The following is a 115343-nucleotide window of genomic DNA, read 5'->3' on the forward strand; positions in this document are numbered from 1 at the left end:
ACCAGTAGATATTAACCTTTCCGCCTGGGATAATACATTAGAAGAATTATCGGGAAAGTATTGTGCCTTGCGCTTAGGCTTCAGACAGGTCAAAGGTTTACGCGAAGAAGATATGCAGGTCTTGCTGTCTGCCCGCAGAGATGGTTTCGCGAGCCTGCATCATCTGCATGATGCGGGGGTATCCGAATCGGCATTGGAAAAGCTGGCGGACGCAGATGCTTTCAGGTCTATCGGCCTGGATCGGCGGCAGGCGCTTTGGGAAGTGTCTGCCCTGTCAGATAAACCGCACGGCGTTTTCAAAGGACAGCCATCAGAAAGCACCACCGAGCCGCTGATCTGTTTACCCCAAATGACGGCAGCCGAACATGTATTGCAGGATTACAGTAGTACAACGCTGTCCTTAAAAGCCCATCCGGTGAGCTTTGCGCGGGCGCATCTAAAGGCCAATCAAATACATGCCACTTCGGATTTAGCCGGACGTAACGACGGCGAGTTTTTATGTGTTGCCGGAATCGTGCTGGTGAGGCAGCGACCAGGTACGGCTAGTGGGATCTGTTTTATCACCATTGAAGATGAGACAGGTACTGCAAATTTGGTGGTATTTCAAAAAGTATTTGAACAATACCGCAAAGAGATTTTGCAATCCAGGTTGCTCATGGTTTCGGGCCGTTTACAAAAAGAAGGAGAAGTAATACATGTTGTGGTAACGACCTGCTATAATATGTCCTGGCTGCTCCGGGAAATGACAGCGCCGGGTACAGAACCACAAGTGCTGCCTCAGTCAAGAGCAGATGAAAAGGATGGTGAATTATTTCCTGCCGATGGCAACAGGAAGCTGAAAAAGCAGTGCAAGGTGAATTATTCCCCTCGAGAAATTTTAAATGACAATCAATGCAACAAAAATTATTTGACGATATAGAGCAACTACAGTTGCCGGAAGAGCTGATGACCTACACTCCCGGTTTTATTAGCCGGGAAGAAGGAAATAAACTGTTGAAGTTACTTTTGGATACCGTTCCCTGGCAGCAACATAAAGAGATTATGTATGATAAGGAAGTGATCACGCCCCGGCTCTCGGCCTGGTATGGCGATAAGAGAAAAAGGGACGAAGGGAAGCGCGAAGCTTTACCGTGGCTTTCGGAACTGGATGATCTTAGGCAGCGGATTGAACAGCACACCGGTGTTAGTTTCCAGGGCGTGTTACTTAACTATTATCGGGATGGAAATGATTCTGTAGCCTGGCATGCAGATAAGGATACCATGCCTGGTTTGAAAACCGATATCGCATCGGTTAGTATAGGCGAAGAAAGGAACTTTGATTTTAGGAACAAGGACGATCACAGGAAAAAGTATTCGATTAAACTGGAACATGGGTCTTTACTACTAATGAAAGCCGAGCTGCAAAAAGGTTGGGAGCATCGCATAGCAAAGTCTATAATGCCAATGAATGCAAGAATTAATATGACGTTTAGGAAGGTGATGGATTAGGTCATAGCTATTCTCCAAAAAAATCCGAAATTGGGGAATTACTATTATTAATTTACTATTTAATGGATAAAAAGAGAGGGTTTATATCATATAGCTGGAGTGATGCCGATCACCAGGACTGGGTAACAAATCTTGCCAATCGATTGGTGCAGGATGGGGTTGATATAAAATATGACAAATGGGATTTAAAGGAGGGGCATGACAAGTATGCTTTTATGGAGTCAATGGTGAATTCTTCTGACATAGACAAGGTACTTATCATACTTGACAAAAACTACTGCATAAAGGCCGACAACAGAAAGGGGGTGTTGGAACCGAGACGCTCATCATTACCCCCAGCTTTATGAAAATGTACAACAGGAAAAATTTATACCCATTGTAGTGGATCTGGATGAGAATGGACAACCATATCTTCCTGCCTATCTTAGGGGAGGATATATGTCGATCTGTCCAATCCGGAGCACTTTGAAGTTAACTATGAAAAACTTCTAAGAGTTATATATGATCGTCCCAGTCTAACGAAACCCAAGCTCGGCATCCCGCCGAAATATCTCTTTGAGGATACTCCATTTCATTTCAAAACAACGACTTTAGTTAGAAGTTTCGACAGCCAAATTGAGAAGAATCCCAATAGGGCAAACACTTATTTGCGTGATTTTCTGGATGAGTACTATAATAATCTACACGAGTTTCGGCTTGATACTTTGGACACATCTACCATGGGTCAAAATGCGTTAGATAAGCTTACTCAATATGCTCCCTTGCGAAACGATTATATCCAATTTTTAGACAAACTGCTAAGAAGTGAAGTTCGCTTTGATTTTGACACAATTCTTCGCTTTTTTGAACGATTACCTTTATTGTTTGGTCCCCCTAAATCGGAGACTGACCATGAATTTAGACAAAGTTGGCGTTATAGGCATTTCCGTTTAACAACTCACGAACTCTTTCTATATACCGTGTCGGTCGCTTTGAAAAATTTTCGATACGACTTCTTAGAAGAGTTATTTCACGCGAGATATCTTGTTCAAGAATATGAATACAATTACAAAAACGAACCGCAAACATTTGAAGCTCTGAGCTTTTATTATGAAGACATTGACGACTTTTACAGAGAGTTAAGAGGAAAGAATTATTACAACGTTCACGCTGAACTAATGGCTACAAGAGTACCTGATTTTTACGATAGAGAAACATTCTTAAAAGCAGATTTGCTCTGTTATTACATTGCTCAACTTCATGATTTAAGATGGTTTCCCCTAACTTATGTTTACCTAGGTGAGTATGGTTATTCTTTTGAGTTCTTCAACAGATTAGTTTCGATGAGGCATTTTGAGAAAACTAAAGGTGTACTCGGTTTTGACAATGTGGATGATTTTAAAGCTAAAGTTATAACCTCTTTAAAGGATGATGGTACTGGTTACAACGGAAGCCTTAGAAGCAGAATACCAGGGTTACAACGATTCGTCAATTGTGAACGCATCGGTACAGAAAAATAAGCTTTCGGTCGCTTTGTAATATATTTTCCATATGCTATTAAATAGGAGGAGGCAGATGCCTTCCAAAATTCAACCATTTTGGACTGGTATAATGTCTTGCTAATGTCGCGTTTCCTCTAGGTCGCTATTTTCTTTTAGGTATAGTTTTGACAATTAAATTACATGACTTATGAAAAAGAAAACAAGCCCGCCAAAGAAACTGGCATTGAACAAAATTCATATTGCGGACCTGGCAGCAATGGACCGGGTCAGAGGTGGTTTTACGTATGCACTTTCCCTCGGGTGGAAATGCAAGGAGTCTAAAGCAGCCGGAGCCGATAATCTAAATGAGTGTGCTGACATCTACAACGGAACTCCGGTAGGATCGCCGGAGGATATCAGTTCAGAAAATGCTTAGGGCCGGCCGCGCAATGCGGTAAATGTAAAATAGGAGGTCGCCGCAATAAAAATGTAGTAACCGGGTACATATCCCGATGCCGTGAATGTTAGAACTAACGCCTATACAGTCGAGATAATATTCTCCGGGCTTGTGTTTCATCTTCAGGATTAAAATCAACCCCAAATGATTGGGTGGTAGTGGTGGCCGGATGCTCCGGCCATTATCTTTTACCTTACCATAAAAAGTTTGCTATGGATACACGTATGATCATCATCAGTATTGTTGCAATCATTGTAGGGCTGGCGCTCCGTTACTGGATGAACCGGCGCCGCTTCAACCGAAATAACTACGCCGGTGTGTAAACCTTCAAAAGCTATGAGCATAAAGTCGTTATTGGCCCGGCAGAACATTTCATTAAGCTATTAGGACTTTTGTTAGCCTTGGCGGGCGGATTCTTGTTATTTATAGTTTGCAGTAATAAGCGTTCCGCAGAGAAGCACCGGCAGGAGCATATACAGCCATTAAAGTAACGATGTATGTCACAGGGCCGCAGGCCGACAATCGTGCCCGAGTGTTGGTTAGTGGTTGGGGCAGCGCTCTTTTGCGAAGTCTTTTAAGTCGGAAGGTAAAATGAGCTTCCCTATTTATACGGTTTAAAACGGGTGTTTTTACGGTATCAAATCCTGCACTATCCGACTAACTTTGGGCCATACTCTCAACCAAAGCCAGTTACACATGAAATCATTTTACTCGTTAATCATCGTTTTCCTGCTCTTCAATACAGTAACCTATGGCCAGGACATAGCAACAGACAGCAAGGGTAAGTCAGTATTCTCTTATTTCAGTACAAAGAGGTATCGCTTCGACTTTAGCGCGAAAGACTTTTCCGTTACGCTGTCCACCAAGCCCCGGATCACTAACTACTATTTCGACACCATTTGGAACGGGGCAGCCTTCACCCTTGATTCTACCGTAATCAAACAGCGCGCCTACTATCTGCAACCTTCCATGATCAACGCTGCAGATATCGTCAGTCTTTCCGATTTTTCGGGATTTCGACCAGGTGGCAAGTTAAAGCTCGGCTATCAAAGCCAAGTAAAGAAAATATTCGACGTCTATAAAGGAACAACCTATGCCTGGGGTGTAGGTGTTTTTGTTTCGCTGGACAACATAAAATTATTCAATACCGATAAGAATATTGTTGAAAAGCGCTATCCTTTCAGCTACGGCGTTGAAGGAAATTTTACTTTCTTCCCTCCTAAATCAAAATACTTCGTACTTGCTCTAAATACCAGCCTTAGCCGCGGATGGAATGACGACGGGTTGTTAAGCTATAAGGATTTTGGTTCAGCAATCATAACCTCCCAGGTAGTTGCCTTTGACAAGTTCGACGGAAAATACGGACAGTTAAAAACTGACGTAACACGGTTTAGGTTTGCAGCCTCTGTGCCTGTAAGTATCTGGTATTTTAATCCAACACCTTACGTGGTCCTCAATTCGGTGACGGGAGATGCCCCAGCATATTATGTCGGCATTTATAACAATCTATTGAGTAAAAAGATAAAATTTAGAGCGTTTGAAGCTCCGTCCAGCTTTGGTATTGGCATCGACTGGCGCCATAAAGATGAATGGTCTTCAGCTAACGTGTTTGTAAGAGGCAATATTTCGATTGGGGAACACTAAGGACGGGAGTCTGGACATATTTCAGTCATACGGAATTTCTCCAATATTCCCGTTATGTAATTTACATTTATGCTGAGGGGTATAGGATCAGTTGAGCAATAATTATTTATGTACTTTTACCGCTCAACACTTTTTGTCTATGACAATCGATGATCTAATTAATGGTGCCCTCAAAGGCCGAGGCGGTTTCCTGGAGTCTTCAAACCTGTTTGCTGTTGTAGGTGACATTAAAACAGCCGAGCTCTTCGTCATGAATTTACAAGAATTCTTTACTGAAACCTTTTTCGCTTCAGCAGAGAAGAAAGTACGGATGGCGTTCTTATCGCTGCTTACCATACGGAGGAGCAAGCCCGCGAGTGCATTGATTCGATGAGGGCAAATAGTCATCAGGCTCCTGGTTTGATTTTAGGCAGCAATTGGCATATTCTTTTGGGGAATTCGGAGAAAAACACGCTTTTTTCATTTCCGTTAGCGCAGTACTACATAGATTACTTGGCATCCTATCTGTACAAGATAAATTCAGGAAACTTGGCTTTGAACATTTTCGATAGTCCGGAAGCTGCTGAAGATGCCATAGACTTGATCCGCTATGCTATCAAGGGAGAAAAGTAGGTTCAATGCTCAGTTGAGCAATTGCGTTAAACGGCCGTTGTTTAAGCTCTGATATGGTATGGATCATTTTTGTAAGTTTTCATTTTGTGACTATATGAGAAGGTTCGCTGTTGCCGAAATCACTAGGGTGTAACTTAAATGTTCTCTTAGCAGACGCATAGCCTTTGTCATATGCGCTTCCACCATTTTTACCGAGATGCCCAGTTGGTCTGCCACTTCGCGATTGGTAAGGTTCCCCTGGCGGCGTAGTAAAAATACTTTTCGAGCTTGCTCAGGTAGCTGCTCAATATAATCGGCTAGCTGCAGTTCCAGCTCTTTATATTCAAGGGGATGGCCTGCGCCACGGCTACACCGGTGGCAGGCTCATCGTTGGCTGTCGCTACCGCCGATACCTTCTTACGGCGGTATTCATCTATCACTTTATTTTTAAGCACACTGCGGCAAAACGCCACCGGGTTGTTTTGCAACTGGTCATTTTCATACAAGGCAACAAAGGCATCCTGCGCCAATTCTTCAGCCAATTCCCACTGGCAACCCTTGCGTTGTGCTATATTCACTAAGCTGAGAAAATGCTTTTCTACAAAGCGGGTAAAGGCCGTAGTATCGCCCAGTTTCCATAATGCGAGCAAATGATCATCCTGTATGTCATAAGCGTAGGCCATTACTCCAAAGTTAAATTAAAAATATTTTTATAAAAAAATTTTGAATTTGACATAGGGTACGCGTTCTTTTTTCGATATAGTAATAAAGGGCACGTAATGGACCAGCAACGCCTCGCATATTTATTGGAGCAACACCGGCTCAATCGGTTAACGCCGCCTGAGCAGCAGGAGTTGGATGCCTGGTATGATCAGCTGGACGATCCGGATGTGAAGCCATTGTATGAGGACGGCACACCGGAAGCCCAAAGGTATGCAGAAGAGCAGGCGAGGTTGGTTACAAATAGGGTGCAGGCAAAGCAACGAAAACCACTTTTCCAGCCATGGATGAAAGTTGCCGCTGCCATTGTAGGCCTGCTGGGTCTGGCATTGATCTCGTTGTTTATTTATAGAAACGCTTTTTCTTATGCAAAACAGCTGCCGGCAGTAGTACGCTATGAGGTAACCAACAGCCAGGTTATCGGTAGCAGGAATGTGGGCCTGCCCGACAGCTCGGTAGTGATACTACATGCTGGTAGCCAATTACAGGTAGACACGGCTAGGTTTAATGTAAAGGGCAGGGAGGTGACGCTTACCGGCGAAGCCTATTTCGACATAGCACACAACCCCGGCAAACCCTTTGTGATAAAGGTGAACGACTTAAAGGTTACGGTGCTGGGTACGGCTTTCAACATAAAGCAGGCTGGCGATTCGGTGGCTGTTACCGTTACCAGGGGCCGTGTTAAGGTGGAGCGGGCGGGCAAAAGCCTGGGCGTTATTACCGCTAACCAACAAATTTCATTTACCGGTCACCGAGCAACGCAAGAAACAGTTGTGGCAGCAAACGCGGTAACCTGGACAAAGGATGGTTTAGACTTTAACGGTGAAACCTTCGGGCAGATTGCCGAAAGACTACAGGAGCGGTATGGTGTGGTGATCCAGTTTTCAAACGAAGCTATTAAAAACTGTAAGATAGGCGCCAGTGGCGCATTCAAAGGAACGGAAAGCCTGCAGGAAATACTTGATTTTATATGCCCTATTGTAAATGCGCATTACGAAACTACTAAGGGCGTTGTAATGATAACCGGGCAAGGATGCTGAAACTGATATACCAATAACAATAAACCCCGCAGCCGGGAAGCAAGTCGGGGGTTGTAGCTTAAATAGATTACTCACAATTTAAACTCACGCAATTTATGGATAAAATAGCCATAAGGCGATGGCGATGGGCATTTTATTTCTTTAGAGAAAATGGCCTGCAGCGGTTGCGACGGCTTGCCGTTACAACCAGCTTTTTGCTCTTTACTATTTTGGCGCTTTGCCAGCAGGATAAAGCGGTGAGCTTTGGTGCCGATAAAGAGTCCTTAACGCAGGCATTAAAGCGCCTGGCTAAAAGTGCTGATGTGCTGATAGGGTACCCTGCTGCTGAAACGGAAAAGGCGGGTAAGGTAAGTTTTCCTGCAGCGCAACGTACCCTCACCAAAACACTTGAGTTGTTGCTAAAAGGTACTGGTCTTTCCTTCAGATTTGTGGATGGGCGAGTGGTAATTTATAAACCAGTGCCAACGGGCACTTTACAAGAGCCCACGCAAAAACTCATAGATGTGAGTGGTAGAGTATTGGACGAAGCCGGCGGTGCTCTACCCGGTATATCTATCTTATTACAAGGTACTGACAGAGGTGCCATTACCAACGGAAGCGGTTTTTTTAAATTGGACCAGGTGCCGGAAGGCGCAACAGTTGTTGCTCAGGGCGTTGGTTTTCCAGCACAAAGTTTTACTGTATTGGGCAATATGCTAATGCAGCTGAGCCGGACAGTATCTGATCTGGATGGCGTTCAGGTAATCGGATACGGAACAACCACCAGACGGCTCAACACGGGGTCCGTTGGCACCGTTAGGGCTGAAGAGATAGAACGGCAGCCCGTATCCAACCCCATAGCCGCATTGGCAGGCAGGGTTCCGGGACTTATTATAACACAGGCAAATGGTATGCCCGGATCAGGCTTTACGGTACAGATCAGGGGTCGAAATTCTATCCAACAAGATGGCCCACCGTTGTACATAGTAGACGGAATCCCTTTGATGCTACCAATCCATCTACCGTCGTTGCTACCGGCCAGATAAATGTAAACAATCCGCTCAATACGATAAATCCTGGCGACATAGAAAGTATAGATGTACTGAAAGACGCGGACGCCACTTCCATTTATGGAAGCCGGGGCGCAAATGGTGTCATACTGATCACCACGAAAAGAGGTTCTTCCGGCAGCCTAAATGTCGGTCTAAACATTTACAACGGCTGGGGTAAAGTAACGCGTACAATGCAGTTGCTTAGCCCTACGCAGTACCGGGATTATCGGCGAGAGGCTTTAGCAAATGATGGGCTACCCCCTAGCTTAAGTAACGCGTTTGATTTGGTAGGGCTGGACACGACCATTGAGAATGACTGGTATAAAATACTGGCAGGAGAAACGGCTTCCAACAATAATGTTCAGCTAAGCTTAAGTGGAGGCAGTCAGAGAACGAATTTTTCAGCCGGTGCAAATTACTACCGGGAAAGCACGGTTTTTCCCGGCAATACGGATGCCAACCGAAAGGCGCTAAGTTTTTCCCTGAATCACGGTTCTCAAAACGGAAAATTCAACTTGCAATTCAAATCTGCATACTCGTTTAATAAAAGTAATTTGATAGGTGAAGATATTACTGCTGACTATCTTAAAGCTCCATATGGGTTTACCTTGATTGATGACAAGGGTAAACTTGTTTGGGATGAGGCTACACTCCGGTATGGCAATCCGCTCGCCGGCACATTGCGCCCTTACGTAGGAGTAACAGATATGATTAACACAAACCTGGGATTAACGTTTCGCCCTATAGAGTCCATCACGCTTATTCTAAATGGTGGTTACAACCTGCTTGATTACGATGAGGAGCTACAATCTCCTAGAGCATCACAGTCCCCAGAAGTAGCCACCCGCGGTATTGCTAGCTTCGGCCACAGCAAAACCAGAACCTGGAGCATTGAGCCGCAGGTTAAATATGATACGCGAATTGCTACAGCCGGAAAAATAAGCCTGCTATTAGGTGGTAGCTGGCAGGAATCGGAACGGGCCAATGTGAGACTAAATGGCTCAAACTATAGTAGTGACGGACTGCTTGGTTCCATTACCGGCGCAGGTACGGTAACTGTTACAGATGATTATAGTTTGTACCGCTACAACGCAGGCTTCGCAAGGCTCTCCTTTAACTGGCATCAAACATACCTGCTCAATGCATCTGCAAGACGGGACGCCTCTTCACGCTTCGGTCCGGGCAACAGGTTTGCAAATTTTGGGTCGATTGCTGGTGGGTGGGTATTTTCTAATGCCAGGCTTGTAGCAGATCACGCAAAATGGCTAAGCTATGGAAAGCTTAGAGTTAGTTATGGCACCTCGGGTAACGATGGTATTGGTAATTATGGATTCCTGGATACCTACACGCCGCAAACCAATATGTACCAGCAATCACTTAGCTTATTTCCTACGCGGCTATTTAATCCAAACTACAGCTGGGAGCAGTTTAGGAAACTGGAAGCTGCCTTGGAAATGGGCTTTTAAAAGATCGGATCTATGTTTCGGTTGCGAGGTTTAAAAACCGCAGTGTAAACCAGTTGGTTTCATATACCCTACCGTCACAAACAGGGTTTCAACTGGTGCTGCAGAACTTTCCAGGAGTGGTGCAAAATACCGGGTGGGAAATTGAGTTAAAAACTGAAAACCTACGATCAAAAAATCTGATTTGGAGCACATCTCTAAATTTCACCGCTCCTAAGAACGCACTTATTAGTTTCCCAGGGCTTGAGTCTTCCAGCCAGGCGGCAACCTATAGAATCAATGAACCGCTATCTGTTTTTCTCGGTTACCAATTTCAGGGGGTAGATCCCGCAACGGGTATTTACAAACTATGGGATAAGGATGGCAATGGCAGCTACACCATCAATGATTATATTGTCGTCGGTAATTTTGACCCTTCGTTTTATGGAGGTTTTCAAAATACCGTAAGGTTCAAAGGGGTTTCGCTTGACTTTCTCTTTCAATTTACTAAACAGTTAGGTAGACATCCGGTTTATGGAAATAGTAGCGCTTTAGGAGTTGGTGGCAACCAGCCCAAAGAAGTTTTAGGTCATTGGCGCAAACCGGGCGATGTGACTCCCTACGCAAAACTAACATCGCAGGGCGGCAGCGAACTCTACAACATGTATTTTTTACAGCAAGTTCGTCCGCGGTACTAACCGACGCCTCCTTTATCCGATTAAAAAATCTCTCGCTATCGTACCAGCTTCCAAAGGATCTGCTACAGCATGTGCACCTGCGGTCTGGCAACGTATACGTAGAGGCCCAAAACCTACTCACAATAACCAATTACGAAGGTCCCGACCCAGAAACACAATCACGATTTATTCTACCGCCTCTACGCGTGATAGCGGCTGGCATAAAAGTTCAATTCTAAAAATATAGAAATCAAAATGAGGAATATAGTATCCGTCGTTGTAGCAGTCCTGTTAACCCTTTGTTTTTCCTGCACAAAGTGGATAGATGTGGGTACACCGCCGCATTTAATTGTAAGCAGTAACGCTTTTAATAACGATGAAACAGCAATAGCAACACTCAACGGCTTATACAGCAAAATGAGCGCCAGCTCCGTCGGCATTTCGACGACTGCTGTGTCACTGGTGGGCGGACTGTCGGCAGACGAACTTTACTATTTTACAGTAACAGACAGGGATGATTTTCGGTATAACCGGCTTACGCCTTCGTCTTTCGGCTTGGAAACATGGTTTTGGAACCAGGCTTACAACTTAATCTATGGGGCCAACAGTTGCATCGAGGGCGCAGAGAAATCAACCGCGCTATCCCCGGCAATAAAAAACAGGGTGCTGGGTGAGGCAAAATTGGTACGCGCTTTCATCTATTTTAATTTAGTGAACCTTTTTGGTAGCGTACCGATGATAACCGGCACGGACTATGATTTCAACAGCAGACAGCCTCGCGCACCGGTTACTACTGTCTGGGATTCCATCAAATCCGACCTGATAGCATCAAACAGCCTTCTTACCGATGAATACCCTAGCGCAGCCAGGGCAAGGCCTAACAGGGCTGCTGCAAGGGCTTTACTAAGCCGCGTATGCTTATACAACAAACAGTGGGCAGAAGCGGGCCGATGGGCTGATTCTGTAGTAGTCAACGCTAACTATTCATTACTCTCCGATCTTAACCAGGTGTTTCTGGCAGGGAGCAAGGAGGCCATCTGGCAGCTGGCACCTACGCAACCGAACATCAACACGTACGATGCAAATCTTATTCTTCCCGCATCTACAGCGAGCGCACCCACCTACCTGGTTACACCGCAACTAAATGCCAGCTTTGAAACAAATGACCGTAGAAAAACATCGTGGATCACCTCGCGCGTTTACCGTAGCGAAACTATTTTTTACCCGTTTAAGTACAAAGTTCGTAGTAATGCAACTATTACCGAGCACGAGATGATGGTCCGGTTGGCGGAGATGTACCTTATCCGTGCAGAGGCAAGGGCAGAAATGGAAAATTTATCTGGTGCGTTATCTGATCTTAACGCAATAAGAAACAGGGCCGGCTTAAATGTATTAGGAGATATAAGTAAAACAGAAATTCTCTCACGTATTCAACAGGAAAGGCGTGTAGAACTCTCTTTGCGAGTGGGGACATCGATGGTTCGATCTGAAGCGAACCGGAAAAGCTGGTGAGATATTAGCGCCACTTAAGCCGAGTTGGAAGCCAACCGCGGTCCTTTACCCCATTCCATTAACCCAAATATTGAAAAATGTAAATCTCACACAAAATGAAGGCTATTAAAAAGTTTAATGTTTGGCGGAAAGGCTGGATAATGGCGGTGGTTATGTGCAGTATTATCAAGGTCGTGGAGGCACAGGAAACACTGTCTCCTTTGCCCATAGGTGCGACGGTGCCGGACCTGACCATCGTTAATTTTTACAAGCAACCGGGAAAGAAAGTAAAACTTTCGGAGTATCGGGGCAAGCTGCTGTTGCTTGACTTTTGGGGTGTGTATTGTACAGCTTGTCTTGCTGGCATGGGGCATTTAGACTCTTTGCAAGCGCAATTTGGTGACCAACTAAAAGTCCTTTTAGTTACAAGTGATACAGCAGACCAGGTAGAAAAAATTTTCAACCGCCTTAAAATAAAAATACCCAACCTGGAGGTAGTTACCGGTAATGATCAGCTTATAAAGCTTTTTCCACACGAAAGCCAGCCCCATCATGTTTGGATTAATACAGCTGGCACCTACATTTCCCCTGCACACCATCAAAGCGCATCAGCTAACAATATTAGAAAGGCGCTGAAAGGCGATTACTCTGCCATTGTTAAGAAAGCTGAATATGGCTATTTCAACAATGATCAAGCCTTACTGGCTACTCCCTTTAACATCGTTGATTCATTATCTATTAGCTACTCGCTGTTACTGAAAGGAACATCAAACCTTACAATGGCAGGTGGATATAGGTTGCTGTACGGACCGAACGCGAGACTGCCTAACGGAATAAAACTTCTGAACATGTCCGCGTTGACCCTAATCCAATACTGTTTTAATGAGAGGCTGTACGGGTTTCCGGTAGGTATATTTGAGCTAAAGAGCAATGCAAGATTAAAAGTAGAGGTAGCGCGGCCTGATATACTCTTTCCTCCAGTGGATCAAGAACTAATTCCGCAGTGGAGGCAGGAGAACCTTTTCAGCTACGAGCTAAAAGCAGCCAATACCGGAAACGAAGAAATTAGTAAACGCATGGAGATGGACATCATGTCTGCTTTGCCCTATACAGTATCAATAGAGAATAGGCACACGAAATATCTAAGCTTAGAAAGAATTGGACCATTGGATTCTTTGTTGACTCGGGGCGGTAAATCGAAAACATTAATAAGCCAAGGTCGCCTATCAATTACCAATGATGGGATTCAATCTCTATTAAAGCAAATCTTATATAGCTTGGCAGATATTGAGCAGCTACCTTTTGTTAACAATTCCAATATTAATTTTCCGGTTGACATATCTATAACGATGGAGGCGCTTCAGGGGAGAAATGCAATAAATAAAGAGCTCACAAAATACGGGCTTGCAGTTAAAGAACGAGAGGGAGAAATTCCGATGCTAGTAATTGGAGATAAAAACAGGAGACCCCTCGATAGCGAAAGGCCTCCTAGTGCAAATTAATCCTGAGCAGTAGCACGCCTGCGAATGTCCTGAACAGGTTGGCTCAAATCCGGCTGATCAGGATTATTCTCATCATTCAGGATTTGTATATCGCAGCGATAAGTGTTGTCGGCGCTGGGACAGGTAGGTGTAGTTTCCTCCTCGTAAAGACTGGGATCAGATAGCTCGCTTGGGTTACTGGCATCACCGGTAAAGTGAAACCATTTAAGTACGGCTGTTGTTGTCTTGGTGGTCGCCGTGCTAGGCTCTGCTTTGCCAGCTTTTGGATTGCCAGCAAAAGAAACAACAGCGAGGCCCATCATCAGGGCTGCGGAAAAGATTACTTTTTCATAGGTTTAAATGTTTGGGAGTTAAAAAATAAGTGAGTTTGGGTGCCATCCGCGCCATGCACGGAGTTTAGTTAAACAGAATGGGTTTCAATCAGGTAAATCCACAGTGGTGCAATCCCTGCACTGGTAGGTAACATGGTAGCAATAGGTATTTTAGGCGATGGATACATTAGTTTGGAGTGCGCGGCTTGTATTTTAATATATTATTTGTTAAATTGTAAGCACCAAACAAAATGCTATGAAACCTTTACTTAAATTCTTTCGTCCAGACGATCTTCCATAGGTTTATTCTATACTTTGCTTCTAATGTCTCTACTGGTGTGCCAACGAGGGCTAAGGTATAGACCGGCTTAAGCGACTTCCAAATCTTTTTCGTGAAACCTTAAAACCAGGGTGCAAACCTACCGTTTGATGGTGTGAAAGAAATTTCGTTAAGGAAACAAACAGGTGCTCTTTGATGACACCTGCTTGTTGATACGGCTAACAGCAACTACTTGCCCTGGAGATGGTGTACACTGTCGGTTCTGTGGCTGAAGCAGCTAAATTTTTTACCTTTTTGAAGATACAAATACGTAGAGCGCACGCGCTTTAATTGATCTTGCTTTTTCATGATTGATAGTTTTAATGTTACTAAGTCAACTGTTGAATATTTATTGAAAATAACAACTCAATTCAGATAACCGATTTCCAATTCGTAAAACGTCCTTGAGATGGTGTGAAACGTTCGATACGATCCCTGGACACTAAGCCTTAGTTATGTTTTCGTACAGTATACATCGATTTAAGATCGTCAGCCAGTGGATACTTCCGTCTATTTTTCTCATAATACTGTTTATCCAGGAAATGGGACTGCTATTCTACAGCGATTATCCTCCAACAATCCGAGGATATTGCACTTATGCCTTGGAGGCTCTTACGTTCTTTGCGAATCTTGCATGGATAGCGCCGTTAGCATTCGATTCATCCCGAAAATTGCAATTTTTCAGCCGCATGTTAACGTTAGTTGTGGTGCATCACCTATTGCGCTGCTTTCTTGCTTTTCGACAGTCGGTTCATGAGGGTTTCTTAAGCTTTGTGTTCTCCGCCGACCGATTGGTTTTAACGGCCTGGCGTTTGGAGTATGTGCTGGGCATTACATTAGTTGTCGCCGCGTTGCACCATATAGGTCAACGGGCGCTAGAGCGGAAGCAATTACAAATGGAGTTACTTGCAGCTAAAGCAGAAAGAAGTAGGGTGGAGAGCCTACTAGTTCAAATGCAGCTCAATCCTCACACCCTTCACAACGCCTTAAGCTACCTGGAGGCTCAAAGCCGCAAATACGCGCCCCAAATGACCGAAGCCATAGTATTGATTTCTGAGGTGTTGGAACCCTTAATGATCAATACGCAAACGGTAGAGAAGGTGCCTGTAAGTAGATCGCTGTCACAAATTGACAACCTGATCGCCTTACAACGCCTGATACATAATAATAGCCAAAGCCTTCGTGCAACAAGTAAGGTAGAGCTAGGAGACGATGAATTGTTACTGCCGCCATCGCTACTAATGCCGGTAATCGAAAATCTTTTCAAATATGGGAAGCTAAATGACCCTGAGTCTCCCGCAACTATCGATATCAAAATTGATTCAGGAACTCTACACCTAAATACGTGGAACCAAAAGAAGAGAAAGACTTTTCCAGGAAATGGAATAGGCTTGGACAGCGTGCGGTATATACTCAACTACTATTATCCCGGGAAACATAGTTTAACCACCGTTGATAAGGATACGGATTATACGGTTTCCCTTACCATTCAACTTTAGATTATGCGATGCTATATTATCGATGACCAGGAACATGCTATAGTAAACCTGTCACATCACATTGCCGCTACACCTGGCTTGGAATTGGTGGGGAGTGACATGGATGCAGTTTCCGGTGTGAGGAAGATAGTGTCCGGGACGGTGCAGACGGACATTGTTTTCCTCGACATAGACATGCCGGACATGGATGGGATAGAGGTGGCAGAGCGCGTAGGTGACCGTGCAGTCGTCATATTTGTTACGGCTCATGTTGACTATGCTTCAGATGCAATCGATTTGGGCGCTGTAGGCTACCTCAGCAAGCCGGTCCGGTCAGATAAGTTTTTAAAGGCAATAGAGCGCGCTAGAAGGTGGCTAGGCAATAATGAACTTAGTCACCGGAGGCCCGACTCTGTATTTGTTCGGTGCGACAGCAACCATAGTTACCAGGTGTTTCTGATGGATTTGATCTGGCTCAAAGCCAGCAATAAGTACGTGCTGCTTTACACCACAAATGCGAAGCCTTTGATGGTTAACAACACACTCAGTAACTTTGAAATGTTGTTGCCAGGTTCTGAGTTTGTTCGCATACACAAATCTCATATCATCAACCTCAAATTCGTTTCCCGTATTGTTTTCAACCAGGTTATTCTATCAAATGATATTGTGCTCGATATTGGCCCAACTTATGCGAGTAGTTTGAGAAATAGATTAAACGAACTGTAGATGGAATAGGGCACTTATGAGCCTGAGAAATAAGATACCGAGTGGACAACAAACCTTAGCTTTGTTACTATACTTACTAACCCATTACAAAGGATCGCCCGGCTTTTAAAATGCCGGGCGTTTTCGTTTATAGCCACATACAATGCAACAGGGTGTTATAGGCTTGTGTTTCAAGTTCGCATTTAATAATCTCAAAACACCTGTCACCAAAGCGTCGCCTATATTGGCATACCGTTGGTTTAACACTACATGCTCTGTCCTATGAAAACTATTGGTCTGATTATTGCGGAAAACTGGCACGATAACATAAAGCCTAATAAGAAAATATGAAGAATACTTCCGCTCCAGGTGCCAAAAAATAAAGCGAAAAGCTAACCTGGTCGTGATCGAAATTGATCCACAATCCGGAAATCTAATGATCGTGTATGGCGAAGCTTTCTATTTCCATAAAGGAAACCTGTGGATCAATGCAACCCCACTTGTCAATAGTACCTTAACCCCTTTGAAAAGAATATCTGTGCATGGCTCTGTGCTGAAACTGGTGCACAACAGTAGCAATCAGGAGGAGCATATTGCTATCTATCCTGTTTATGAAGGGTCAGACAAATTAATTGCCCTTATCCAGCGGGTATACGAAATGGATTCAGGGCCGATAATATGAGAAAAGACACAATTGAAATTCTTTTGGAAAAGGATGGGCTCAATATGAGATTAATCAATATAGCAGAAGACAAGCGACTACTGCTCACGTTGAGCCGTAAACATGGTAATTTCCTCATCCGGCGCTTCCCCGAACCCTCGATGCGTTTTCAAGTTGATTCCTGTACTATAACCGATAGTGGACTTTTCACTGTTCAATGTACAGGTGGTGATCTTTATGATGCCGCCAATCCCTTAAAAAACTTGCACTATACCTGGCAATTGGATGTTCAATCCGAACTGATGCCTGCAGTTATCCAAGTGATTAGGTCCGGTATTAATCATCGTTTGAAATGACAACACAAAACCCCTGGTTTTTACCTGGTATATTCAATGGTCTTTATGGCCGGCAAATAAAAAAGTTTCTCCACTTTTGCGCTGTATCCCAAGGGCAAAGGAAACCTGTTTATCAGTAATACGGATAAATGCCTTTTGGGTAGCCTGATTTTAAGATTTATGTTTGCGAGGTAGCAGTCCGCTACTTCAAACTATATATTCTGTTAGCGTTTAGCTATACGAAGCTGTGCCTAAAATGTCGAAATTCAAAAGCACACAGCCGAGTAACAAGCTAAACGTCCACGATAGCATCGTGGGCGTTTTAGCGTTGCTTGTGTGCAAGGCCTTCGACAGCCCTAGGTACAAGTGATGTGACAAGCGCCCACGATGCTTTTTTGTGCCCATAAGTCATTGGTCTGACATAAGGTTTGCCTTGTTATAAACTGATTTGTTGTATCCTGCTTTTTTAGATAGCGGAAGCAATTCACATAGCTTTTTCATGGTGGTTTGGGTGTTTATGTTTGGTTGCTGAAAATCTCTCCCTTCACATGAAGGGAGAATTTTCTTCTCTTTAAGTTAACTGACTTATCAAAATACCATAAAAACTTAAAGGTTTTTACCTGTAAATAATCTCAAAAAGGAATATAATATTTGCAACAATACCTCTATAGCTCAATTGATGCACGAAACTGTATTTCGGCCGAATACAAACAGGAAAAGCACCTCTAACCTGAATAAATACGGTGTGCGCTGACCAAACGGCTTCACAGCGTTGTAAATACTTACCAAAATGAGAAGCCAAACTCTTTTTTAGACATGAGAAAACAATTCGAGTCATTAAAAACTCAAAGATTTGCTCCACTCAAATTGAAAACAATGGCGCAAGTATTAGGTGGAAGACAAACCGGCGCAGGTAGCGAGCCTTCCGGGAAATTCGAAGAAAAGCAGGTTCCGAACCCTGATGCCCCCGGGCAAATGATGACAATGACAAGAGCCATTTACAATACCTGGACTACGGACGAAGTCGATGGCGATGTAACCTGCCGCTATGGTTTAGGTATAAGTTATGGAGGTTGGTACTAAAAAATTAAACTGTCAACAAAAAATTAAATTCTTAAACAATGAAACGTAACCAAGAAATCGGGTTTGAGTCGATAAATGAGTCGAAATTCATTCCCCTTAACAAACAAAAGATGAATCTTGTGCTGGGTGGACGTTCTACACCTGGTGGTACAAAGGTGCTTATGACCGAGTACAAAATCGTGGATGGTGTGCGGTATCAACAGCAAAAGTTGAAAAGTTGGAGTTCCGATGACTTCTCAGATGCCGGTGAATGCTACACCGGCCTCGAATACTGCACCACGGATTGGGTTCCAAGCTAATATCGATCAACTCACTTGCGTAACCAGCAGCTGGGTAAATGACCCAGCTGCTAATTTAAACTTTCAATTTAACGAATGGCTATTCGACGCTATATACTCATTCTGTTCTCCCTGTTATGTTTTATGGTGAGTCCTATAAACGCTTTTTGTCGATATGACTCGTTGGTCAATCAGGCCGAACTGAGAATTGTTGACAGCAACTATCAAAAAGCACTAGAACTGTATATGCTCGCATTCCGAGAGCACCAATTTCACTTTAGCCACGACCTATATAATGCCTCTGTATGTGCAATTGAAACCGGTAAGACTAAAGTTGCCATGCGGCTATGTATGGAATTGGGTGAAAAAGGCGTGGGAGCAAATTTCTTTCTGAAAAAATCGGTTTATCAAAGCCTTAAAGGCAATAAAAATTGGACAAAACTGTTATCAAAGGCAGCACAGGTCAAAAACGACCAGGCTATTAAATATGGTGCTATTCGACGGTTACTTGATAGCCTCGTAGAAAAAGATCAACATGTTAACCATGAATGGAGAAATTCAGGAATGGATAAGCAAAAGCGCTTAATAATGGACTTGACCTACGACACGATCAGTAGACATCTCAGCAAATTGTTCGATACCTATGGTTTTCTTTCAGAAGACAAGATCGGAGCCTATGTTGAAGACGATACCGTTTTGAGGATTGGTCTTCCTTTTGATGTGATCATCATCCATAACTACGAAGCTAGAATGGTTGGAGACACACTATTTAACCCAGTACTACGGATGGCTCTAAGGAACAAAATTATTAAACCGGATTACTACGCAAGGATGCATGACTTTGTCGGAGCGGATTCAACAAATTTTTTGGTTCCTCTCATATATATATCAATACAAGTGTACACTTTACCGTGAAACGAAGCCCTTTCTAAGTTTTGATAAAATAGAAGCTGCACGGAAAAGAATAGGTATGTCAAGCCTTGCAGATTTTGAGCGGAAGCTAAAGTATAAACTAGAAAATAAAAAAGCAAGTTTGCAATTTACGCTCCAATATCGGTCTATGGCAGCTTTGTCAATGAAGAGTCTGAACGAGTTTACCTGTCAACATTACAGATCGTTATCGACCAGATAAAACACTGTAAGGAAACCTGACTTCATTTTCGAATAAACTTTTCAAAATATGATACTCCCCTTTTGTTTTCATCGCTCTGTTGGTTCGCACCCCAAAACAGTTATTTAAAGATTGTGAACTCGGCAGAGTTCTTTCTTGCAAATGGGCATTATAAAGATGCAGCCAGGCTCTATGATTCGGCATTTAGTATACAAAATACGCCATTAGCTCAGGATTTGTACAACGCATCGATTTGCGCAGCTCAATTAAATGAGCCGGAAAAATCTATGGCCTATTGCTTGCTACTTGCCGACAAAGGTGTTGCTCCTGATTTTTTTGAAAAAAAGCTTGTTATAGTCACCTAAAGCGTAGTGATAGATGGTCGCAATTCATAAAGGAAGCAGAAATACGGCGGACTGGATTTCTAAGACGTAACCAACAAAGTCTACAGTTTATGTCCGGATTATTAGAAAAAAGCGATGCAGTATATAAAGAGTATTATAACAAGGGGCAACACCCGGCAGCACTGAAGGAATTGAAATGGACGAGTGATTCTTTGGCAAAAATTATACTTGCCTACCTGGAAGAAAACAGTTTCCCCTCCGAAGAACAATTTGGGGTAGCTATTACAAACGATACATTGTTGGATGCCAAGCCAGTCTTTTTCAGGTTGATGTACAGGAGACCCATATTGGTTAATGTGCATTTAGACAGCATTTTTACTCGACTGTTCTATCAAAAGGGCGTAAACGAGGGAAAACTCAAACCGGAACAGGCAGTGGACTTGATGGTGGAAAGGCTTCATTTCCAGCAGGAACAGGCAGCCCACTACTATACACTGTTTGGCAAAAATTTGTACGGTGGCACCCAAATTTCTAGGGATATCGCAAATGACATCAGAAGGCAATTAGGTTTAAACAGTCTCGAAGATGAGCTCATTAGAATCAAGTCTGCTATCCCGAGCCAAGCTAATTGTTTTCTATTCAGTGTCTTTTTGACCCAGCAGCGCGCTCCAAATGAACCACAGCAATATGTGGATGAGTTTTTAAAAATCAATACTCTCGTCATCAAGAATATTTTGCCTGACAGCCCATGATCTTTATACACACAAGAGCCAGGGACGAAACAACAATTGATATTATTCAATGGCTAGTTCATTATAACAAGAAGTTTTTCCGGGTAAACAATGTTCAGGAGCTTGCAAACTGGAACGCTTCGATTTCCGCCAAGGCGGTAACTAAAGGAGAGAATATTCACCAACGAGAATTTCAATCGTGCTACTTTAACGGCAGGTCGAACTTAATTCCCATCCTGCTTAGTCAAGATCCTGAATTAGATTCGCAACTGCGAGAACACTTGACTGCCCAGGCAGCAACATTTATAGAAGCAATGTTGAATAACAGCGTGGACAAGTGCTTCGGCAATAATCCGTTTTCTAATTCAGCAGTCAATAAATTGATTGCTTTGCGAGTTGCGAAGCAATTGGGGTTACGGGTACCCAATACCGAGATAGTATCGAGTAAGGCTGTTCTACGCCAACTAAAAAGCAAATGGGGACGAATGATTACCAAGTCGATGCATCAGGGAATTTCAATTAACACTAAGGATTTGCTCATTAGCGGGCAGAAAACCGAAGAAGTAACCGATGATTTGCTCAATAAGTGCGGGGAGCTGTTTTTCCCGTCATTGGTGCAACAACTTGTCCCTAAACAATTTGAGCTCAGAGTGTTCGTTTTCGGGGAAATGCTCTATGGTATAGCCACTTTTACCCAGGGCAATGATAAAACGATGATTGATGGACGTGGCATAGACGCTCAAAAGCCCAACAGGCAAGTCCCTTTTGAACTGCCAGAGATCATCAAATCACAATTGCGGGCAATGCTTGAGAGGCTAAACCTCAACTATGGTTCTTTTGACTTGATCTGTACACCAGATGGAGAATTTGTGTTTTTGGAAGTCAACCCTTATGGTCAGTACGGTTTTTTGTCGTTGGCTGGCAACTTTTATATCGAAAAGCAAATAGCTGAATATCTATGAAAATGAAAGATCTGGTATCTGAGGAGGTAATGAAATGGGTTCCTATATCATTTCATCTTTTCAATCCTATAGAAAAAATTTGTCGTCTTTTCTGACAAGCATATTCGCATAAAGCGGTACCAAAGCACACAAGCGCTTGTTGAGCCACCTCAGAAACCCATTTCAAGATTATTTTAACTTTATGATGGATAATGTACCATATAGGCTATATGCCAATTGCATCCTTGTGAAAGGATATGCGAGAAGTACAATTTGTGACTTGCAGCGTAATCAGGTGTATCCAATCCCTAACATCTTATGTGAAATTTTGCAAGACCCGAACTTTAGCACAATTGAGGACGTTAGGACTTATTATGGAGAAGAGCATTGCGAGGTAATAAATGAGTATTTCTCATTTTTAGTAGAGCAAGAATTGATTTTTTTACTAAGTCGCCCAAATCCTTTCCGGCGTTGTCTTTGCAATGGCATAACCCGTCCTGCATTACAAATGCCATTCTTGATATCAGGCTTCCAGTTGCCTATGACGTAAAAAAGGTATTATGTCAGTTAGATGAGTTGGGGTGCAGAAAAATTGAAATTCGTTCTTATGAATGTTTGAATCCAATCATTTTTTCTGACCTGTTAAATGCGACTACTGAATCTGTTTTCAACTCTATCGGCATTGTTACTCGATTTGCCCCCGATGTTTCTGAACAAGCATGGCAACAGCTTTGTGATCACCATCCCAGGATCACTTCTATCATCTTACACGATAGCCCTGATTCAAAAGAAATTACCTCTAACATGTTACTGACGCCGATCAAATTTGTCGGTATGCAGATTAGTGGTGCTCATTGTTGCGGCGTTATTCACCCGGATTATTTCACATCTTTGATGGAACCGGTTTCTGAGGCGCATCATTACAACAGTTGTTTAAACCGTAAGATAGGAATTGACCTGGAAGGGAATATCAAAAATTGTCCATCAATGACTCAAAGTTTTGGACACGTCAGCAATATTACTTTGGCCGAAATTGTGCACCAATTAGATTTTCAGCGAGTCTGGCACATTGCCAAAGATGAAGTAGATATATGTCGTGATTGCGAGTTTCGGTATGTTTGTACTGATTGTCGTGCTTACCTGGAAAACCCCAAGATGATTTTAGCAAGCCACTCAAATGTGGTTACAACCCTTATACTGGAGAATGGGAAGAGTGGAGTGCCAATCCTTTAAAACAACAAGCTATTCGATACTATGGCATCGTTGAAATGCCCGGCTTATCCGCCAATCCTGGCCCTTCAAAGTCTTTGTAATTTTTGTTACTCCAAATTTATAATTAAGACTGTTAAACTTACCATTTGAACCGCCGGAGTTCTTTTGTTATATTGTAGGTGTTTCACGCTATAATTACAATGTTTCACGAATAATTTTTCGAATTTTTGTGCTGCGATGGTAATTTTTACCATGATAATGCTCAAAATAAACGAAAAGATCATTCTGCGTACCCCCAGATTTCCGGTAGATGGGTCGTTTAAAAATCATTGGCATACACTGAAACAGCTTATATCTGATGCGTCACCTGATTTCTATCAGGTCATAAAAGGCATGAGCTACGAGGATCTTTTAGCGGCAGATAGTAAAATCCACTTTTCAGCACAAAAGTATTTTAATAGAAGCTGTTACAGATGTACACCTTTTGGCGCTTTTGCGGCAGTAAGCTTAGCAACTGTGTGTGACAAGGAAAACCCGGTTTCAGTAAGTGAAGAGCTAGTGATCCATGCTTATCCTGATTGGTCAGAAAGTAAAAACATAGATGTAGCAAACGTTTATAGCCTAAGTGGCATTTGCCTTTTTACAAATAGTAGTTACTACGTTGTGCAGGACGAAATTAGATTTCTTCAACGCCGCGAAAGCGATCTACAACTTGCTGCGATAGATTACCAAAGGGATATAGAAATCATTTTACAGAACTGTGCCACGCCTATTACACCTGATCAATTACAGATTCGTCTATCCCAAACAGTAGATTCAAATTTGCTTGATGAACTGGTTCCTGCACTAATAGATATTCAACTGCTGCTTACTTCTCAGCATAGTAATATTATTGGGACGGATTATTTTCAGCGGATACGTCATGTAGCCCATCAACGGGAAAATAGTTACCTTATAGCTGAGCGGAAAATAATTGAGGGCGGTTTCAACAAGAAAATATTTTGTAACCTTCCCGACCTTGCAGGCATCTTGTCGCGCATAATGCCGGTTCACGAGCCGCCGGAGTTATCAAATTTTAAGAATGCATTTCTTCGTCGCTTTGAGCAAGCAGAAATACCGATCATGCTGGCTTTGGACCCGGAAATAGGAGTGGGCTACGGCGATCAGGAGCAGGCCATAGATGCTAGCCATCTTGAAACGCTGGTTGGTCTTACCCCGGAAAAAGTAGTGGACATTAACGCTCCATTAAAAGAGCAGCTTTTTAGAAAGCTACTGGAACACGTCGGTAGCTATGTAATAGACATCGAAGCGCTGAAAGCTGATATAGGCGGCATCCAAGACTTACCCAACAGTATTGCCGCTACCTGTACAGTGACTGACGATTTACTATGGCTTGATATGATCGGAGGTGCTAGTGCAACAAGTATGTCCGGCCGGTTTGCGCTCGCTGTCCCAGAGATTGAAAACTATTGCCACAAAATTGCCGCTGACGAACAGGCAGCCAATCCAAACGTGCTATTTTTTGACGTGGGCTACAGTAAAGAAGGTAAGGTTGATAATGTGAACCGACGCCCGGTGATTTATGACCTTCAGCTTAATATTCTGAATTACGATACATCACCTCAACCGCTTTCTCTTACAGATATTTATGTGTCTGTGCAAATGGATAAAGTAGTTTTGCGGTCCCGGTCACTTAATAAGCGGCTTTTGCCTAGGATGGCAAGTGCTTACAACTATCGCCGCTCCGATCTCTCAGTGTTCCGGCTCTTCATGGATATACAGAATCAGGGCATACAAACAAACCTCACATTTAAGTTACCCAATTTTCTGAACGGCCTGCAGTTCTATCCACGTATTCAGTATAAGAATATTATCGTTTCTCCTGCGACCTGGCGCTTACCGGTGAAGGAGCTGCGGGCTTTAGATAAAGGAGAACGAACCTATTTTCTTCAATCCTGGCTTTCTCTTCGGGTTCAAACCACGCATATTAAAACTGGTAAAGGAGATCAAACACTTTGCCTCGAGATAAACGCGATGGACGACCTCGGAATATTAGTCAATACTTGCTTAAAAGAAACTGATGTACTAGTCGAGGAGACAACACTTCCAAAAAAGGGTATTGTTCAGGATACAAATGGTGCCGTGTATTTACCGCAAGTAGTGGTAACCCTGCAACATCAAGAACGAATAGTTGCACCACTTACAATAGTCCAGGAACGATTCCCGGCTATAGCAAAAAGCCGCGTACTGTCTTTGGGAAATGAATGGCTGTATTTTCAGATTTTCTGCCCAGTATATCGTTCGGATCAGATATTGGACAAGGCGGGTTATATAGACCGCACGCGACAATATTTACATAAGTGGTTCTTTATACGCTATGATGAAGGAGGTCCGCATATCAGGTTACGGCTAAACGTAAAAAATACCTCCGTTTCGTCCGACCTAATCAATGCGTTGAGCCATGTACTACAAGCGGAATTGGAAAGTGGCATTGTTGCGGACATGAAGCTCTGTATTTACCGACCGGAAGTGCACCGCTACTATCCTGAGCAAATGGAAAACGTTGAATCGCATTTTCATGTTGACAGCGAATTTGCCATTAGTGCGATAGGAGAGATGTTATCAAGTAACGTGCGCTACAGGCTTTGTGTGGATCTATATCATAGTGTTGAAAGCAGCGGTGCTATTGAAAGCGTAGCCTTAGACCACATGGTGTCAAAAATGGCGGAGAATTACAATAAGGAGCATTACGTAAAAGGAGAGCAGTTTAAGGCTATCAACAACGATTTTAGATCTTTTAGACAGGAGCCATCTCCCTCGCTCAGCCTAATAAGTACTTCCTCTCATAAACAATTGAAACAATCGCTTATCGATACTTTATTCAGTTACCCAGCATTAATAAGGCCAAAAATACTAGCTGATCTTCTACATATGCATATTAACCGGCTTTTCATTAGCCAACAGAGAACACATGAGATGGTCTTTTACAATTTCTTGGTATTGGAACAAAAAAGTAAAAAATACCAATTTAACCCACAAACAATTATGAGTTGAACGAGATCAAATGTTCGAAACTCATAAAACTCCCTATACCTCTAAAATTAAATGTACGATGATTGAAAAACTAATGCTACCGTTATTAGGCTGTCTCATGCTGTTAAAGTTAAATGCGCAAACAACACTTGTTGCAGGAGATATTGCTTTTACTGGTGTCAATTCGGCTTCAAACACCACCAACGATTTTGTAAATACACCTCAAAGCGAAAGTAACCGTGAATTTTGCTTCATATTATTGAAGCAGGTAACCGCCGGTACTACTATCTTTTTACGGATTTTGGATGGCGGACAGATGCCCAGGCTTTTCAAAGCGCCAATCCTGGTGGTTGCACCACTCCTTCAGGCGCTTTAACCGACGGCGTGGTTAGATGGCAAGCAAATAGTACGCTGCCATATGGAACTCAAATAGTTGTTCGTTGCGTGACAAGTCCTAAATCCAATGTTGGTACTGCTGCCGGAACTCAAGCGACATTTAACTCCGGCACTAACTATATTACGCTGGCGTCTCCTGGTGAATCTGTTTTTGCTTTCACCGGTAGCTTAGCTGTTCCTACACTTCTTGGTGGAATCTGCGCTAGCCCAAGCGGCTGGGTGACCACACTTAACAACTGTGACCTTTCTCCCACGGCATCGTCTCTTCCCAACGTACTAAACAACTCCCTGAATGGAAACAGGAATTATGCTTTTGCAGTGCTGCCTCCCAATGGCTCAGGTTATTGTATGCGCTTAAAATCTACAGTAAGAATCAGTACTGATCCTGCTGTCGCCAGGGCAACTATTTACACCGCGTCCAACTGGGAGACAAACAGCGCCTCTACAGCCTACTCACTGCCTTCAAACAGCGGTAACGTTGTACTTCCGGTGACCTTTGACGAAATTAGCGCGGTTGCCAAATACAACAGGCTGTCTGTGCAATGGAAGACAACTTCAGAAACGAATTGCAAAGAATATGCTGTAGAGGCTTCTTCAGATGGCAATGACTGGATCAGTATAGGCACTCTGTCATCAAAAGCTACCAACGGAAATTCTTCCATCCCCTTGTCTTATAAACTCGAAATTGATCTTTCTCAAATCACTTTTTCTGTTGTGGGACTGGCAACGTTGCTGATATTAGTAAGAAGCAGAAGAAAAAACTATAGCATTTTGTTTTTGGCAGTGACGGGTATAGCAATTTTTGTAGGGTGCAATAAAGATAATGGTCGCGAAACGCTTACCACCTCGTCGAAGATATTCATTCGTGTTGCTCAGCAAGATATTGACGGGAAGATAAATTATTCAAAAATCATCCAGGCGGTTCTCGAATAATATTACACGAGTATTGCTTTTTATTAAAGCAAGAAACAGTACAACAATATCATGCTCTGTTCAGTAAGAACATTGCACTATTGTTGGTTGCTATCTAACTATGTTAATAATATCTTAGAAATTTTTAAAGCATTGCACAAGCCAATAATTTTATTGCACCAAACGTGTGGCTTATGCAACCCTATACTTATACGATCTTGCCCGTGTCCGCCAGCTTGTGCGATTGGGTGGAATCTATTTTTATTATAGATGTCGATCTAAAGAGTTTATCACTTCCTGCGATCCTAAAATATCCATGGTCAGTAACTACTCGAATTTACTTTGTAATCGGTGGCGGGCATCTAATGGTAAAGCAAAACGAGGCTTCAGATTTTAGGGTTTATCCTGAAAATTTCGTGGTTGGCCCACGATTGGAAAATAATATCATAGACCTGGGACCTTATCGCCGGGTGGCGGGTATTACATTCAAACCTGGCGGGCTTTATAGGCTACTTGGGATACCTATGCAAGAGTTTGCTAAAGAAATAGATTTAAACCTGGTTCTCAAAGAAACAAGAGAGCTATCGGAGCAGCTGTTACTCGCGCAAAATGATCAGGAGGTATTTTGTAAAATAGAAAAGTTCTTAATGGGGCGACTGCCGGATATCAGGCCGATGACCCCTTTGATAAAGCTGTTGAAATGCTGGCGGCTAGCAACGGAAACCTACCCATCAGTAAGGTTGCAGCGTTTGCATCCTTAAGCATAAGGCAATTCGAAAGGAAGGCAAAAGTTAGTTTGGGCGTGTCACCTAAACTGTACTCGAGAGTTCTAAGATTTACAAATGCATGGCTCTATAGAGAAGCTCATCCAGATATTTCCTGGTATAAAATCACACATGAATTTGGATATGCCGACCAGATGCATTTGGTGGATGACTTCAAAATTTTTTGCGGCACTACACCAACAGGAATCAGTGATCAGGTCGCAGCTAAGATGCTTACAGGCATTGAAGGAAGATTAAAAGTACAGGTTTGTTAGAGAAAAGGTAAAGTATTGGGTGTCGCATTTTATCTAGGTTAGCCATACAGGGCAAGCTATCTTTACATAAGTCTTTCGGGTATTAACCCAAACCCTATGCAAGTGGGCGGTACCCTTGGCAGCCACGCTGTTCCTAAAGGGCAGCCTTTTTGCTTAGAAGTTTAAATATGAGCTATAGACATATCTTGTATCGCCCACGTGCCAGTACAAAGTAGCATAATCACAACAAAGAGAATGTTGTAGACGGCTCTGTATGCTCTAACACAAATCCTAATCCCTATAAGACTGGACAATGGTCGATGAAGATTTGGCACCGTCCTTGTCTACCTGATCGATTCTTACAAAGACTTTCTCTGCCGTTTCTAGAGTAGCGTCTGACTTATCCTTTACGCATGAAAAATGTATTATTGCAAATACAAAAATAAGCGGCGTGGCGATCCAGCGCCGATTCCGTCGATTGGTAACGATCAACAGAATGCTAAGAATAAGTACAGCGCTGATAGAAGCTAAGCCCATTTTACCATTTAGATCTATAGATGAAACACTGAAGCTATATTCAAGCTTTGCTGAGGAATTACCATCAGGAGCTTGAGACGGCAGTTGTCCCACAGAGGTAAAATGTTTGCCATCTGCAGAGACCATAACTTCGAAATGGTCAACATTTTTTTCTGAAAGTGTTTGCCAGTTTATCTCAAGGGCAGAACTGTTCAGCCGGGCTGAAACAGACCCGAAAGTAACGGGTAGTGTTCCGTCGGGTGTAAATTCAAATTGAATTTGTGGAATGTTCGAGGCTACCTGACCAGCCGGTGGGACCGCGGGATCGACATTGAAAAAATCCGTGCTGTAGTACAAGCCGCGGCCGTAGCCAGGAGTAGTTGTTGGTGTGTAACCTTGCCAATATTGCCACTGGACGTTTCCCATAGGTCTGTTTTCATCGACTGCAATCACAATGTTGTCTGTTCCATTCCAATGAAATGGAGTGTCCAACGTCAGCTCCACCCAGGAATTTGCCTGGCTTACGTCAATTAACGGTAGTGACATTTGAAATACTTTATTCATCGTATTTAGAGGTCTCCAATCAGTCTGCAAAACAAAACTGTCAACCGTCGTGTTTCCCATGTATACGGTCCAGTAATCCCATGTGCCGCAAGGGGTAATATTAACTGTTTTGTATCGGATTTTTGAGATGGTCCCAGCAGTAGTGGCGCCCGCGGTGATCATTTCACCGCGGGTGTAGATAGCTTGGGTGTAGGAATAGAAAGCGTCAGAATTGAGCGGTATAGCATTGTTCCATAATGTGCCTGAGCCAATTTGTATGTTAATCTGGCCTTCTGCTACTACAGAGAATGCTAGTTGAAATAATAAAAGTAATGGTATGATGCTATTGAGCAACTTTTTCATATTGAGTGCGGTTTTCGATTTAGAGGACGACAAAAATACAACTTGAAAATATAAGTCGATTGAAATTACATAGTTTTCTAATATAAGGAAGCCAGGGGTCAGGAGGCAGTGCTTATAGCATGAGACAATTCGAAAGAAATGTAATAGTTAGCTTGAGAGTATCGCCTAACCTGTATTCGAGAGTTTAAAGATTTACAAATGCATGGCTCCGTAGAGAAGCGCATCCAGATATTTCCTGGTATAGAATCACGCATGAGTTTGGTTATGCCGACCAGATGCACCTGGTGGATGACTTCAAATTTTTTACGGTACTACACGATCAGATCGCTGCCAAGATGCTTACAGGCATTGAAGGAAGATTAAAAGTACAGGTTTGTTAGAGAAAAGGTAAAATATTGGGTGTCGCCTTTTATCTAGGTTAGCCATACAGGGCAAGCTACCTTTACATAAGTCTTTCGGGTATTAAAATTAACCCAAACCCAATGCAAGTCGATGGCACCCCCGAAGATCAGGCTGTTCCCAAAGGGCAGCCTTTTTGCTTAGTCATTGACACCGCATTACAAAATCTTCAACACCCATTGTGGCAAGCGTTCAACAGTGAGCCATGCGTTATCGTCATCGAAATGATCTTGGCAACTCTCTTCCTAAATTCCCCACGCCAATGAAGTCATTTCTGTTTCCAGGGCTTATATCCTTTGTAGGTTAAACCCATCTGCTTTTTCATAAACGAGTGGATACTGCTCAAATACAACATTACTTTTGTCCAGGCCAAAATTCACATCCTCTTTTACGCCGAGTAGCTTTAAGTTATAATAGGACTTAAGGAGCAGGTTTTTCCAGTAAGGAAGCGTATTGTCATAAGATAAAAATGAACTTGCGACGATAAACCGGTAATCGCCGATATCTTTTGCATCATACTTTTTTCCTCGGCCTTTTCATAACTAAGTTCCCCACTATCAATCAGGGCAGTGGCTATTTTTCTGAAAAACAGGTCAACTTTGGGTTCGACCCTGAATCCTATGTGCAAAACGACGTGATACACGTCGTTTTCAGACAGTGTATGCACTTCATAATTCAGGGAATACGGCTCATCAGTAACATGCACATGAAAGAACCAATACACATCAGCTCTTTTAGCAGGGCTTTTAAAAATAGAATTAAGCGTTCGTTTCTCGATACTACCGGGACGGTTAATGGATGTCAGATAAATAAGGTTAGTCGCATAACTTTTGATTGCAGTATTTGAAGCAAGATCCTTTATTTTCTGTATTACAATCGGTGTAATGTCAGTCGCAGCTATCAGCTGCCCCTGCATCCGTTTTCCACGGTACCATACCAGCATTGTTGCGGATAAAACAGCTCCAACTACCAGCATAATCCAGCCTCCTTCATGTAGCTTTTGCAGATTGGCGACAAGGAACGAAATTTCAACGGTAAGAAATACAGAGGTAATGATACCGATAAACACGTAGGATACTCTTCGTATCCTGAGATAAAGTGCTATCAGGAATGTGGTGATAAGCATCGTAAGGGTAACAGACAGACCAAAAGCAGCTTCCATATTTTTCGACTCCCTAAAGTGTAGCACCATAAGAATACAGGCCGTCATCAGGAACCAGTTGAAGAACGGAATATACATTTGGCCCTTGATCGTCCCCGGAAATACAACTCTGTTCCGTGGCCAAAAACCTAACCGGATCGCCTCATTGACAAGGGTAAAGCAGCCACTGATAAGCGCCTGGCTTGCAATTACTGTTGCCATCGAAGCCAGGATGACCGAGGGAATATAAATGACCTCAGGAATTATGTTATAAAAAGGACTCAGGTCATTGGCCTTTCCTTCATGTATTAACCATGCAGTTTGGCCGGCGTAGGACAGCACCAGGCAGATCTTAATATAGATCCAACTCACGCGTATATTATTCCTGCCAACATGCCCCATGTCGCTATACAAAGCCTCTGCACCGGTAGTACACAGGAAAATACCGCCCAGCAACCAAAATCCGGAAGGGAAATGAGCCAGGAGCTCGTAGGCATAATATAGGTTGATAGCCCTAAAAACAGAAAGATCGCTCATGACCGCCAGAATTCCTATTGTACCGATAAATGTGAACCAAATCAGCATAATCGGGCCAAAGAACTTGCCGATTTTTTGAGTTCCGAGCTGTTGCAACACGAAAAGAAGGATAATAATCGCGATAACGATAGGCACTGTATTGAGGCCCGGATCGAATTTCTGAAGCCCTTCGATGGCCGAGGCAACAGATATGGGCGGTGTAATGATCCCATCGGCGATAAGAAAGGCGCCTCCTAAAATTGCTGGAATAATCAGCCATCTTCCAAAATATCTCCTGATCAGCGTGTACAATGAAAAAATACCTCCCTCGCCGTTGTTATCTGCCTGAAGTGTGATCAGGATGTATTTGAGGGTTGTTTGTAGCGTTAGGGTCCAGATAATACAACTAAGAATACCCAATGCTTTGGTTTCGGAAACAATTTCTCCTGAGTGAAAAAGCGCATTTAAAGTATATAAGGGAGACGTCCCGATATCTCCAAATACAATCCCTGTAGCAATCAGTACACCCCCAAGCTTAATTTGCCGGTGAAATGTTCCGGAATTTGTAGTGTGGCTCAAAATAACGATTACAGTTTAGCTGATTTAAATAAATTGACGAACCTCATCTGTCAGGATACAGATTCTTGATGAAAGTAATGATATTTTTAATTTCAAAAATATATCTGCAGATTTTGTTTTTACGGCGGCTGACACTTTCAGGTCAAACTGTACATTAAAATTACATTTGTCATAAGTTGTTGATTTTGAATATAAACAACTTTAGGTTGTCAAATAGCAACCATAAGTAGTGTAATAACAACTATAACGGTTGGAACTTTTGACGGTTCGGTAAAAGGAGCAAATACCTTTGCTGTATCGAACATTAATGAACACAAAACAAAGAGTATGGACATTAAACTATTAGGCGGTAAAATTGCCAAGGCACGAAAAGAGAAAAGTATGTCACAGGCACAACTTGCTCAACTTCTGTTCATCAGCCCTCAGGCCGTTGGCAAGTGGGAGCGCGGAGAATCCATTCCTGATATCGTTACGATCCATCAACTTGCAGAAATTCTGGAAGTTGATCTTAACTATTTTTCAGAAAATTTTAAGTCCGCGCACGAACACACCAGGTTTAAGAGTGCAGATACGAACGTTGAAGACGACGAGCTTGTGGAACCAGGGAGCGATGACTTGCCGCGCTCGCAAGACAGGCAATTACTGACAAACTTTAATGGAAGTAACCTGGCAGATACCGACTTTGCGGGTGTAATTGCACATAACAGCAAATTTAAGGGAAGTGCGTTGCGTGGTTCCGATTTTACGGGAGCAGACCTTACGGGCAGCTCCTTTATGGGCAGCGATGTGCGGGAGGCTAACTTTGATGGAACAAACCTGACAGACTGCAGCCTTGCAGTCATTGATCTGACCGGGGCAAGTTTTAATAAAACCGTTCTTATACGCACAGAGCTCAGCAAATCGGTGCTGGCCGATGCAAAGTTCAGGGATGTAAAGCTGATAGACGTAAAGCTGAACATGATCGATCTAAGGAAAACCACCTTTGAGAATTGCATTTTCGATGGCGTGGATTTTACCTATTCCGACCTGCGGGGACAGCACCTTGACGGGCTGATTTTTACCAATGTTAAGTTTAACAAGGCTGCATTAAATGACGTTACGTTTAAGGGCGCCACACTCACAAATGTGTCCTTTCGCCCGCAGTTTGCGCTCACCAACAAATACTACAAAGCCATCAAAACTATTTGTTTTGACGAGGCCAAGATGGATAAGCTGACCTATGCCGCGCTTAAAGGTATTGGGGCTGACTTATCAAAGGTTACCACTATATAAATACAAATAACATGCAAAACACAATTCAGGTGATAGGGCTTAAAAAGTCCTACAGGGACCTCCATGTCCTAAAGGGCGTAGACCTCGAAGTAGCAAGGGGAAGCATTTTTGCCCTGCTGGGTTCTAACGGAGCCGGAAAAACAACCGTTGTCAAAATTCTTACTACACTATTGCAACAGGATAGTGGCACTGCTACTGTAAACGGGTTCGATGTTGTGTTGCAACCCAGCCAGGTGCGGCAGTCAATCAGCCTTACGGGACAATTTGCGGCGGTGGACGATATTTTGACGGGACGGGAGAATATTGTTATGATTGCCAGGCTGCGGCATATCAAACATCCGCACCAGGTCGCAGATGATTTGCTGAGACGTCTTGGTTTAACAGCCGCTGCCAATCGTCGGGCGGCAACCTACTCCGGAGGGATGCGCCGCCGGTTAGACATTGCAATGAGCCTGGTTGGAGAATCACCGGTTATCTTTCTTGATGAGCCTACTACAGGACTTGACCCGGAGGCACGTATAGAAGTCTGGAATATTATCAAAGAGCTTGCTGCCAGCGGCACTACGGTATTTCTGACTACCCAGTACCTGGAAGAGGCTGAACAGCTCGCGAATCAAATTGCCATTCTTCACGAAGCCGGATTATCGTAAACGGCACACTGGCGGCGTTGAAAAGCCTGTTTCCTCCGGCAACTATTGAGTACATCGAAAAGCAGCCGACGCTGGAAGAGATATTTCTATCAATCACAAGTAAAAAAACGAGGATAATTAATATGGAAACGATACAATCAAGAATCCACTTGTTCAAGGATATGAGCGTAATGCTCGGGCGGTCTATGCGCCATGTATCCCGCAGTATAGATACCATCATAACAGTCACTATCATGCCCATTGCTATGATGTTGTTGTTTGTGTATGTATTGGGCGGCGCCATTCAGGCCGGCACCGATAATTATGTGGATTACCTACTGCCGGGGATACTGCTCATCGCTGTTGCAAATAGTGTCGGCTATACCTCTTTCCGCCTGTTTACCGATGTACAGCGAGGTATTTTTGAGCGGTTTAACTCAATGCCGGTTGCACGCTCGGCTGCGTTATGGGGACATGTGCTCACCTCGCTGCTATCAAATGTCATTTCCCTGTTGGTGATCATCCTTGTAGCGCTTATCATGGGTTTTCGTCCAACTGCGGGAATATTGTCCTGGTTGGCGGTATTGGGTATACTTATGCTGTTTACACTTGCCCTTACCTGGATTGCTGCCATTGCCGGTTTGGCGGCAAAAACAGTCGATGGCGCGAGTGTCATTGCATACCCTATCCACTTCCTTCCCTTAATAAGTTCCGCTTTTGTCCCAACGGCATCAATGCCATCAGGTGTTCGCGCCTTTGCAGAAAACCAGCCGGTAACCCCGATCGTGGAAGCTGTACGGGCGCTACTTTTTAGTAAGCCTGTTGGCAGTGATATATGGGTGGCACTGGCATGGTGCATTGCTATTATGGTTGTTGCTTATGTTTTTGCCATGATCGTATACAAAAGGAAAGCTTAGATCTGAGCACCGATCCCAAATGTTCCTGACATGTCGTAAGAGCAAGGGATAGGATTCTTTTTGTCTAGCTTTATGGGTTTAATCTCTAAATATCGGTAACATACATCCTGTTTCAGATCAGCATGTAAGTACATTTCCGCATTATATGATGGCACCAAACGCTACGATATCGTGGTACGATATCTACCGCAATTCCGCAACAATATTGACGAAATCAAAAAGCTATTGGTGCCTTCGTCAAGCGGGGCTTTGGTACCCATGGAACAGCTGGCCGATATCGGATTTGTTGAAGGGCAAACCAACATTTATCGGTATAATAATAAACGAATGGTAACTGTAAGAACCAATATCAGGGGCAGAGACCAAGGTGGCTTTGTAAAAGAGCTGCAACAAAAAATTAGCGGTGGTATAGTGATCCCCAAAGGGTATGAATTGGTATATGGCGGCCAGTATGAAAACCTGGAACGGGCAGGAAAACAATTAGCGTTAACCATTCCGTTAACGTTGGTAATGGTTATTGTGTTTCTTTTTATGCTTTACAAGAATTTCAGTCATACATTAATAACAACAAGCTGTGTGTTGTTTGCGTTGGCTGGAGGGATAATAGCTTTACTTATTCGCGGTTATTACTTTAATGTTTCAGCAGGTGTTGGCTTTGTATCCATTTTCGGCATTTCAGTAATGGCAGGCGTATTGCTCGTCTCCGCCCTCAATCGGTCAATAGGCAATCAGCAGCCAGGTATGCAACTGATCAATAAAATTTCCAAAGAACAACTCAGGGCAATCCTTTCTATTTTGGTGCTCGCCATTTCGGGACTTATCCCTGCTGCAATTTCAAAAGGGATCGGCTCGGATGTGCAAAGACCTTTGGCGACCGTTATTATAGGCGGCTTAACAAGCACCTTACTTTTTACACCTATACTGATGCCACCCTTGTATTGGTGGGCAAGTAAGAAGGAGAAGTAAATAAGCCAACTTCTATTTTGGAGGAGCTTTACGAGGATATTCGGAATTGGAGTAAAATGATTTATTTGTATTTTTGTAACGACAAAAGCTTACTTAATCCGATTTATTCGACGTTAGAAAAAAGGGGACCAAAAAGGGGACCAATGAGTTTTTAAGAGAACTAATTTGTTGATTTACTTATAATAATGAGAGTGATTTCGACTCCCAGCGGAATCACTCAAAAAGCGTATCAAAAGACGCGCTTTTTGAGTGCCTGATTTGTCATTCAGTGCGTTACCGGATTACTTTTATAACTTTCGAATAAGACTTTCCTCCATCCATATCTACCTGTACAATGCGTATAAACAGGTTATCTGCCTGGGTATCTAAATGGTGATCATTTTTTTACTGCATGCTGCGATCACCATTACCATTATTGTTAATGAAGCTAAAACCCACTGGCGCTTGCTTCTCCTATTCTTTATAGCAAAACCGCTCATTAATAACAAAACCATAAAACCGGCAGACCAACCTACGGTAGTGATATCAATCTTATATTCCAGCATTTTATCTGAAATGCCGGCGTTAGATAAACTTTTCACCTCACCTATTTTAGCAAATGTTGTTCCGTTCACCGAACCCTCAATTTCGAAGTGGTCGTTATTTCGCTCAGAAAGCGTTTCCCATTTTATGGAGATTATTCCATTATGCAGCGACGCTGCTATAGTTCCAAAATTTACGGGAAGTACAATTGAGCAAGTGCCGGGTCCATCACCAGTAATCGTCCAATTTTTTGTGCTTAACAAAATATCACGGTAGCTGGCTGCATCAGCACTATAAGTTCTGCCGATTGCTCCCAGTGTTATATTGGAGGGAGTGCTGCTACTATTAGCCCATCCATACAGTGTACGGCTATAATTTTCACAATCCACCCCGCTGTTATTGAGCAGGTTGCCTAAGCTAATAGCGCTGGCAACGTTCCAGGTGCCCAAATTCTGGTTAAAAGCAGTTGCTCCCATGAACATGTTTATAATAGCTGATACATTACTTACATCCCAGTTATTCAACGGCTGGTTAAAGGATGAGGCATTGGCAAACATAGACTGCATATGGGTTACGTTGCTTACATCCCAATTATTTAACGGTTGGTTAAAGGATGAGGCAAAGGAGAACATGTTAGATAAATTGATGACATTGCTTACGTCCCAATTATTTAAGGGCTGATTAAAGGATGAGTTAGCGCTAAACATAGAAAACATGATGGTAACTTTGCTCACATTCCAATTATTCAACGGCTGATTAAAATTTGTTAGTTGGAACATGCTAGTCATGTTGGTAACATTACTCACATTCCAGCTGTTTATATTTTGGTTGAAAGAGGTAGCCTGGTAAAACAGATTTACCATGGAAGTTACTTTGCCTACATCCCAATTGTCTAAGGGTTGATTGAAAGCGGCAGCTTGAAAAAACATACCGCTCATATCGGTGACATTCCCAACGTTCCAGTTGTTTAGAGGTTGGTTAAAAACAACATCTCCCCGAAACATCTCACGCATATTGGTGACCTGGCTCACGTTCCATCCTGGCATGCCCGTGCCGATAAGCTTAGGCGCATTGCTAAATGTACCTAGCATACTAGTGACATTGGTAAGATTAGGAGCATCCGTAGCTGTAAGTGTCAGGTTAGTACAATTTTGAAATGATTGTTCAAAAGTGCTCCAGACAGCGGTACCCCACTGTTCTATATCCAGCAGCTTTCTGGCATCCCTGGTAGGGCTAGAGCCAAGCGGAAACTTCATCGTATGTAACGGAGTAGTTCCTGAAGGCGTCATGCGTAACCGATAGGTGCCCGGTGAAGGAAATGTAATTGTGATAGTACCATTGGCGCTCCCGCTTCCTGACGCCGCGGGTGTTCCAATTCTCTCCCATGTATAAGTGTATTCTCCTGTTGCCGGAACCTGTATACTACTGGAACCAGTAGTTCCGGGATTATCAGTTTGCCAAACGGTAACAAATGGTTGTTGAGCTTGCAATAGATTTGAGCTGCCTGTTGCCAACAAAAATGCACAAATTAAAACATACGATTTTAATAAAAATTTCACGGTAAAAATTTTAATGTAAATAAATATTAAGAGAGGGTTGATTGCGAAAACTTAATATATAAGCCGGAGGTAATAGCTCGTTAAGCAAGGTCTAAAAACATTCTGATTTGTTTTCGGGCATAGACCTGCAATAACCTATTAATATAGATATCTACCTGAGTTTATCGCGCACAGTTTATAGACACAATCCTGATACGGCTGATTAGTATTAACTACACTGGTTCTTTTGCTCCCGGATTAATATACTGAGGTAGGATGTATCAAGCCTGGGCAAAACTTTACAGTGTTCTGCTATATTCGAGTAACCGTTAAATAGTTTATAAAGTGATTCGTTTGGAGTTTAAACAGTTAATGTAACCAGAAAATGAATAGTTAACTATCTATCTACAAATCTATAGCACAATAAGAAAAATATATTTACCCTGAGTGCCAATCTTTTTCTTATTTGTGTCAGCAGGTAACTTTGCTGATAGGCCAATGGTATGCATGCCTTTCATTGGTATTGTGTAATTGTGTGATGGATAGAAGGGCGTCCTTTCTATAAAGTTGCTTTTACCATTGTTCTCTTATCCTATCACCCAGACCATAGCGGGCATGTTCAGTAGGATGAAGTAGAATTTGGATAAAGCGTATATATGAATAGGCTGGTACCTAAAACAATATTTATATAAGCTTTTTTGATCAAGGGATTGCTTTCGAAAAAGAACAGCCCCTGCTTTTAAAAAGACAAGGGGCTATGTGCTTTAGCTTTTTGTTCATTACTCACCCTCAACAAAATCCTGTTTTTGCGATTTTCGGGTTCTTACCGGAGTGCCATCCATCTTTACGATTTTCGGTGTAAAGCGTCCAACTATATCCACCAGGGATTTTTGGCCTTTCATCACTTCTTCAATATTCTTGTAAGCGAATGGCGCTTCGTCCAGGCCACCACCTAACAAGGTTACATTGTGTTTTAACAGTTCATCTCTCAGCTGTTTTTCGGTAATGCTTTGCATGGCTTTGGTACGGCTCAATTTTCTACCAGCGCCGTGGGAGGCTGAGTATATAGATGCCGCCTCGCCTTTACCTTTTACAATAAAACCAGGCGCCGTCATGCTACCGGGTATGATACCCAGCACATTTTTACCCGCAGGTGTTGCGCCTTTACGATGTACAATAACTTCTTTACCGTTGAGTATTTCTTTCCAGGCAAAATTGTGATGGTTTTCTACCATTTTCAGTGGCTTTCGGCCTAGTTGCTTTGCTATTTTATCATGAATAATATGATGACATGCCGAAGCATAATCACCTGCCAGGTTCATGGCCAGCCAGTATTCCTGCCCTTCTGCTTCCGCCATGTCCAGCCAGGCCAGGTTTTTAGCTTCCTGTGGTAAGCGTCTTTTGCTGATCGCTATTTTGGTATAGTGATTGGCGATATTCGCTCCCAGTCCTCTTGAGCCAGAGTGCGATAATAATCCCAGGTATTTACCTGCAGGTAACTGAAGTATATCATCATTTTCGTCGATGCTCACTTCTCCAAATTCCACGAAATGGTTACCGCTACCACTGCTGCCTAATTGTTTCCAGGCGCGGCCGTGCATTTGTTTTAATAATGGCAATAAGCTAAATGCCTCATGGTCCATCACTTCATGATTGGCTGCTTGTTTAAACTGGGCGCCACTACCAAATAAAGTAGCTTCGTTGATCTCTCTTGCAAAGTAGTGTTCGCGTTGCACCAATTCCTGCGGATTAATATCAAAAATGCTCAGGCACATCCTGCAACCAATATCCACACCTACGCCATAAGGGATCACAGCATTCTCTGTTGCCAGTACACCACCAATAGGCAGTCCATAGCCGTGATGTGCGTCAGGCATTAATGCTCCGGCAACCGCAACAGGAAGTTTAGCAGCGGTATACATCTGGTGCATCGCGCCTTCTTCAATATGCTCCTGCCCGAAAATATTGAACTGTATGCCTGTCTGATTCAGCGAAATGCCCGCATTTTCTGATTCATCAGGTTGGGGTAATAATTGATGTGCAATAGCTCCTAAAATTTCATCCGTACCATAGTCCTGTGGAGAAGCAAGTACTTTACTTAAAACTTCCAGTGCAGTATCCTTACTTTCGTGTTTGTAGGCTCTTTGCATGATGTTCATTGCGATGGAAATAACAGGCCCCTCAGGATAACCTATATTTCTTAATTCCTTTCCGGTTAAGCTTAATTTGCTCATAAAATATTTTTTAAACAGGGTTAGATCCCTGCCTATTGATAATAATGTAAAATTGGAGTATAACTGTGCAATATTTCTGCACAGTAGAAAATTTTTTTGGCAGTATTAGCTGATGCCGCCGGTGTTGTTCGATATGTAATTATAGTACACGCATAGCGGAGGTTAATACCGCATATTGTATTAGGTAACCCTAAATCTTAAAACTTTTTGCGATTTGCCTAGTTATAATATGCTGTTCTGATTTCAATTAATAAGCTATTAATATAAAAAGATCAGGGGTCTCAGGCAACCCAGACTCTTCAAATAATCCCGGGAGTTTCATTTGAATAGTATCTGCCTGCTTTAAGAGCGCTTCATATTCAAAATCTCCCTGCTTTACAGCTAAAAGAAAGTCCCGATCTGGTCTGCGAACATTAATCCGTTGATCTGTTGCTATTTCTTCTGCCATCATCAGCAACCGGAAAACATGCATCATATTTTTGGCGTCATAATTTTTACCGTGTTGTTGGTTTTGGGTAAAGCGCGTTTCATTTCTTTTACCCACCCAGTCCCAATATTCTTTATATTTTTTACAATAAGCCGAATACCCGTCTTTATTAAAGTAGAGTAGTCCTGCAGGCGTTGCATGGATGTTGATGCTGCTTAATACAATATCATTAGCAATGTCTTTTTAAGAATGCCACTGTAGGAACCGCCAATGTCATAAAACATCTCATAGCAATCTCTTAAATGCGGCACATGGCGTAAACCGATATGCTCCTGCGCCCAGTTTCGGCGCTCTAAAAATACATGCAACGGGAGACTCTGATGATCGGCATATACATGACAAAAATCCAGCACAGATTTTCTTTGTAGTTCAAAGGGTTTGGCCATTTTCTTTTCCAGTCCCCATGCTTTTTTATTTGAGAAAAAGCATAGTTGGCGAAGGTTTGTTCGCAAAGCCTGGAAAGGAAAACAGAGGACTGTATCCTTTCCATTAAGGGATGCCTGTATAAGATACAATCATCGGGTAAGGCTAATAGCTCCAGTATATTTGGGTTGTTTTTAGCTAAAAGTTCTATAAACCGTTTTAATTCAAAATAGACGATGTCGTTTGTTTCATTGGATACCTGCGGTATATAGTCTAATGAGTAAAACAGGTCTTTGGGTAATATGAAAACACCCTTTATGTCGGTGTCGGAAGAAGCCGTATCGAGCCCGTAGGCCCGGCTTCCCACGATGCCTTCAAAAATAAGCCAGCCATTTTCTTTAACTGTTTCTATGGTGATGGTCTGCATATACTGTTTTTAAAAAATAATCATTTAAAGTATCCATGCCCGGTTTATTGATCTTCAGAGAAGCTTTCGCAGATTCCAGCCGGGTAAAAGCATCTGCAATCCATTCCTTCAGGTTGTGGTTCCAGCGGTGCCTGTAGCTTTCGGGTTGGGTACTTTTCACTGTTATAAGTTCTCTTATAGATGAATTTATATCTTCCTGGTTGTACTTCATCAATCCTGCTATATCCATAGGCAGTACACTATTATCATGTATGATCCAGTTACAGGATAATAGAGAGCGTAACAAATAAAACAAGGCCTTTAATTTACAGTCAGGCTGTTCTTTTATTTCTGCCCAAAACTTCATCGCTAAAGAATGGTGATGAAAAAGACCGCTATCGGGTTATAGTATCCTGCTATCAGTTGTTTAAAATCAGCTTTGAAACCGGGCGCTTCCCAGTATACAATGGGCGACTGAAAGCGCTCTATCAAAGGCACGTTTGACCTGTTAAGCAGCAACAAACTCTTTTTCAGATCCCATCCGGTTGCATCCAGATCTCCGTCCATTATCTCAATGCTATCTTTATGTTTATTGAGAGATAGATACCAGCTGGTATCGTGCCGGTATATAAACCGTACGTCGTAGTCGCTGTCGGGAGAAGGGAATCCCCAGGCCCGGCTACCCGTTTCGCAGGCATATAACAGCTGTATATTTTTAATTGCTGCTATCTCTTTTAATTTTTTCTGTATGTCTTTCATAAAATAAAGGTGAGCTATATCTGTGCAATAGTTTTGCACAGGTTTATTTTTTTTAATGAATAGTTCTGGACTTGATATTGATCTGGATGCACAAATAAAAAATAATAGAAAAACATCCGATACTGTTGCATCGGATGTTACGCTATTTCTGAGCTACAAAAATCTGCTTTAGTTGCTCCAGCAAAGCTCCATTGCCGTTTACACTGATATTGCTGATCTTATCGGCAATTTTTTCAACGTATTCCAGTTCTTTCAGTTTCCACAATATTGCATTTTCTTCCATCAACTTTGCTGTGTTCAGCAGGCTCCTGGTGCTGGCGGTTTCTTCCCTCCTGGTAATGGTATTGGCCTGTGCTTTCTTCTCGGCTACCAGTACCTGGTTCATGATCTCCTTCACATCTCCGGGCAGGATAATATCCCTGATGCCGAAGCTTAGCACTTCAACGCCCAGCGCGGATGCTTGTTGCGCAACAGCGTTCATTACAAAAGCGCTGATGGTATCTTTCTTTTCGAGCAGCTCATCAAAGCCATAACCAGAAACATATTCGCGCAATGCCAGCTGTAGCGCTATATACAGCTGTTTGTCATAGTCTTTGTTTTGCAGGACGGCTTTCTCGATATCTACCACCCTGAACTGCGCCCAGGCATTAATACGCAAAGCTGCTTTGTCTCTTGTAAGAATTTCCTGCCCGTTGATCTCAATTTGCTGTTGCCGGGTATCTACTCTGGCAATAAATACGGCAGTGGCATTTTTCCACCAGTAATAAATACCGCTCTCAAGCATACTATTGTACTTGCCGTCCACAAATAATACCGCTTTTTCAAAGTTTTCGACTGTTACCGTCCTTACAAAAGGGGCAAGTAGTGAGTGCTGCAACAGGCTCTTATCAACCGTATCCGGAAGATCTAAAGCTGCGGTATTCACTTTTATAAAGCTATAGTTAATGGCAATTGTTTTCCAGAAAGCATACTCGCCGGCTTTCAGAACAGCTTTCAATAAACCGTTCTCAAATTGCAATACCAGTTCCTGATCGTTTACTGTAAATACCTCCAGCATTGCCGCCAGTTCACTATCCTGTATCAAAAGGTTTAATGCGATAGGGGACGTGAAAGCACCTTGCTTATTGTAGATGGTGACGGTTTCATTCCATAGCCAATAAGAACCCTCTGTGATCAGGCGTTGGTACACGCCGTTCCTGAACACAAGGCCGGTTTGGTAGGCGTTTATTTTTACCCTTTTCATAATATATATTGTTTTTGGTTTTAAAAATTACTAATCAGTAGGCATTCCGGGCGGCAACCGACCGCGGCGGAGAAAAGTGAGCTGACATGTCAGATCATCTGGTTTTCAAAGCCCTATAACAGGAGTATTGTTACAGGACCATTGAAAAAGCACATGCCTTTCAGGGGCAGGTCATCTTATCTGCAGGCTTTGGCACGGTGGTGGCATTAAATTCTGATTGGAAAAATAGCCTCCGGCCGCCCGGCGCTTTACTGAACGCATTTATTAAGCAGTGCGTGCCGCTGGTTTCCAGATTTTCAGTCTGATGTTCTACCGTTGAACAATCCGAGCATATCGGAGCGGGATTCGAACCCGCATAAAGTCTGTTGCTCTACCCGGCTGAGCTATTTCGCGTATGAGACGAAAAGGGGATTCGAACCCCTGACCCACAGGTCCTGGTGCTAAGCTTCGCGTATCCATAACAGCATACAAAACGTTACTACGCCTGCACTGTGCTGCCTGCTATACAGCTACCTGGTTTATGTACACCGGAGCTATAGCTGGTTTTGCCTTGCGGCAATATGTTGATCAAAGAACTTTTTCTGTTTTGCTAAACAAAGATTTGTACAGTTCTGTGCAATCATTTTGCATAGTAAAAATTATTTTATATTTTTCTTGAAAAAAATATGCCCGTTAATAGAAATGCTTTGATCCGTTACCGAACGATCGATAAATGCCTGCAGAATCGCCGTCGTAAATGGACCATCGAAAACCTGATGGATGCCTGCTCTGATGCGTTATATGAATACGAAGGCATTGATAAGCCAATTAGTTTACGCACCATACGTATGGACCTTAACGCGATGCGAAGTGATAAACTAGGATACAATGCCCCGATTGTCGTGACCGATAAAAAGTATTACACATATGAAGATCCGGACTATGCTATTACCGACATTCCGCTTACCGCACAGGATCTTGGTGTGTTACAGGAAATATCCCAATTGCTCCGCCAGTTCAAGGGGTTCAGCCATTTTAATGAAATGAATGAGATGCTTTTTAAACTGGAAGACAAGATCTACAGCGAGCATCACGATCAGCATGCTGTTATCGATTTCGAAAAAATGAACAACTCACTGGTATCGACTGGCTGGACCCGCTGCATAAAGCGATCCAGAATAAACAAACATTAAAGCTCACCTATCAATCCTTCAAAGCCCGGCAGGCGGCAGATATAATACTCTATCCCTATTTGTTAAAAGAGTATCGTAACCGCTGGTTCCTGCTGGCCATGAACCGGAAAGGCAAGGAGATTGCCACTTTTGCCTTAGACAGGATGCAGGCCGTTACGGTACTACCTGATGAGCCTTATCGTTTGCATCGTAGCTTTCATCCACAGGACTACTTTAAAGATATTGTTGGCGTAACCCGCAACATAGGAGACAGCCCGGTAGAAATTTTGTTTTTGGCCAATACCGTTCAGGCGCCTTATATTCAAACCAAGCCTATTCATCCCTCTCAAACCATTGTGGAGCAAACCAGTGCAGGAACTACCTTCTGCATTACCGTTATTCCCAATTTTGAACTGGAGCGCGAGTTAATCGGCTTCGGCGAAGGCCTTACCGTTCTTGCTCCGCGTTTTTTGTTCAGCGGATCAAACGCAAAGTAAGATTGCTGTACGACAACTATTTTGGAGAAGTCAACGAATGACCGGCTGGCTAGATCAAAATGCCACGAATGCACAAATACACTGGAAAAACATTAACAATCATAATAAAAGAATCCTCATCTGGGTTATCTAAATTATTAAATAGATGATTGCCGCAAAGATTTGAAAAAGCTCCGACCTTGTCGTTGGAAAGCAGTTTAAAAATCACATTCGTGCATTCGTGGCTCTTAATCAACGCCGCGTTGTCATATCTTTAATTATGCTGTTGATCCACTCATTCTAAACCCAATGATCTTTTTTCTTCGACTGGCTCCGTAACAATATGCTGATTGGCGATCTCTGCAATGGTCATAGGTTCATTGATCAATGTATCAAACCCCAGGTGCTTGCTTAATGCCTGCGCCTTATTTATGCCCAACTTGCTAAATTCGTATTGAGCGATCAGTCTTCCTTTTCGTAGCAGCGCATTATCGATCATGGTCAAAGCGCTGTTAAACGTACAAATAAGCTGAACATTGAGGAAATCAGCCAATAGCCCGTCAGATATATTCAATAGATTGGATACGGAAGAGCTGCTGCTGTATTTTCTATCCATAATAATATTTTCTGCGTCCTCTATTATTAGCACTGAGTTGGGATTGTCGATCAATAGCTCTATAAAATCGGGATTCATCAGGTTGCCTGCAACTCCGGGAGATAAAAACAATACCCTTTTTTCAGCTTTCCAACCAGGTTGCGGAGATAGGTCGTCTTCCCCGTTCCGGGCAATCCGTGTAATAAAACAATGCCCTTGTCATTCTTGTTTCTTAATCTTTTTTGGATTAAAGCATCTGTTTCTAAAAAATCCTGCTCGTAGAACAAATTCAGATCCAGCCGCGACCTCTTTATTTCCATGCCTTTTAATTCGAGTCCCCTGTTGTTGGCTACTACCAAATTAATTTCAAGTGGTTGCCTGCGTTGTTTCTGCTTGTTAACAGAAGCCAGCATAGAAAAGCGGTGAACCATTTCCGACTGTTTGCCATTGTCGTATACATAGGCATAGTCTTCATCCAGCTCTATAATACATTGGTTTTTACAAACGATAATCTTCCGGTCATGAGTAAAGTTTTTTTCTGTGTATTAAAGTCGCTTTTTTCAAAAACATAAGCAATTTCGTGCTGCCATTCCTTGCTTATCTGGTCAAATAATTTTTCACCGTTGATGTTGTTGAAATAGTATTGATTAGGTATGATGCCATAAAGCTGTGTGTACAGCGCAGGCACTTCCACATAATAGTTGTTAAAGATGACTCCTGTATTCAGTATCCTGTTATCGAAAATATTTTCCATTTTATTGTACAATTTTATTGGCGCAACTGGTGCTGGCAAACGCATTTGGTTTTGCACGGAATGTAAAACCCTGTCCTGCTATATAGCCCATTGCTTCCTTTAACGCATCATTGCTTTTAAAGGCCGGATCGGTATTGATGTCGGCATGTACTTCTAACGCTGTGTTGAACGCCGTGAACACGTCACACAGATCAAAAGCAGTCTGCATACTTTTCATAACTTCAGATAGCATGCGTTCCTTAATGCTCATTTTGTAGCTGATCTTTTCAGAGCGAATGAACATGAATCCGCCTTTGCCTTTTCTTATAAATACAATTACAGTGGCAAAGTTGACCTCGGTCCCCTTAACCTGGCTGTCTGTACCTATACATACTTTTATTTCATGGCCGGCGGCTGTTTCCAGCGCCAGCCGGCTCCTCACAGCTTCTTTAATAGAAAGCTGCAATCTCGTTCCGTTTAACGTGCGCCATTGCTGTTTCATGTTTTTTAGTATTAAATCATTCCTGTTCGGATCATAGTTAACCATTCATGAGTAGAATGCTTTTGTATGAACCGGATGTATTGAACTTTGGGTTTCGGTTTCCATTCTTTGTACTTAAACCTGCCTTTTTCCAGCCTGACCAGGTAGGGGTATAGATGTCTTATTGTCATGTAACGATCGATCGAATCTACTTCAGCCTCCAATGCAGTGTCCAGCTTTCTTCGTTTATCGATTATATTAGGCTGAATGGTGAGCTGAAACCTCCAGGGTTCGGTAAATACATATAGCAGGTATTCTTTGCCATATTTATCTGTTATCCAATCTGCCCGGAAAAACTGCAGCTCATCCGGTAATAAATGCAGCTTTCGCAATTCCCAATCCCGAAATGTTTGCAAATGCTGGGGTTTAGGTACGAATATCTTTTTACCGTATTTTCTCCGCTTCACCGTAAATTCTTTTTTCCAACTATATTGTATCGTATTTACTTTGTCTAAGATGTTCTGAAAGAAGTCGCTTTTTTTCCTGTTCGAACATCGGCTCTTAATATGAAATATCTTTTCCATCCCTGCTGATAGGGAGGGTGAACCGGTTCCCAACCCAGGTTTCTTTTTTGTTCGTAAAGAGCGTTATGCTCCCTGCTTTTTTCAGCAGACGTTTATCAAAATCTGTTTTGCGCTTTCTTTTTTCGTTCGTTCGCTCTGAATTCTGTAGGAAAGAATTTCATCACCCCACTGTTTAATAAGTTTTGTGTCCATAATGCGTTTATAAGAATGTTGTGCATCATTGCGCTTTTATCGGCGCTGTCTTGTTTTGTCATTATGAACAGGTATTCTTTTTCATTGTCTTATTTTTTCCGGATTCCTTCCGGTTAGGCGGAGGGTGTAAGAATCGAACTTACCTGGGTGTTACCCCAACCTCGGCTTAGCAAGCCGGTGCAATACCGCTCTGCCAACCCTCCGTTTATTGTTATTAAATAATATAAGCAGCTATTGGCAGGAGATCGCATGGCCGCCGTATCCTGGGGCTCATGCTGATCGTTCTCTGCTTTTGTCACCTGGTGTTTTCATGTAGGTCGTCAACGGAGCTGTATTTCGGCCGGGTGTCTGCTGTCTTCATGTGAAGTGAGAAGTAGACAGGGTTTCATCTGATTTTTCTTTTCTGAGAATCATTTTTAAAATATGGTAGATTCCCATAACAATTATTAAGTACATCATAATGTTGAGTTTAAAATATAAAACCCGATCTGAAACAGACCGGGTTTTTTGCACTCAATGATAGTTGTCATACTATCACTCTGAAGGAGGAGTCCGGTACTGTATATAGTTGTTTCTTACGAGGGCAAAGCATATCCGTTCAGCAGTAAAGTATATTGTTGTGCTGGCCTCATGAAATTCATGCCTGTCGTTTCGGGTGTTGTGTTTTTTGGTTTTACATAAAATCATTTTTCGGTTTCTGTTTTTATTTGGGGACATAAGAAGGCCCCGCCTGTTGGGGCGGGGCCTGTATGTTATTAATGCTTTATTTTTTAAAACATATGATACATATTTACCCCAGCCCCGCTATAGCCTAACGGGCTAAAGCATTTTGCTGAATTGATATGTATTGTACGTTGCATTGTTATTGTTTTTTATTTGCTGAGCAAAGGTGAAATAATTTTTTCAAACTAACTAACTTTCTAAAAAAATCCTGAAAGTTTTTTCTTAATACAGTAAACAAAAAAGGTGACCCGGCGCTTTCCTAAAAATAAAAATATTTTTTAGCCAGCTCACACGAAGTAACCCATTTGTATTTTTCCAAATAATGATTGGAGAACAATGATGGCATTCAGGGATAAAAATACAAGCGGTCATATTGCGGATCATTCTCTTGCAAGTATAGTACTTGAGCAGACCAATAGTTTTAATAGAAAGATATCTACATTTGGAAAGGCCAGCATTAAACCTGTCAATAGTGACTTTGATTAACGATTGCAAGTGGGTGCGGTAAAATGGGACCAGATCTTATACCGAACGGACTTTATGAATGGATCGAAACATTTTATTCCACTATTATAAGGTATTTAATCATAAAATTCCTCTAAATATTTGCAAAGATTTTGTTGTAAGCCAATACAGTTTTAATTTTCCTGTTTCCAACCGAATTGATAATAGATGAATTATAGAATTTTGATGTACAAATGTTACCTGCTTTTTGCTATTGCATTGTTGGGGACCGGACTGTCTGCACAAAATGTAGTTACGCAGCTGGAAAATTATGCCACTAAGTTCAGTCCCGAACGGGCTTACCTGCATTATGATAAATCGTCTTACTCTCCTGGGGAAACTATCTGGTTTAAAGCATATTTACTAAATGAAGTGGGAGTAGCTGCGGAAAGCAAAAATTTTTATGTAGACTGGATCGATGATAAAGGAAAAATTATTCAGCATACTGTGGCACCTTTGGTAGACGGGCTGACTAACGGCCAGTTTGAGGTGCCTGCTGAATATAAAGGACGGTCTATATCGGTAAAGGCCTATACCAGCTGGATGCTCAACTTTGATTCTTCGTTTTTATACAGGAAAGCGATCAACATTCTTAACAAGGACTCTTTGAAGGCAATTCAAAAGCCGGTGATCAAACCCGTACTCGATTTTTTTCCTGAAAGCGGCGATTTACTATCCGGTTTTCCTAATAAGGTAGCTTTTAAGGCGATTGATCAATGGGGCAGGCCCGTGAAAATTAAAGGAGTGGTTACCGGTAGTGATGGGAAAACTGTTGACAGCATTCGTGCGCAACATGATGGAATGGGTTTTGTGCTGCTGAACCCATCGGCGGGATCTTCTTTTACCGCCAAGTGGAAGGATGAGCAAAATAAGGAATACACCACACCGCTTCCGGATGTTAAAAAGAGCGGAGCACATTTGCAGGTAAAGGTGGCTCCGGGCAAAAGAGAGTTTAGGGTAAACCTGTCTCCAGATATAGTAGCCGCTTCTGATAGTGTTTATTTGATCGGTACCATGTATCAGCATCCTGTGTTCACAATAACAAAAGCTACAAAGGGCGATATTATGGGTATCGTACCTACTTCCAATTTGCCCTATGGTGTACTAACGATTACCGTGCTGGATAAAAGCTGGAAACCTCTGGCCGAACGTATTACCTATATCGACAACAATGCCCCCTATATTTTTAAACCCGAAATGGAAGTAGTACGTTGGGGGTTGAGCTACAGGGCCAGGGATGAAGTTAAAATAACGGTTCCCGAGAATGTGGCTTCTTCTTTGTCCGTTTCGGTTACTGATCTGAGTATTGATGCTGATACTTCTGATAATATATTGTCAACTTTAATGCTTACCGGCGAGTTAAAGGGTAAAGTAAATAACGCTGCTTATTATTTTACCAACCCTTCAGATGAGAAGCAACAGAAGCTGGACCTGGTGATGCTGACCAACGGATGGCGCAGGATCAACTGGCAACAAATAGTTTCAGGTACCCTGCCTAAAGCTGTTTTTCCAAGAGATACATCTTATATGTCTTTATCGGGTACTGTAACGGGTATCATGCCCGGGTCCATTGGTGATGGATCTGCTGCTATGATGATCCTGACTCAAAAGGATCAGCAAAATAAAATGTTGCTGGTACCGGTGCAAAGAAATGGTACGTTCAACGATCCGTCAGTTATACTCTTTGATACAGCCCAGGTTTACTACCAGTTCCAGGATAAAAACCTCAAGGGCGCTACAGCCCTGTTTTTACCTAATAAGTTAAGAACACCTCCCGTTGGTCAATTCAATAACCATTCATTATTTCCTGATACAACGGGTTTGTGGAGACATTTGCAGCTTTCAGCTGAATGGATCGCTAATGTAAGTCGTAGTAAGTATAAGGAGCTCGAAGCGGTAACCGTTCAGGCCAAGGCTAAGCCCTTAATTGACCAGATGGATGAGAAGTATGCATCTGGTCTGTTTGGCGGCGGCGATGCTATTCGTTTCGACCTGATCAATGATAAATTTGCCATGGTGGGAGACATCTTTACTTACCTGCAGGGCAAAGTAGCCGGATTACAAATATCTGGCCAGGGCGCCGGAGCGTCTTTGAGTTGGAGGGTGGTAGCCCACAGCTTTATGTGGATGAAATGCCTTCTGATGTTAGTATGGTTTCTTCAATCAATATTACCGATGTGGCGTTTATCAAAGCATTTCGCCCCCCGTTCATGGGTGGTTTTAATGGTGGCAATGGTGCCATTGCTATTTATACAAGAAGAGGTAATGATGTGAAACGGGATCCGGGGGCAGGAATTCCAAGTGCGCGGGTGGAGGGGTATACCGGTATCCGTGAATTTTATTCGCCTAAGTATTTAACCACGGAGCCGGCACCGGGCGCTGACCGTGATGTTAGAACTACATTGTATTGGAATCCGAACGTAACTATTGACCCGCGTACCAAACAGGCCGTGATATCATTCTACAACAATGATGTAACAGACGCTTTCAGGGTGGTGATACAAGGAATGACGGCTGATGGTAAAATAGCTTACCTGGAAGAAAAGATGGAATAAGCCGGTTCGAAAAGTGTTGGACATAAAATAGAAAGTCCCGGCTACATCATAATTAGCCGGGACTTTTTTGCACATAGAATCAATATTAAGGTTGTAATTCTACACCGTCTAAAACAATTGACTCCGCATTAATGCCCAGACTAATGGAACCTGCATAGTCGTAATTATAAGGGGAGTACGACTCGGAAATGCTGGATATCATCGCTTTTTTCAGCAAAGTCTCTTTCTTAGCTTCCTTCCCGTAGTTGTCAGTCATGGTGATCAGGATATCGTAGCTGGCTTTTTTATTCTTGATAGCCAGTAACAAATCTTTTTCCAGTTTAACTGGTGTGGCCGAGTAATAAATATATTTTTAGGCGCATAGGAGCTATCTTCTTCATACACTTCCCGGTTAATACTGTAACTGGCGGAAGCGAGTGCTGTTTTAATGGTCTTGCCGTTGAAGGTAAAGCTCATTTCAATGGAGTAACGTTTTTCGTTCTGGGCACATAGAGCCTGACTGAACAGGGTTGTCAAAACCAGGAGGACGGATAGGGTAAATTGTTTTTTCATCTGTTTTTGTTTAAAATAAGTGATGAAGCAAAGAAAATATATTTTTTTACCCGGCGCCGGCAATCTTGCTACCTTTGAAAACATTTATTTATTTTATATGAAGAAGATTTTACTCAGTCTGAGCCTGAGCCTGCCTTTCGTGCTATCTGCTCAAACTGGCACTGCCACTATCAATGGTACATTAAAGAATATCAAAGAAGAAGTGCCCTTCCTGTTTTATTCTTATCGTAACGGAGATGATGTGGTGAGAGACAGCGTACCTGTTAAGAATGCGATGTATACAATATCTGCTGAGGCCGAAATGCCTTTAATGGTAAACCTGTCTATTGTTAGTCCCGGTAAAAGAGGCACCAGCAATAGCGCTGCATCCATATTTGTAGAAAAAGGCGTCAATACCACTGTTTCCATTGATTCTTTTTCAAACATTTCGGTTAAAGAATCAAAAGCTAATGCAGAATATACCAGGCTTAAATCGGGTGTAAAGCCCTTTCAGGTGCAGATGCGTGAGCTAACTGCTGATTATCCTAAATACCGTGAAGCGCAGGATACGGCTGCAATGAGAAAGATCGAAGAAGGTTATGACGCTTTGCAGAGCAAAATGAACGAAGAAGTGTATGGCGCTTATGTTAAAGCCAATCCCTCTTCACCGGTGGCTTTATATGCTTTAGGGCAATATGCAGGGTATGATATAGATCCTGCTAAAATAGAACCCTTGTTCAATTCATTATCAGCTGCTAACCGCAATGCAGCAGCAGGCCAGCGTTTTGCGAAAAAGCTAGCCATCGCTAAAGCAACAGCAATTGGAGCGGTAGCGCGGAGTTTTCGCAGGCTGATACCTCGGGCAAAATAATTTCACTGGCCTCTTTCCGCGGCAAATATGTATTGGTTGATTTTTGGGCCAGCTGGTGTGGTCCTTGTCGTGTAGAAAACCCCAATGTGGTAGGTGCTTTCAATAAGTATAAGGACAGGAATTTTACGGTTTTGGGCGTTTCTTTAGATGATGAGGAAAGAGATGGTCATAAAAAATGGCTAGCAGCGATTGCGAAAGATCATCTTACATGGACGCATGTGTCGGATCTTAAATACTGGGATAATGCTGTTGCTAAACAATATGGCATACAGGCCATTCCTCAAAACCTTTTATTGGATCCTTCGGGTAAGATCGTTGCGAAAAATATAAGAGGAGAGGATCTACAGGTGAAGCTGGCGGAGTTAATTAAGTAGTTGTAAAACATATATTTTAGAAAGCGTTCCCGAACAGGACGCTTTTTTTATGCAAACGATTGATCAGTTTTTTCTGTAGTGGCATCGATAAATTTGTTGGACCCCTAACAAATTATCTTTTATGAGTAAGCTATTGTCATTTTGCTGGTTGTTGTTTTGTATCACTGCTGTTCAAAGCCAGCCGGTATTGTTACCTGTGGGTGGCAATGCCTGGTCTCTCAACAACTCCGGCCTTCGGATCAGGAATAATGGAATAAGCCGCTGGCAGGAAGATAATACAGGATTTACAGCCTATGTAAAACTAACACAGGCGGGAACGGTAAAAATTTGGCTGGAAACGGACAAATCTGGTTTGGGTGCTGAATTATCTGTTTCCATTTCAGGTAATACTAAAAAAGTTGCTATTAGCGGCGCTGATACTTCGTATTGGGTAGGCGAGTGGGCTGTGAAAGATAGTGGCTACCTGCCTATTGTGGTAACAAGTATTAAGAAAAGCGGTCCGGAGTATCCGAATATTAAAGCTTTGAAGCTGGAGGGAACAGCTGTAACAAGTACTGCCAGTTACACCAAAAATAATGAAGGCAACTTTTTTCACTGGGGCAGAAGAGGGCCATCTGTTCATATGAACTATCAATTACCTAAAGATATTAACGCAGAATGGTTTTATAATGAAGTAACTGTTCCTAAAGGTGATGATATGCAGGGATCTTATTTTATGGCAAACGGTTTTGGTGAGGGCTACTTTGGTATGCAGGTAAACGGCCCATCAGAAAGACGGGTATTATTTTCAGTTTGGAGCCCTTTTCATACCGATGATCCGAAGGCAATACCAGATGATCAAAAGATAGTCATGCTGAAAAAGGGAGCTGATGTTTATACCGGTGAATTTGGAAACGAGGGCTCGGGTGGGCAAAGTTTTCTGAAGTATAACTGGAAAGCTGAGGAGACCCAAAAGTTCTTACTTCATGTAGTGCCAGATGGTGAATCGCACACCATTTATACTGCTTATTTTTTCGATCATGAAAAAGATAGCTGGCGACTGGTGGCCAGTTTTAGAAGACCTAAATTGGCCACTTATTTAAAAAGGCCACATTCTTTTTTAGAGAACTTTAACCCGGATATGGGTGATAAAGAGCGTAAAGTATATTTTGGTAACCAATGGGTGCGCGATACAAAAGGGGAGTGGCATGAACTAACCAAAGCTACTTTTACTGCAGATAATACCGCACGTGTAGGATATCGGAAAGATTATAGTGGTGGCACTGCTGATCAGCAATTCTTTTTAAGAAACTGTGGCTTCTTTAATGACTATACTAATTATAATCAGTTATTTGAAAGGAAGCCCACCGGCAAAAGGCCCCAGGTGAACCTGGATCAGCTGCCGTAGCCCGCTAAAAGGCTCTATTCTTCATTGTTGAAGTAGAGCTTGTAAAACCTGCCCTTATCATCCTCGCCATGCTCAATCATCTCCCGGTTGCCGTGAATGTAGATATGGAAATTTTTATCGAGCTTAATAATACTTTTATAGGAGCGATTCTGGCTTTTACTGCCGCAGGTGAAATAGAAAAGTTATCGGCTACTTCGATGTCTCTTTCTGCAACATAATGTTGTTTGTATTTATCAAAGCTTTCAATGAAATCCTGGTGATGCAGTACCTCATTATTAAAGGTTTCCTGGTCAAAATGCTGCTTCTCTTTAAAAAAGCAAGGCTACGGTTCAGCATATCTGCCTGGTCGGCTTTAGTAACATTGTATTGTTCGGGTAAATGATCCGTTACATAAGTTTTGTATAAAGCCATAGTGCTTTGGGTATTGAAGTACTGGTCCTGCCTCTGTTGTATGCGCAAAAAGTTATCCGTCCAGTAGCGCGCCTCTGCCGATTTACTTTTGGTGTCTACTACAGAAACGATAAAGCCGTTTTCGCGGTCGGTATTATAGATCATACAACCCTTATCGAGTTTATTGATGTTAATGCCTTCTTCGCTTTCTACTTCAAATGCATCCTCAACAGGAAGCACTTTTAAAAACGGCTCTTTCTGCTCCGATTTAAAAATACCGATAGCATCTACAGTTTCGCCGTTAAGTAACCCTTCTCTAAAATATACTACGTATAGTTCACCGCCTTTTACATTGGGATGGTTGCCCAGGTTGTATAAATGCTGAGCCAGCTGTTTCGATTGCAGCAAGGTTTGTTCAGGATTGTCAAATATGGAGCAAACCGATTTCCATACATCGTTATTGCTGATGTGTGCTTCGCTGAAAAAATGAAAATATTCTTCGGATTTGAAAGGAGTTAAAAAGTATTTAATCAGTAAATCTTTCACTTCTGGGTCGAGCACCAGCTCTTTTTTGGACAGCGTTAAATATTCGCCTTCAGACTCATTACCAACATTGTGAACCGCGATATGGGTGATAGAACTTCCTTCGAAATACTGCATATGATCTTTTTAAAGGGTTGCAAGGTAAAGAAATGTTAGGACGTTGGTGCAACGGGCATAATTATAAACTTTCAGTTGAATGGAATGACGACAAATTTTACAAATGATGTTGCCACATCCACAGGTGATGAACGATCTCAGGGACTTCTTTCGGAGAACATTGCAAAATGGCTGCTACAAGTACAGCTGCCAATACCCTAAAACGCTGGAATTATAACCCGTTCCGGGGATCGTATTTTGTTGTACCTTTGCGCGCCCCCAAAGGGGTTTTAGAGTATGAAGCATATCAGGAATTTCTGCATTATCGCACACATCGACCATGGGAAAAGTACCCTGGCGGACAGGCTTTTACAACAAACCAATACCATTAGCGACCGGGAGATGATGGACCAGGTATTGGATGATATGGATCTGGAGCGCGAAAAAGGCATCACCATTAAGAGCAAAGCGATCCAGATTAATTACAAATCGAAAGCGGGAGCGGATTATACGCTGAACCTGATCGATACGCCTGGTCACGTAGATTTTAGCTATGAGGTGAGCCGGGCATTAGCTGCCTGCGAAGGCGCTTTGTTGCTGGTAGATGCTACGCAGGGTATTCAGGCCCAAACAATTAGTAATTTATACCTGGCAATTGACAATGATCTGGAAATTATCCCCGTGATCAATAAAATTGATATGGACGGTGCGATGATCGAAGAGGTGAAAGATCAGATTATCGAATTAATTGGCTGCAAACCAGAAGATATATTGCTGGCCAGCGGCCGTACGGGATTGGGTATAGATGAGGTTTTGGAGGCTATTGTTGAAAGAATTCCGGCACCGGAAGGCGACGAGAAAGCCCCTTTGCAGGCGCTGATTTTTGATAGTGTATTCAATAGTTTCCGTGGTATTATAGTATACTACCGTATTTTAAACGGAACCATCAAAAAAGGCGATAAAGTAAAATTTGTTAGCACCGGACAAGAATATGAGGCGGATGAAGTGGGCATTTTAAAGCTCAAAATGACCGAGAAGAAGGAGGTGAAAGCAGGTGATGTAGGTTATATCATTACAGGGATCAAAAATGCTAAAGAGGTAAAAGTGGGAGATACCATTACCTTGACAGCGAATCCCACACCAGAACAGATCAAAGGATTTGAAGAAGTAAAACCAATGGTATTTGCGGGTATCTACCCGGTTAATACCGATGAGTTTGAGGAGCTGCGCGACTGCATGGATAAACTGCAATTAAACGACGCATCCTTAACATTTGAGCTGGAAACCTCACAGGCCCTGGGCTTTGGTTTCCGATGCGGGTTCCTGGGAATGCTGCATATGGAGATCATACAGGAGCGGTTAGAGCGCGAGTTTAATCAAACGGTGATTACTACGGTGCCGAACGTAAGCTTTATCGGTCACACCACGAAAGGAGAAAAAGTCATCGTAAATAACCCTTCTGAGTTTCCTGATCCTGTTAAAACAGATCGCATTGAAGAGCCTTTCATTAAAGCGCAAATCATTACCAAACCGGAATATATCGGTAATATAATGACGCTTTGCCTGGGTAAGCGAGGTATGCTTATTAATCAAAGTTATCTGACTACTACCCGTGTGGAATTGATCTTTGAAATGCCTTTAACAGAGATCGTATTTGACTTCTATGATAAATTGAAATCTCAGACAAGAGGATACGCTTCCTTTGATTATCATCCGATAGGCTATCGCGACAGTGATATCGCCAAAATGGATATACTGCTGAATAATGAAAAAGTGGATGCTTTAAGCGCATTAATTCACCGCAGCAGGGCTCAGGAGTTTGGTCGTAAGCTTTGCGAAAAGTTGAAGGAGTTATTACCCCGTCAACAGTTCCAGATTGCCATACAGGCAGCTATTGGCGCCAAGATTGTGGCCAGGGAAAATATTTCGGCCATGCGCAAGGATGTAACAGCGAAGTGTTATGGTGGTGATATCAGTCGTAAACGTAAGCTATTGGAAAAGCAGAAAGAAGGTAAAAAGCGTATGCGCCAGATCGGTAACGTAGAAGTGCCACAGGAAGCGTTTTTAGCGGTGTTGAAGCTGGATGAATAGGGATAAAGTTAGGTTGAAAAGTTGGCTGGTTGATAAGTTGAAAAGGAATCGTAAACTTTCAATTTTTTCTTTACATTTGCGGCCCTTAGTTCTTACACAATTTCATCGTTGAATTTTTAATCTTCAACTTTGAATTAAATAAATGCCCGGGTGGCGATCCCGATGATTCGGGAGGTAGACGCAGGAAGTAATAATTTCTTGTTGTCTTAAGTCACCCAATAAAAATGCCCGGGTGGCGAAATTGGTAGACGCACTACCTTGAGGTGGTAGCGCTGCTAACGCGGCGTGCAGGTTCGAATCCCGTCTCGGGCACAAGCCTTTCCAACGAAGTTGGAGAGGCTTTTTTATTTTGAAGCGTCAAAAGTTTGCTTTTGTAAGCAGAAAAATAAAAAGTCTCCGCACGCCAGTGCGGGAAAGGCTTGGATAAGCCCCTCGTGAGGGTCACGGGATCATGAAATAATTCCGTCTTATTTTGATATCGTTTTTGGAGCGTCAAAAGCTTGCTTTTGTAAGCGGAAAAATAAAAAAAGCCTCCACACGCCAGTGTGGAAAAGGCTTGAGTAAGTCCCTCGTGAGAGTATAGGGATCATGAAATAATCCGTTCTCATACCAGTTAAGAAGTAGCAAAAGCTTGTCTCTGTAAGTTGAGAATAAAAAAACCTTCGCACCCTGGTATTGAAAAGACCTGAATAAAATTAGTAACTTATTTCAACTAGGATCCAATGGGGAATGGAAACCCCCAATGGTTATGGACAAGTATAAGTGTTTATATCTGTCCACAAGTCTATTATACCCGCAATACATGAATGTTCGTTCCGGACCCATTAAAAAATGCTTGCCGCCCCCGATATCTTTCATGAACTCTTCACTTGCGCAATTTTTGATAGAACTTATTAAATTTGTGCTTCACTTTAAAAGCCTTCTAAAATGAAAATGAATGTAAACCCTATCAGTTCTAAAAAGGACTGGATTGCTCCTGAAACTATCGAAATTCATATTAATGGTAATGGAGGTGGAGGCCCTGATTTTGCCAGCGAGCTTACTGTAGGCTCATGATATGGCTATTATTATTGGAAGTGTAGGCAAAAATGAAATAACAGCTGTATCCCTGAAACGGGCGCAGAAATGGATTGCCTCTGCTTTCCCATGCGAAGTATTGTCTTACTATCAGGATGATCATACATTTATCGGGGTGGCGGGGGCGACTATTTCCTACAGTGAGGATTACGTTGCAGTGGTGGACGCCCATTTTGGTCCGGAACATGTGATAAATCTCTACCTCAGATATGGTGAAGCATGTGTAGATCAACTGGAAGGGAGTTATTCCTTTGTAATTTGGAATCGTTCTTCAGGTAAGCTGTTGCTGGCTGTTGATCAGATGGGGGCTCGCCCTATGTACTACAATGATACTGGCAGTCACTTTGTATTTTGCTCACAATTTGATGGGGTACTGGCCGCATTAGATGTTCAGGCCGTTTTTAACCCGGATTGTATGCAGGAATATGCCAGCAGAAACATTGATGCAACTTTGACTTATGTAAAGGGGATATATCGACTAACAGCTGCGGGTTATTTTTACTTTAGCATCAACGAAGAAATAGAAGTGCGAAAATCATCAGGATTTGTTTATCGAAAAGTTGATGCTCCTCTAACCGATGCAGGTTGGGTTACCGCTTACCGGGAAGTTTTTACGAAAGCGGTAACTGAGGCCTTGTTGCCTGATGTAACAGTAGGCATAACTTTAAGCGGTGGGCTGGACTCGTCTGCAATAGCCTGCCTACTTGCTGAAGAGTTGGCCAGTACAGGACAAGCCTTACATTGTTTTTGCGCCACAGTGCCGGAAAGCTTTCCCGGTCCCATTACAGATGAGCGACTATATATGCAGGCAGTTGCTGAGCAGTATCCGAATATAAAATTGCACTTTATTGACATACCTGAAGCAGATATCTTCGACGGCCTGGATGAGGCAATAAAGACTGAGCCTACTATGCCAAATGTCTTTCATTATCATGATCGAGCTATCCTGGAAGCTGCTAAAGCCTGTGGAGTGAAACAACTATATACAGGTTACGGGGGCGATTACTTTGCTTCCTGGTCGGGCGATAGTGTTGCTTTTGCTTACTGGCAAAAGGCATGTTATAGGAAGTCGTTCCGTTTAGTAAAGCAGCGCGCTCATGCCGAAGGGATTTCTTTCCGAAGTTCTTTTTATCGCAACATCATTCGCCGTAGTAATACCTTTAAGTGGGTTCGGGGTATGTTGCAAAAAAACGAACCCGGTCTCTCGAGCCGGGATGATTCTTGCCGGGAAATTAAAAGTCTTGCCAGGACGTGACATGGTGCGTCTGAACCATAAAAAGCATATGGCATCAATCATTCATAACGGCAGTATGGGGCGAATTATCTCAGGTATCAATGCTGCGGCAGCCAGGTATGGGATGCAATTTACGTTCCCTGCTTTAGATATTAACCTGCTTTCCCTGCTGGCAGCGATGCCGCCCGAATTATTTGTGATAGATGGCAAGCGACGCGGCATGATACGAAAGGCCATGCGAGGGATCGTTCCGGATCTGATTCTTGATCGAAATGATAAACAGCCCTATAGCCCTGGATTTCATCATCGCTTTAAAAACAGCCGGCAAACGATCCACGAACTCTTGTACCCGGAATCATCACAACCATTCGAACAATTTTTTAAACTGCAACCACTTCGTGACTACTACCATCATTGGATGTCAGGAACGACCTCAAAATATACATCAGGCTCCGATATTCGCTTTATGCAGTGGATGACCATTTTATTTATACTCCGGAGCAAATTGGGGCATGAGTTGTTATACGATATCGGGACCTAACAAGATAAAATATATAAGAAGGGCTAAATGAATATTACAAAAGAGCAAGTGCTTTAATAGAATAAAAAATCCTCACTAGTGATAGTAAGGACAGTATTGGATAACTATGAAATGTTTGCCGCGTTGCCAGGCATAGTTGTGCCTTTACAAACTATGACTGTATGAACGCTAAAAGATCTTTATTAATCGTTTGGTGTTCTGTAGTTGGCATTCCGTGTGAGAACCCGGGGTATGTTATCAACTTTCCGTTTTTAAGTAATTTTGCAGATTTTATGGCCGAATTTTCTATAGGTACAATTTGATCATCTTCACCGTGCAGCACTAAAACCGGTAAATCAACTGCTTTCAAATCTTCCGTAAAATCGGTTTCGGAAAAGGCCTTGATTCCGTCATAATGAGCAACGATCCCGCCCATCATTCCCTGCCTCCACCAGTTTCTTTGGATGCCTTCTTTTATGTCTGCACCTTCTCTGTTATAACCATAGAAAGGGAAAGTTAAATCAATATAAAATTGACTTCTGTTGTTGAGTGTTTGTTCCCTGATATTGTCGAAAACCTCCATTGGCACGCCGTTAAGATTAGTATCGCTTTTTACCATAACAGGCGGAACAGCGCTGATTAAAACTGCTTTCTTCGCTCTTCCTTTGGCATATTTATTCACATAACGAATTACTTCACCGCCACCTGTGGAGTGACCTATGTGTACTACGTCTTTTAAATCTAAAAATTCAACCAGTTCAGCCACATCAGAAGCATATTGCTCAATAGTATGATTGTAGATGTTCTGGCTGGAGCGACCGTGACCTCTTCTGTCGTGTGCTATTACGCGATAGCCTCTTTGCAGAAAGAAAATTACCTGCGCATCCCAATCGTCTGATGATAAAGGCCATCCATGGTGAAACATTAGCACAGGCCCTTCACCTTGATCTTTATAGAAAATTTCGGTTCCGTCTTTTAGTTTTAGAGTGCTCATTTGTTTAAGGTTTTAATGTTGTGATCGGTGTATAAATTTTTTTGTTGTAATTCTTAGCGAATGTAGCGCAGTTCAATCAATTCATATTAACCCAGGTTAAGATCGCTTGTTTTTAACGGATTTTATTTCAAGTGATTCAAAGCACTGTAGGGCCAAAACATTGCCGTAGCCGTGATAGGTGTGGTACTGCAGTTGCTGCGTATTACGAGCCTGCTTTTGTGCGCATGAGCAAAGTCCGACATCAGGGCTGAGAGCGAAATGAACTATGGTGCAGCAAATAAATCTATCCTCACGTGCAAATATATAAAAGCAAGGGCGGCAATCAGGTCTGGGATAAAGTAGTAAGACAGCTGCTGCGTTATCGATTTATGAGTTGGATTATTAGGGAATGCAAAATAGTTGTAGAACGAAGCTTATTCACTTTGCCAAAGCGCCTTTTACCACCTCTTTCCTTATTTTGGAAACAGGTATTTTGGTCCCGTTTTGAAGTAGCAGGTATCCGCCATCTTCTTTTAAATAACTTTTTACATACTCTGGATTGATGAGATGTGTTTGATGGCACCTGATAAAGCCATGAGGGGAGAGCAGTTCTTCGTATTCCTTTAGCGGACGCGAAACCAGGGTTGTTTCTTCTCCGGATGTAAAGAAGTAAGTATAACTGTTCTGTGCTTCACATCGGATAATGTCCTCTACAGCAACATATCGCACTTCCTGTAATAAAGGCAGTGCTATTTTCACAGGCTTGCGGTTGCCCTGTATATGATCCAATAGAAAATCGAGCTGCAGGTTCTTTTTATTCAGTAGTATCTTTTTTGCCGCTTTATCCAGTGCTCCTGAAAGTTCGGCAATATTGATTGGTTTTAAAATATAGTCCAGTGCCGCATACTTTATAGCCTGTATGCCGTACTGGTCATAAGCTGTAATAAAAATAACCTCAAAGGATCTTTCCGGAATTGCCTGCAGTATCTCAAACCCGGTGGTGTCATCCATTTGAATGTCAAGAAACACAAGGTCGGGTTGTAAAGCGCTAACAACAGATATGGCTGCCATTTTATTATCAGCATAGCCAGCTACTGCTACGTTTGGAAAGTGCTTGTGCAGAATATTTCTAAGGTTTTCTATATTATGAGTTTCATCATCTACGATTACTGCTCTCATGCCAACCAGTTTTTTATAGTAATAATAATCAGCGTTTCTGAAACGCGTGATCGCATATCCAGGTCAAATATAGGACCATACACGGTATTCAATAAGGATATCCTGTTTTTTGATAGTTCCAGACCTTTTCCGGTATAAGACAAGGATGCGTCAAAACCTTTTCCATTGTCTCTTATCTCAATGAAAAGATCTTGCTGTTCTCTTCGTATGTTGATCTGTATAGCTCCGGCTTCTTTTAAAGAAGCAATACCATGTTTTACCGCATTTTCTAAAAAGGGTTGTAACAGCATCGGTGGTATTTCGGTATTTTGGTTATCTATGCTTGTAGCTACATCAATCTGGTAGCTGAATCCGAATCGCAATTGCTCCATTCGTAAATAATAATCCAACAAGGTAGTTTCATCACTCAGGGGTATAAGCTCTTTGTGTGCATCGTTTAAAACCATGCGGGTGAGCTTGGAGAAAGTAGTAAGATAGGCATTGGCTTTGTCATTTTCCTGCTTGTTCATCAGGTTTTGAATGCCCGAAAGTGCATTGAAAATAAAGTGTGGGTTAAGCTGCGATTGCACTGCCTGCAGGCTCAGCCGGGCTTCCTTAGTGGTTTGTTGTTCTTTCCTCAGGCGTCGCCGCTGACTTTGCTTTAGTAAGAGGAAATAGACTCCACCCAGTAATAAAACTGAGCCTATTATCAGCATTACATCGGAGCTGCTAAAAGCACGGGATCTTTCCACTCTAAATGATAGGATATTGGAAGTTACTAACGGTAAAGCTTTTCTTGAACGGCTCCTTCCCTTCTGATAATCGGCTGTGGTGACAAATACCTGGTATTTGCCGTCTTCTGTTATAACGCTTCGGGGTATGTTGATCGTGTAACGAGGGTTAGGAAGGCTATCCCAGTCAATGTCTGAGGACATGAACTTCATTTGCTGGACGATTCTTTCGTCTGTCTTAACCCAGTTGGAGGGCAGATCAATAGTATCTGCTGTGCTGCCGGTAGTTCTGATAACATAAGCCCTGTAAAAATAGGGTACGTCTGTGTGAATAGATATTCCCAGAGCATTCAGCTCCTCCTCTGTATGGATGGTTAAATTGTCTAAAGCTTTTACCCCGAAGTTGCCCAAGAGATTGCTGATTGTTTCCCTTTTTTTGCTGCGCAGAACTTTTAGGAAGTATATAAACTACAGACCCAAATAAAGGAGGTGGAGTGAGCTTTTTTGTATTGACAATCTGCGTGATGACGCTTTCGGGATTATTCACATGATAGAGCTTGATAAGAACAACCTGGTTCTTGCAGGCCATATCATCTAAAAAGAGAATGGTGCCGCTGCCTCCCTGTGGTACCCACCGGCCCTTCGGTAAAGGGCTCCAGTTCATAACAACAGAGGAGTCTTCGGTTACGACGGCATATCTCATGTCGTTAACATTAACGAGAGATGTATCGAACTTGAAACTGATCGCGATGTTTTCTGCTCCAGGATAATACTCCAGGTTGGTTAGGGGTATTTCGTAGCTTTTGGGCACCAGTGAGTAATATTTACCCTTAGGCATATTGTTTTCTGATACAACCGGATGTGTTGCAATCCGGAATTCCCCCTCGGCATACTCGGCAACACTATTGCCATAATAAGCTATAGCACCGCCACTGTTGCTGGAGGTGTAATCACTTTGGGCCCGGGTATTTGTGGTCGCGAATAATGTAAAAATTAAGATCAGGCGGAGAATGCATGCCGACGATAGGGGCCTGGCTAAGTTATAATCAGGGTTGCTAACATGGTTTTGATATATATGGTGCTGTAAACCAACGTATGTATGTTTAAACAGTGTAAGCATTGCATTTTGGTCTGTCATTCTTTTATCTTTTTGTGAAGATAGCAGCCTCATTGTATTCGGGTTACAACAAACTTGTAATCCTCCGCTACCGGTTTGTGAAATTATTGTTTGGCCTTTTTATTTAGAATTTAACGGGCAGGCATCTTGATCCCACCCCGGCATTATTTTACCGGAACCGGGTGGGTTAATAATTCATAGGATTCTGGTATATATTTTAGACGGTATTTTTTTATATAAACTTTTTTTTTAAAGGGATTGATCTCACTTTCTTCTATACATTTGTACTGCGAAAATGAATGAATGATACATCTGCTGTAAAGGTAGTGTGTCATTAATAATACTGTGTTCATTTCATACCCTTCACGATTTTGAATCGTAAAACCATTACATGCCGGTATATATAGTTAAGAAAAATAATGTAACTGTAAAAAACGAAAATGCAGCGCAAACGATTGTATTTGCGCACGGATTTGGCACCGATCAAACCGCCTGGGAAAAGGTTGCAGCTGCATTTTCAAATGACTTTAAAATTGTATTATATGATAATGTGGGGGCCGGACAGTCGGATCCCGGCTCATTCAGCCCGAACAGGTACGATACGCTTCACTCTTATGCGGAAGATTTATTAGCTATTTTGCGGTCACTACATCTGAAAGATGTTATAATGGTAGGCCATTCGGTGAGTGGTATGATCAGTTTGCTTGCCTCTGTTAAAGAACCAGCACGTTTTAAAAAGCTGGTACTCGTAGGTGCTTCGCCACGCTACCTGGATAGCGTTGGTTATAAAGGTGGTTTTACGCAGGAAATGCTCGACGGTCTTTATGCAGCTATGGCCAATAACTATTATGCCTGGGTAAGCGGTTTTGCACCAATGGTTATGGAAAATGCGGATAGGCCCGAACTCGCTGAAAGTTTCGCTCAATCCCTGCTAGCAATCAGGCCGGATATTGCACAGTCTGTAGTCCGTGTTATCTTTCAGTCTGATCATAGAGCAGAGCTGCCCAAGGTTGCTATTGATACATTGTTGTTACAAACCCAACACGATAACGCGGTTCCCGCAGATGTGGCTTTGTATTTAAATAAACAAATAACCAATAGCCAGCTTAAAACCGTTGCGGCCGAAGGGCATTTTCCACATATCAGCGCACCTGATGAAATAATCAGGGAAATTAAAAACTTTATCGGGTAATATTTTGGACAATACTGCAACAGTGGATTGGCAAAAAAGAGCGCTTCATTTTTTACTGAGTTTATACGAGTTAAAGAATGAAAAAGATATCGCTATAATCAGAAGCCGCACTACCTGCAATCTGCAGAAATATGCCGGGGCAACAGCCGCCGCTTTTATAAGGTTAGAGGATGTCGTTACGGCGAGGATACTTTATTCAACAAGTCAAACATCTTCCGGCTTTATAGATGCCGACTATGCCAGCCTGGCCATAAATGCAGGCGATATAAAATGCGTAGAGGATTCGCCGCAAAACCTGTTCCCCGGAAAAAATATATTGTTCCCGGTTATCCAGGGTAACTTTTCGGGAATATTTATCATTGCAACTCATATAACAGTAGATGATGCATTTACTACCTTCCTGTATCAGGTATGGGAAGGGTTAAAAGGCATGACCCTGCTCGCGCAAACTTATTATTCCTTCGAACACCTCTCTACCCGTTATAATGCCATTATGAGTGCAGTAGATGAGGCCATACTTTTTTAGATGATAGTGGAAGGGATGGTTGGGTAAATAAGGCGGCTTCTTTGTTATTGAATATTAAAGAAGGCCGAAATCCTGCTCTGGTGGTATCGCAGGCGATGCAGAAATGGAGACTTACCGCCGCAAATGCAACAGAGATAGCCCAGGAAGCTGCGAAACTGTTTCAGAAGCCCGATGGTATGATTAAGGGCTGGAAGTGGCTCTTTGCCGGGCCTGACCTAAAGGTACTGGATGTTTCCTGCGAACCGGTAGTGTCGGAGAATATCAAAGGACGATTATTATGGGTTTTTGCCGATATTACCCCTATTTATTTAGCGTCGGAAGAGCTTAAAAACTGAATGCTGAGCTGGAAGTGAAACGGCAGATAGCAGATGACCAGAACAAAGCAAAGTCAGACTTTCTTGCCAACATGAGCCACGAAATACGCACACCAATGAACGGGGTCATTGGTATGACCAGTCTGCTGGCTCTTACCCAGCTGGATGCAGAACAGCAGGACTATGTCGACACGATACGATTAAGCGGTGAATCTTTGCTGTCCATCATCAACGATATTCTGGATTTTTCTAAAATTGAATCTGGTAAAATGGAGTTGGAGGCCGAACCATTCCGGATCAGTACTATTATAGAGGATTCGTATGACCTGATGAGCGTAAAAGCCAATGAAAAGGGGTTAGATCTCTTATATTACATCGAACCAGACGTGCCAGCCGACATTATAGGAGACCCTACCCGCTTCAGGCAAATATTGCTCAACCTTATATCCAATGGCATCAAATTTACCAGTAAGGGGGAAATTGAAATAGCTGTTGAGAAGATTGGTTTGACAGATGGCGTATATACATTAAAGTTTACTATTAAAGATACCGGTGTTGGAATTGCACCGGACAAATTCTACAAGCTGTTCGATAGTTTCTCGCAGGTGGACTCGTCCACGACCCGAAAATATGGTGGCACTGGCTTGGGTCTTGCTATTTGCCAGAGGTTAGTGTCTTTAATGGGAGGGAGCATTTATGTTGAGAGTGAAGAGGGCCGCGGTTCCTCATTCATTTTCACTATCAAAGCGGAAGCCGATACTTCTGTTAAATATTTCAAACCAGAAGAGAAGCGCTCATCTGATACGCTAAAAGGTAAAAAGGTTATTGTTTTAGATGATAATGAAACCAATCTTAAAATACTCCGCAAGCAATGTAGCTTGTGGGGAATGGATGTAACAGCTGTTAATAATTACAAAGAGGCTCTGATTCTGATGATGTCCCGGCATTTTGATATTGCTATTATTGATTTGCTCATGCCAGACATAAACGGGATTGAAGTAGCACGGTTGGTACAACAACGTAATAAAAACCTGCCTTTGGTGCTTTTTAGCTCGGCGGGACATTTACCTGATGATGCTGATATAAAAGACCTTTTCAGCGCTGTGATCAATAAGCCCGCACGACAGGCCGAAATGCAAGCTGTGTTGATGAATGTGCTGGGTATCTCCAATGGTTTGAACGCGGAGGTGAAGGCTGATGATGAAATGATGGAAACCTTGCCTATACGTATCCTGGTAGCAGAAGACGACGCCATTAACCAAAAGTTCGTAACAAGGGCAATGGCCAGGCTGGGGTATACAATTGATCTGGCTGTAAACGGCCTTGAAGCCGTTCAAAAAGCTGCCGCTACAGACTACCAGCTGGTATTTATGGATATCATGATGCCTGTTATGGATGGCTATGAGGCAACCAGTAGCATCATTCAAAATAGCAATGCCCATTCGCGACCTGTTGTCATAGGCTTAACTGCCAATGCCTTAAACGGTGAAAAAGAGCGCTTGCTGGAGGCTGGAATGGACGATTACCTGAGTAAGCCATATAAGGTTCAGGATATTAAAGCGATGATTGATAAATGGGCCGGTAAGTATCCTATCCCTGACGAGACAATGTTGCCGGATCAACGCGCTACCAACCTTGAGTATATCATGGAATTGGCGGGAGGGGATGATGAATTTGTTATTGAGATCATAGAAAGCTTTATAGACACCGCCGGGCCTAATATTAACTTGCTGAAGGATGCTGTAACCGGAGGGGATGAAGAAGCTACGAAATTCCTGGCCCACAAACTAAAAGTGCGTTCCGGTTCATGGGTGACGAAGAACCGGGAAATATACTAGAACAGATCGAAAACTATAGAGAGGATAAGAATGTGGGCTACATTAGTAGCCAGGTAAATAGAGTTGCTGCTATATATGTTAACACAGAAGCCGAACTCAGAAAAGTCTTGTCAGATCTTAGAAACGCCAGGTGTTCGTAGAATAACCAACTCAGCGGTGTTGGGAAATGGCGGGTTTAATGAATACTAAGTTCCTTCATTAATTCTCTTGCTGCCGCTCCTCCCGCCCGGTTGGCGCCAATTGTGGATGCCGAAGGCCCATAGCCCACCAGGTGAATATGAGGCTCTTTAACAACCATGGTAGCCAGTCTGCCTCCCATAAGGATGCCCCCTGCCTCCTCTCTTGGTAAAACAGGTTTTAAATGATCCAGGGCACTTTTAAAACCGGTGTTCCATAAAATGACATCTGCCTGTTGTTCTGTTCCATCTGCCCATTTTACGCCATCAGCGGTAATTTCGCTAAACATAGGTAAGCGTTGTAAAACACCCCTGTTTTTCATGTCAATTACCTCTGCTGAAAGGGGAAGGCCTGTTACAGAAACCACAGATAAAGGCGTCAACCCTTTTCTCACTCTTTCTTCTACCATTGCTACTGCATTATGACCAGCTACATCATCAAAGGGGCCTTCTCTAAACTCCGGAGGGCGCCGGGTGACCCAGGTAGTAGTGGTTACCTTCGAGATCTGATCCAGCAACTGAATGGCAGAAATACCCGCGCCTACCACAATTACATGTTTGCCTTTGAAGTATTCCGCTGTTTTAAAATCTTTGGTATGTAGTTGTTCACCCCGGAAGAGAGAAGAACCTGGATACTCTGGGATATAGGGATTTTCCCAGGTGCCGGTTGCGTTAATGATACCTAAAGAGGAGAACAGGTTTTGCGAGGAATTTATATGAAATCGGTCCTCGTGTAAATAAACATGATCTACTTTTAGGGGCCGGTATACCCGGATACCCATTTGCTTTTCATAGAGATTGTAATAGTGAGGTACCGCTACACTGGCCTGTACTTCTTTTTCATTCGTTTCGATCGTTTTTTCGAATGACATACCAGGTAGGTCATGGATCCTGTTTACGGTGCTCAATGTAAGCGAAGGCCAACGGTATTGCCAGGCGCCACCTGCATGGGGCGCTTCATCGAGGATGATAAAATCGGGACCTATTTCTAATCCCTGCTTTTTAAGATGATAGGCAGCGGACAGACCTGCCTGCCCGGCGCCTATAATAACAATTTTAGTTTTGTAGCGGATCTTATTAACCATTGAAATTGTATCTGTTTATCTCCATCCCAGCCCGGGTGCTACATGTTCCAGTATCGAAGAAAGTACATGCACATTATAATCTACGCCAAGGGTATTGGGGATGGTTAATAAAACCGTATCTGCTTCCTGTATCGCTTCATCTTTAGCTAGCTCTTCTATCAATTGATCGGGTTCGGCGGCATAGCTCCTGCCAAAAATAGCCCGCTTGTCGGCCTCGATGAAACCGATCTTATCGGTTCGGCTGGCCTCATGACCAAAATAACGGCGGTCCAGGTCATTCACGATGGCAAAAACAGACCGGCTTACAGAAACCCTTGGTTCCCTTTCATGCCCTGCTTCTTTCCATGCTTGTCTGAACAGCCTGATTTGCTCTGCCTGCTGTATATGAAATGGCTTACCGCTTTCATCAAATTTAAGGGTCGAGCTCTGCAGGTTCATACCCACTTTACCTGCCCAGATAGCCGTTGAATCTGATCCCGAGCCCCACCAGATACGATCCTGTAAGCCTAAAGAAAATGGCTCCACAGGAAGTAATCCTGGCGGATTAGGGAACATCGGGTTAGGATTCGGCTCCGCAAATCCGACACCGCTCAACTTCTCAAAAACTCTAATCCTTTCCTGCGTCCCATATCCGCATCAGTTTCTCCTTCGGCTGGTTCATAACCGAAATAACGCCATCCATCAATTACCTGCTCGGGCGAACCCCTGCTAATGCCGAGTTGTAGTCGCCTGCCGGATATTAAATCGGCAGCGCCGGCATCTTCAATCATATACAGCGGGTTTTCATAACGCATGTCAATGACGCCGGTGCCTATTTCGATTTTACTGGTTTTCGCGCCTATAGCAGCCAATAAAGGAAAGGGCGAGGCCAGTTGTTGGGCAAAATGGTGTACCCTGAAATAAGCACCATCCATGCCTAATTCTTCAGCAGCCACTGCCAAATCGATAGACTGCAGCAAAGTGTCGCTCGCAGTTTTGGTACTATAAGCCGGGTGATTGGCCCAGTGACCAAAAGATAAAAATCCTATTTTTTCATCTATAATTCCTTCCGGGATGCTAGTGCCTACACATGCATCACCTTTTTAACTTTACCAGATCAGTACATTCAAAGTTAATAAATAACAATACCGGAACACGAAAGTTCAAACGCATGTACTCAGGGTATTGATTGAACTGATATGATGTATGTTAACGGGAGAGTTTGCTCAGAATATAATCCCAATGTGGATTTCGCGGATCTAATTGCCGTGCTTTTTCAAAAGCTGCGATTGCTTTTGGGCGATTGCCATTTCTTTTATAGGTTTCACCAAGGCTTTCGTATACAATCACGGCATTAGGATATTCAGTGGCATTTAATTGAATATTTTAAGGGCCGCCTTAATATTTTTTTTCCTTCTTAACTCAATCCCCAGGTTATTCAACTGGTTTTCGTCAAATAAGTAACCAGGCTGTTTATTTGCTTTTAACTCCTGGTACAAGCGAATCGCATCTTCGGTTGAGCGCTCGTTGACTGTTAGCCTTAAAGTGTCGAGCAAATTCCATGGATAGTGATAGGTATTGATTTTAGCGTTGGTATCTATGATATGTGTTCCGATATCGGTGATGCCATTGTTAGAGCTGGAAAGCACCACTACTGCAAATTTTTTTACTTTGTCGATGCCGATGAAAGTCCTGTAACCCGGAGTGCCGCCATCTTTGAAAACAATATTTCTGCCTTGGTCCTGCCAAAGTGTCCAGCCCATCGTAGCATAGTCGATGCCACCGGCTTCTTTTTTATCTGGCTTTTATGAGTAAGCTCCATTGCAGGGTATAAATCAGATTGCGTCCAGCCCAGGTTGGCGGTAGCAAAGCTGAGGAGATCATTTACATTGGAAAGAAACGCACCTGCGCCATCCAATGAAGATAAATGTAGAAATCCAACCGGCTGGCCCCATTCCGAGTGACCGGTGGCCGTATTCTTTAACAAGGCCGGGGTAAGGGTTACTACAGTGCTTTTCATTTTTAAGGGCTTGCAAATGCTGTCAATAATCAATCGCTCATAATCTTTTTCTCCCGCTATCGTCGTCAGTATGTTACCTAATAAGCCATAAGCGGTATTAGAGTAACGCCACTTTGTTCCAAAATCCATATCCGGTTGGTAAGCTGAAAGGTATTCATATAGTTTGCTGATGCTGTAATCTGCATAAGGAGCATCAGGGTTTGCAGGATCTACATTAAAAGGAAATCTCGGGAAAGTGGAAGTGTGCGTGGACAGATTCAGTAATGTTATTTCCTTCCCGTTTTTAACAGGGACTTTAACCTGTGCAGGTAAAAATTTTGATATGGAATCCTCAAGACGGAGCTGTCCCTCCAAGCTCATGTCAGCCAGTATAAGCGAAGTAAATACTTTAGTGATGGAGCCAATTTCATAAATAGTGTTCGCATCGGGTTTTGCCGGGTTTTGATCACTGAGCACACCTTCGCTGTAAATGCTTCTGCCGGTTGAATCAATAATGCCTACAATGATGCTCTTGCTTCTTTTGCTATTAACAGCATCCTTAAGAATTGTTGAGATCTGATCGGCCGGTAACTGGCAAAAGGCCGGAATAGTGCCCGTTAACAACAAGGCCAGGATAATATATTGTCTCATACAGGGATGTATTTACGGTTTAAACCCTAAAAGTTAAATTAAATAAGGCGCTGCTTCTAAGGGAAAAAGGTAATGGTCGATAAATTGCCGGTCAGTTGCGGTGTTTTAGCGGCGAAATAGCAGGTTGGGCTGGCCTTTCTGCGGATGTAATAAATATGCGTTAACATGGCAAATCGATCTGCTCCTCGCTTTACTGAATTTGCTTTTATTACTTTCGCTAAGTAATTACAAAGCGGGTTTTTAGAATGAATAAGTATACGAGAGCAACGGCTATTGGGTTTTGTGGTATTTTATTGTGGAGTTCTATTGTAGGGCTAATAAAAGAAGTGAGCCATTCTTTTGGCGCTACGGGTGGCGCCGCCCTGATTTATACAGTAGCCTCCCTGTTTTTACTATTTACAGTTAAGTGGATCCCCATTCAAAAATTTCCGAAAAAATACCTGGTATACGGTGCTTTGCTCATGGTATCTTACGAATTGTGTTTGGCACTGTCCATAGGTTATTCTCAAAATAGCAGACAGGCCATTGAGGTAGGAATGGTCAATTACCTATGGCCTACTTTCACCATGGTGGCAACCATTGTTTTTACCGGCAAAAAAGCGAATTGGCTGATCTTCCCAGGCATTGTTATTTCTATGCTGGGTATTATTTGGGTATTAGGAGGCGAAGAAGGACTAAATATCGGAGAGATGCTCAGCAATATTCAAACCAACCCACTGAGTTATGGCCTGGCGTTCCTGGGGGCTATACTATGGGCCGCTTACTGCGTGGTTACGGTTCGCATCGCAAAAGGTGTGAATGGCATTACCTTGTTTTTTATGTTAGTGGCGGTTGCATTATGGGTAAAGTATGGGTTAATCGGCGATACGACCGGGATGCATTTTTCAGTATCATCAGTTATCTACCTGGTGCTCGCTGCCTGCGCAATGGGATTTGGTTATGCGGCCTGGAACGTAGGGATATTGGGTGGTAACGTAACGATGCTAACAGGAGCCTCTTATTTTATTCCGGTTTTATCATCTGCGCTATCGTCAGTACTTTTGGCTACTCCATTGGGTTTGTCTTTCTGGCAAGGTGCTATAATGGTTTGTGCCGGTTCGATACTTTGCTGGCTGGCAACGAGAGCGCGTTCAAAGGCTGTGCCGGAGCCAGTTTCAGGCGATGGTCATTGAGCGCGACCTTTTCTACGTCTTGATTTTATAAAATTGTTTTGTAAACATTTGTACAGTAAAATACTTAGTGCTTTAGACAACCGATCATGAGTTTGTTGAACGAATACATCCTGGAGGAGCAAATATCAGTACGCTTTCGGTATATGATCTGCTGAAGCATACTGCTCAAGCAGGTTTTATAGAGCAGAACAATTTCCGGGATGTTTATCCTTTGATTATTGAGTTAAACACCGGCGTGTTTTCAAAAAATAATCCTGAAGCTTCATTTCCTGAAGTTACCCTGAGCCAGCTAAATGATTCCCTTTATACTTCCTGCTCCTGCAATAATCAATCGGGTAGGTTGTGCAATCACCAGGCGGAGGTAATTTATGCTATACTGGAGCAAAAGAACTTTCGTGTATTTTTCGATACTCCTTTGCGCCGTTCTGTTTTAATGGCAATTGCCAAAGAATATGGTCTTGGAAAAGAGCCCAATCTGGATGCCTATTTCGGGCTGCTATATAGCAATGGTCAGGTTAATATTGAACCGAAGTTAAAGGGGCTTTTGAAAATAGATAATCAGGCTTTGCAGAAAGAGCTGGTCCCTCAACCGAAATCGCATATAAAAGAATTGGCGGCACAGGGTGAAGAGGAGAGCCAAATACTCATCTTGTGCAGGCATCGCTACTATAACCAGTTGAATTTTATGCTGATGGGCGCGGATCGTACCCGGTCTGGAAAGATCAAGAATCCGTTGATGGATATAGACCCAATGCAACTAGCCTGGAGATCGGTCGATGCCGCTGTAATAAAATTCTATACAGCTATTGCCGCCTTTCAAAATAAATATGAAGCAGATCATATCAATAAGGAGTTGGAGGCATTAAGGCAGGTAGTTGGCAATCCGCTGCAAATGGAGACTTACTTTCATGACAAGGATATTGCTGAAAACATTTCCGCTAAATCGCTGCGCCGCATCACCTTAAATATTTTAAAACCTGAAATAAAACTAACAGTCTTTCAAAAAGAACCTTTTTATGAAATAACCGGCGAGCTGTTATTCGGACATATTGCTTTGCCTTTTAAAGACCTGGTCATAAGAAACGAGTATTTTATTGATCACCGGCAGATCTTTTATTTAATAGATAATCCTGATTTGTTGCAGGTGATTCAATTTTTTAAGTCTAATAATGAAATTGTACTGGTACATGCATCCCGGTACGATGGGTTTTTACAATCGGTATTGGCACCGTTGGAATCAATAGTGCAAATCAACTATAGCTATATTCATACCGCCACCCCTGCCCAGTTAGAGGAGCAGGAATTTCAAAAAGAAAGGATCATCTACCTGCGCCAGGAAGGTCAATTTATTTCCATTAGCCCGGTAATGAAATATGGAATGGCAGAAGTGCCTGTGTATTCGCGCAAACAAATATTCGGGACTGATCAAAATGGCAACACTTTTAAAGTAGAAAGAGATGTGGCCGCGGAGTTGCAGTTTACCTCTGTCATCATGCAGCAGCACCGGATTTTAAGGAACAGGCCAAAGAGCATGAATACTTCTACCTGCATAAAAATCTGTTTTTAGATGATAACTGGTTCCTGGATGCTTTTGAAACATGGAGGAATGAGGGTATTACGATACTGGGCTTTAATGATCTTACAAAGAATCAACTCAATCCTCACAAAGCCCGGATCACTATCAGGGTGATCAGTGGCACGGATTGGTTTAACGCAAAGATGAAAATAGGTTTTGGAGCCAACGAAGCTACGCTGAAACAGGTACACAGGGCCATCCGGAATAAAAGCAAATTCGTACAACTGGACGATGGTACCCACGGTATATTACCTGCTGATTGGATTAAAAAATTTACCCGTTACTTCCAGGTGGGAAATATGGAAGGGGAGCTGATAAAAATAGCCAAGGCTAATTTTGCAGAGGTGAACGAGTTGTTCGAAATGGAAGAGTTGAGTGAAGAAGTGCAGAAAGAAATGGCCGATTATGAGAAGAAGTTTTCAGAAATAGGAGACATTCCGGAAGTGGCTGCTCCCGATGGTGTAAATGCTGTATTAAGAGATTACCAGCACCAGGGTTTAAACTGGTTGAATTGGCTGGATGAACTCAACTTTGGCGGATGCCTGGCCGATGATATGGGATTGGGCAAAACCCTCCAGATTATCGCATTTATTGTATTGCAGCGGCAAAAATATGGGGAGGTAACCAACCTGGTGGTGGCGCCCACTTCCTTATTGTTTAACTGGCAGGAGGAGCTGGATAAGTTTGCACCCTCGCTAAAAGTAGGGTTACATCATGGTGCAGACCGGGAAAAAAGTGTAGCGGCATTTTCGAAATATGATGTGGTATTAACGAGCTATGGAATGCTATTGTCTGATATTCGCTTTCTGAAAACCTTTCATTTTAATTATGTTTTTCTTGATGAGTCGCAAGCTATTAAGAACCCCGACTCAGAAAGGTACAAAGCAGCGGCGCAGCTACATACAAGGAACCGGATAGTATTAACGGGCACGCCTGTTGAAAATAATACATTCGATTTGTACGGGCAGCTTTCTTTTGCCTGCCCGGGATTGCTGGGCAGTAAACAGTATTTCAGGGATATTTATTCCATTCCTATTGATAGGTTCGAGTCTATCAGGAGGGCCGGTGAGCTTCAGCAGAAAGTAAAACCTTTTATATTGCGCAGAACCAAGCAGCAGGTGGCCAGGGAGTTGCCGGAGAAAACTGAAATGGTTATTTACTGTGAAATGAATGCGGCGCAACGTAAAGTGTATGATAGTTACGAACGTGAGCTTCGGGAGTTTATCTCCACTGTAGATGACGATGAGGTGCATAAAAACAGTATGCATGTTTTAAAAGGCCTAACCAGATTAAGACAGATTTGTAATTCGCCTGCGTTATTGAAAGAAGGTTATTCTGGGGACAATGCAGTTAAGCTGGAGCTCTTAATGGAGCAAATTGAAAATAAATCCGGCACGCATAAGATCCTGGTGTTTTCACAGTTTGTTGGAATGCTGGACCTGGTTAAAGCAAAACTGGAAGAGAAAGCTATACCATTTGAATACCTGACGGGACAAACGAAGGATAGGGGCAGCCGCGTACATAATTTTCAAACCAATGAAGACATGAGGGTGTTCCTGGTAAGCCTGAAAGCAGGTGGGGTAGGATTGAATCTCACAGCAGCAGATTACGTATACCTGGTAGACCCCTGGTGGAATCCTGCTGCAGAAAACCAGGCCATTGACAGGGCGCATCGCATAGGACAAAACAAAAATGTAGTAGCCGTAAGGCTTATTTGTTTAAATACAATCGAGGAGAAGATCGTTAACCTGCAAAAGAAAAAAATAAGCTAACCCGTGATCTGGTGAGAGCCGATGCCTCTTTCTTCAATAGCTTGTCTAAAAAAGAGTTGTTGGAGATTTTGTAAGGCAACACTGCCGTCCCCGGAGGCTTACGCTCTTTTATGCAGAAGCTGACCCTGGGCAATATTAAAAAATTATTATCCATTGACGCCCGGTGAAGCGGAGTGATCCGATTTTTTATTTTTGCGCCGGTTTGAATATCATAACTGCAATAAGGAATGGCGACCGCTTTGTTTTTCAACAGGTATTTAATCAATACCATGAAAAGCTCTATTTCTTTATTTTTTCCAAAACCAGGTCTGCATTCCTGTCGGAAGAAACAGTTCAGATAACCTTTATCAAGCTCTGGAACAACAGGGAACGTTTAAATGAAGGCTTCACTATTTCAACACAGATCTACCGGATCGCATCCACAACCCTGATCGACTTATTGCGCCAGCAAAATAACTCGGCGGCATTTATGAAGGTGCTGGAACAACAGGGAGCCGATTCGTCATTCAACAATGCTGCAGAAAGAGTTGACACCGGGGAAATGCACACAGTACTAAGTCAAACCCTCGACCGTATGCCACCGGTGCGGAAAAAGGTATTTGAAATGAGTCGCCTTGAAGGTCTGTCGCACAATGAAATCGCAGCAGTAATGCTGATCTCAAAAAAGACCATAGAGGGGCATATTACCAAAGCTTTAAAGCAGTTAAAAGAGCATCTTCCGGTTGTCTGGTTACTACTTCTAAAAATTATGATATTATTTTCCGCCTTCCAGCAAGGGTAATGACCTTTTTAAACGTATACATTAAAGCAGGATAACTTAGCGAAAAGCAGTTTGCATACAAAAGACAACATAAAACGATATTTTTACAGCAGTGTAACGCAGAGGAAGCGGCCCGTATAGCAAATTGGCTGGTTGAAAACCCCCATGCTCTTGAGGAATATATGACTGAGGATGAATGGAATAAATTTCAACAGACAAACTTTCTTTCAGCTGAAGTGTCTGGTGCTATCTGGGAAAAGGTCCGTGTGCAGACCCGTGGTAAGAAAACTGCTGTTTTTTATATAAGGCGACTGGCGGTAGCGGCTTCCGTTTTGTTAATGGTAGTATTGGGGTGGTATGCCGTTAACAGGCCGGTAACCACAGATAATACGGTGGCATTGGTGAATGATAAAAAAGAATACCGGAGCAGCAGGTAACTATCAATAATGGTAGCCTAAATCAAAGCTTCAGCTTAAATGATGGTTCGAAAGTAGAATTGATGCCAGGCAGTTCCTTGTCCTATCCGGATACATTCACATCAGATAAACGGCTGGTATCTCTTACTGGTGAGGCGGTTTTCCATGTTGCCAAAAATAAAGAAATGCCATTTGTGGTAAACAGTGGTACAATTTCAACTACTGCGCTGGGTACTGTTTTTAAAGTAAAGTCTCATCAAAAAAGCAATCATATAGAAGTGAGCCTGCTGGAGGGGCGCGTGGTGGTGAGGGCCTTACATGCCGGCTCAAAGTTTAAAGATATTTACCTTAAACCTGGTGAAACGGTTACATATAATAAAACACTGGAAATAGGCGCCATAGCGGCATCTCCTGCTTCCCACAAAGATAAACCGGGGAAAATATTTGTTCCTGATGCACGTACCACCAACACGCAATCTTATTGGTTTCAAAATGAACCGCTGGCAAAAGTATTCGACCGGTTCTCTAACATGTACCATCTAACCATTCGCTACGATAAGGCCGAGTTAAAGAATATGACTTTTACGGCGAGACTAAAAAAGAAGATAGTCCTGACAAAGTGTTGCAGTCTATTGCCCTGCTCAATGATCTGAAGATTGAGAAAACAAGCGAGGGGTATAGCGTAAAAAAAAACTAAGGCCGGCTTTGCATGTAATGTGCCGTCGTTTTCCTAATTCTTTTCCACTTTATCCGTAAATCCTTTCCCGATCTTTAAATATCTATCCGCCTGGCTTTTAGAAGCGTAGGCAGCACTATTAATGCTGTTTAATTTCTCATGCTACCGGGAATGTCAAAAGTATTATCTCTTTTCTCTTTTAATCTGCTCATTTACTCCAATGTTAAACAATTATTAACAGCAGGGGGTAGGCTGCAATCAATCGTATAAGCTTATGTAATTAAAATTTTTTCGGATGAGCTTATTTAAACCGGGGCTTAAAAAAATCCCCCAAATTTTCTGTATCATCTTTTTGCTCTTAAGCCATGCACAGCTGTTTGCGCAGCAACAAGCAGTTGTGAAAGGGCAGGTAAATGATGATGATAACACTCCGTTGGTGGGAGTAACTGTAGTGGCAATTAATAGCCAGACAAAAGTTGCAACGGGTACGAAAACAGATTCATCGGGAATGTTTCAGTTTAGTAACCTTACATTGGGTGGGTCTTACAGTTTTGAAGTTTCTTATGTGGGATTCGAATCTCAAACATTAACAGGGTATACCCTGAAAGCAAACGCGAATGTATCATTATTAATAAGTTTAAAGCCGGTTGAAAGAGAGCTAGACCAGGTAGTGGCTATTGGTTATGGTACGGTAAAGAAAACAGATCTGACCGGGGCTGTATCAACAGTACGAATGCAGGATCTGCAAAATATTCCTCTTACGCGCGTGGACCAAATGTTGGCAGGAAGAATAGCAGGTGCCGAATTTATGTCTACTGATGGAACGCCTGGCTCCGGTACTACAGTCCGTATCCGCGGTACCCGCTCCATTTCGGCCAGCAACGAGCCTTTATATGTTGTAGATGGCGTAATGGATGGTATCAACAACCTGAATGACCTGAACCCTTCGGACATAGCGAGTATCAGTGTTTTGAAAGATGCGTCTGCTACTGCTATTTATGGTTCTCGTGGTGCAAACGGGGTTATTATCATCACTACCAAAGGCGGTGTAGACCGGGGAGGGAAGGCCGATTTTAATTTCAAAGTATCGCGGGGTTTTGCTGAAATGCCAGGTTACTTAGACCTGATGAATGCCACTGAATTTGCGCAGTTACTAAACGATCGTTTTTATTTAACCAGTACGGCTAATCAAACCAAGCCATTGGAAGACTACCCTTATCCTGATCCCCTGGCATTAGGAGAGGGAACTGACTGGCAAAAACGATCACCCGAAGAGCGCCTTTTTCAAGTTATTTACTAAGTGCTTCGGGCGGTAATAAAAATACCCGGTACTATCTTTCCGGTGGTTATGATGACGCTCGGGTGTTATTATCAATACAGGTATGAAGCGCTTTCAGTTTCGCTTAAACCTTGACCAGACATTTAGCAAATATGCAAAAACCGGTGTTCGTATGGCGTACTCCAATACAAAGCAGGAGCAGCCTTTACGCTACCTGGGCGCCTACAACAATTGGAGTGTGTCTTTTACGAGTGTTGCTCCTGTTGTTCCGGTATATAACCCAGATGGAACGCTGAATAGCTGGAACTCGCAGAACTACTCAGGTGGTGTGTCAGATTTGCCGATGCATGAGGTTACTATGAGAAAGAATACAACCGGTACGGGTACTATGAATACTATGTTGTATCTGGATATTATGCCGGTTGAAGGTGTTGTTGCGCATTCTTCTGTGTCTTACTCCAAATCAGATATCAACACTGATGCACTGATTTTGGCTACAATGCCCAGCCGCGCTGCCACGGGTAATGCCACATCCAAAAGTATTAGCCAGAACGATAATATTCTAAACGAAAATACGCTTACGTATAAACATAGTTTTCAAAGTGGTCATAATCTGGATGCCATGTACGGATTTACTGTACAAAAACAGAATTTTTACAGGGTCGGAGTAACCGGTAGCGGGTATTACAGCGATGAAACAGCGCTTTGGGATATTGGTTCCATTCCAAACAAAGCAAACCTCGGCGTGAGCGGGGCAAAAGAACTCCAGACCCGCATGTCACACCTGGCCCGTGTGAATTATAACTATGCAGAAAAATATTATTTAACAGCCACTTTGCGCAGGGACGGGGCTTCCAATTTTGCGTCTAATAATAAATGGGCCTATTTCCCTTCTGCGGGTTTCCGCTGGAACCTGCTGAATGAAAGCTTTATGAAGCATTCCGGAATGTCCGAACTGTCTCTCCGGTTAAGTGCGGGTACATCGGGTAATGATGCCATTGCGCGTTACCAGTCTTTAGATCGCCTGGGTTCTACAACATCGGGTTATTTATTTGGCGGAATACAGCCGGTAGCATTTTATCCCACCGGATTGGCAAACTCCGGTTTGAAATGGGAAAAAACAACTACTTATAATGCCGGTCTTGATATATCATTATTCCGTAAACGACTTAATGTTACGCTGGAGGCTTATAAGAGCAATACTTCCGATTTATTGCTGACAGTGCAGGTGCCCACGCAAACCGGGTTCTCTTCCAGGTTAATGAACTTTGGTAAAACGTCCAATAAGGGTGTTGAGCTAACGATGAATTATGATGTGATGCGTAAAAGAAATGTATCCTGGGCTACTAGTCTTACCGTTGCCCATAACCAACAAATGGTAGAGGATATTGGTTTAGTGGGAAGGGTGGTTACCAGCACCTACACTTATGGTGCGCAATATATGATTAATGGGTACCAGGATGGAATGCCGCTGAATGCGATTTATGGTTTCCAGTATGCGGGCGTATGGAAAAGCCAGGACGAAATCACGAAGAATGCTACAGACAAACAATATGTATCAGCATCGGCCGCTTATTTATCTGTGGGGCGGCAGCGTTATGTAGACCAGAATCATGATGGATTAATGAATAGTGATGACCTGGTAATGCTTGGAGATGCAGACCCGGACCTGTACGGAGGATGGCAAAATACATTCCGGTATAAAAAAGCATTCCTGTCAATTTACCTCAACTATTCAATCGGCGGAGAAATGTACTACCCGGGCGGTATGTTTAATATGACAGGTGTATACCTTCAAAACCAGCAGAAGATGATGGTGAACAGGTATCATCCGGTGCGCAATCCTGATGCTGATATTCCACGATCTGATTCGAAAGATGATATACCTAACGACCGGTTCGTGTATGATGCCAGTTTCCTGCGCTTTAAAGCCGCGTCTATTGGTTACACTTTTGATCTTGCAAAACTTACTGCTTCAAAGTTGAAATCATTAGCTCTTTCGGTAAATGGCAGCAACCTGTTCCTGTTGAAAAATTATATAGGCTATGATCCCGAAGTGAATACCAACGGTACTTCTTCCACGCTGCGTCGTATAGATAACGGCTCATTTCCTCCGAACAGGACCCTCACTTTTACTGCAGAACTTAAATTTTAGATATTATGAAACGGATAAAAATATTTTCACTTGCTGTGCTCGTTGTCATTGGAGTAGGTCTTAGCAGTTGCAGCAAGTTTCTGGAGGAAAAACCTCAGAGTTTTATTAACGCTACCAACTTTTATCAGACAGAAGCACAGGCTCAATCGGCTGTAAACGCCTGTTATCTTAAACTTACTGACATATACAGGGGATCACTGATGCTGATGACCGAATACACGACAGATCTGGCGTATCTGGGCGCAGGCGGTGTTGACGAATCTTTTGGAATGTCTCCTTCCAATCCCGGATTTGGAGATGATATGTGGACCTACCCCTACAGTGGTATTATGATCTGCAATGCTACTATCGCGGCATCCAAAATGCAACCGCTATTGATGCCGCGAAAAAACCTGCATTGATTGGTGAAGCAGCAACTTTGCGTGCATTATATTACTATATCCTTACCTGTACATTTAAAGATGTGCCTTATTATACCAGTGATGCAAGTGCCAGTTTTGATGCGCTGATGGAGGTAGCACAAATGGGCCGGATGCCTGCTGCGGCTACCAGGGATAGTTTAATTGCTGACCTTCAGAAATGGGCTCCAAGCCTGCCACAAACAAAAAGCTCGTCTATTGCTAATAATAGAATAGGCGCTCCGTTAGCCTACATGCTGATCGGCAAGCTGGCGCTCTGGAACAAAAGATGGGATGTATGTATCGATGCCATGCAAAAATTAAAGACGATCTACGGAGCACTGGCACAGTATCCATTAACCGATACCTGGTTTCGCAATAAAAATAAACCTGAATCTATTTTTGAAGTGCAGTATTTGGGCACCATCAAAATTTCCAATGTCGCTACCCAGTTAACTCCAGCAAGGGCTTCGGGAACTACGTCTGTCTATGATGGTGTTAACATTCCTGAGCTGGGTACTACTACCACAACATTTACTGCAGCTACTCCTTCTAACTATTTTATTTCGCTGTATGATACTACGGATCCGAGAAGGAATACAACGCTGGCCTATACCTGGAATGGTGTATGGTTTAACCGGCCTAAATCCAACAACTATACAGGCAAACCATGGCCGGGGCCGAAATTCTGGTGTCTCAATATGAGTTTGCAGCAGGATAATAATAACCAGAAAGTTTTTCGTTATGCCGATGCCCTGCTGATGTTGGCGGAGGCGGCTAATGAAAGCGGAGATCAAGAAACAGCGATGTCTGCTATCAACGAAGTAAAAGCAAGAGCCAAGGCCAGTTTTGTAATGACCAGCTATCCGGGTAAAGAGGCTTTTTTAGAAGAGCTGAAGAAAGAACGGGCGAGAGAATTGTTTGGTGAGTATGGTCGCAAATGGGATCTGGTTCGGTGGGGTGATTTTTTAACAGCGTAAGTGCCACTACTGCTAATGAAGTGGCCACTATCAAAACAAACCTGCGTGCTTACCACGAGTATTACCCGATACCGCAGGCCGAGGTGGAACGCTCGGGTGGAATATTAACTAATGAGACATATAATAAATAAAAAAATGATGAATCGAATAATATTACTTCTTGTTGCCGGCATATTATTGCTGGCCGGTTGCCAGAAAGAGGACACTACTTTCAATACGGACCTGGCGCTTGATTCAAGGTTTATCATTCTGAATCAACCTGCCGATACAACAAAAATCGTTGTCTATTCGGATCGTAACTGGACAATGGAAAACAGAGACAATGCGCCCTGGGTGATTGTGCAGAAGGGATCAGGCTTGGGTACCGCTTATGCGATAGTTGAAGTTCCGGCTAATACCGACGACTATCCACGGGCCGCAACATTGGTTTTCAAGGCTGCCGGGAAAATGGATACGCTAAAGCTTGGACAAAGAGGTTTGGTCACTCCGAAAATAGCGATCACCGCAACATCTGTAGCGCGGTTGCGGCAGGTGGTCTTGTTTCCACTGCTATTGACGCAAGTTTACCTTTGAACAAAATGGACCTTACTTATAGCGGGGATGGAAGTACATGGATATCAGGTGTAGCCATAACCAATAATAGTCTAACCTTTAATGTGGAGCCTAATACAACAACCGCCGCACGTACAGCTAAGATCTACCTGAATTATGTTGATCTGCTGGGGACTGTGGCCAGGGACTCCCTGTCGGTAAACCAGGCTAAACCGTAAAGAATAAACCAGGCATTAAAGATGGGAATTTATAACGCGATTTAATATTTTTAAGGATGAAAAAAATACTGATCTTACTTGGATTTATTGGCGTATCCTATTGCTTGCAGGCCCAGCAACCGGCCCGGCCCTCTTTGATATATACCGAGGGTTTCGATCTGAACCTGATCGGGCAGGCCTTTCCTCTGTCCAATAGTTATCATCGTATTGATACGGCACGCTATCCCGCCTTTCCTGCGGTAATTAAAAGATTGCTGACCCATTCGGCCGGACTGGTGATCAGCTTTACAACCAATAGCCCGCGTATTGCGACTAAATGGTGTGTTACGGATTCGAAGCCGGGTAATAACATGACGCCGATCATGAATAAAGGGCTCGATCTGTATATCAAACGAAATGGTGTTTGGGAGTTTGCAGGGGTGGGACGGCCGGAAGGGACCTGTAGTGAATACGTGTTGGTGCAGAACATGGGTAAGGGTGAAAAAGAGTGCTTACTTTACTTGCCGTTATACGATAAGGTGAAAAGTTTGTCGATAGGTATTGATAGTGGTTACCAGATTGCTGCCGCCGAAAATCCATTTCCTAAGAAAAAGTGGCTTTGTATGGCTCCAGCATTACACAGGGCGCTTCTGCCAGCAGGCCTGGAATGGCGTACCCGGCGAGACTTTCAAGAGACATGGGTATTAATTTTATCAACCTGGGTTTAAGTGGAAACGGTAAAATGGAAAAAGTAGTTGCTGATATGGTGGCTACGATCCAGGCTGATGCTTTGTACTGGATTGTTTTGCTAATCCCAGTCCTGAAGAAATTACACAACGAACGGCTTATATGGTAAAGGCCATCAGGGCGGCGCATCCTGTAGCACCTATCATTCTGGTACAAACCGGTCCGCGTGAAAGTGGCAATTTTGATTCGGTGATCAACCAGGTAGTTCGGTTGAAAAATAAAAACACAAGGATTGAATTCGAAAAGCTAAAAAAGGAAGGGGTTGGAAATCTATACCTTATCCGGGGTGACGAACTTTTAGGGCGCGATCATGAGGGCACAACGGATGGTGTTCATCCTAATGATCTCGGGTTTGACCGTATGCTACAGGTGATCAAGCCTGAAATGGTTAAAATACTTCAATAAATATTATTGTTCAATTGTATGTTAAAACAAACATTTTATTTGACAGCACTGCTGCTTTGCAGTTGCATATTTTATTCAAAAGCTAAAAGCCAGTCAGTTCCACAGCGACTGAGTCTTGGTTTTTCTATTGGAATTGATAAGATCTCTCCCGAAATACTTACAAAAGCAAAAGCCAATGGCGTTGAGTACATTGAAACCTCTATAAACCGTTATATTGACAGTGCTGGTAATTTTCTTCTGACAGATGATGAAATGGTTGAGAAAGTGAGGGCGGCAAAAAAATAGCCCACGATGCAGGCATACAAATATGGTCGATACATATGCCTTTTGGCCGGCTCATTGATATTTCCCTGTCAGATAGCGCTGGTCGGCTGAGAGTATTGGATCTGCATAAAAAGTATTGGGCTTTTGCAAGATTTTAAAACCATCAATCATTCTGTTCCATCCCAGCTGGTTTCTGGGGCTTAACGAGCGCGACTTTCGTAAGAATCAGATGGTTCAATCGGCTATTGAACTAAATGCAGCGGTTAAAGCCATCAATGCAACCATGGTGATAGAGAATATGTTTGGTCCGGAATTATTGCGTGATAAAACACGGGAGCGGCCACTTTTTCGTACCGTAGAGGAGTCGGTAGAAATGGTGAACCGGCTTCCTGCCGATATTTATTCGGCAATAGACCTGAATCACATAAAATACCCCGAGAAACTGATCTATGCCATGGGCCCACGTTTAAAGACATTGCATGTGGCAGATGGCACCGATAAGGCTGAGAATCATTTCTTCCCCTGCAGCGGTCAGGGACATAACGACTGGGTAGCTATCTTAACGGCCATTAATGCCGTAGGGTATAAAGGTCCGTTTATGTATGAATGCAAGTATAAGGACGTTAGCGAGTTTAAAACCTGTTATGAAAGCTTGTATCAGGCATTTATACAATCGATGAACAAAGCGGGAAAATAATTTTAAGGAACCGATTTTAAAAAGTATGAAAAAGAAAATAATCCTTTCCTGGTTACTGGTTTTGGGTACAATGGCAACAATGGCGCAATCTCCGGATGGACTGCCCCTGAAATTAAGAGTGGGCTCTTATAATGTGGGGCACTTTAACCAGGGCATGAAAGGCGGACTGGAAGTAAAGGGCAGGGAATATTATCCCAATAATAAGGAAGTAACAAGCGGTTATATTAAAAAGAATTACAGCGTTGGAAAAAATGGATAGGGGAGCAAAGCCTTGATATTTTCGCTGTACAGGAATGGAATGAATATTTTGACCGGGATAGTATGTTTAATGCGGCGACGAGTTGCTAAAACCCTACTATAATCATATTTATTTCGGCGAAGCACATAGCTGGATCTACAATGGTATTGCAACCAATTATAAACTAACCAACCTGCGGAAAAAGTATTGGTTTCAGGATTACTATGCACTGATAGGCGATCTCAAAATTGGCAGCCAGACAATCCAGGTGATATCGATGCATATTCCCTGGCAGAAAGAAGGACATGCTGCTGCATTGGATTCGATCATTTCAGAACTGAAAAAATATAAATACTTTATTTGTTTTGGAGATACCAATTCTTCTGATGCCGAGATACTGAACTTTGTAAAATCTGGTTTTAATATTGCCAACGGAGGACCCCAGGGCTGGTTTCCTACAAGCTCTACGGTGATATTAGATCGTATGACGGATGGTCCCGATCGTCACATAGATAATATCATTACCAGCAAAAATATAAAGATCATGAATGTTTCGGCCCCTCATACTACTTTGAACGACCAGGATCACCTCCCTGTATTAGCAGATGTGATTATTACCTGGTAACCCAGTCACCGAGGCATGCTCCGCTTCAACCGACACCGCAGGACAGTTGTATATAATTAATGGATATTTTTGTTAGCAGGGCGATGTTGAGGAATGACTCGATATAATCAGCCCGTTTGATTGCTCACTATATACCATTGTCATATATGTACAGGCTCTTTTTGTTGATCTCCTTATTAGCAGTAACGTATTCAGGTAACGCCCAGCCGCCTTCGCATTTAACCACCGATTTGCTGGAGCATACCGATAGAGTTTTTTTAGATGGCTATTTAACCACGCTTTCACTGGCTGAAACCCATACCGCTATTGAACGGCATCAGACCCCTGCGATAAAAAACGCTAAACCTTATCTGGGTTGGGTCATTAACAGCGAACTGTCAAATACCCTGCAGACGGCTTACCGGGTATTAATGGCTTCCAGCAGGGAGAAGCTGGATAAGGATGAAGCCGACGTATGGGATAGCCGGAAAATGGAAAGTAGTAATTCTGTTGCAGTGCCTTACGGAGGAAATGCGTTAGAGCCGTCGAAAGTATATTACTGGAAGGTGAAAGTTTGGGATAACCATGGTAAAGAGAGTGCTTTCTCTTCCATAAAAAGTTTTATCACTGCACCTGAACTGGATGGCAAAACAGCAACCTACCCCTTACAAATCACAGACGAGTATCCTGTAAAGCTATTGCGGGATACAAAGACTTTTGCTGATTTTGGCAAAGCTGCATTTGGTAAGCTCAGGGTTACGCTCCATTCTGCAACCGGAACAGATACCGTGATCGTTCATTTAGGAGAACATAGTGATGGCTTGCAGATAGACCGTAAGCCGGGCGGAACCATTCGCTATACAGCCTATAAATTGCCGTTGATGGCGGGGAGGCACACTTATACGATCAGGTTTAAACCCGACGAAAGAAATACAAAACCCAAGGGCAACGAAAGTGGTGTAGATCCTGTATTGATGCCTGGTTATATAGGAGAGGTGTATCCTTTCCGGTATTGTGAGCTTGAAAATTATTCGGGCGACATTAAGAACGGCGACATAGTGCGGCAAAGTGTTCACTATCCCTTTAATGATAATGCAGCAACATTTTATTCGTCGGATTCCGTTTTAAACCAGGTGTGGGAGCTTTGTAAATATTCTATTAAAGCAACCTCTTTTCTAGGTACCTATGTGGATGGTGACCGGGAACGAATTCCTTATGAAGCAGACGCCCTGATTAACCAGTTGGGACATTATTATACAGACCGGGAATTCTCGATGGCACGTCATTCTAATGAGTACCTGATTTACAACGCAACCTGGCCAACAGAATGGAATCTGCAGACCCTGATAATGGCATGGGCCGATTATATGCATACGGGAAACCCGCAATCTATTGCCCAATGTTATGAAGATCTCAAGGCTAAAACATTGATGGCGCTGAAGGAAACGAACGGCCTCATCTCTTCCCGAACAGGAAAGCTTAGCCCCGGGTTTTATAAAAGCATTCATTTTAAAGGGAAAAATTTCAGAGATATTGTTGACTGGCCGCAAACCGGTGTCGTAGGTGACGAGAAGCAGGAAGCGGGTGAATCTGACGGGTATGTGATGACCACTTACAATACGGTGGTGAACGCCTATCATTATGAAGCCTTACAATTAATGGGACGGATAGCGGGTGTTATAGGGAACGCAGCCGATCAGCAGTTCTACACAGCAGAAGCTGAAAAAGTAAAAAAGCAATTTAACAGGCTTTTGTTGAATGCTAAAACAGGCTACTATAAAGACGGTGTGGATACCGATCATAGTTCGCTGCATGCGAATATGTTCCCCATGGCCTTGGAATGGTGCCTGAAAAGAACAAACGGGCAGTAGCCAATTTCATTAAGTCGAGAAAGATGGCTTGCAGCGTGTATGGCTCGCACTTTTTATTGGAAGCCATTTACAATGCGAACGATGCAGCTTATGGTTGGGAACTATTGGCTTCGACCAAAGAAAGAAGCTGGTATAATATGTTAAGAGTTGGATCGACTGTTACACTAGAGGCCTGGGATAATAAATACAAGCCCAACCAGGACTGGAACCATGCCTGGGGTGCGGCTCCTGCGCATCTGATCCCGCGTAAGTTTTTCGGGATAGAACCTTTGGAAGCGGGCTTTTCTAAAATACGTATCAAGCCGCAGCCGGCCGATGTTAAAGCTGCATCTATAAAAGTGCCTACTATCCGCGGAGATATTGTCGCATCATTTACGAATCAGCCGGGAAAAAGCTTTCGGTTGAACGTAGATATTCCCGCCAACACAACAGCCGAAATATGGTTGCCTTATACCTATAAAAAGCTCAGTTGCTGCTGGATGGTAAAGAGCAGGAATTTACCAGGCAGGATGGTTTTGCGATCGTACATGCCGGTTCTGGTAAGCATACTGTTAGCATCAGCAATACGGCGCTATAATAATCACTAATCTCTATTAACAAAATATGAAATTTATAGGGACTAGGTTCTTGCAGTAGCTTTAATTATAGTCTTTTCAATTATTTAATGTGGATAATAACGGCCTGCTTTAAACTTATAGTTGTTTTGTTGGTCTCTAAAAAGTCATACATTTAAATAATCTAATACTGCCTCTAAAATTGGAATCATGGATAACAGAAGAGACTTTCTCAAAAAAGCGATGCTACTTTCCGGAGCTGCCGGTGTATCCGGGTTTATGCCCGACTCAATAAAGGCGGCGATGGCCATAGATCCCAAAGCTGGAAGTACTTTCCTGGATGCAGAACATGTTGTGATCCTGATGCAGGAGAACCGCTCTTTTGACCATAGCTATGGAACTTTACAGGGCGTGAGAGGCTTTAACGATCCGCGGGCCATTACGCTTCCCAATAAAAAGCCGGTTTGGCTGCAAACAGATGAGAAAGGCGATACCTACGCGCCCTTTCGGCTGGATATCAAAAAATCTAAAATTACCTGGATGGGAGACCTACCACACTCCAGGGCAAGCCAGGTAGATGCCTACAATTCCGGGAAGTATGATCAATGGCTGCTCGCTAAAAAGTCGGGTAACAAAAAATATGCTTCTATGCCACTCACCCTGGGGCATTATACACGTGAAGACCTTCCGTTTTATTATGCTTTAGCAGATGCCTTCACCATCTGTGATCAGAATTTCTGTTCGGTAATGACCAGCACTACGCCTAACCGTTCTTTCTTTTGGACGGCCAATATTATGAGTGAAGAAGATGGGCTGGCAAAAGCTAATATCCGTAATACAGATTATGGAGCAGCCAAAATGCGTTGGGACAGCTTCCCCGAGTTACTTTCGAAAAATGATATCAGCTGGAAGTTCTACCAGAATGAGTTATCCACCGGTGGCGGCTTTAAAGGCGAAGAAAGATCATGGCTGGCTAATTTTGGTTGTAACCTCCTGGAGTTTTTTGCCGCTTATAATGTGAAGTTCGCACCAAAATATATTCAAAGTCTGCAAACGCAGGTAGACACTTTGCCCGGCGAAATTGATAAACTGCAACAGGCCAGCCCGGGTGAAATGGATGAACAGAAAAACCTTGCGTCGATCAGGAACAAGCAGAAAGCTTTAGATGCAGCACTTGTTGAATTAAATAAATGGAACCAGGCACAGTATGAAAAGTTGACACCCAAAGAAAAGGAACTCTTCAACAATGCATTTGTTACCAACGCAGGAGATCCGGGTTATCGTAAGCTCGATAAATTGAGTTTTGAAGAGAATGGCCTGAAGAGAGAGCTGGAAGTGCCAGCCGGTGATATCTTTTACCAGTTCAGGAAAGATGTGAATGAAGGGAAATTGCCTGCCGTATCCTGGCTGGCAGGTCCGCAGAAGTTTTCAGATCATCCCAGCGCACCCTGGTATGGGGCATGGTACCTTTCGGAGATCATGGACATTTTAACCAAAAATCCCGCAGTTTGGCAAAAGACAATTTTTATTATTACCTATGATGAAAACGATGGATATTTTGATCATGTGCCGCCGTTTTCCATCTCTGATAATAAAGTGCCGGGCACGGGTAAATGTGTGCCGGAGATCAATACAGAAATAGAGCATGTGAGGTTTGATAACGAAGTAAAGCAAGGCATACCGGCCAGCCAGGCACGGGAAGGTGCTGTAGGACTGGGTTTCAGGGTGCCTATGATCATTGCTTCGCCGTGGACCAGGGGTGGTAAAGTTTGCTCCCAGCTTTTTGAGCATACATCTACCTTGCAGTTCCTCGAAACTTTTTGCAATCAAAAATTTAAGAAAAATATTCACTTTAATAATATCAATCCCTGGAGGCGGGCCATCAGCGGTAATTTAACAGCGGCTTTCGACAGGTTTACTAATAACCTAGATATAAAAAAGGACCTGGTTGGTCGTGATGCACAGATCGAGAAAATCTACAATGCAAAGTTTACACCAGAGCCAGCAGGGTTTCAAAAAATTACAGAAGAAGATCTTCGAAACGAATCATCAAAGAAATGGCTGCCTCAACAGGAGCAGGGTACCCGTAAGTCTTGTGCTATTCCTTACGAGCTATATGTGAACGGCGCATTCAATCGGAGCAGCAGGAGCTTTGAGCTTCAGTTGGAAGCTTCAAAAGAGCAGTTTGGAGAACAGGCCGCAGGCGCGCCATTTAAGGTTTACGCCATGGGTAGCCATAAAGCATTAAAGAATAAAGATGCGTTTGAACTTAATCGCAGCTGGAACTATACGCTTGCTGGGGTTCAAAACCATTGAAGAATGGCCATTGGAAGGCTTTGAGCATAAAAATTATCACCTGCGCGTATATGGACCTAACGGATTTTACCGCGAGTTTATTGGCGATAATAACACACCGGCGCTGGAAGTGAGCTGCCGTTATGAAAAGGCTAAGAAAATAACAGGTAATGTGGCATTGCATTTTGCTAATACCGGGCAGCAGGATGTAGAATTGGAGATCATTGATAACGCTTATGGTAATCCAGTCTTGTACCCGGTTGTTGCCGCTAATCAAAAAAATAAAACTGTTCTGCTGAATCTTAAAAAGTCAGCTAACTGGTATGACTTTACGGTGAAACTGAAAAATAAAAACACCATTGCCTATCGTTTTGCCGGGCATGTAGAAACCGGTGAAGAAAGCATTACGGATCCTGCAATGGGGAACCGCGGATAAAAATCAGAATCTCATTTTTTTGAGGATGCAAATATTGCTGTATAGAGCGTGAAGCGCCTGGGCTTCCGGTAGTGCATCTTGTAATTGAAAAAAAGTAGTAGTGATTTGCTACTACTTTATTTACCTTTGCCTGGTAATGATGCGGAGGTGTTCCTGTCTGCGTTTTTAATTCATAGATTTATATGAAGTCTTTAGTAATGAGGTCTCGTTGTCCCATTAGCTGTACATTAGATCTGCTGGGAGATAAATGGAGTTTACTGATCCTGAGGGATCTGTTGTTTTTTGAAAAGAATTCTTTTGGCGCTTTTCTGCTTTCCAGGGAGAAAATAGCGCGAAATATCCTGTCGGACAGGTTGGAGCATCTTTTACAGAGAGGATTTATGGTTAAGGAAATGGCGCCTGAGAATAAGTCGAAATTCCTGTATTATCCTACAGAGAAAGCCGTTGACCTGGTTCCATTATTACTGGAGTTAGCTGTGTGGAGTGAAAAACATGAACCTTTCAGCAAGTCGAAACCCGAGGTGACCGCCTTTAAAAATAGTAAAGGTAAAGCCCTGCGTGATCTCAAAGCAAGAATGCGGACATTGGGAAATTAACGACAGAGAACTATCTGCGACGAATAGAAATAATATGGAAATAAACCAACGAGTAGTATATAAGGACCTGGTATCGCCTGTGGGCTTGATCCGGTTGATCGCTTCCGGTATAGGTTTAATGGCCGTTTTATGGGAAGGGGAGGATTATACAAGAACAAAACTGCCCGGCGCTGTAAGAGATGATGAAGATGTGATATTGATGCAGGCGGGGCAGCAGCTCGAAGAGTATTTTACGAAACAAAGAAAGGTTTTCGATATCCCGTTGGATCTGAGGGGGACCGAATTTCAGTTAAGTGTTTGGAATGCTTTGCTGGATATTCCTTACGGAGTCACGAAAACTTATGGGGCGCTTGCCCGTAAGTTGGGAGACATTAAAGCTGTAAGGGCCGTTGGCGGTGCGTTAAATAAAAACCCGGTGGCTGTTATAGTGCCTTGTCATAGGGTGGTGGGAGCATCGGGCAAGCTGGTAGGCTTTGCCGGTGGTCTTGCAAACAAATATATTTTACTCGATATTGAAAACGGCTATAAAATGCCGAAACTTTTTTAACTCAATTACCTGGATCGTGAAAGGAAAGTCAAAGAATTTATTGGTGGCGGCGCCTACATTCAATACCAAAAATTACGAGGAAATATGCAAGTGGCTGGCCGGCCGCGATAACGACCTCAGGGCCATTCTGGATGCGCATGGCTATCCTCCTATGTGGACAAGAGAAAATAGCTTTGAGTCGCTGGTACATATTATCCTGGAGCAACAGGTGTCATTAGCATCCGCCCTGGCTGCGTTGCATAAACTAAGAGAAAAAGTAAAATCAGTTACGCCGGAAAATGTGCTTAAGCTTAGCGATGAAGAAATGCGGGCTTGTTTTGTAAGCCGGCAAAAAATGGGTTATATAAGGGGGCTCGCTGCTGCAATAGAAAATAAAAGTATCGATTTAGAAGCACTCGCAATCATGCCTGAAGAGGATATACGTAAAATATTGATTTCTTTAAAGGGCATTGGTGACTGGACGGTTGATGTTTACCTGATGTTTGTTCTTCGACGGGCAGATATTTTCCCGATTGGAGATCTTGCTGCAGTAAATGCAGTAAAACGATTAAAGCAGCTGGCTGCTTCAACCAACAGAGAGGATGTGCTGGCTATCAGCGAAACCTGGAAGCCGTTTCGGACAGTTGCCAGCATGATGCTTTGGCATTATTACCTGTCTAATACGGGGAAGAAAGATCTGCCTGTTTGATCAGTAATATATTTTCGCTGCAAGAAGTTCCCGCAAAAGATAAAATTATATGGAGGCCGAAGAAGTATTAAGACAACATTTGCTGAAAACTATAACGCTTACCGATGAGGAGTTTGCGTATATAAGCGCTCATTTTAAACCGCTTTCTTTTAAGAAGGGGCAGGTGATTATTGCCCCGGGTGATAAGGTGGACTCAGAATATTTTGTGTTGAATGGTTGTTTGAAATCCTATGCTACGAATGATGATCTGAAAATGTTTATTCTGCAGTTTGCGATGCCTGGATGGTGGGCCTCTGATTACAATGCTCTAGTGTACCAGTTGAAGGCAACGATTACTGTTGATTGTATCACGGATGCGGAAGTGCTTTGTTTGAGCACCGACGACCGGGAAAAACTCTGTAATGAAATACATCAGTTCGAACGGTTCTTTCGGTTAAGAACCAATAAAGGCTATGTAGCAGCACATAAGCGGTTGCTTTCTTTTATGAATAACGATGCGAGAGGCAGATACGAAGAGTTGATGAAGACTTATCCCGAGCTCTACAATATGGTACCCAAGCAATTGATCGCCGCTTACCTGGGTGTATCCAGAGAAACATTGAGCAGGCTAAACTATAAGAAGCATATGTTTTAGCCTGACCAGTAATTGCTCCATTGCTAATATAACTATTACTCAGCTATTTCGTTTACGGTAATTTTTTCTACTGGTTTAGGCAGATACCACAGCATAAAGCCAACCAGCAATCCGCAACCTATTTGTGCGCCCAGTGCATAATGATAGGCCACTTGTATACTATGCGTGTGATCTACCCAAACAAGACACATCAGAAAATGGAACAAAATGGCTCATAAGCCAATAGTGAAATCACTGAAACCCAATAACGAATCGTCTACAAGCAGCGATAAGCCTGCTTTCTTTTTCTGCCGCTGATTGTAAAAGAAATAGATAAAGATGCCGGCTCTTAATACCAGTAATGCAAAACTCCACCAGGTCTGGCCCGATTCTCTTCCTTGTATGGGTGGATATATCATGCCTTTCTTCAATATTGATCCCTCCAATGCCGGCGTCCAACAAAATCTTTACGTTCTCCGCAACTACCGGGGGATTACCGCTATAGCCATTTTCAAAATCAACGGATAGGGGTACTTTAATAACACGGGCAATGCTTCTTGCCACCTGCGCATTGAGGGTAGCGCTCATCCTATATCCGTCAGGATAACCTAGCGCCCAGGCTACTCCCGCGCTGGTAGTAGCAATGGCCGTTGCTCCCGCATCTTCGATTATTTTTGCGTTTGCCGCATCCCGGGCATTGGGCAAGATCAATGGCTTCGCTTGCCGGTGCAGGCTGCTAAATATTTCAGCTGTATTCATAATCTTCTTTTATCATTTTGATGAATGAAACGAAATGGATCAGCCATGTGCTTCATCAGAAACCTGTTTCCACGCGTCCCATTCAGCCCAGCGCGCTTCATAATTTTGTTGTACCAGCGGATAAGCTACTTTGCCAAGAAATAATCTTAGCGGTGGTTGTTCGCTGTCTACCAATTGTAAAATGGCTTTTATAGTAGACTCGGGATTTCCGAAAAAGTCTGGTGTGAAGTTGGCATACAGATCAGCTTTTACCTGCTCATACACTTCAATTGGTTCCGTATGTATGGCCGATCCGCCGCCCCAGTCTGTTGAAAAGGCGTTGGGTTCTACCAAAGAAAGTTTAATACCAAAGGGCGCAACTTCAGGAACCATTGATTCGGTTAATCCTTCTACTGCAAATTTCGAGGCATTGTAGATGCCGAGTACAGGTACGGTAGCTACACCCAGTACACTTGATACCTGTATAATATGCCCGGATTTTTGTTCCCGCATAATGGGTATGGCAGCTTGTGTAGCCCAAAGAAGGCCAAAGAAATTAGTCTCAAACTGATCTCTTGCCTGTTGCTCTGTGGTTTCCTCAACAGCACCAAAAAGACCGAACCCTGCGTTATTAATTAGCACATCAATTCTTCCGAAATGATCCCTGGCTTTATTTACTGCAGTAAAAACAGCCTCCCTGTTATTTACATCCAGCTGAACCGGTAGGATATTGTCCTTATACTGTTGAACCAGGTCTTCCAGGTTCTTGATATTGCGGGCGGTAGCAATCACTTTATCGCCGCGTTTCAAAAAAGCTTCAGCCCAGATTTTACCGAATCCTTTGGAAGCACCTGTAATAAAAATTGTCTTTGACATTGTTATTTATTTTTTGTTAATCAATTGATGGTGTAGACATGCTATCACTATCGTTACACAAAGGTGGTAAGGAAACAGGAGCTCATTGTGTGACGCGCATCACATTTGAATAGGTTGTTCAATTATGTGACCTGCGTCACATTGGGTAGGCAGGGGCGTTTTATAATCCGGCAACCAGTTGGTATTCCGGTGTTCATCCTTTGGCAGAATGCTTTCATCGAAGATATTCAGTAGCTAATCGAAAATGGGCTGGATGAAGCACTATTGATGACTAGCTTGCACGTTGATAAAGGATAAAGTGCCTCATTCAGTTACAAGAAAGTTACTGTTGGTTGAGTTTTCGCAAATGAAGCAGGGATCTGTCCCCGACCAATATCCAAAATCACAAAATTGAGTCTAAACAAAAAAATAACCGGTAACGACCGGATAATGACTCTGTCTGTTATAACTTTTAAGAAAGTTGCATGAACAATAGGAACACAGTTCTTACATTATTTGCCTGTTTGTTAATGGCAAATATTTATGCTCAACGGGTATCGGGGATTTATACCAGTTTTAATTATAATGGTACCGGCTACTGGCATAGTACCGGTCCAGGTACGGGAACCGTTAACCAGCCTGGTGATAGCCATGACCTGCTGGCATTTACCTGGAAAGGAGCTACCTATACTACTGGTGTAGATGATGCACGTATCGAGGCTATTACACCCACTGTGCCTTCATTGGTTAAACAAACATTCAGGGCGCTTCCGGTGAGTGCTTTACCGGCACCCGCTTCAGGTACCTTTGTAGGAGTAGGTGTTAATTATGTTACAAACACCGCCAATACCAGTATGGAATACTATCTTACTGATGGTGTGCGCGGTCTTAATTTAGGCACCGGTATTTACAATCTTCCTACTGGTAAGATCAGCAAGTACACCATACAGGTGAATACTACCGCTTTCACATCGCCGGCTATATTGATCACACAGGTAGGCAGTTATGCTACAGATATTAATGACGAATTTTATTTTGTAGATGCTGCGGGAAATGTACTGGGCCAGAAACGTATTATCGATTTTGATACGATAGGGTCAGTAGGAATAGGCCGGTATAAATTCTATAATATACTTTCTTCAGGATTAGTTTACAATTCAAGTGTAAGCAGCAGTGCTACAAGAGATATCAGGCTGGTGGCTTTTTCCCTGGCCGATTTTGGCATAACCTCTGCTAACATGGCCCAGGTACACCAGTTCTGGCATAAGCTTTCCGGTAACAGCGATCAGGCTTTTATCGGCGCTTATAATACAGAAACAATCAAGGTCTTCCAGTCTATAAGCGGGTTTGTATATGTTGGCGGATCGACACCCGGAACCCCGGGATATGCAGGTGCAACTGTAACTATTTACAATGAAACGGGTATTGCGGTAGGTACTACTGTCACCAATCCTGCCGGTTATTATTTGTTTGGCGACCTTGCTCCCGGTAACTATACCATCCGGCTAACTGTTCCCAATGGCCGTACAATTACCGGGGCATCAGACAGTCAAACAGATGACAGTATTGCTGTAACACTGGCCGACGAACCGGTTACCAATACCTGGTTTTCTTTGAACCAAACTCTGCCAGTGGATTTTGGGGCCGTAACTGCAAAAATGACGCAAAATGGGTTGCTGGTAAACTGGAGCACTTTAAAAGAAATGAATAATGATCACTTTGAAGTAGAAGCCTCTTCAGATGGAGCTCATTTTCATACCCTGGGAAGTCTTTCTTCCAAAGCAATTGAGGGCGATTCCGATAGCACTTTATTTTATGTTTTGGAAATCAACCGGGAAAAGTTAAATGCTGTATTGGGCTTGACACTCTCAATGCTTTCCCTGGTATCCATGGCCGGATTCAAAAAAAGGAGATGGGTACTGGTGGTGCTGGTGGCTGTAACAGGTTGTATGCCTGCAGCAAAAATGAAAACAGTATGGTTACTAAAGAGACCGAGGTTTTTGTACGTATCAAACAGGTTGATAAGGATGCAAACTTTAAATACAGCAAGACTGTAAAAGTTGAACAATACTAATACCTGATTTTAGTATACATGGGTTTTGCCACACCACAGAAGCCTGTGTTTCGGGTTCTTATTTTCGTTCCTGAACATTAAAAACAGTGCCCGCCGGGTCCATGATCCAATGCATGTTGGATGGCAGTGCCTCAATATCGTCGCAGAGGGTTACATTATTGGCCTTTAAGTATTCCGTGGTTGTATCCATATCAGGTACGGTTAACTGCAGCCAGGTTTCCGAATGCGTATAGTTGTCAACACAATCCAGCCACAAAACATTAGATCCAAATACTATCTTATGAGTCTTGGAAACTGTGGGGTTCTGAATCGGTTGCTCCTCCACTTCTAATTTCAAAATATCCCTGTAAAACAATACGGTTTGCTCATATTGGTGTTTGGGTATTTTGATCGCAATATTAATACCTGCCTGAAAATGTATATCCATTATTAAATTTTTTAATATAGTGCCAGATCACATCCTTTTACCGGATTCGTTTAATACGGGTTAAAATTAAAAAGACTTCAGCTGGTTGCTCTTGTCATGAGACAAGAAAACAATTTTGAAGCGGATACAAAAAAGATAGCATGTTTTGAGCTGAAAAAGCATTGGCTTCTTTGCCACCGTTGTTTTTATCAATACATTTATTATAAAATTGCGGGAGCCGATGCCCGGTCAAACAATATATTTTTTGAATTGTTAAGCATTCAACAACGCTATTATGGATTTTAAGCTTATTCTGCAGGCAATCAGCAGCTATGTGGGTGATTATTTTAAGGAGCATGGTTCCGAAGAGCTCCTGTATCACAATTATGAGCATACGGCCTCAGTAGCCACCGCAGCTGCCGAATTAAATGAGCATTACAGGTTGTCGGAGCAGGATGACTTTGTGGTTCGGGCCGCTGCCTGGTTCCATGACCTGGGTTACCTGGTAGACCCGGATAACCATGAGGCAGCCAGCGTTGTTTTGGCAGAAAATTTTTTAAAGCAAAAACAGGTTTCATCCGTCATTATAGAAGAAGTAAAAGCTTGTATATTGGCTACACGAATGCCCCAGAAACCTAAAAACCTGCTGCAGCAAATTGTTTGCGATGCAGATATGTCGCATTTTTCAACTGATTCGTTTGCTGAAAAAAGCAAACAGCTGCGAAAAGAACTGCAAACACGTTGCGGACTGGCTATCAGCAAAAATGCCTGGCGTCATCAAACCATTTGCCTGCTCGAAGTGCACCAGTATCATACCGATTATGCAAGAGCGCACTGGAATGTCAAAAAATGGAAAACCTGGAGGATCAGTTGAAGAAAGATAAGAAATCGAAGGATGAGGAAACTGTAGCGGGCGAAGAGAGTGGAGGCAAAAAAACAAAAAGGTAGTGGCGACCGCCCTGAAAAAGGAATAGAAACCATGTTTCGCATTACCTCTACCAATAATCAGCGCCTGAGTGATATGGCTGATAAAAAAGCTGATATTCTGATTACAGTGAATTCTATCTTATTATCAGCTATATTGAGTTTATTGATCCGCAAGCTGGAGAGCAATACCCATTTGGTGATACCAACGATCATTATACTGGTGATATCTGCTGTTACGCTTATCTACGCCATCCTGGCTACCCGGCCAAAAATCCCCAGTGGTGTATTTAGCCAGCGGGATGTGGATAGTAAAAATGTAAACCTATTGTTCTTTGGTAACTTTTATAAAATGGACTTTGAAGAATATAAGAAAGGTATGTGGAGAGTGATGGAAGACCGGGATTTCTTATATGGCTCCCTGGTAAAAGACGTGTATTCGCAGGGTATTGTGCTGGGGCGTAAGTATAAGTTATTGCGCATCGCCTATAATGTGTTCATGTTTGGATTAATGGCCGCTATTATAGCATTTGTAATCGCTATTTTTTCAATTGTATAAAAATGGGTATGGAATTGAAAGGACGTGATTTTAGCTGGCTTGAATTTAATGAGCGTTTACTATTTGAAGCGGCGGATAATACGGTGCCCCTGGCAGAACGTTTAAAGTTTTTGTCGATCTACTCTTCTAACCTGGATGAGTTTTCCAGGGTGCGTATTCCTACTATTATTGCCCTGGGAAAATACAGAAACAGAGCAAAGCCGATAATGCGGCCGCGGTTGCCGGTGTTATCAACCAACAACAGGATAGGTTTGGACGAATTGTAAAAACGGTAAAAGAAGAGCTAAAAAAGAAAAACGTTAATATAGTATACAATGAACCCATTCCGGCCATTGTATGCAAAGAAGTGACGGATTATTTCTTTGCTCAGATCGCCGCTTTTCTGAGAGTAGCCTATCCGCAGTCTGCGGGTGATTTCTTCCCCGAAAACAATCATGTTTATTTAGCAGCAGAACTAAAAACAGGTAACAGTAGCCAGCTGGCAGTCATTACCATTCCATCCGATCACATACCCCGGTTTTTTTCAGTAACAAAAGAGGGGATTCAATATGTGATCTTTATCGATGATATTATTAAAATGCAGCTGCTCTCATTATGGCCAGGCATTACCGTGAATGCAGCTTATAGCTTTAAAGTAACCCGCGATGCAGAAATTGACCTCGATGATGAATATCGGGGCAATTTGGCACAGAAGATAGCGGCACAGATCGCCAAACGAGATTTTGGTTTAGTTACACGCCTGCTTTACAATGCTGCAATGCCCGAAGCTTTGTTGCAACAACTGGTGCGTAGCCTGGGACTGCAAAACGCAATGATCATGCCGGGTGGGGCTTATCATAACCTGAAGGATCTTTCGGCGATCCCCATTAAAGAGGCATCTTTAAAAGACGAACCCTGGCCGGCCGTGTTGTATCCTTTGTCCGAGCCAACTTTACTGGAAAGTATTAGCAGGCAGGACATCTTATTACACTTGCCGTTTCATAATTATGATATGGTACTGCGCTTCTTTAATGAAGCCGCACTCGATAGAACCGTTACAGAGATCAGCATGACCATGTATCGCATATCCGGTACATCGAAAATTGCGGAAGCCCTGATCACAGCAGCACTGAGTGGTAAAAAAGTGACGGTTTTTGTAGAACTGAAAGCCCGGTTTGATGAGGCCAACAATATTAGCTGGGCCAGGAAAATGAAAGCTGCGGGTATCCGGATCATATACAGCATCCCGCAAATGAAAGTACATGCCAAAGTAGTGCTGGTAAAAAGGAAATGCCAAGGGCACTGGCAGTACCTGGGACTGTTAGGAAGCGGTAATTTTAATGAGGTAACCGCCCGTTTTTATACCGACCAGGTGTTGATGACCAGTAATGCCGGTTTATTGAAAGATCTTGACCAACTCTTCAAACTATTAAAGAAAAATAAAAAATCTTTTACAAGCGATGCATTGCTCCCGCAGCAATTACTGATAGCTCCTTTTAATTTACAAAGTCGCTTTGCCGAGTTGATCGACAGGGAGATGTCGCATGCCAGGGCCGGACGAAAGGCTGAAATGATCGTTAAGATCAATAACCTGGAAGATGAAAAGATGATCAGGAAACTGTATGAAGCATCTAATGCAGGTGTTACAATACAACTCATTGTAAGAGGCATTTGCAGGTTGCTGCCCGGTGTAGAAGGACAGAGTGAACATATTACAGTAAGGAGAATTGTAGACCGCTACCTGGAACATGGGCGTATTTTCTGGTTTTACAATAATAGTGAGGACGAAATTTATATGGGGTCGGCCGACTGGATGACCCGCAATTTATACCGTCGTATTGAAGTGTGTTTCCCGGTACTGGATAATAGCCTGAAGGCCTCATTGCGTCAGGTACTGGATATTTATTTGGAAGACACCAGCAAGGCAACATGGATTACTGCCGGAGGCGCTCATACTCCGGTTGTGGCAAAGGGTAAAAAGGTACAGGCACAGGCTGCCATGTATCAGTGGGTAAAAGAGCAAAGTCAATAAAACCAAAAAAGATGATGCGGAAAGAGTTAATTATTTTTTTATTGTTCGGGTGTTTGGCACTGCTGGCCTGTGGCCAGCAGGTTGAAGAGGCTCCGCCGGCGCCTTCTGGTTATGACTGGTCGGCATACGAAAAAATAATATTATCAGATGATTTGCTGGAGGTTTCCGGAATTGCGTTTGCCCCGGGGCGCTACGACACCTTATATGCCCAGCAGGATGAAGAAGGTGCAATTTTCAGGGTAGGGCTTCCTTCGGGCAAATATAAAAGGATCGACTTTGGTAATGCCGGTGATTATGAAGACATCGCCATCCTTGCAGATACTTTGCTTCTGCTGGAGTCGGACGGTTCTTTCTACGGGTTCCGGCTTGATAGTGTTACAGGTAAAAAGTCAAAACCTTTTGGGTATTTTGAAAAGATACTACCCAAAGGAGAGTATGAGGGATTATTTGCAGATGCACTGACGGGCAGCTACTATGCTCTTTGCAAATCCTGCAAAGGAGATAAAAAAGTAAGCAGGCAACCATCTACCGGTTACAGTGGAACAACGACTCTTTAATAGTGACCGGGCATCACACCATCAATGTTGGTGAAATAATCGAAGCTTCCGGAAAAAAGAAAGTTGCGTTCGAGCCTTCCGCATTGGCTAGGCATCCGCTGACAGGTGAGTGGTATATCGTGTCATCGGTTAACAAAATGCTGGCAGTAATCAATGAACAGTGGCAGGTAAAGGCTACTTACCCGTTAAGCCGGAAATTACTGGCACAACCGGAAGGAATTGCCTTCGATGGTACAGGCAACATGTATATCAGTAGTGAAGGTGATGAGTTACAAGCCGGGAGAATATTGAAATTTGCTTATAAGAAGCCCCAATAATGAAACTAAGAACGCTTATTACATTGGCTGGAATGATTGCTTCGGCTGCTGTTGTTGCACAACCGAAGCCGGTGCAGCGTGTAATATTGATAGGTGATGCCGGTGAAATCAATCATGAGCAAACCACCGTGATCCCCGATGCCGCCGCTAAAGTATTGCCGGGTATTACTTCTGTTTTTTATCTGGGTGATAATGTATACCCCAGGGGCATGGGATTGCCAGGTACTAAAGCGGAAGGAGAGGGTAAAGCCATCCTACGTTCGCAATTCGGGCCTTTACGGGCTAAGGGCGCGCCGGTATATTTTCTGCCCGGAAACCACGATTGGGATCGCATGGGGAAACAGGGGCTTGCTAAAGTCAAGGCACAAAGTAATTTTATTGCAGCCCAGAACGATTCTCTGTTAAAACTCATTCCTGCTAATGGCTGTCCCGATCCGGTTGAAATTGCTTTGGGAGACGAGGCGGTGGTGATTGCCTACGATTCGGAGTGGTGGCTGTTTCCATACAATAAAGAAAATAAGGATGCCGAATGTGATTGCGATACGGAAACTGAAGTATTGGAGAAGCTGGCGGGCTTGTTCTGGAAAAACAAAGATAAACTCATCCTGCTTGCCAGTCATCATCCCTTCCGTTCTTATGGCGTACATGGAGGAAGTATAACTGGAAGGATCATTTGTTCCCGTTAACGACACTTAATAAGAATATGTGGATACCCTTGCCCGGGATCGGTTCCCTCTATCCATTGTTGCGTAAAAGTGTTTTCCTGAATGCTGAAGACCTGGGCCATCCACAATACCAGCACCTGATTGAACGGGTAGAAGCCATAGCCGAAGGGTTCCCGAATATTATTAAGGTAGCGGGGCACGAACATGGTTTACAGCTCATCGATAATAAAGGCTTACAGGTAGTAAGTGGAGCGGGCGCTAAAAGCACTTATGCCAAAAAAGGAAAGCACGCACTGTTCACCGACGAAAGACAGGGTTTTGTATTGCTGGACGTTTACGCAGACAAAACATCTGCTATACAGTTTAATGTATATGGCAAAGACGGCGTTATGCGCGAAGCGTATCAGCATGCGGCGGCTTATGTAACATCTGATAATAAGGATGCAACGGGAAACAGCGATTTGCAGGGGGATTCTGTAACGGTAGCAGCGAAAGCGGCTTATAATGATGTAGGCCGTTTGCACCGAAAAATATTCGGAGAAAATTACCGGAAAGAATGGGCTGCCCCAACCCGGTTGCCTGTGCTGCACCTGAGCCGGCTACAGGGTGGATTAAAACCTTTGCAGCGGGGCGGCGGTATGCAAACAGTTTCGCTACGCCTGGCAGATAGCAGTGGTAAAGAATGGGTGTTGCGTAGTGTTAACAAAGTTCCCGATGCCGTACTGCCCGAAGGTTTGCGCAGTACTTTTGCGAGTGACCTGGTTGATGACTATGTAAGCGGCCAGCATCCTTATTCAGCCCTCATCATTCCTCCGTTAGCTAATGCAATAAAAGTTCCCCATGCTTCTCCGGTAATAGGGGTAGTAGCGCGGATCCGAACCTGGGTATGTATAATCAGCTAATGGCCGGCAGTGTAGCCCTGTTCGAAGAAAGAGAACCGGGAGGCAACTCTGATAACTCAGAGAAATTTGTAAAAGCATTAATAAAGGATAACGATAATACCTTTAAAGCCAAGACTTTTTCAGGGCCATGCTGCTGGATCTGCTGGTGTCTGACTGGGACCGGCATGAAGACCAATGGCGTTGGCTGAATACAAGCGATACTAAGGATAAAGATTATGCACCAGTGCCCCGCGACCGCGACCAGGTGCTGAAGATCAACACCGGTATTGTTCCCAAAATGATCACGAGAAGCTGGCTGATGCCTACTTTCCAGGGCTTTGATAGTATTATACCTTCAGTGAAATACTCTTTGTATAAGCATCGGTTTGTACACGCGTTTCCCGCTTTCCAGTTTACGAAAAAGGAGTGGAAAGATATGACGGAAGATTTTATGCAGCGTATTACTGATTCTGTGATCGATGTTGCCATAGCACAGTTACCGGCTTCATCCAGGGAGATAAGAGGTCAGGAGCTGGCAGCAACCATGAAGAAGCGGCGTGATCAGCTACCAGCGGCGATGGACCGGTACTATCGTTTTTATAACCAGGTAGTAGATCTGCGACTCAGCGATAAAAATGAGCAGGTGGTTTTAAAAGATGCACCGGATGGCGGTTTGCATTTAACCATCAGGAAAATTAACAAGGATGGCGAAGTAAAAGGAAAACTGGTAGACCGGGTATATGACCCGCAAATCACCCGTGAGATCAGGTTGTATACCGGTGGCGGTGACGACACGATACAAGTTAATTATGTCTCCTCTTCCATTAAACTCAGAATGATCGGGGAAAGGGCAATAAACATATTGCCGTTGATAAGCCCGGGCCCCGTATCCGGTTTTATAGCAACTCGGGTGGTGTCACTTATTCCGGTGATGAAAGCCGTATTCATAAAAAGATAAGCGATGATTCTTTGCAAACGGCCTTTGTGCCGGTAAACCTGTATTCTAAAACCATGCCCCTGGTTACCGGCGGCTTCAACCGCGATGATGGATTGATACTGGGCGGTGGTTTCAGGCATATACAACAAAAGGGATTTCGAAAACTACCTTATAGCAGCTCGCAGCAGTTGCTGCTTTCAGGAGCTTTTGCTACGGGAGCGTTTCAGCTTAAATTTAAGGCGGACTGGATCGATGTGCTGGGCCGTGCCGATATAGAACTGCATGCCTCTACTTATGCCCCGCATAACACCCATAACTTTTTCGGATTGGGTAATAATACGGTATATGATAAAACCCATTCTATCAGTTATTATCGTAGCCGCTATACCCTGGCCCAGGTAGATCCTTTGCTTCGCTGGAGGCTGGATAAAAATGTGACCCTGCGATTGGGCCCCTCTTTCCAGTATTTCAGTATGGAAGCTGATGATAATGAAGATCGTTTTATTCTGACCCACCCGCTTTTGAGTTACGACAGCGCCACGCTCACTCGTAGAAAAGCTTTTGCCGGTGCTTTGTTTTCTTACGAGAAAGACGGTCGTAATAATACATTGTTCCCAACAAAAGGGGGCTATTTTTCGTTACACATTAAGGCCTATACCGGTTTGAACCGTTATAGTAGTTCGCTGGTGCAGGCCCTGCCCGTTATGGCAGTTTATATGCCGCTGAATCATCAGTCATCCATTATACTGGCCAATCGTACGGGAGGTGGGGTTACTTTGGGGCATGCTGCTTTCTACCAGTCTGTTTTCCTGGGCGGACATGATAATTTGCGGGGTTTCCGTAACTATCGTTTTGCAGGCGAGCACATGCTGTATAATAACCTGGAGCTAAGGCTGCGTTTAGCGCAAATTGGCAGTTATATTCTGCCAGGTCAGTTAGGGGCCACATTCTTTTATGATGCCGGTAAAGTATGGGCAAAAGGCGGTGATAGCGGTGAAATACACCAGGGTGTTGGTGGCGGTATTTATTTTGCGCCTGCAAATATTGCAGTATTTCAATTATTGGCAGGATATTCTAAGGAAGGGTGGAACCCCACTTTACTATGGGGTTCAGATTTTAACTAAAACAACTAATGGATCGATTTCTACATAAATATTTGGATATTAATCAAATTAATACAAGCTTTTCCTTTGCGCCCTATTACCGGTTTTTGCAGAAAAGAAAGGAAGGGACGGATGATGTGAAAAAGCAAATGTTCCAATACTTTGCGTCGCGCATAGAAGAAGCAGGGGTACAGGAGCGGGACGTATCGGTTGACGAATTACCGAACTTTAAAGAGCTGCTGGACATTTTATATGTAAGCCTCACCAATATAACTATCGACGGTGATAAAGATATCTGGGGTATTACCGCACCGTTTGCATCTACGTTTGCCTACGGAACTCCCTCTTTGTATCGCTCGTTTATTGATAAAGAAAGTGGCTGGCTGAAACCGGAATTTGAGTCGAATTTTAAGGAGATTGGCCTGGCGGCATTAAAAAATATTTATCATACGATATTAGATCAGCTTTATGGTATTGCTCATCCGTCAAAAGATGAATTCATTTATCGCTATATAGATGCAAGTACAGGCTTATACCGATTCTTCAGGATCCATTTCAATCAAGACTTTATTGAGACGCAGTATAACGGGAATTGCCTGAAATAAGTGAGCGTATGATCACCGGTATTACCGAAGACGATCTTTTTGTACGTTACATGCTGAGGAAACTACCGCTTACCGGATTTCGTTTCCGGGGATTTGGCACAGTGACCATTGTTGATGTTACCCAGCAACAAACCATGGTGTATATCAAAGAGCGGTTGTGGAAGCTGAAAGATGATGTATCCTGTATGGCTACTGCTTATGAAGATCTTCGACTGGCTATAAAATCTATGCTCGGTTCCAATAAGATAGAGATCGGCGCGATGCCCTTTATTATTATGAACGGGCGTATGGTGCGAAAAGCGGGAGAGGGATTGGTTGGCGGTTCTACATTAAGCGAACAGGAAGTACAAACCTTTTTCAAAGCATTTGAAGCAGGAGGGAAGCCGGTAGTGGTAGATGATATCAACGAAACAGGGACCAGGTTTCCTTTGGTTGAAAAAATTCTGAGCGGAACAGCTTACCGAACCTACGCCGCCATGCCGGTTTTTTACCAGCAGAAGGTTTATGGAGTGGTGGAGTTATTTGCTACAGAGCCAGGATTGATTACTGCTGAGCGCATCAAACTAATGGAACGCCTGTATATAGAGCTGGCACAATTGATGAAAGTAGGGCATGAAATGTTTGAAAATGACATCCGTGCAGTAATCTCGGACCGCTTTACTGTGATACAGCCCTCTGTAGCCTGGAAGTTTGATGAGGTGGCCCTGGCTTATTTGCAACAGCAAAAAGTGCATGGTAAAGTGATCCAGAAAGAACCTATTGTTTTTGAGTCCGTATATCCTTTTTACGGCGCAGTAGATATTCGCAATTCATCTCTTATCCGGAATAATGCCATACGTGCCGATTGGCAACTGCAGCTACAATGGTTGCGTAAAACCGCAAATGAACTAGCACAATTCAATCTGCCCTATGTACAACAGCTGATGCAACAGCAGATAGAGTTTTTGAAGGATAACAATGTTGATCAGCCGATCAGCAGCGAAACGATTTCTACTTCCAATGCATTGGATAAAGTGCTGCGAAAACTGTTAGGCGCTTTGCGACAGGAGCAGCCTGAAACGGCCACTATTTGTACTGCTTATCTCGATGCCATTGACCTGACTAAGGGTTCCTGTAGCATCAACCGGCGTAACCTGGACATGTCGATGCAGCAGACCATCGCAGGCATAGACACACTGCTTGATGAAATGAACAGCCGGATGCAGGAGGTATACCCGGCTTATTATAATAAATTCCGTACCGATGGTATAGAATATGATCTGTATGTAGGGCAATCTATCAGCCCGCAAAAGCCGTTTAGCAATGATCAGCTACACGAACTGCATATTATCCAATTGGAGTACATGCGCAAAGTGGCGCTGGCTAATGCGGCCCAACAGCATGCACTCCTGGTGCCGCTGCATTCAACACAGCTTATTTTTGTAAACAGCGATGTGATCGATATTACCTTCAGAGAAGATGAAAAACGTTTTGATGTAGAAGGGGCTTATAATATCCGTTATCAAATGATCAAGAAGCGAATGGATAAAGTGCACCTGCGCGATTCGAACGAACGCCTCACACAACCTGGCAAGATCGCTATTGTTTACATTAACGAAACGGATGTAGATGACTATAAAGTCTTATTAGAGCAACAGGTAAAGAAAGGTTTGTTTACCAATCTCGAACATCTGCAACTCGAAGACCTGCAGGGTATCAGTGGCCTGAAAGCATTACGGGTTACCATTAATGAGAATTAATACTTGGGTATTCTTTTAGGCTTTTTCTGGCTGGCTTTCCAAACAGCTTTGGTAACAAAATGTCCCATCAATGAACCAAGAACCACATCGCTGGCCCAGTGGCGGTTATGATAAATCCGGGAGGCTGCGGTAGCAGTAGCAATGGTGTACGCTAGCGGTCCCACCCATTTATGCTCCTTAAACTCCAATGCAATCAAAGTAGCCGCAGTAAAAATGGTATTGCTATGTCCACTCGGCGAAGAAGTGTAGCCGGGTTTGGCAAAGGGGGCAGCATAGTCCCAGGAAGACGTAGCCGCATCTGGCCGGTTGCGACGGATCAGCTTCTTGGAAGCCGTATAGATTACCGTTGAAATAGCCAGTGCTTTGGCGCCTGTAAGTCCGGCCGATTCTATTCTGGGTTGTTTGGTGATAGCACCTACAACATACATAGCTGGAAAAAGGTATAGCCCATAGGTATTACCAAAAGGCTCCACTACTCTGGCAAAACTTTCCCCTACGTTAGAACGGTTATGTTGTACCACATTACGGATCTCCCAATCTGCCAGCAATAGAGTGCCGGTTCCCAGGGCCAGTAAAGAAAAACGGGTCCAGTCTTTTTATCCCAATGAGCAGGCCGGGAAAGAGTATAAGTAAGTGAAGGGATAAAGCTTTTAAGATAATCTTTGTTCAGCCTGTAGTACGTGGCTGTATCCTTGTAAGTAATTGAAACTGTAGTAGCGCTGTCGGGTAATGCCGGTGCATTGTTTTTACTGCTATCTGTTTGTGCGCCTGCCAGCTGGCTGAGAAAAAGGCAAATAAGCAAAAAGTATTGTTGCAAACGAAAAAATCCCCCATTCCTTAAAATTTCAAACACAAATATACAGGATGTGACGTGTGATAGGGAACCCGGATGCCGTGTGGCGTGAATTTGTATTAATAATCATTTTTCTCCTGTAATTTTAGCAAGACGGTGGCATTTTAACAACTTACTTTATTATATACAGGATATAATAGCATTTGAGTAACATACTGGTTATGGCCAGAAGAATATTAAAACATAGCTTTTCATTGTTACATGTAGACCATGTAAGACTAAACCGGAAGTGGAATTATAACAACGTGATCAGTCCCTACATCCGTATATATTATATCGACCAGGGGCAAGGCGTTATATCTACAATAACTGAAAAATTGATATTGGAGCCGGGTTATTTATATATTATTCCCAGCTTTACACTTTGCGATTTACAATGTACCCACACTTTAAGTCAGTACTTTATTCATTGTTTCGAAGATTCACCCTCTGGCTTGTCTTTGTTTCATCAATGCGGCAGCCATTGAAATTAAAAGCTACTGAATTGACTATTCAGAATATAAAACAATTGCTAAGTATCAATCCTAACAGAAAAATATATCGTTCTGACAATCCCATCGTTTACGAGCAAAATATTTACTACAGAGAATACCAGGAACTTAATAACCGGCAATCAGACGCGGTATTTATGCAAACCCAGGGTATCTTGTTGCAGTTACTCTCCCAGTTTCTAGCATTGGTTGATTTTAAAAAAGGAAGCTCTTCTAAAATACCTTCGGTAATACTGGACGCTATACGATTTATCCAAATCAATCTTTCTGCTGATATTAAGGTGACTTACCTCGCGAAGCGGGCCAATCTCCAGGCCGACTACTTTTCCAGGATATTTCTTAAACATTCAGGCGAAAGGCCGCTGCAGTATATACAAGCCAGGAGAATTGAAAGAGCGCAATATCTTATTGTAACCACTGATCTTCCTTTTTCAAAAATTGCAGAGGTTACCGGCTTTCAGGATATTCACTATTTTTTCAAAGTATTTAAGAAACAGACTCAAATGACTCCCAGGGAATATGCATTGAAAAATCATTTTGTCTAAACATTACTTACTGATATCTTACATTAAGATATTTTTATAAAGGCAGATTGAATAAACAACAATCCTATTTTTGATCTGCTAAATAGAGCCCCTCAATCTTTAAAACCCTCGCCTGTGTACCCGAATGTTCGGTTGGAAGCGATACTGTTAATCCCTGTTCGTTCTGAACAAAAGAGAGTTTTTCACGATTGTCTAATAAACTTACGTTTTTCACTTTTCCGAACTTCGTTGGCAACGAGGCTATTTGAATAGATTGCGTAGTTTCCTGCAGAAGGATAGCGTACAGGGTGTTTTCTTTTTAGTGAACCGTATCCGACTCTCACAGCATGTTGACCATGATCGGGTACCGTAAATGCTCTCACCATTTACAGCCAGCCAGGCACCAACATCCAGAAGGATTTCCTTTTGCGCATCAGGAATTGTTCCATCGCTTTTGGGTGATATATTGAGCATATAATTGCCATTACGGCTTACGTTTTCCACCAACCTGTGTATTACAGACCTGGCATTGGTTAACCTCATGCCTTCTACATAACCAAATTTTTCGCCTATCGGGTCATCTACCTGCCACACAAAATCGGTCAATTCCTTGGGCGCGCGCCCTGTCTTTCAAAATCCCGGATACTGCCTGCCAGGTACGCATCTGATTTGGTGCTGATAGAAACGGACTTGCCCCACTGTGACGCACGATTATAATAGTAAGCAGCAAACCGGAGCTTAACTGCATCCAGTTGCCTGCTGTTAACACCATTGTCGAACCAAAACATATCCGGCTGGTATCGATCAACCAATTCCTGGCATCGGATCAACCATTCTTCCTGGAAAGCTTTACTTTGCGGAGCATCGTTCTGGTCTTCAATCACTTCTTCACCAGCCTTAGCCGGCTTGCGAACAGGTGGCTTCTGCGGGGACCGTAAAAGTCGGCATACCGGGGGTCAAATAGATCCGTTTTTATTTTTAACTGCGGATACATGAAATCCCAGTGCTCCATGCGATGATTGGAGACGCCGAACTTTAAGCCTTGAGTTCTCACTGCTTTTCCCAACTCACCAATAAAATCGATATGGGGTCCCATATCCTTGCTGTCCCATTTTGTAAGCTTACTATCGTACATGGCAAAGCCGTCGTGATGTTCGGCGGTTGGCACTACATATCTGGCGCCACTTTTTTGAAAAGATCTGCCCATTCACTGGCATTAAATCGTTCCATTTTAAAGTGCGGAATCAGGTCTTTATAGCCCACCTGGTCAACCGAGCCGCCAAATCTTTCTTCGTGCCATTTGCGAACGCCCCCATTGCTGTACATGTGACGCGGGTACCATTCACTGGCGTATGCGGCCACTGTATAAACGCCGTAGTGAATGAAGATGCCGAATTTGCCATCGACAAACCATTCTGGTACTTTATAGTGCTGTCTGATGGACTCCCAGGATGGCTGATAAGGTCCTTTTGGGAGTTTCGTCAAGCTTCCGTTAGCACGCTGATGCGTTACGCGCGGAGGTGTGGGTTGCTCAACCGGCATATTGTCGGAGACAGTCTGTCCTGATACATTACTGTTAAAGTAAACGGATGAAATAATAAATACTATAAAAAGGCTCTTCATATGAGATGAATTAGAATGAGAAAATTTATCGGCTATAGCCAGTCTTAATTTTGTTATACAGGGTAATGGTATTTTACACAATATAGCTTCTCGCCTTTGCTGTGTTGCAGGTAATTCAATAGTTTGTAACATAGAAAGAATTGTATTTGCGGATAATGCCTGAACCTCTATTTTGAATAATGATAATGTAAAAATCAATATCCACATAACCGGCATCAGTTTTATTATTATAATTGTAAATAGCTAATCTATCTCCCCGGTAGCTGCCCCACATCATTTGGTAGATTTCGCCGAAGGCATTAAAGCTCTTTCCATCCACGCTGTAATAAAAGCGGCTTTTACCATCCAAACCCCAGGTGGTTTTTAGCCAGATCATAGGGTGGGTTATGACCGGCCCTTTTGTAAGTGCACCCTTCACGTTAAATTCCAGGTACCTGTTTGAGGCATCGCGTGCAATGCCCAAAGCAGCATAATGCGGCGAGCCGAAATGTGAAACCCCGCATGCTGCCCTTCGGTCATTTGGCTAATATCCATTTTTAGGATGACTTCATTTTCTGCAGTTCTCAGGGTTCTTTGTGTAAGGGTATTGCCGGCTTTCAACAGGTTGCCAATTTCTAGAGGTTGGAATGCGTAAAGGCGCAACCAACCTTTTCTTTCGTCCAAAGACCATTTATCTTTCCGCGGCTGATAGTTCCATTCCCATTGTGGTGAAAGCTGAAGGTTTGCGAAATCATCACTTGTTTGAATCGTAAATTTTCGCGCCGCTTTTACCGGTATTTTGCCTTTCCAAACCATGCTTCCAATATTTGCAGAATCGGGTTTTCCAATTATGGGCCAACCATCAATCCAGGTTACGGGCAATAAGCTCATCACGCGTCCGCTCCAATCGCCGGTTCCATGATGGGTAAGAAAGAACCAATTACCTTGTCGGGTTTGTACGATACCACCCTGGTTGGGTTCATTAAATTTTTTTGTGGATAGCTTAATTGTTTTGGACCTTCATAGGGCCCCCAGATATTTTTTGAACGCTCCATCATTACAGTACGCCCGCCCTTCTTTACTTCACTAAAAAAATGATAGTACAGTCCATTAAACTTGTACAGCTTGTTAGCCTCGCTACCTTTGCTTTGGTAAATAATTTTATCGGAGTCTTCTAGCAGTCTCGTTCCATCCGCTGTCATTTTCCATAAATGGACTTTATATCCGTCGCCGAAAGCAGTGCCTATTAGGTAACCCTGGCCATAATCATCCCAAAAAGGGCAACAGTCATCCCAGCCTTTAGCATTCAATACCTGCTGTAACGGTGCCCAGGGTCCTTCGGCCTTTTTGCTGTGCTCATAAAGTACCCTTCATCGGGCGTGCCAAAATAAACCCAGAATTTGTTCGCATGATATCGTATTGCACCTGCCCAGATGCCACGTCCATAGCGGCTCATCCGGTCCCAGTTCAATTCGGGAGAGATCTGTTTTAGGTCTTCTACAACATGACTCACTATTTTCCAGTTTATCAGGTCCTTCGAGCTAAGAACAATCATGCCGGGCGAATATTGAAATGTAGAGGAGATGGCGTAATAATCGTCTTCAACCCGGATACAATCCAGGTCGCTGTAGTCGGCAGGTAAAATAGGGTTGGCATAGGTGTCATTTTCCTGGCTGCCCCAGCTTTGCCAGTAACCCCATTTAGGCAGGGTATCTGTTTGCGCTGCAGCTGAACTACCCGCGACAGATGAAATATATACCAGGATAACAAATAGTACTTTCATTTTTATAAAAATCTACTGAAAACCATACTCCTTATTTACCGGGATGAATACATCAACTGGCAAAGGAAACAATGGGTTGCTTTTTTATTTGCCAGCGATGGACTTCCGCTATCCGCTCTACCCCTGCGCTCGTTTTTCTATTATCTACACTGCTCTATGAAGCCTTTGCCAATGTACGCTTAAACATAGCGAAACTTTGTTGTAAAGAAATCAGGATGCCGGCAAGCAAACCGTCAGTCAGGTTCGTTCTACAAAGAAACTTCAATTTGCTTTCTGTCCATTACACGAATAAGACTTTTTATTATACAAATCCGACTATTGAAAAAAGCAAACGTTTCCTAATATTTTAAGTAGTCACGCCTAATCAATAATTAAATTACCAGCGCCTGAAGCTGGAAAATTTTCTCCAATCGATGACTGGTTGCTCAAAGAACGCTGTTATAAAGCGTTCCGTTTCGATCCGAACTTACATGTATCACCAGGTGGTTTTCATGTTCGCTTTTTCTTTTCCAGTTCACCAAATCCGGATGATTTCCGTGTGGCCCGGCGTAAATGGCGCTTTTAAGCGGGGCTTTATTCT

126 protein-coding genes, 2 tRNA genes and 5 pseudogenes (2 of these 133 running past the window's edge) are annotated in these 115343 nt (G+C 43.0%); 89 read left to right on the forward strand and 44 right to left on the reverse strand.

The annotated features are described in order from the left end of the window. The 6 genes from MKP07_RS17360 to MKP07_RS17385 all read left to right on the forward strand — a co-directional run. Positions 1–919, forward strand: partial view of a helix-hairpin-helix domain-containing protein gene (locus tag MKP07_RS17360; protein ID WP_240848305.1) — the 3' portion only. The gene continues 245 nt to the left of window position 1, outside the view; only the last 919 of its 1164 coding nucleotides appear in the window; its start codon lies off the left edge, out of view; the stop codon is at positions 917–919. Then, a complete protein-coding gene (locus tag MKP07_RS17365) occupies positions 892–1488 on the forward strand; it encodes an alpha-ketoglutarate-dependent dioxygenase AlkB family protein (RefSeq protein ID WP_240848306.1) in 597 nt (198 codons plus the stop codon). Before MKP07_RS17360 ends, MKP07_RS17365 begins: the two co-directional genes overlap by 28 nt. A gap of 62 nt (positions 1489–1550) precedes the next feature. Further along, a complete protein-coding gene (locus MKP07_RS17370) occupies positions 1551–1835 on the forward strand; it encodes a toll/interleukin-1 receptor domain-containing protein (RefSeq protein WP_240848307.1) in 285 nt (94 codons plus the stop codon). Positions 1836–2135: 300 nt separating this feature from the next. Next, positions 2136–2987: a hypothetical protein gene (locus MKP07_RS17375; protein ID WP_240848308.1), complete on the forward strand. Its 852-nt coding sequence runs from the start codon at positions 2136–2138 to the stop codon at positions 2985–2987. Between the two features lie 169 nt (positions 2988–3156). Beyond that, complete coding sequence (locus tag MKP07_RS17380; protein WP_240848309.1) at positions 3157–3384, forward strand: hypothetical protein; 228 nt, start codon at positions 3157–3159, stop codon at positions 3382–3384. 717 nt (positions 3385–4101) lie between these two features. After that, a complete protein-coding gene (locus tag MKP07_RS17385) occupies positions 4102–5049 on the forward strand; it encodes a hypothetical protein (RefSeq protein ID WP_240848310.1) in 948 nt (315 codons plus the stop codon). 702 nt (positions 5050–5751) lie between these two features. Here the strand turns inward: MKP07_RS17385 and MKP07_RS42660 are convergent. Together MKP07_RS42660 and MKP07_RS17390 are read right to left on the reverse strand one after the other, a co-directional pair. After that, positions 5752–5973, reverse strand: coding sequence for a sigma-70 family RNA polymerase sigma factor (locus MKP07_RS42660; protein WP_394803665.1), 222 nt, complete (start codon positions 5971–5973; stop codon positions 5752–5754). Continuing rightward, entirely contained in the window at positions 5958–6323 is a 366-nt protein-coding gene (locus tag MKP07_RS17390) for an RNA polymerase sigma factor (protein WP_240848311.1), read from the reverse strand. Before MKP07_RS17390 ends, MKP07_RS42660 begins: the two co-directional genes overlap by 16 nt. A gap of 96 nt (positions 6324–6419) precedes the next feature. Between MKP07_RS17390 and MKP07_RS17395 the strand changes: the two genes are divergently transcribed. The 6 genes from MKP07_RS17395 to MKP07_RS17420 all read left to right on the forward strand — a co-directional run bounded on the left by MKP07_RS17395 (position 6420) and on the right by MKP07_RS17420 (position 13543). Then, positions 6420–7400, forward strand: a complete 981-nt coding sequence (locus MKP07_RS17395) for a FecR family protein (protein WP_240848312.1) — start codon at positions 6420–6422, stop codon at positions 7398–7400. A gap of 95 nt (positions 7401–7495) precedes the next feature. Continuing rightward, entirely contained in the window at positions 7496–8425 is a 930-nt protein-coding gene (locus MKP07_RS17400) for a carboxypeptidase-like regulatory domain-containing protein (RefSeq protein WP_262919352.1), read from the forward strand. 290 nt (positions 8426–8715) lie between these two features. Continuing rightward, positions 8716–9897 (forward strand): SusC/RagA family TonB-linked outer membrane protein, encoded by a 1182-nt coding sequence (locus MKP07_RS17405; protein WP_240850906.1) that lies wholly within the window; start codon positions 8716–8718, stop codon positions 9895–9897. 95 nt (positions 9898–9992) lie between these two features. Next, positions 9993–10571, forward strand: coding sequence for a hypothetical protein (locus MKP07_RS17410; protein ID WP_240848313.1), 579 nt, complete (start codon positions 9993–9995; stop codon positions 10569–10571). A gap of 234 nt (positions 10572–10805) precedes the next feature. After that, positions 10806–12062, forward strand: coding sequence for a RagB/SusD family nutrient uptake outer membrane protein (locus tag MKP07_RS17415; protein WP_240848314.1), 1257 nt, complete (start codon positions 10806–10808; stop codon positions 12060–12062). Positions 12063–12157: 95 nt separating this feature from the next. Then, positions 12158–13543, forward strand: a complete 1386-nt coding sequence (locus MKP07_RS17420) for a TlpA family protein disulfide reductase (protein ID WP_240848315.1) — start codon at positions 12158–12160, stop codon at positions 13541–13543. Here the strand turns inward: MKP07_RS17420 and MKP07_RS17425 are convergent. Beyond that, complete coding sequence (locus tag MKP07_RS17425) at positions 13540–13845, reverse strand: hypothetical protein (RefSeq protein ID WP_240848316.1); 306 nt, start codon at positions 13843–13845, stop codon at positions 13540–13542. The two genes, MKP07_RS17420 and MKP07_RS17425, sit on opposite strands and share 4 nt — an antisense overlap. Positions 13846–14946: 1101 nt before the next feature. Here MKP07_RS17425 and MKP07_RS17430 point away from each other — a divergent pair. From MKP07_RS17430 to MKP07_RS42670, 16 genes are all read left to right on the forward strand, one after another. Continuing rightward, positions 14947–15672 carry a histidine kinase gene (locus MKP07_RS17430; protein WP_240848317.1) on the forward strand — a complete coding sequence of 242 codons (726 nt, stop codon included), beginning with the start codon at positions 14947–14949 and terminating at the stop codon, positions 15670–15672. A 3-nt stretch (positions 15673–15675) separates the two neighbouring features. After that, positions 15676–16377 carry a LytR/AlgR family response regulator transcription factor gene (locus MKP07_RS17435; protein ID WP_240848318.1) on the forward strand — a complete coding sequence of 234 codons (702 nt, stop codon included), beginning with the start codon at positions 15676–15678 and terminating at the stop codon, positions 16375–16377. 382 nt (positions 16378–16759) lie between these two features. Further along, positions 16760–17038, forward strand: coding sequence for a hypothetical protein (locus tag MKP07_RS17440; RefSeq protein ID WP_240848319.1), 279 nt, complete (start codon positions 16760–16762; stop codon positions 17036–17038). Beyond that, positions 17035–17373 carry a hypothetical protein gene (locus MKP07_RS17445; protein WP_240848320.1) on the forward strand — a complete coding sequence of 113 codons (339 nt, stop codon included), beginning with the start codon at positions 17035–17037 and terminating at the stop codon, positions 17371–17373. The genes MKP07_RS17440 and MKP07_RS17445 overlap by 4 nt, the downstream gene beginning before the upstream one ends. Before the next feature lie 855 nt (positions 17374–18228). Then, on the forward strand, positions 18229–18435 hold the full coding sequence (locus MKP07_RS17450; RefSeq protein ID WP_240848321.1) for a hypothetical protein: 207 nt from the start codon (positions 18229–18231) through the stop codon (positions 18433–18435). 38 nt (positions 18436–18473) lie between these two features. Then, positions 18474–18734, forward strand: a complete 261-nt coding sequence (locus MKP07_RS17455; RefSeq protein ID WP_240848322.1) for a hypothetical protein — start codon at positions 18474–18476, stop codon at positions 18732–18734. Between the two features lie 75 nt (positions 18735–18809). Then, positions 18810–19628: a hypothetical protein gene (locus tag MKP07_RS17460; RefSeq protein WP_240848323.1), complete on the forward strand. Its 819-nt coding sequence runs from the start codon at positions 18810–18812 to the stop codon at positions 19626–19628. A 330-nt stretch (positions 19629–19958) separates the two neighbouring features. Beyond that, positions 19959–20189, forward strand: coding sequence for a hypothetical protein (locus tag MKP07_RS17465; RefSeq protein ID WP_240848324.1), 231 nt, complete (start codon positions 19959–19961; stop codon positions 20187–20189). Positions 20190–20278: 89 nt separating this feature from the next. Next, a complete protein-coding gene (locus MKP07_RS17470; protein ID WP_240848325.1) occupies positions 20279–20920 on the forward strand; it encodes a hypothetical protein in 642 nt (213 codons plus the stop codon). After that, positions 20917–21861, forward strand: a complete 945-nt coding sequence (locus MKP07_RS17475) for an ATP-grasp domain-containing protein (protein WP_240848326.1) — start codon at positions 20917–20919, stop codon at positions 21859–21861. Before MKP07_RS17470 ends, MKP07_RS17475 begins: the two co-directional genes overlap by 4 nt. 411 nt (positions 21862–22272) lie before the next feature. Continuing rightward, a complete protein-coding gene (gene gwsS / locus MKP07_RS17480) occupies positions 22273–23073 on the forward strand; it encodes a grasp-with-spasm system SPASM domain peptide maturase (RefSeq protein WP_317236042.1) in 801 nt (266 codons plus the stop codon). Between the two features lie 237 nt (positions 23074–23310). Further along, positions 23311–26106 carry a lantibiotic dehydratase gene (locus tag MKP07_RS17485; protein ID WP_240848328.1) on the forward strand — a complete coding sequence of 932 codons (2796 nt, stop codon included), beginning with the start codon at positions 23311–23313 and terminating at the stop codon, positions 26104–26106. 58 nt (positions 26107–26164) lie between these two features. Further along, positions 26165–26461: a hypothetical protein gene (locus MKP07_RS17490; protein WP_240848329.1), complete on the forward strand. Its 297-nt coding sequence runs from the start codon at positions 26165–26167 to the stop codon at positions 26459–26461. A gap of 68 nt (positions 26462–26529) precedes the next feature. After that, on the forward strand, positions 26530–27414 hold the full coding sequence (locus tag MKP07_RS17495) for a hypothetical protein (RefSeq protein ID WP_240848330.1): 885 nt from the start codon (positions 26530–26532) through the stop codon (positions 27412–27414). A 173-nt stretch (positions 27415–27587) separates the two neighbouring features. After that, the gene (locus tag MKP07_RS17500) at positions 27588–28154 is read left to right on the forward strand and encodes a DUF6597 domain-containing transcriptional factor (RefSeq protein ID WP_240848331.1); all 567 of its coding nucleotides are present in this window, start codon (positions 27588–27590) and stop codon (positions 28152–28154) included. After that, positions 28094–28432, forward strand: a complete 339-nt coding sequence (locus MKP07_RS42670; protein ID WP_394803580.1) for a helix-turn-helix domain-containing protein — start codon at positions 28094–28096, stop codon at positions 28430–28432. Before MKP07_RS17500 ends, MKP07_RS42670 begins: the two co-directional genes overlap by 61 nt. A 270-nt stretch (positions 28433–28702) precedes the next feature. Here MKP07_RS42670 and MKP07_RS17505 read toward each other — a convergent pair whose 3' ends face one another. Both MKP07_RS17505 and MKP07_RS17510 read right to left on the reverse strand, forming a co-directional pair. Next, positions 28703–29833 carry a hypothetical protein gene (locus tag MKP07_RS17505; RefSeq protein ID WP_240848332.1) on the reverse strand — a complete coding sequence of 377 codons (1131 nt, stop codon included), beginning with the start codon at positions 29831–29833 and terminating at the stop codon, positions 28703–28705. A gap of 802 nt (positions 29834–30635) precedes the next feature. Further along, positions 30636–32468 (reverse strand): KUP/HAK/KT family potassium transporter, encoded by a 1833-nt coding sequence (locus tag MKP07_RS17510; RefSeq protein WP_240848333.1) that lies wholly within the window; start codon positions 32466–32468, stop codon positions 30636–30638. A gap of 327 nt (positions 32469–32795) precedes the next feature. On the opposite strand from MKP07_RS17510, the gene MKP07_RS17515 reads away from it, so the two are divergent. The 4 genes from MKP07_RS17515 (at position 32796) to MKP07_RS17530 (ending at position 36252) form a co-directional block, all read left to right on the forward strand. Further along, positions 32796–33740, forward strand: coding sequence for a pentapeptide repeat-containing protein (locus MKP07_RS17515; RefSeq protein WP_240848334.1), 945 nt, complete (start codon positions 32796–32798; stop codon positions 33738–33740). 11 nt (positions 33741–33751) lie between these two features. Next, positions 33752–34390 (forward strand): ABC transporter ATP-binding protein, encoded by a 639-nt coding sequence (locus MKP07_RS17520; protein ID WP_317235847.1) that lies wholly within the window; start codon positions 33752–33754, stop codon positions 34388–34390. Between the two features lie 17 nt (positions 34391–34407). Beyond that, positions 34408–35286, forward strand: coding sequence for an ABC transporter permease (locus tag MKP07_RS17525; RefSeq protein WP_317235848.1), 879 nt, complete (start codon positions 34408–34410; stop codon positions 35284–35286). A 132-nt stretch (positions 35287–35418) separates the two neighbouring features. Further along, entirely contained in the window at positions 35419–36252 is an 834-nt protein-coding gene (locus tag MKP07_RS17530) for an efflux RND transporter permease subunit (protein ID WP_317236043.1), read from the forward strand. A 365-nt stretch (positions 36253–36617) separates the two neighbouring features. Here the strand turns inward: MKP07_RS17530 and MKP07_RS17535 are convergent, their stop codons facing one another. The 7 genes from MKP07_RS17535 to MKP07_RS17560 all read right to left on the reverse strand — a co-directional run bounded on the left by MKP07_RS17535 (position 36618) and on the right by MKP07_RS17560 (position 43804). After that, positions 36618–38264 (reverse strand): BspA family leucine-rich repeat surface protein, encoded by a 1647-nt coding sequence (locus MKP07_RS17535; RefSeq protein ID WP_240848336.1) that lies wholly within the window; start codon positions 38262–38264, stop codon positions 36618–36620. An 827-nt stretch (positions 38265–39091) separates the two neighbouring features. Then, a complete protein-coding gene (locus MKP07_RS17540; RefSeq protein ID WP_240848337.1) occupies positions 39092–40546 on the reverse strand; it encodes an RtcB family protein in 1455 nt (484 codons plus the stop codon). A 247-nt stretch (positions 40547–40793) separates the two neighbouring features. Further along, positions 40794–41090, reverse strand: a complete 297-nt coding sequence (locus tag MKP07_RS17545; protein ID WP_240848338.1) for a nucleotidyltransferase domain-containing protein — start codon at positions 41088–41090, stop codon at positions 40794–40796. A 235-nt stretch (positions 41091–41325) separates the two neighbouring features. Next, positions 41326–41823, reverse strand: coding sequence for a nucleotidyltransferase domain-containing protein (locus MKP07_RS17550; protein ID WP_240848339.1), 498 nt, complete (start codon positions 41821–41823; stop codon positions 41326–41328). After that, positions 41795–42169: a nucleotidyltransferase domain-containing protein gene (locus MKP07_RS38875; RefSeq protein ID WP_262919353.1), complete on the reverse strand. Its 375-nt coding sequence runs from the start codon at positions 42167–42169 to the stop codon at positions 41795–41797. Before MKP07_RS38875 ends, MKP07_RS17550 begins: the two co-directional genes overlap by 29 nt. Positions 42170–42171: 2 nt before the next feature. Beyond that, on the reverse strand, positions 42172–42600 hold the full coding sequence (locus tag MKP07_RS38880) for a nucleotidyltransferase domain-containing protein (RefSeq protein WP_317235849.1): 429 nt from the start codon (positions 42598–42600) through the stop codon (positions 42172–42174). Between the two features lie 103 nt (positions 42601–42703). Further along, the gene (locus MKP07_RS17560) at positions 42704–43804 is read right to left on the reverse strand and encodes a slipin family protein (protein ID WP_240848340.1); all 1101 of its coding nucleotides are present in this window, start codon (positions 43802–43804) and stop codon (positions 42704–42706) included. A 665-nt stretch (positions 43805–44469) separates the two neighbouring features. Between MKP07_RS17560 and MKP07_RS17565 the strand changes: the two genes are divergently transcribed. Both MKP07_RS17565 and MKP07_RS17570 read left to right on the forward strand, forming a co-directional pair. Further along, the gene (locus MKP07_RS17565) at positions 44470–44976 is read left to right on the forward strand and encodes a hypothetical protein (RefSeq protein WP_240848341.1); all 507 of its coding nucleotides are present in this window, start codon (positions 44470–44472) and stop codon (positions 44974–44976) included. After that, positions 44955–45452 carry a helix-turn-helix transcriptional regulator gene (locus MKP07_RS17570; protein ID WP_240850911.1) on the forward strand — a complete coding sequence of 166 codons (498 nt, stop codon included), beginning with the start codon at positions 44955–44957 and terminating at the stop codon, positions 45450–45452. Before MKP07_RS17565 ends, MKP07_RS17570 begins: the two co-directional genes overlap by 22 nt. A gap of 274 nt (positions 45453–45726) precedes the next feature. On the opposite strand, the gene MKP07_RS17575 is transcribed toward MKP07_RS17570, so the two are convergent. The 7 genes from MKP07_RS17575 to MKP07_RS17605 all read right to left on the reverse strand — a co-directional run bounded on the left by MKP07_RS17575 (position 45727) and on the right by MKP07_RS17605 (position 48219). Beyond that, the gene (locus MKP07_RS17575) at positions 45727–46158 is read right to left on the reverse strand and encodes an AAA family ATPase (RefSeq protein WP_240848342.1); all 432 of its coding nucleotides are present in this window, start codon (positions 46156–46158) and stop codon (positions 45727–45729) included. After that, positions 46125–46457, reverse strand: a complete 333-nt coding sequence (locus MKP07_RS17580) for an ATP-binding protein (protein WP_240848343.1) — start codon at positions 46455–46457, stop codon at positions 46125–46127. Before MKP07_RS17580 ends, MKP07_RS17575 begins: the two co-directional genes overlap by 34 nt. Positions 46458–46507: 50 nt before the next feature. Further along, positions 46508–46780 carry a hypothetical protein gene (locus MKP07_RS17585; protein ID WP_240848344.1) on the reverse strand — a complete coding sequence of 91 codons (273 nt, stop codon included), beginning with the start codon at positions 46778–46780 and terminating at the stop codon, positions 46508–46510. 1 nt (position 46781) lies between these two features. Continuing rightward, entirely contained in the window at positions 46782–47261 is a 480-nt protein-coding gene (locus MKP07_RS17590) for a ribonuclease H-like YkuK family protein (protein WP_240848345.1), read from the reverse strand. A gap of 11 nt (positions 47262–47272) precedes the next feature. After that, the gene (locus MKP07_RS17595) at positions 47273–47824 is read right to left on the reverse strand and encodes a hypothetical protein (RefSeq protein WP_240848346.1); all 552 of its coding nucleotides are present in this window, start codon (positions 47822–47824) and stop codon (positions 47273–47275) included. Positions 47825–47919: 95 nt separating this feature from the next. Beyond that, the gene (locus MKP07_RS17600; RefSeq protein WP_240848347.1) at positions 47920–48078 is read right to left on the reverse strand and encodes a hypothetical protein; all 159 of its coding nucleotides are present in this window, start codon (positions 48076–48078) and stop codon (positions 47920–47922) included. A 56-nt stretch (positions 48079–48134) separates the two neighbouring features. Then, positions 48135–48219 (reverse strand) — tRNA-Ser (locus MKP07_RS17605). A gap of 1192 nt (positions 48220–49411) precedes the next feature. Here MKP07_RS17605 and MKP07_RS17610 point away from each other — a divergent pair. After that, the gene (locus MKP07_RS17610; protein ID WP_240848348.1) at positions 49412–51517 is read left to right on the forward strand and encodes a hypothetical protein; all 2106 of its coding nucleotides are present in this window, start codon (positions 49412–49414) and stop codon (positions 51515–51517) included. Continuing rightward, complete coding sequence (locus tag MKP07_RS17615; RefSeq protein WP_240848349.1) at positions 51514–51798, forward strand: hypothetical protein; 285 nt, start codon at positions 51514–51516, stop codon at positions 51796–51798. The genes MKP07_RS17610 and MKP07_RS17615 overlap by 4 nt, the downstream gene beginning before the upstream one ends. An 85-nt stretch (positions 51799–51883) precedes the next feature. Here the strand turns inward: MKP07_RS17615 and MKP07_RS17620 are convergent, their stop codons facing one another. Together MKP07_RS17620 and MKP07_RS17625 are read right to left on the reverse strand one after the other, a co-directional pair. After that, positions 51884–52105, reverse strand: a complete 222-nt coding sequence (locus tag MKP07_RS17620) for a hypothetical protein (RefSeq protein ID WP_240848350.1) — start codon at positions 52103–52105, stop codon at positions 51884–51886. Next, entirely contained in the window at positions 52060–52350 is a 291-nt protein-coding gene (locus tag MKP07_RS17625; protein WP_240848351.1) for a hypothetical protein, read from the reverse strand. Before MKP07_RS17625 ends, MKP07_RS17620 begins: the two co-directional genes overlap by 46 nt. 97 nt (positions 52351–52447) lie before the next feature. Between MKP07_RS17625 and MKP07_RS17630 the strand changes: the two genes are divergently transcribed. The 3 genes from MKP07_RS17630 to MKP07_RS17640 all read left to right on the forward strand — a co-directional run bounded on the left by MKP07_RS17630 (position 52448) and on the right by MKP07_RS17640 (position 54961). Continuing rightward, entirely contained in the window at positions 52448–53200 is a 753-nt protein-coding gene (locus tag MKP07_RS17630) for a DUF4369 domain-containing protein (protein ID WP_240848352.1), read from the forward strand. 5 nt (positions 53201–53205) lie between these two features. Beyond that, the gene (locus tag MKP07_RS17635) at positions 53206–53574 is read left to right on the forward strand and encodes a peroxiredoxin family protein (protein ID WP_240850913.1); all 369 of its coding nucleotides are present in this window, start codon (positions 53206–53208) and stop codon (positions 53572–53574) included. Positions 53575–53695: 121 nt separating this feature from the next. Then, entirely contained in the window at positions 53696–54961 is a 1266-nt protein-coding gene (locus MKP07_RS17640; protein WP_240848353.1) for a DUF3472 domain-containing protein, read from the forward strand. Positions 54962–55150: 189 nt separating this feature from the next. Here the strand turns inward: MKP07_RS17640 and MKP07_RS17645 are convergent, their stop codons facing one another. Beyond that, positions 55151–56011 (reverse strand): nucleoid-associated protein, encoded by an 861-nt coding sequence (locus MKP07_RS17645; RefSeq protein ID WP_240848354.1) that lies wholly within the window; start codon positions 56009–56011, stop codon positions 55151–55153. A 276-nt stretch (positions 56012–56287) separates the two neighbouring features. Between MKP07_RS17645 and lepA the strand changes: the two genes are divergently transcribed. The 5 genes from lepA to MKP07_RS17665 all read left to right on the forward strand — a co-directional run bounded on the left by lepA (position 56288) and on the right by MKP07_RS17665 (position 60933). After that, entirely contained in the window at positions 56288–58081 is a 1794-nt protein-coding gene (lepA, locus tag MKP07_RS17650) for a translation elongation factor 4 (RefSeq protein WP_240848355.1), read from the forward strand. 226 nt (positions 58082–58307) lie between these two features. After that, positions 58308–58393, forward strand: a tRNA-Leu gene (locus MKP07_RS17655). A 615-nt stretch (positions 58394–59008) separates the two neighbouring features. Next, positions 59009–59137 (forward strand): hypothetical protein, encoded by a 129-nt coding sequence (locus tag MKP07_RS38885; RefSeq protein ID WP_262919354.1) that lies wholly within the window; start codon positions 59009–59011, stop codon positions 59135–59137. A 1-nt stretch (position 59138) separates the two neighbouring features. Next, entirely contained in the window at positions 59139–60413 is a 1275-nt protein-coding gene (locus MKP07_RS17660; RefSeq protein ID WP_240848356.1) for an asparagine synthase-related protein, read from the forward strand. 28 nt (positions 60414–60441) lie between these two features. Next, the gene (locus MKP07_RS17665) at positions 60442–60933 is read left to right on the forward strand and encodes an asparagine synthase-related protein (protein WP_240848357.1); all 492 of its coding nucleotides are present in this window, start codon (positions 60442–60444) and stop codon (positions 60931–60933) included. Between the two features lie 151 nt (positions 60934–61084). Here MKP07_RS17665 and MKP07_RS17670 read toward each other — a convergent pair whose 3' ends face one another. The 4 genes from MKP07_RS17670 to MKP07_RS17685 all read right to left on the reverse strand — a co-directional run bounded on the left by MKP07_RS17670 (position 61085) and on the right by MKP07_RS17685 (position 64912). After that, on the reverse strand, positions 61085–61906 hold the full coding sequence (locus MKP07_RS17670) for an alpha/beta fold hydrolase (RefSeq protein ID WP_240848358.1): 822 nt from the start codon (positions 61904–61906) through the stop codon (positions 61085–61087). A gap of 417 nt (positions 61907–62323) precedes the next feature. Beyond that, the gene (locus tag MKP07_RS17675) at positions 62324–63064 is read right to left on the reverse strand and encodes a LytR/AlgR family response regulator transcription factor (protein WP_240848359.1); all 741 of its coding nucleotides are present in this window, start codon (positions 63062–63064) and stop codon (positions 62324–62326) included. Beyond that, a complete protein-coding gene (locus MKP07_RS17680) occupies positions 63061–63987 on the reverse strand; it encodes a sensor histidine kinase (protein ID WP_317236044.1) in 927 nt (308 codons plus the stop codon). Before MKP07_RS17680 ends, MKP07_RS17675 begins: the two co-directional genes overlap by 4 nt. Before the next feature lie 46 nt (positions 63988–64033). Then, on the reverse strand, positions 64034–64912 hold the full coding sequence (locus MKP07_RS17685; protein WP_240848360.1) for a hypothetical protein: 879 nt from the start codon (positions 64910–64912) through the stop codon (positions 64034–64036). A gap of 370 nt (positions 64913–65282) precedes the next feature. Between MKP07_RS17685 and MKP07_RS17690 the strand changes: the two genes are divergently transcribed. From MKP07_RS17690 to MKP07_RS17705, 4 genes are read left to right on the forward strand one after another with little or no spacing between them, the layout of a single operon-like run. Next, on the forward strand, positions 65283–66083 hold the full coding sequence (locus MKP07_RS17690) for an alpha/beta fold hydrolase (protein ID WP_240848361.1): 801 nt from the start codon (positions 65283–65285) through the stop codon (positions 66081–66083). 4 nt (positions 66084–66087) lie between these two features. Next, on the forward strand, positions 66088–66609 hold the full coding sequence (locus MKP07_RS17695) for a hypothetical protein (RefSeq protein ID WP_240848362.1): 522 nt from the start codon (positions 66088–66090) through the stop codon (positions 66607–66609). A 41-nt stretch (positions 66610–66650) separates the two neighbouring features. Further along, the gene (locus tag MKP07_RS17700; RefSeq protein ID WP_240848363.1) at positions 66651–66944 is read left to right on the forward strand and encodes a hypothetical protein; all 294 of its coding nucleotides are present in this window, start codon (positions 66651–66653) and stop codon (positions 66942–66944) included. A gap of 14 nt (positions 66945–66958) precedes the next feature. Then, complete coding sequence (locus MKP07_RS17705; RefSeq protein WP_240848364.1) at positions 66959–68761, forward strand: response regulator; 1803 nt, start codon at positions 66959–66961, stop codon at positions 68759–68761. A 175-nt stretch (positions 68762–68936) separates the two neighbouring features. Here the strand turns inward: MKP07_RS17705 and MKP07_RS17710 are convergent, their stop codons facing one another. From MKP07_RS17710 to MKP07_RS17730, 6 genes are all read right to left on the reverse strand, one after another. Continuing rightward, positions 68937–70022: an NAD(P)-binding domain-containing protein gene (locus MKP07_RS17710; protein ID WP_240848365.1), complete on the reverse strand. Its 1086-nt coding sequence runs from the start codon at positions 70020–70022 to the stop codon at positions 68937–68939. Between the two features lie 15 nt (positions 70023–70037). Further along, entirely contained in the window at positions 70038–70616 is a 579-nt protein-coding gene (locus tag MKP07_RS17715) for an LLM class flavin-dependent oxidoreductase (RefSeq protein ID WP_240848366.1), read from the reverse strand. Beyond that, positions 70613–70981, reverse strand: coding sequence for an LLM class flavin-dependent oxidoreductase (locus tag MKP07_RS17720; RefSeq protein WP_240848367.1), 369 nt, complete (start codon positions 70979–70981; stop codon positions 70613–70615). Before MKP07_RS17720 ends, MKP07_RS17715 begins: the two co-directional genes overlap by 4 nt. A 229-nt stretch (positions 70982–71210) precedes the next feature. Further along, positions 71211–71351 (reverse strand): tetratricopeptide repeat protein, encoded by a 141-nt coding sequence (locus MKP07_RS42675; RefSeq protein ID WP_394803581.1) that lies wholly within the window; start codon positions 71349–71351, stop codon positions 71211–71213. A gap of 23 nt (positions 71352–71374) precedes the next feature. Beyond that, positions 71375–71653 (reverse strand): hypothetical protein, encoded by a 279-nt coding sequence (locus tag MKP07_RS17725; RefSeq protein WP_240848368.1) that lies wholly within the window; start codon positions 71651–71653, stop codon positions 71375–71377. Positions 71654–71667: 14 nt separating this feature from the next. After that, entirely contained in the window at positions 71668–72651 is a 984-nt protein-coding gene (locus MKP07_RS17730) for a serine hydrolase domain-containing protein (RefSeq protein ID WP_240848369.1), read from the reverse strand. Positions 72652–72896: 245 nt separating this feature from the next. Between MKP07_RS17730 and yddG the strand changes: the two genes are divergently transcribed. The 26 genes and pseudogenes from yddG (at position 72897) to MKP07_RS17860 (ending at position 95160) form a co-directional block, all read left to right on the forward strand. Beyond that, positions 72897–73823: an aromatic amino acid DMT transporter YddG gene (yddG, locus tag MKP07_RS17735; protein ID WP_240848370.1), complete on the forward strand. Its 927-nt coding sequence runs from the start codon at positions 72897–72899 to the stop codon at positions 73821–73823. A gap of 235 nt (positions 73824–74058) precedes the next feature. Next, positions 74059–75390, forward strand: a complete 1332-nt coding sequence (locus tag MKP07_RS17740) for a hypothetical protein (protein ID WP_240848371.1) — start codon at positions 74059–74061, stop codon at positions 75388–75390. Between the two features lie 119 nt (positions 75391–75509). After that, positions 75510–77171 (forward strand): DEAD/DEAH box helicase, encoded by a 1662-nt coding sequence (locus tag MKP07_RS17745; RefSeq protein ID WP_240848372.1) that lies wholly within the window; start codon positions 75510–75512, stop codon positions 77169–77171. A gap of 202 nt (positions 77172–77373) precedes the next feature. Further along, positions 77374–77952: a sigma-70 family RNA polymerase sigma factor gene (locus tag MKP07_RS17750; protein WP_240848373.1), complete on the forward strand. Its 579-nt coding sequence runs from the start codon at positions 77374–77376 to the stop codon at positions 77950–77952. Between the two features lie 161 nt (positions 77953–78113). Further along, positions 78114–78368, forward strand: a complete 255-nt coding sequence (locus MKP07_RS17755; protein ID WP_240848374.1) for a hypothetical protein — start codon at positions 78114–78116, stop codon at positions 78366–78368. A gap of 2 nt (positions 78369–78370) precedes the next feature. After that, positions 78371–79000 carry a FecR family protein gene (locus MKP07_RS17760; protein ID WP_317236045.1) on the forward strand — a complete coding sequence of 210 codons (630 nt, stop codon included), beginning with the start codon at positions 78371–78373 and terminating at the stop codon, positions 78998–79000. Positions 79001–79318: 318 nt separating this feature from the next. Further along, complete coding sequence (locus MKP07_RS17765) at positions 79319–80323, forward strand: TonB-dependent receptor plug domain-containing protein (protein ID WP_240848376.1); 1005 nt, start codon at positions 79319–79321, stop codon at positions 80321–80323. An 82-nt stretch (positions 80324–80405) separates the two neighbouring features. After that, on the forward strand, positions 80406–82457 hold the full coding sequence (locus tag MKP07_RS17770) for a SusC/RagA family TonB-linked outer membrane protein (RefSeq protein ID WP_240848377.1): 2052 nt from the start codon (positions 80406–80408) through the stop codon (positions 82455–82457). 5 nt (positions 82458–82462) lie between these two features. Then, entirely contained in the window at positions 82463–82858 is a 396-nt protein-coding gene (locus MKP07_RS17775) for a hypothetical protein (protein WP_240848378.1), read from the forward strand. Further along, positions 82855–83835, forward strand: a complete 981-nt coding sequence (locus tag MKP07_RS17780) for a RagB/SusD family nutrient uptake outer membrane protein (protein WP_240848379.1) — start codon at positions 82855–82857, stop codon at positions 83833–83835. The genes MKP07_RS17775 and MKP07_RS17780 overlap by 4 nt, the downstream gene beginning before the upstream one ends. Before the next feature lie 135 nt (positions 83836–83970). Continuing rightward, on the forward strand, positions 83971–84408 hold the full coding sequence (locus tag MKP07_RS17785) for a BACON domain-containing protein (protein ID WP_240848380.1): 438 nt from the start codon (positions 83971–83973) through the stop codon (positions 84406–84408). 5 nt (positions 84409–84413) lie between these two features. Continuing rightward, a complete protein-coding gene (locus tag MKP07_RS17790; RefSeq protein WP_240850918.1) occupies positions 84414–84605 on the forward strand; it encodes a BACON domain-containing protein in 192 nt (63 codons plus the stop codon). A gap of 56 nt (positions 84606–84661) precedes the next feature. Continuing rightward, a complete protein-coding gene (locus tag MKP07_RS17795; protein WP_240848381.1) occupies positions 84662–85312 on the forward strand; it encodes an SGNH/GDSL hydrolase N-terminal domain-containing protein in 651 nt (216 codons plus the stop codon). Further along, positions 85252–85736, forward strand: a pseudogene (locus MKP07_RS17800) (SGNH/GDSL hydrolase family protein). The gene MKP07_RS17795 and the pseudogene MKP07_RS17800 overlap by 61 nt, the downstream one beginning before the upstream one ends. A gap of 39 nt (positions 85737–85775) precedes the next feature. Next, entirely contained in the window at positions 85776–86021 is a 246-nt protein-coding gene (locus tag MKP07_RS17805; protein WP_240848382.1) for a hypothetical protein, read from the forward strand. A 115-nt stretch (positions 86022–86136) separates the two neighbouring features. Next, positions 86137–86697: a sugar phosphate isomerase/epimerase family protein gene (locus MKP07_RS17810; protein WP_240848383.1), complete on the forward strand. Its 561-nt coding sequence runs from the start codon at positions 86137–86139 to the stop codon at positions 86695–86697. A gap of 25 nt (positions 86698–86722) precedes the next feature. Continuing rightward, positions 86723–86956 (forward strand): hypothetical protein, encoded by a 234-nt coding sequence (locus MKP07_RS17815; RefSeq protein WP_240848384.1) that lies wholly within the window; start codon positions 86723–86725, stop codon positions 86954–86956. A gap of 82 nt (positions 86957–87038) precedes the next feature. Next, complete coding sequence (locus MKP07_RS17820) at positions 87039–87560, forward strand: endonuclease/exonuclease/phosphatase family protein (RefSeq protein ID WP_240848385.1); 522 nt, start codon at positions 87039–87041, stop codon at positions 87558–87560. A gap of 146 nt (positions 87561–87706) precedes the next feature. After that, positions 87707–89598, forward strand: a pseudogene (locus tag MKP07_RS43830) (alpha-L-rhamnosidase-related protein); the annotation flags it as partial. Between the two features lie 81 nt (positions 89599–89679). Further along, positions 89680–89997 carry an alpha-L-rhamnosidase C-terminal domain-containing protein gene (locus MKP07_RS17830; RefSeq protein ID WP_240850919.1) on the forward strand — a complete coding sequence of 106 codons (318 nt, stop codon included), beginning with the start codon at positions 89680–89682 and terminating at the stop codon, positions 89995–89997. A 177-nt stretch (positions 89998–90174) separates the two neighbouring features. Beyond that, positions 90175–92280, forward strand: a complete 2106-nt coding sequence (locus MKP07_RS17835; RefSeq protein ID WP_240848386.1) for a phosphocholine-specific phospholipase C — start codon at positions 90175–90177, stop codon at positions 92278–92280. Beyond that, entirely contained in the window at positions 92258–92695 is a 438-nt protein-coding gene (locus MKP07_RS17840) for a phospholipase domain-containing protein (protein WP_240848387.1), read from the forward strand. Before MKP07_RS17835 ends, MKP07_RS17840 begins: the two co-directional genes overlap by 23 nt. A 182-nt stretch (positions 92696–92877) precedes the next feature. Then, positions 92878–93291, forward strand: a complete 414-nt coding sequence (locus MKP07_RS17845; RefSeq protein WP_240848388.1) for a winged helix-turn-helix transcriptional regulator — start codon at positions 92878–92880, stop codon at positions 93289–93291. Between the two features lie 34 nt (positions 93292–93325). Further along, on the forward strand, positions 93326–93838 hold the full coding sequence (locus MKP07_RS17850) for a methylated-DNA--[protein]-cysteine S-methyltransferase (RefSeq protein WP_240848389.1): 513 nt from the start codon (positions 93326–93328) through the stop codon (positions 93836–93838). A gap of 16 nt (positions 93839–93854) precedes the next feature. After that, positions 93855–94526 (forward strand): DNA-3-methyladenine glycosylase family protein, encoded by a 672-nt coding sequence (locus MKP07_RS17855; RefSeq protein ID WP_240848390.1) that lies wholly within the window; start codon positions 93855–93857, stop codon positions 94524–94526. Between the two features lie 49 nt (positions 94527–94575). Continuing rightward, positions 94576–95160: a Crp/Fnr family transcriptional regulator gene (locus MKP07_RS17860; RefSeq protein WP_240848391.1), complete on the forward strand. Its 585-nt coding sequence runs from the start codon at positions 94576–94578 to the stop codon at positions 95158–95160. A gap of 231 nt (positions 95161–95391) precedes the next feature. Here MKP07_RS17860 and MKP07_RS17865 read toward each other — a convergent pair whose 3' ends face one another. Both MKP07_RS17865 and MKP07_RS17870 read right to left on the reverse strand, forming a co-directional pair. After that, the gene (locus MKP07_RS17865; protein ID WP_240848392.1) at positions 95392–95898 is read right to left on the reverse strand and encodes an isocitrate lyase/phosphoenolpyruvate mutase family protein; all 507 of its coding nucleotides are present in this window, start codon (positions 95896–95898) and stop codon (positions 95392–95394) included. 39 nt (positions 95899–95937) lie between these two features. Next, a complete protein-coding gene (locus MKP07_RS17870; RefSeq protein WP_240848393.1) occupies positions 95938–96753 on the reverse strand; it encodes an SDR family NAD(P)-dependent oxidoreductase in 816 nt (271 codons plus the stop codon). Between the two features lie 509 nt (positions 96754–97262). On the opposite strand from MKP07_RS17870, the gene MKP07_RS17875 reads away from it, so the two are divergent. Beyond that, the gene (locus tag MKP07_RS17875) at positions 97263–98789 is read left to right on the forward strand and encodes an SdrD B-like domain-containing protein (protein WP_240848394.1); all 1527 of its coding nucleotides are present in this window, start codon (positions 97263–97265) and stop codon (positions 98787–98789) included. 75 nt (positions 98790–98864) lie between these two features. Here MKP07_RS17875 and MKP07_RS17880 read toward each other — a convergent pair whose 3' ends face one another. Next, positions 98865–99233 (reverse strand): VOC family protein, encoded by a 369-nt coding sequence (locus tag MKP07_RS17880; protein ID WP_240848395.1) that lies wholly within the window; start codon positions 99231–99233, stop codon positions 98865–98867. Positions 99234–99507: 274 nt separating this feature from the next. On the opposite strand from MKP07_RS17880, the gene MKP07_RS17885 reads away from it, so the two are divergent. The 12 genes from MKP07_RS17885 (at position 99508) to MKP07_RS17940 (ending at position 109510) form a co-directional block, all read left to right on the forward strand. After that, on the forward strand, positions 99508–100086 hold the full coding sequence (locus tag MKP07_RS17885; protein WP_240848396.1) for an HD domain-containing protein: 579 nt from the start codon (positions 99508–99510) through the stop codon (positions 100084–100086). Between the two features lie 48 nt (positions 100087–100134). After that, positions 100135–100695, forward strand: coding sequence for a Pycsar system effector family protein (locus MKP07_RS17890; protein WP_240848397.1), 561 nt, complete (start codon positions 100135–100137; stop codon positions 100693–100695). A 2-nt stretch (positions 100696–100697) separates the two neighbouring features. After that, positions 100698–100961, forward strand: a complete 264-nt coding sequence (locus MKP07_RS17895) for a hypothetical protein (protein ID WP_240848398.1) — start codon at positions 100698–100700, stop codon at positions 100959–100961. After that, entirely contained in the window at positions 100925–102706 is a 1782-nt protein-coding gene (ppk1, locus tag MKP07_RS17900) for a polyphosphate kinase 1 (RefSeq protein WP_240850923.1), read from the forward strand. The genes MKP07_RS17895 and ppk1 overlap by 37 nt, the downstream gene beginning before the upstream one ends. An 11-nt stretch (positions 102707–102717) precedes the next feature. Further along, positions 102718–103263, forward strand: coding sequence for a hypothetical protein (locus MKP07_RS17905; protein ID WP_240848399.1), 546 nt, complete (start codon positions 102718–102720; stop codon positions 103261–103263). 2 nt (positions 103264–103265) lie between these two features. Further along, the gene (locus MKP07_RS17910; RefSeq protein WP_240848400.1) at positions 103266–103580 is read left to right on the forward strand and encodes an SdiA-regulated domain-containing protein; all 315 of its coding nucleotides are present in this window, start codon (positions 103266–103268) and stop codon (positions 103578–103580) included. Beyond that, the gene (locus tag MKP07_RS17915; protein ID WP_240848401.1) at positions 103580–104266 is read left to right on the forward strand and encodes a metallophosphoesterase family protein; all 687 of its coding nucleotides are present in this window, start codon (positions 103580–103582) and stop codon (positions 104264–104266) included. Before MKP07_RS17910 ends, MKP07_RS17915 begins: the two co-directional genes overlap by 1 nt. Positions 104267–104283: 17 nt before the next feature. After that, on the forward strand, positions 104284–105147 hold the full coding sequence (locus tag MKP07_RS17920; protein WP_240848402.1) for a metallophosphoesterase family protein: 864 nt from the start codon (positions 104284–104286) through the stop codon (positions 105145–105147). A 127-nt stretch (positions 105148–105274) separates the two neighbouring features. Next, positions 105275–106084, forward strand: a complete 810-nt coding sequence (locus MKP07_RS17925; RefSeq protein WP_240848403.1) for a hypothetical protein — start codon at positions 105275–105277, stop codon at positions 106082–106084. A gap of 11 nt (positions 106085–106095) precedes the next feature. Continuing rightward, a complete protein-coding gene (locus tag MKP07_RS17930) occupies positions 106096–107187 on the forward strand; it encodes a BamA/TamA family outer membrane protein (protein ID WP_240848404.1) in 1092 nt (363 codons plus the stop codon). 32 nt (positions 107188–107219) lie between these two features. Further along, positions 107220–107771 (forward strand): hypothetical protein, encoded by a 552-nt coding sequence (locus MKP07_RS17935; RefSeq protein WP_240848405.1) that lies wholly within the window; start codon positions 107220–107222, stop codon positions 107769–107771. Continuing rightward, positions 107759–109510, forward strand: coding sequence for a GAF domain-containing protein (locus tag MKP07_RS17940; RefSeq protein ID WP_240848406.1), 1752 nt, complete (start codon positions 107759–107761; stop codon positions 109508–109510). Before MKP07_RS17935 ends, MKP07_RS17940 begins: the two co-directional genes overlap by 13 nt. Here MKP07_RS17940 and MKP07_RS17945 read toward each other — a convergent pair. Both MKP07_RS17945 and MKP07_RS17950 read right to left on the reverse strand, forming a co-directional pair. After that, entirely contained in the window at positions 109507–110058 is a 552-nt protein-coding gene (locus MKP07_RS17945) for a phosphatase PAP2 family protein (protein ID WP_240848407.1), read from the reverse strand. The two genes, MKP07_RS17940 and MKP07_RS17945, sit on opposite strands and share 4 nt — an antisense overlap. After that, on the reverse strand, positions 110004–110363 hold the full coding sequence (locus tag MKP07_RS17950; RefSeq protein WP_240848408.1) for a hypothetical protein: 360 nt from the start codon (positions 110361–110363) through the stop codon (positions 110004–110006). Before MKP07_RS17950 ends, MKP07_RS17945 begins: the two co-directional genes overlap by 55 nt. A gap of 161 nt (positions 110364–110524) precedes the next feature. Between MKP07_RS17950 and MKP07_RS17955 the strand changes: the two genes are divergently transcribed. Together MKP07_RS17955 and MKP07_RS17960 are read left to right on the forward strand one after the other, a co-directional pair. Continuing rightward, positions 110525–110830, forward strand: a complete 306-nt coding sequence (locus MKP07_RS17955; protein WP_240848409.1) for a hypothetical protein — start codon at positions 110525–110527, stop codon at positions 110828–110830. Positions 110831–110847: 17 nt separating this feature from the next. Further along, positions 110848–111399, forward strand: a complete 552-nt coding sequence (locus MKP07_RS17960) for a helix-turn-helix domain-containing protein (protein ID WP_240848410.1) — start codon at positions 110848–110850, stop codon at positions 111397–111399. 64 nt (positions 111400–111463) lie between these two features. Here MKP07_RS17960 and MKP07_RS17965 read toward each other — a convergent pair whose 3' ends face one another. From MKP07_RS17965 to MKP07_RS18000, 7 genes and pseudogenes are all read right to left on the reverse strand, one after another. Next, positions 111464–111634 (reverse strand): hypothetical protein, encoded by a 171-nt coding sequence (locus MKP07_RS17965; RefSeq protein WP_240848411.1) that lies wholly within the window; start codon positions 111632–111634, stop codon positions 111464–111466. Positions 111635–111639: 5 nt separating this feature from the next. Beyond that, complete coding sequence (locus MKP07_RS38890) at positions 111640–111984, reverse strand: alpha-L-fucosidase (protein WP_262919355.1); 345 nt, start codon at positions 111982–111984, stop codon at positions 111640–111642. Continuing rightward, positions 111981–112262, reverse strand: coding sequence for an alpha-L-fucosidase (locus MKP07_RS38895; RefSeq protein ID WP_317235851.1), 282 nt, complete (start codon positions 112260–112262; stop codon positions 111981–111983). The genes MKP07_RS38890 and MKP07_RS38895 overlap by 4 nt, the downstream gene beginning before the upstream one ends. After that, positions 112259–113217: pseudogene (locus tag MKP07_RS42680) on the reverse strand (alpha-L-fucosidase). The gene MKP07_RS38895 and the pseudogene MKP07_RS42680 overlap by 4 nt, the downstream one beginning before the upstream one ends. Further along, positions 113117–113871: pseudogene (locus tag MKP07_RS42685) on the reverse strand (beta-xylosidase family glycoside hydrolase). The pseudogenes MKP07_RS42680 and MKP07_RS42685 overlap by 101 nt, the downstream one beginning before the upstream one ends. Then, positions 113871–114763: pseudogene (locus MKP07_RS42690) on the reverse strand (glycoside hydrolase 43 family protein). Before MKP07_RS42690 ends, MKP07_RS42685 begins: the two co-directional pseudogenes overlap by 1 nt. Positions 114764–115188: 425 nt before the next feature. After that, positions 115189–115343: the 3' portion of a hypothetical protein gene (locus MKP07_RS18000; RefSeq protein ID WP_240848416.1), read on the reverse strand. It continues 7 nt past the right edge of the window; 155 of the gene's 162 nt are visible here — the last part of the coding sequence; the start codon falls outside the window, past its right edge; the stop codon is at positions 115189–115191.

Origin of the sequence: Paraniabella hibiscisoli, from assembly GCF_022512515.1 — a bacterium.
In the GTDB taxonomy this organism is placed as follows: Bacteria; Bacteroidota; Bacteroidia; order Chitinophagales; family Chitinophagaceae; genus Niabella; species Niabella hibiscisoli.

Coding starts and splice junctions, on each gene's coding strand:
- MKP07_RS17395 (WP_240848312.1), top strand. CDS start 6,420: ATGGACCAGCAACGCCTCGCATATTTATTGGAGCAACACCGGCTCAAT.
- MKP07_RS17675 (WP_240848359.1), bottom strand. CDS start 63,064: ATGAGAGCAGTAATCGTAGATGATGAAACTCATAATATAGAAAACCTT.
- MKP07_RS17485 (WP_240848328.1), top strand. CDS start 23,311: ATGCTCAAAATAAACGAAAAGATCATTCTGCGTACCCCCAGATTTCCG.
- MKP07_RS38875 (WP_262919353.1), bottom strand. CDS start 42,169: ATGAAGTTTTGGGCAGAAATAAAAGAACAGCCTGACTGTAAATTAAAG.
- MKP07_RS17450 (WP_240848321.1), top strand. CDS start 18,229: ATGGCGCAAGTATTAGGTGGAAGACAAACCGGCGCAGGTAGCGAGCCT.
- MKP07_RS17600 (WP_240848347.1), bottom strand. CDS start 48,078: ATGACAAAACAAGACAGCGCCGATAAAAGCGCAATGATGCACAACATT.
- MKP07_RS17520 (WP_317235847.1), top strand. CDS start 33,752: ATGCAAAACACAATTCAGGTGATAGGGCTTAAAAAGTCCTACAGGGAC.
- MKP07_RS17880 (WP_240848395.1), bottom strand. CDS start 99,233: ATGGATATACATTTTCAGGCAGGTATTAATATTGCGATCAAAATACCC.
- MKP07_RS17875 (WP_240848394.1), top strand. CDS start 97,263: ATGGCAAATATTTATGCTCAACGGGTATCGGGGATTTATACCAGTTTT.
- yddG (WP_240848370.1), top strand. CDS start 72,897: ATGAATAAGTATACGAGAGCAACGGCTATTGGGTTTTGTGGTATTTTA.
- MKP07_RS17765 (WP_240848376.1), top strand. CDS start 79,319: ATGAGCTTATTTAAACCGGGGCTTAAAAAAATCCCCCAAATTTTCTGT.
- MKP07_RS17775 (WP_240848378.1), top strand. CDS start 82,463: ATGAAACGGATAAAAATATTTTCACTTGCTGTGCTCGTTGTCATTGGA.
- MKP07_RS17585 (WP_240848344.1), bottom strand. CDS start 46,780: ATGGAAAATATTTTCGATAACAGGATACTGAATACAGGAGTCATCTTT.
- MKP07_RS17645 (WP_240848354.1), bottom strand. CDS start 56,011: ATGCAGTATTTCGAAGGAAGTTCTATCACCCATATCGCGGTTCACAAT.
- MKP07_RS17770 (WP_240848377.1), top strand. CDS start 80,406: ATGAAGCGCTTTCAGTTTCGCTTAAACCTTGACCAGACATTTAGCAAA.
- lepA (WP_240848355.1), top strand. CDS start 56,288: ATGAAGCATATCAGGAATTTCTGCATTATCGCACACATCGACCATGGG.
- MKP07_RS17490 (WP_240848329.1), top strand. CDS start 26,165: ATGATTGAAAAACTAATGCTACCGTTATTAGGCTGTCTCATGCTGTTA.
- MKP07_RS17540 (WP_240848337.1), bottom strand. CDS start 40,546: ATGAGCAAATTAAGCTTAACCGGAAAGGAATTAAGAAATATAGGTTAT.
- MKP07_RS17590 (WP_240848345.1), bottom strand. CDS start 47,261: ATGAAACAGCAATGGCGCACGTTAAACGGAACGAGATTGCAGCTTTCT.
- MKP07_RS17885 (WP_240848396.1), top strand. CDS start 99,508: ATGGATTTTAAGCTTATTCTGCAGGCAATCAGCAGCTATGTGGGTGAT.
- MKP07_RS17445 (WP_240848320.1), top strand. CDS start 17,035: ATGAGAAAAGACACAATTGAAATTCTTTTGGAAAAGGATGGGCTCAAT.
- MKP07_RS17710 (WP_240848365.1), bottom strand. CDS start 70,022: ATGGTTAATAAGATCCGCTACAAAACTAAAATTGTTATTATAGGCGCC.
- MKP07_RS17550 (WP_240848339.1), bottom strand. CDS start 41,823: ATGCAGACCATCACCATAGAAACAGTTAAAGAAAATGGCTGGCTTATT.
- MKP07_RS17435 (WP_240848318.1), top strand. CDS start 15,676: ATGCGATGCTATATTATCGATGACCAGGAACATGCTATAGTAAACCTG.
- MKP07_RS38885 (WP_262919354.1), top strand. CDS start 59,009: ATGAAAATGAATGTAAACCCTATCAGTTCTAAAAAGGACTGGATTGCT.
- MKP07_RS17755 (WP_240848374.1), top strand. CDS start 78,114: ATGACTGAGGATGAATGGAATAAATTTCAACAGACAAACTTTCTTTCA.
- MKP07_RS17595 (WP_240848346.1), bottom strand. CDS start 47,824: ATGGAAAAGATATTTCATATTAAGAGCCGATGTTCGAACAGGAAAAAA.
- MKP07_RS17630 (WP_240848352.1), top strand. CDS start 52,448: ATGAAGAAGATTTTACTCAGTCTGAGCCTGAGCCTGCCTTTCGTGCTA.
- MKP07_RS17835 (WP_240848386.1), top strand. CDS start 90,175: ATGGATAACAGAAGAGACTTTCTCAAAAAAGCGATGCTACTTTCCGGA.
- MKP07_RS42670 (WP_394803580.1), top strand. CDS start 28,094: ATGCTGGCGGCTAGCAACGGAAACCTACCCATCAGTAAGGTTGCAGCG.
- MKP07_RS17385 (WP_240848310.1), top strand. CDS start 4,102: ATGAAATCATTTTACTCGTTAATCATCGTTTTCCTGCTCTTCAATACA.
- MKP07_RS17460 (WP_240848323.1), top strand. CDS start 18,810: ATGGCTATTCGACGCTATATACTCATTCTGTTCTCCCTGTTATGTTTT.
- MKP07_RS17640 (WP_240848353.1), top strand. CDS start 53,696: ATGAGTAAGCTATTGTCATTTTGCTGGTTGTTGTTTTGTATCACTGCT.
- MKP07_RS17665 (WP_240848357.1), top strand. CDS start 60,442: ATGGCATCAATCATTCATAACGGCAGTATGGGGCGAATTATCTCAGGT.
- MKP07_RS17560 (WP_240848340.1), bottom strand. CDS start 43,804: ATGAAAAGGGTAAAAATAAACGCCTACCAAACCGGCCTTGTGTTCAGG.
- MKP07_RS17850 (WP_240848389.1), top strand. CDS start 93,326: ATGGAAATAAACCAACGAGTAGTATATAAGGACCTGGTATCGCCTGTG.
- MKP07_RS17870 (WP_240848393.1), bottom strand. CDS start 96,753: ATGTCAAAGACAATTTTTATTACAGGTGCTTCCAAAGGATTCGGTAAA.
- MKP07_RS17500 (WP_240848331.1), top strand. CDS start 27,588: ATGCAACCCTATACTTATACGATCTTGCCCGTGTCCGCCAGCTTGTGC.
- MKP07_RS17915 (WP_240848401.1), top strand. CDS start 103,580: ATGAAACTAAGAACGCTTATTACATTGGCTGGAATGATTGCTTCGGCT.
- MKP07_RS17845 (WP_240848388.1), top strand. CDS start 92,878: ATGAAGTCTTTAGTAATGAGGTCTCGTTGTCCCATTAGCTGTACATTA.
- MKP07_RS17660 (WP_240848356.1), top strand. CDS start 59,139: ATGGCTATTATTATTGGAAGTGTAGGCAAAAATGAAATAACAGCTGTA.
- MKP07_RS17895 (WP_240848398.1), top strand. CDS start 100,698: ATGGGTATGGAATTGAAAGGACGTGATTTTAGCTGGCTTGAATTTAAT.
- MKP07_RS17815 (WP_240848384.1), top strand. CDS start 86,723: ATGAAAAAGAAAATAATCCTTTCCTGGTTACTGGTTTTGGGTACAATG.
- MKP07_RS17400 (WP_262919352.1), top strand. CDS start 7,496: ATGGATAAAATAGCCATAAGGCGATGGCGATGGGCATTTTATTTCTTT.
- MKP07_RS17955 (WP_240848409.1), top strand. CDS start 110,525: ATGGCCAGAAGAATATTAAAACATAGCTTTTCATTGTTACATGTAGAC.
- MKP07_RS17610 (WP_240848348.1), top strand. CDS start 49,412: ATGAATTATAGAATTTTGATGTACAAATGTTACCTGCTTTTTGCTATT.
- MKP07_RS17785 (WP_240848380.1), top strand. CDS start 83,971: ATGATGAATCGAATAATATTACTTCTTGTTGCCGGCATATTATTGCTG.
- MKP07_RS17790 (WP_240850918.1), top strand. CDS start 84,414: ATGGACCTTACTTATAGCGGGGATGGAAGTACATGGATATCAGGTGTA.
- MKP07_RS17795 (WP_240848381.1), top strand. CDS start 84,662: ATGAAAAAAATACTGATCTTACTTGGATTTATTGGCGTATCCTATTGC.
- MKP07_RS17680 (WP_317236044.1), bottom strand. CDS start 63,987: ATGAAGTTCATGTCCTCAGACATTGACTGGGATAGCCTTCCTAACCCT.
- MKP07_RS17860 (WP_240848391.1), top strand. CDS start 94,576: ATGGAGGCCGAAGAAGTATTAAGACAACATTTGCTGAAAACTATAACG.
- MKP07_RS17565 (WP_240848341.1), top strand. CDS start 44,470: ATGCCCGTTAATAGAAATGCTTTGATCCGTTACCGAACGATCGATAAA.
- MKP07_RS17690 (WP_240848361.1), top strand. CDS start 65,283: ATGCCGGTATATATAGTTAAGAAAAATAATGTAACTGTAAAAAACGAA.
- MKP07_RS17415 (WP_240848314.1), top strand. CDS start 10,806: ATGAGGAATATAGTATCCGTCGTTGTAGCAGTCCTGTTAACCCTTTGT.
- MKP07_RS17380 (WP_240848309.1), top strand. CDS start 3,157: ATGAAAAAGAAAACAAGCCCGCCAAAGAAACTGGCATTGAACAAAATT.
- MKP07_RS17420 (WP_240848315.1), top strand. CDS start 12,158: ATGAAGGCTATTAAAAAGTTTAATGTTTGGCGGAAAGGCTGGATAATG.
- MKP07_RS17685 (WP_240848360.1), bottom strand. CDS start 64,912: ATGACAGACCAAAATGCAATGCTTACACTGTTTAAACATACATACGTT.
- MKP07_RS17365 (WP_240848306.1), top strand. CDS start 892: ATGCAACAAAAATTATTTGACGATATAGAGCAACTACAGTTGCCGGAA.
- MKP07_RS17455 (WP_240848322.1), top strand. CDS start 18,474: ATGAAACGTAACCAAGAAATCGGGTTTGAGTCGATAAATGAGTCGAAA.
- MKP07_RS17475 (WP_240848326.1), top strand. CDS start 20,917: ATGATCTTTATACACACAAGAGCCAGGGACGAAACAACAATTGATATT.
- MKP07_RS17515 (WP_240848334.1), top strand. CDS start 32,796: ATGGACATTAAACTATTAGGCGGTAAAATTGCCAAGGCACGAAAAGAG.
- MKP07_RS17390 (WP_240848311.1), bottom strand. CDS start 6,323: ATGGCCTACGCTTATGACATACAGGATGATCATTTGCTCGCATTATGG.
- MKP07_RS17370 (WP_240848307.1), top strand. CDS start 1,551: ATGGATAAAAAGAGAGGGTTTATATCATATAGCTGGAGTGATGCCGAT.
- MKP07_RS17470 (WP_240848325.1), top strand. CDS start 20,279: ATGTCCGGATTATTAGAAAAAAGCGATGCAGTATATAAAGAGTATTAT.
- MKP07_RS17670 (WP_240848358.1), bottom strand. CDS start 61,906: ATGAGCACTCTAAAACTAAAAGACGGAACCGAAATTTTCTATAAAGAT.
- MKP07_RS17925 (WP_240848403.1), top strand. CDS start 105,275: ATGCTGCTGGATCTGCTGGTGTCTGACTGGGACCGGCATGAAGACCAA.
- MKP07_RS17625 (WP_240848351.1), bottom strand. CDS start 52,350: ATGAAAAAACAATTTACCCTATCCGTCCTCCTGGTTTTGACAACCCTG.
- MKP07_RS17865 (WP_240848392.1), bottom strand. CDS start 95,898: ATGAATACAGCTGAAATATTTAGCAGCCTGCACCGGCAAGCGAAGCCA.
- MKP07_RS17425 (WP_240848316.1), bottom strand. CDS start 13,845: ATGATGGGCCTCGCTGTTGTTTCTTTTGCTGGCAATCCAAAAGCTGGC.
- MKP07_RS17580 (WP_240848343.1), bottom strand. CDS start 46,457: ATGGTTCACCGCTTTTCTATGCTGGCTTCTGTTAACAAGCAGAAACAA.
- MKP07_RS17505 (WP_240848332.1), bottom strand. CDS start 29,833: ATGAAAAAGTTGCTCAATAGCATCATACCATTACTTTTATTATTTCAA.
- MKP07_RS17920 (WP_240848402.1), top strand. CDS start 104,284: ATGTGGATACCCTTGCCCGGGATCGGTTCCCTCTATCCATTGTTGCGT.
- MKP07_RS17730 (WP_240848369.1), bottom strand. CDS start 72,651: ATGAGACAATATATTATCCTGGCCTTGTTGTTAACGGGCACTATTCCG.
- MKP07_RS17905 (WP_240848399.1), top strand. CDS start 102,718: ATGATGCGGAAAGAGTTAATTATTTTTTTATTGTTCGGGTGTTTGGCA.